The organism is Streptomyces sp. NPDC048269 (assembly GCF_040652395.1).
Lineage (GTDB): Bacteria > Actinomycetota > Actinomycetes > Streptomycetales > Streptomycetaceae > Streptomyces.
The window spans coordinates 112870-228212 of the sequence record NZ_JBEZLW010000010.1; the positions used below are offsets into that span (position 1 = coordinate 112870).

Genomic DNA, 115343 nt, shown 5'->3' on the forward strand with positions numbered 1-115343 from the left:
TGGACCGCCGGGCGGTCTACATCCCTGAGGGCCTCGGTCACGGGTTCTGCGCGCTGAGCGATGACGCGACGCTCTCGTACCTCTGCTCGGAGACGTACAACCCGACCGGCGAGCACTCGGTTCACCCGCTCGACGCCGACCTGGGCATCGAGTGGCCGGCCGACGTGCCGCTGCTGTCCGCGCGCGACGAGGCCGCCCCGTCGCTGGCCGAGGCGGTCGCGTCCGGGCTGCTGCCCGACTACGCCGCCTGCAAGGACTTCACCGAGTCGCTGCGCGTGGGCTGACCCGCCTGGTCTGCGCTGTCACGAGAGGAGGGCCGCACCCGAAAGGGTGCGGCCCTCCTCTCGTTCGCCCGTTCCCTCCCGGCAACGCCGAAGGGCCCCGCCCCACCGCCGAAGCGGTGGGCCGGGGCCCTTCAGTGCAACTTGGCGCTCGCTTCAGCGAGCTACCAGGTCAGAGCACGAAATTACTTCGTGATCTTGGTGACCTGGCCGGCGCCCACGGTACGACCACCCTCACGGATGGCGAACTTCAGGCCCTCCTCCATGGCGACCGGCTGGATCAGCGCGACCGACATCTCGGTGTTGTCGCCCGGCATGACCATCTCCGTGCCGGCCGGCAGGGTGACGACACCCGTGACGTCCGTGGTACGGAAGTAGAACTGCGGACGGTAGTTGTTGAAGAAGGGGGTGTGACGGCCACCCTCGTCCTTCGACAGGATGTAGGCCTGGGCCTCGAACTCGGTGTGCGGCGTGACCGAACCGGGCTTGATGATGACCTGGCCGCGCTCGACGTCCTCGCGCTTGATGCCACGGAGGAGCAGACCGACGTTCTCGCCCGCCTGGCCCTCGTCGAGCAGCTTGCGGAACATCTCGATACCGGTGACCGTGGTGGTGGTCTTCTCTTCCTTGATACCGATGATGTCGACGGTCTCGTTGACCTTCAGGACACCACGCTCGATACGGCCGGTGACGACCGTACCGCGACCGGTGATCGTGAAGACGTCCTCGACGGGCATGAGGAACGGCTTCTCGGTGTCACGCGGCGGGGTCGGGATGGCCTCGTCGACGGCAGCCATGAGGCCGAGAAGCTTCTCGCCCCACTCCTTGTCGCCCTCGAGGGCCTTCAGCGCGGAGACGCGGACGACCGGCAGGTCGTCGCCCGGGAACTCGTACTCGGAGAGCAGCTCACGGACCTCGAGCTCGACGAGCTCCAGGATCTCCTCGTCGTCCACCATGTCGGCCTTGTTCAGGGCGACGACGATGTAGGGGACGCCGACCTGGCGGGCCAGGAGCACGTGCTCCTTGGTCTGCGGCATCGGGCCGTCGGTGGCGGCGACCACGAGGATCGCGCCGTCCATCTGCGCGGCACCGGTGATCATGTTCTTGATGTAGTCCGCGTGACCCGGGCAGTCGACGTGGGCGTAGTGACGCGCCTCGGTCTGGTACTCGACGTGCGCGATGGAGATGGTGATACCGCGCTGGCGCTCCTCAGGAGCCTTGTCGATCTGGTCGAAGGCCGAGGCCTCGTTCAGGTCCGGGTACGCGTCGTGCAGCACCTTGGTAATGGCGGCCGTGAGGGTCGTCTTACCGTGGTCAATGTGACCGATGGTGCCGATGTTGACGTGCGGCTTAGTCCGCTCGAACTTCGCCTTCGCCACGGGGGTCCTCCTGGAGAGTGGTTCTGTACGCCTTACAGATCGGCGCCAGGTGATCTTTGCTGGAAAGCCGGCCGGTCCCCGGGGCAACGGGAGTGTTACTCCTGCTGCCCCAGAGGCTGCCGGTGACAAGCCTAAAGCGTGTACTCCGAAGAGTTACTCGCCCTTGGCCTTCGCGATGATCTCCTCAGCGACGTTCCGGGGAACCTCGGCGTAGGAGTCGAACTGCATCGAGTAGCTGGCGCGACCCGAGGTCTTGCTGCGGAGGTCTCCGACGTAGCCGAACATCTCCGAAAGGGGCACGAGGCCCTTCACGACGCGAGCGCCGTGACGCTCCTCCATGGCCTGGATCTGGCCACGGCGGGAGTTGATGTCGCCGATGACATCACCCATGTAGTCCTCGGGCGTGGTGACCTCAACGGCCATCATCGGCTCGAGGAGCACGGGAGAAGCCTTGCGCGCGGCCTCCTTGAAGGCCTGCGAACCGGCGATCTTGAACGCGAGCTCGGAGGAGTCGACCTCGTGGTAGCCACCGTCGAGAAGCGTGACGCGAACGCCCGTCATCTCGTAGCCGGCCAGGATGCCGAACTGCATGGCCTCCTGCGCACCGGCGTCGACCGAAGGGATGTACTCCTTCGGCACGCGGCCACCGGTGACCTTGTTCACGAACTCGTACGCCGGACCGTCGGTCTCGGTGATGGGCTCGATCGCGATCTGCACCTTGGCGAACTGACCGGTACCACCGGTCTGCTTCTTGTGGGTGTAGTCGTGACGCTCGACGGCCTTGCGGATCGTCTCGCGGTAGGCCACCTGCGGCTTGCCGACGTTGGCCTCGACCTTGAACTCGCGCTTCATACGGTCGACCAGCACCTCGAGGTGCAGCTCGCCCATACCGCCGAGGATGGTCTGGCCCGTCTCCTCGTCCGAGTGAACGTGGAAGGAGGGGTCCTCCTCCGCGAGACGCTGGATGGCGACACCCAGCTTCTCCTGGTCACCCTTGGACTTGGGCTCGATGGCGACCTGGATGACCGGGGCCGGGAAGTCCATGGACTCCAGGATCACCTGGTTCTTGTCGTCACACAGCGTCTCACCGGTGGTGGTCTGCTTCAGGCCCATGACGGCGACGATGTCGCCGGCGCCCACCGAGTCGATCTCCTCACGCTTGTTCGCGTGCATGCGGTAGATCTTGCCGATGCGCTCCTTCTTGCCCTTGACGGAGTTCAGCACCGCAGTGCCGGCCTCCAGGCGGCCCGAGTAAACCCGGACGAAGGTGAGCTTGCCGAGGTGCGGGTCGCTCATGATCTTGAACGCCAGCGCCGCGAGGGGCTCCTCGTCGGAAGGCTTGCGCTTCACGACGACCTCGGGGTCCTTGACGTCGTGGCCCTCGATGGCCTCGATGTCCAGGGGCGAGGGCAGGTAGCGGACGACAGCGTCGAGCAGGGGCTGAACACCCTTGTTCTTGAACGCCGTGCCACAGAACACCGCGGTGATCGTGGGCTCGCCCTTGCCCTTGCCGGAGCCGAGGATGATGCGACGGACGGCGGCGTGCAGCTGCTCCACGGACGGCTCGTCGCCGTTCAGGAAGAGCTCCATGATCTCGTCGTCGTTCTCGGCGACGGTCTCGACGAGCTTCCCGCGCCACTCTTCAGCGGCCTCGGTGTGCGTGTCGGGGATGTCGACGATGTCGTACATCTCGCCCTTGGTCGCCTCGGCGGACCAGACGAACGCCTTCATGGTGACCAGGTCGACGACACCCTGGAAGTCGGCCTCGGCACCGATCGGGAGCTGCATGACGATCGGAACCGCGCCAAGGCGGTCCTTGATCATGTCGACACAGCGGTGGAACTCGGCGCCGGTGCGGTCCAGCTTGTTGACGAAGCAGATGCGCGGCACGCCGTAACGGTCGGCCTGACGCCACACCGTCTCCGACTGCGGCTCCACACCGGCGACACCGTCGAACACGGTGACGGCACCGTCGAGGACGCGGAGCGAACGCTCCACCTCGACCGTGAAGTCAACGTGACCCGGGGTGTCGATGATGTTGATGGTGTGGTCGACGTCCTCGAGCGGCCAGTGGCAGGTCGTCGCGGCGGACGTGATCGTGATGCCGCGCTCCTGCTCCTGCTCCATCCAGTCCATCGTGGCAGCGCCGTCGTGGACTTCACCGATCTTGTAAGACACACCGGTGTAGAACAGGATGCGCTCGGTGGTGGTCGTCTTGCCCGCGTCGATGTGGGCCATGATCCCGATGTTGCGGACCTTGGCCAGGTCAAGCGAAGTGGTAGCCATATCGGCTCAGTCTTCTCTCGGTCTCGATGTGGGTTTGAACTACCAGCGGTAGTGCGCGAAGGCCTTGTTGGACTCGGCCATCTTGTGCGTGTCCTCACGCTTCTTGACGGCAGCGCCAAGACCGTTCGAGGCGTCGAGCAGCTCGTTCATGAGGCGCTCGGTCATGGTCTTCTCGCGGCGGGCGCGGGAGTAACCCACGAGCCAGCGCAGCGCGAGGGTCGACTGACGGCCCGGCTTGACCTCAACCGGAACCTGGTAGGTCGCGCCACCGACACGGCGGGACTTGACCTCGAGGGACGGCTTGACGTTCTCCAGCGCGCGCTTCAGCGTGATGACCGGGTCGTTGCCGGTCTTCTCGCGGAGGCCTTCCATGGCGCCGTAAACGATGCGCTCGGCGGTGGAGCGCTTGCCGTTCAGGAGGATCTTGTTGATGAGCGACGTCACCAGAGGAGATGCGTAGACCGGGTCGATGATGACCGGGCGCTTCGGGGCGGGGCCCTTACGAGGCATTCTTACTTCTCCTTCTTGGCGCCGTAGCGGCTGCGGGCCTGCTTGCGGTTCTTGACAGCCTGGGTGTCAAGCGCACCGCGGATGATCTTGTAACGAACACCCGGCAGGTCCTTCACACGGCCACCACGCACGAGCACGATCGAGTGCTCCTGCAGGTTGTGTCCCTCACCCGGAATGTAAGCGGTGACCTCGATGCCAGAGGTCAGACGCACACGCGCGACCTTACGCAGCGCCGAGTTCGGCTTCTTCGGGGTGGTCGTGAACACACGCGTGCAGACGCCGCGACGCTGGGGCGAAGCCTCAAGCGCGGGGGTCTTTGTCTTCTCGACCTTGTCCTGCCGGCCCTTACGGACCAGCTGCTGGATCGTAGGCACTACTTCTCCGGTTTCTGTGTGCCGTGTAGTGAAGCTAACCTGGAACATTTGCCGACCCACGCGGTCGGGTGTGTCGGATCCGGCGGACCTCCGCGCAAGCACGGAAACGCATGGATCGCGGTGGCCGATACGGGCTCTCCTGCGGTTGATGGACACGCACGGGAGCCCAGGCACACCCCAGGCACAAGGTCTGAGCGTACCTACCGCAACCACTCCGGTCAAAACAAAGGCGCGGCCGCCGGAGCGGGGAGATCGCCACGACCCGTGCGCCGCCTGGGCGACACCCCGGTACGGCCCCGCCGACTCGCATATGTGGTCGAGGCATGGTAAGGACGCCCAGGTCAGTCCCCCCAAGAGTGCCGCACCCGGCCCCCGGTCGTCCCCCACCCGGTCCCGCCCCCGCCCGTACGACCCGTGCCCCGTCCCGCCCGAGCCCCCGCGGCGCCCCCGTACGAGCACATGCGCGAGCCCCCGCGCGCGGCCCGGCCCCCCGCCCGGCGAACTACACTGCCCAGCGATTCAGCCCAAACGGCACGACCATCAGGGGAGCGGGACATTGGGGACGGTCACCTCGGAGCCGCTCACGGCGGACAGCCCGCGCCCCGACAGCGCCCGGGGCCTTCCCGCCCCCCGCCGCCGCCGTCCCCGGCTCGCCTCGCTGTACGGGCCCCTGCTCGCCTTCCTGATCACCTCGGGCGCGTTCTGCGCCGCCTGGGTGGCGCGCGGCACCTTCCCCTTCGGCAACACCGGCCGGGCCATCAACGACCAGGCCAACCAGTACGTGCCCTTCCACCGCGCACTGTGGGACCTGGTCCACGGCCGGGCCGCCGGTGACGTGCTCTTCACCTGGCGCGGCGGCTTCGGACAGCAGTTCCTGTCCGACTACTACACGTACCTCGGCAATCCCTTCTCCTGGCTGACCGTCCTGGTCCCGCGCGCCCACGTCGACCTCGCCGTCTTCGCGCTCACCCCGCTCACGATGGGCACCGCCGCCGCCCTGATGACGGTGTACCTCGGCAAGCTGCACGCCGGCCCGTGGTGGCAGCGCGGAGTCCTCGGCGCCTGCTACGGCCTGTGCGGCTGGGCCCTCAGCGACGCCTCGTACATCCCCATGTGGCTGTGGGGCCTGGTCGCCCTGCCCCTGCTCGGCATCGCCGTCGAGTGGTGCCTGGAGCAGCGCCGCTGGCCCGGCGCTGCTCTGCTGATCGCGCTCGCCTGGTACGGGAACTTCTACACGGCGATGATGGCCACGATGGCCGCCTGCGTCCTGCTGGCCATCCGCCTGATCACCCGCGACATGACGGGCGGGCGGGGGAGGCTGCGCGTCCTGTGGCGCGCCTCGACGGCCGCCGCGACCGGGGTGCTGCTCACCCTGCCGCTCCTGCTGCCGTCGTTCCTGTCCAGCGGCTCGGCGCAGCCCACCCGGGCCGCCGCCTTCGACCCGGTCCGGATCGAGCTCTTCCTCGCGGGCATGCTCCCGGCCACCCACCTGTGGGGCGGCCGTCCGCGCCTGTACATCGCCTCGCTCGGCCTGATCCTGGCGGGCTCCTTCGTCTTCAACGCCACCATCGCGCGCAAGACCCGCCTGGTGTGGGCGGCCGCGACGCTGCTGGTGGCCGTCTCCTTCCAGTTCCCGCCCACGCAGTACGTGTGGCACGGGCTGGCGGTGCCCAACGGCAACCCGTACCGCGAGGCCTTCGTCTTCAGCGGCATGGTGGTCGTCGTGGCCTGGCTGGCGCTGGCCGGCCGGCCGCGACCGCTCCACCTCGCGCTCACCGCCGGTCTGCTGGTCGCGGCCACCTTCGTACTGCGGCACACCGACGACTTCGGCGGCGCGACCTGGCCCGCGGTGCTCTGCGGCGGGGCCGCGTCGCTGCTGGCGCTGATCCTGCTCGCGCTGGGCGAGAAGCGCCGGTACCTGATCCCCGTCGCGGCCGTCCTCATGGTCGGCGCGGTCTTCGCCGAGTCCACGGTGGCCGCGGCCAACGCGGACGCCCGCCGGGCCCGCGAGCGCTGGGCGAAGCCGACCGCCACGTCGAACCGGTCGATCGCCGACCACTACGACGCCGTCCGGCGGGTGGACGGCTGGCCCGCCTACCGGACCGATTCGGGCGCTCCGCAGACCTCGTACAACGACGCCCTCGCCCTGCGCGCAGAGGGGCCGCAGTACTACAGCAGCTACCTCCCGGAGGCCACGTACCGGGCGCTGGAACCCCTTGGCTACGGCTTCAAGAACGACGGCCGGACCTTCTTCGGCGCCGACAACCCGGTGCTCGACGCGATCTTCTCGATCGGCGCGCGGGTCCGCCCCGGGCCCGTCCCGGGCAGCTGGGCGGGCTCGACGTTCCCCGCTCCCCCGCTGGTCACGGTCCGCTCCGCCCCCTACGCCTCGCCGAACCCCGCGGGCAGCGTCTACGCCCGCCAGGAGAACGTCCTGGGCGCCACCGTCTACCAGGTCCCGCAGGTCACCCGGGGCGGCAGCGCCACCGAGCAGACGTACGCGGCCCGGTGCGCCCCTGGCTCCGAGGCCTACTGGTACTCCCCCGAGCTCTACGGCACCCTCCGCACGGGCGGCGCCGAACGGCAGCTGGAGGACCAGATGTCCGGCGTGGTCCCGCTGGGCCCGGTCCCCGCCTCCGGCCTGGTCGACGTCACGGTGCACACCCGTACGCAGGGCGCGACCGCCGGGGACCACCCGCTGGGCTGCCTGGACCGCCCGGCGCTCGACAAGGCCGTCGCCGGGCTGAGCGCCGGCGGGGCCACCGGGGTCAGGACGGGCGGCCACACCATCGAGGCCACCCTTCCCGAGGGCGCCACCGGCACCGCGGTGTTCGCGATGACGGACATCCCGGGCTGGCGGTGCTCCGCGCCCGTGCGCGACTTCCACGGGCTGGTGTCGCTGCCCCTGGCCCCCGGGACGAAGAAGGTCTCCTGCACCTTCACCCCCAAGGGCCTCACCCCGGGCCTCGCCGCCGCCACCCTCGCCCTCCTGGCCCTGGTTTCGGTCACGGTGGCCGGTGCGCGCCGCCGCCGCGCGGGCCGGAGCGCGTGACCGGGCACTGTCCGTGATCGTACGGCTGCAAAAGCGTGGTTCCTGATCTGCGCGGGGCCCGAGGTCAGTACATTGACCGCCCTGACGGATCGGGGCGGGGGGCCGCATGGCTTTGGAGAACGTCCCGGGCGACGGAGGGCTGGACGACCGGGTCCCCTTCCTGGCCCGGCTGGAGCACGAGGACGGTACGGCGTTACGCGCGCTCGGCAGTGAACTGGCCTTCGCGCCGCGCGACCGCCTGATCCACCAGCACGAGCCCTCGTCCCACGTCCTGCTGGTCCTGCACGGCTGGACCAAGGTGACCGTCGCCGCCCCCAACGGCTACCAGGCGCTGCTCGCCCTGCGCGGGCCCGGCGACATCCTGGGCGAGGCCGCCGCCCTGACCGGGCGCGTCCGCTCGGCCACCGTGACCGCGCTGGAGCCGGTCCGGGCGGTGGCCGTCGACCACGAGGCGTTCCGCGCGTTCCTCGCCGCCTTCCCCGCGGTCGCCCTCCAGCTGCTCGCCCTCACCTCCGACCGCACCCGCGCCGCCGACCGGCGCCGCCTGGAGTTCGCGTCGTTGAGCGTGCGCGAGCGCCTCGCCGTCCTGCTCCTGGACCTGGCCAGGACCCACGGCCGCGCCACCCCCACGGGCGTGGAGCTGACCGTTCCGCTCACCAAGGAAGAGCTCGCCGGAGCCGTCGGGGCCTCCCGCGAGATGGTCCAGCGGGAGCTCAAGGAGCTCCGCGAACGCGGCGTCGTGATCACCGGCCGCCGCGTCCTGGTGATCGTACGGCCGGACGTACTGCGCCGGATCGCGCGGTCGCAGCCCCCGGCCTGACCACCCCGAGGGGCTGACCGCGCCATCAGTGCACGGCGTCACACTCCGGGTGCGTCATCCGCCCTCACGGCGCCGCGCCCTCCTGCCCCACTCTCTTGTCACAGCAGGGATCCACCGGGATCCACCACGAGAGGCGATCATGAACGACCCACTCCCCCGCACGATCCTCCTGGTCGACACCGAGCGCTACAGCGACCGCGACGACGTCCAGCAGGCCTTCCTCCGCCGGATGCTCTACGACGTCGTCGACCGGACCCTGCTGGCCGCCGGGATCGACCAGACGTTACGGCTGCGCGCCGACCGCGGCGACGCGATCATGGAGCTGATCGACCCGGGTGCGCCGCTGACCACGCTGCTGCGCGCCCTGCTGACCGAGGTCCCCGCCCAGCTCCGCGCCGTGAACCGGCTGGCGGCCAGCTCGGCGCAGATCCGGCTGCGGGCAGTGCTCGCCACCGGGTACGTCGCCGTCGACGAGTTCGACGGCTGGGTGGGCAGCGACCTCAACCACGCCTGCCGGCTGCTGGACGGTGAACCCCTGAAGGAAGCCCTGCGCGAGCGTACGGACGACTACGCGCTCTGCGTCTCGGAGCCGGTGTACGCCGGCATCGTGCGGCACAACCACACCGGAATCCCGGCCGAGGAATTCACCGCGGTCACCATGCCCAGCAAGAACGGCCCGCTGGGCGCGTGGCTGTACGGGCCCCTGCCGAAGGGGACGGCGGCCCCGGCCGCGCCTGCCCGGGCCGTGCCTGCCGCCCCTCCCGCCCCGGCCGGCGGCGCGCACCCGGAGTACGGGATCAACGGCGGTCAGTTCGGCGGCTTCAACTACGGCGTCAACGGCGGCACCTTCCACGGCGACGTCCACCTGGGTGGCGGTGACCGCCGATGAGCACCCCGACGGCGGACCCCCAGGCCCCGGCCGAGGGCCCGGACCAGGCCGAGTCCCCCGCCGACCCGGCGGCGGCGACCGCGCCCCCGCCACCTGCGGAGGAAGCCCCCCAGAGCGCCTACGACGCCCGGCGCGACCTCTTCCGCGGCATCCCCGACGCCATGCGCGCCGGCGTCGGCGGCGGACAGTTCGGCGGCGTCAACCACGGCATCAGCGGCGGCACCTTCCACGGCGGAGTCACCGTGAACCACGTGACGGTCGGCGGCGCCGCGCACACCTCCGGCGAGGTCCCGAGGGCCACCCTCAGCCGTCTCGACCAGGTGTTCGTCGAGGACGGCAGCAACTTCCAGGACCTGCTGGAGCAGCTCCGCAAGGAGCGCGTCCTGGTGCTCACCGGCCCCCGTTTCACCGGCCGGCGCACCGCCGCGCTCCTGCTGCTGCGACGCCTGGGCACCATGTCGGTCCATTCGCTGGACCGCAGCACTTCCCCCGAGAACCTGGCCGACCGGCTCGGCACCGGAGACGCGCGCGGGTACGTCCTGTGCGACCCGATCACCACGCGGCGGCAGCCGCTGCGCGACACGCACCTGCTGGCCGCCCGGGACAAGCTCGACGACCGGAGCTTCCTGGTGATCACCGCCGGTCCGCACACCCATCTGGAGGGCGTCGCGGGCCACCCCTGGCAGCCTCCCGGCACCGCGGCCGTCCTTCGTTCCTCGCTGCGCGCCCAGGTGGACGACGAGGCCGAATTACGGCGGCTGCTCGCCCTGCCCGCCGTCACCGACTTCCTGAACGGCCACCACCAGCTCCGCGAGGCCGCGCGCTTCGCGAACGTACTGGGGCGGCACTCCCTCCACGGCAGCGACCCGTCGGAGATCGAGACCTTCTCCCAGGGCGCCCTGGAGGAGCAGATCCAGGAGTGGTTCGAGGACCAGGACGGGACGCTCCACCTCCGGGAGAAGGCCTTCCTCGTCGCCCTCGCCGCCTTCCACAAAGGGCCGTACGCCCTCACCGCCGAACTCAGCGACCTCCTCTTCGGCCTCCTCCAGCGCACCGAGGACCCGGCTCTGCCCGCGGCCGTCCCCGTCTTCGGCACCAACCCCGCCAAACGCCTCCAGCTGGCACGCGCCATCCGCTACCCGAAGGAGGAGCAGACCGAGTGGGGGCCGGTCACCCAGTCGATGGCTGCCTTCCAGGACGACCGTCTCGCGGCGGTCCTGCTCCGCGAGGTGTGGACCGGCCATCCGTCCGCCCGCCCCGCGCTGGTCGGCTGGCTGCGGCTGCTCGCCGCCGACGGGCGGTCCTTCGTACGGACCCGGGCCGCGTCCACCGTCGCCGTACTCGCCCTCCACGACCTGCCCTCCGCGATGGCCCTGGTCATCGAGGAATGGGCGCTGTCCGACCGCCCGTGGCTGCGGATCGGCGCCGTCAACGCCCTCGCGCTGGCCCACATCATCGGCACGCCGAACATCCCGCGGATCATCGACCGCTGGTGCGCCGACGAGGACGCCCACGCGCGCCTGCGCTGGGCCGCGATCCGCGTCCACGGCCTGATCGGCGACGAGCGGCCGGTGGCGACCGTCGAAGCACTGCGCACGGCCGTCCGGCGCGACGGGAACGACACGGCGATGCTGCTCGAACTCGCCCAGTCCGTCGAACTGCTGCTCCTCTCCGACGCGCGCGACGAGGTCCTCGCCGAGGTGCTGCGCACCCGCGACGACGACCGGGCCGCCGTAGACCTCGCGATCGACGGCTTCCTGCGCGCCTGCCGGCACACCGAGGACGACGAGCCGTACGGCCGCCCGCTGGTCCTCGACTGGTACGCGCGGGCCGCCACCGAGCAGCCGCGGTCCGCCCGCGGGATCGCCGAGCTGTGGCGGGCCGCCCTCAACCGCCCCCGCAACGAGGAGGCCCTCGACCTGCTGCACGACTGGGTCGTGGCCGCGGACCGCGATCACACCACCGAATGGGCGCTCGCCGCCCTGCTGCCGGCCCTGGTCACCGGCGCCAACGAGCGTGACCGGCTGCTCTACCGCCTGCAGTCCGGGACCGACGGGGTGGTACCCGCCGCCGCCGGGCGCCTGATGGCCGTACTGCCGAACTACTGAACCGAGGAGAAGCCGCACGATGTCCGATCCCCGCCGCCACCCCGACTGGGAGCAGCCGGCCGACCGGCGCACCCAGCTGATCGACCCGGTGATCACCGTCCAGCAACTGGGGCGGTTCGAGGTCTTCCGCAAGCTGCAGACCCGCATCGACCACGCCCTGGTCTTCTCGACCACCAAAGGCGGGTACGTCGCCTTCCTGCCGCCGCAGCGGCCCGGCTCCACCCGCGGCTACACGGCTGTCTACGAGGTCGACACGGGAGTCCACCACATCCGGTCGGAGATCCAGCTCCCCAGCGATAACGACGCGTTCCAGTTCGTCGTGGTCGTGGAGATCAGCTGGCAGGTGACGGACCCCGCCCGGTTCGTGGAGAGCCGTCACCGCGACGTGCCCCGGCTGCTGCTCGGCGAGCTGGAGCAGGCCGCCCGGCCGGTCGCACGACGCTTCTCCATCGCCCGGAGCGCCGAGGCCGAGGGGGAGCTGCTGCGGGCGCTGCCCGCGGCCGGACCGCTCGGCCGGACGTGCGGCCTCCAGACCTCCTGGACCGTCCGGCTGCGGCGCGACCAGGAGAACATCGACCACCAGCTGCGCATGCAGGCCATCCACCACGGCACCGACGAGCAGATCCTCACCGAGCAGCTCGGCATGCGCTACGACGTCCAGCTCGACCAGCGGGCCCGCCAGCAGGACGAGCTCACCACGGAGCGGGCGCTGGCGTACGGGGGCCGACAGCACGAACTGGCGCTGCGGCAGCAGCAGTGGGAGCACCAGCAGCGTCTGGAGCTGAGCCGCCAGCAGGCGGAGCTCCAGCGGGTCGAGGCCGAGAAGATCGCCTTCTACCAGTGGCACCTGGAACAGGGCGGCGTGCACGCGTGGGCCCTCCACCTGGCCCAGCATCCCGAGGACTCGGCGCTCGTGATGCGGACGATGCGCGAGGACCAGCTCCAGATGATCCGGGACCAGATGAGCCTGGTCAGCCAGGTGCTCGGCGACGGCGGGGCCGAGCGGCACGAGCTGCAGGGCCCCAAGCAGCTGGCGCTGCGGGCCATGAACGACATCCTGAACCAGCGTCTCCCCGGCGTCCCCCACGACCCGGCCCCGCCCTACCCGGGCCGGCTCCCGCCCCCGCAGCCGGCGGCGGGCCCGCCCGCACCGCCGGTGCAGGGCGCCGCCGTACCGGGCTACGGACCGGCCGCACCGCAGCCGCCCACGCCCGTGCCGCCCGTGCAGGGCGTGCCGGTACAGGAATACGGACCGGCCGCACCCCAGCCCCCCACGCCCGCAGGGCCGCCCGTGCAGGGCGTGCCGGTACCGGAATACGGACCGGCCGCATCCCGGTCCCCCACGCCCGCAGGGCCGCCCGGGGCACGGGTGCAGGGTGCACCCGTACCGGGCTACGGACCGGCCGCACCGCAGCCGCCCACGCCCACCGGCCCGCCCGCGCCGCCGGTGCAGGGTGTGCCGGTACCGGGCTTCCCGCCGGCCGCACCGCAGCCGCACGCGCCGTCCGGACCGTCCCCGACCTTCGCCCAGTGGGAGCCTCCGCCCGGGTACGGGACGGCTCCCGTGCAGCCGCCCGCCCCCGCGGCCCAGCCGGAGCCCGAGCCCGAGAGCGAGACCGAGTCCCAGGCCCAGGCCCAGGCCCACGACGGGCAGCCGCAGCCGTGACAGCGACCCAGCCCCCGACCCCGGCCCCGGCACCGACCCAGCCCCCGGCACCGGCCCCATCCCCGGCCCCGGCACCGCCCGCGTCCGCCGGCGAGGCCGCCACGCGGCTGCTCGCCGACGTGCGCGCCGAGATAGCCCGGGCCGACAGCAAGGCCTCGGTGCTGGTCGGGGCCCTCGGGATGACCGCCGGGGTGATCAGTGCCCTGCTCGCCGGGAAGGGCTGGCGGCCGGGCTCGCTCTCCGCACCCGGCACGGCCGTGTGGTGGGCGGGGGCTGCCGCACTCGCGCTGGCCCTCCTCGCCCTGCTGCTGGCGGTGCTGCCCCGCTACCGCTCGGCCGAGTGGCGGCCGGGCTCCCCGCTCTCGTACTTCGGCGACATCCGGTCGGCCGTCCGCCAGGGCCGCCTGGCGGAGGCCCTCGCCGAAACCGACCGCGACCCCGCCGCCTCGCTCATGGCGGCGCTCGCGGAGAACAGCCGGATCGCCGCCCGCAAGCACCAGTGGATCAGGACCGGCCTGTTCGCCCTCTGCGCCGGCGCGGTACTGCTCCCCGCCTCCCTGCTCATCGGCTGACGTCCCCGATACGACGAAGGATTCACCGTGAACCAGCCACCCGAACCCCAGCACCCGCACGGTCCCCCGTACCCGCAGGGCCCGCAGTACCCCCAGAGCCCAGCACCCCCAGCACATCCGCAGCAGCCGCCCCAGGCGCCGACGTACCCACAACAGCAGCCGCCCCAGGCGCCGACGTACCCACAACAGCAGCCTCAGGCACCGACGTACCCACAACAGCAGCCTCAGGGGCCGACGTACCCGCAGCAGCAGCCGGTCCCGCCCCAGGCCCCCGCGTACCCGCAGTACCAGCAGCCCCCGCAACCCCAGCCGCACCCCACGTACCCCCAATACCAGTCCACCCCCGCAGCCCCGCCGGCCCCGTTATCCGCACCGCCGGCCCCTCCCGCCCCGCCGGCCCCGCCAGCCCCTCGGGCCCCGCTGGACGACCTGGAGTACCAGAACGCCCCGGGCACCCGCGTCCACCGCAAGGCGTACCAGCGCAGCGCGGACGCCACCGCCTTCGGACAGCTCGCCCTGCACGTCCCCGGCTTCCTGATGAGCCTGATGGTGGTCCTGCTCCTCGCCACCCTGCTGGAGGCGCTGACCGGGCTGCCCTACTGGGTGCCCACGCTGCTCTGGATCGCCTCCGGGGCCCTCGTCTTCCACCGCCCCAGCGAGGACTTCTTCGCCCGCCACCTGCTGCGCCTGCAGCGCCCTCTCCCCCACGAGCTCGCCGGGCTCTCCCCGGTATGGCGCGAGGTCACAGCCCGCGCCGGCGTCGACGGTGACCGCTACGAGCTGTGGATCGAGGACTCCGGCCACCTCAACGCGTACGCGGCCGCCGGGCACATCGTCGGCGTCACCCGGTACGCCCTGGAGAACCTGCCCAAGTCCCAGCTCGCCGCCGTACTCGCCCACGAGCTCGGCCACCACACCGGCGGCCACGCCTGGTCCGGGCTGCTGGGCTGGTGGTACTCCCTGCCCGGGCGGATCGCCTGGCAGGTCATCCGGGCCGTGACCGTCTTCGTCATCCGGTTCACCAGCTTCTTCTCCTACCTGGCCGCCGGATTCATGATCATCTTTGTGGGCCTCTTCACCCTCCTGACGATCACCGCCACCTACGGGCTCCCCCTGCTGCTGCTCGTGATGCCCTACCTGACGGCCGCCGTGGGCCGGCGCGCCGAGCTGCGGGCCGACGAGCACGCCGCCGTACTCGGCTTCGCGCCGATGCTCGCCCAGATGCTGCACGGGGTGATGGCCCAGGAGGAGCGGGAGAAGCACGCGGTGCTCGTCCAGACCGGGAAGCCGTTCACCGAGCCCGGCACCCTGGACCGGCTGCTCTCCACCCACCCCGACCACCGGACTCGGCTCCACCACCTCCAGCCGTACCTCCAGCCGCCCCGCTGAAACGCCGCAGGGCGGCCACCCTCTCGGGTGACCGCCCTGCGGTTACTGCTCTTCTGCGACTCAGCCGTTGTACGGGCCGTAGTCGTAGTCCTCCAGCGGGACAGCCTGGCCGGAGCCGGTGCCGAAGGGCGAGTAGTCGATGTCGTCGTAGCCGACGGCCGAGTACATCGCGGCCTTGGCCTCTTCGGTGGGCTCGACCCGGATGTTGCGGTAGCGGGCGAGGCCCGTACCGGCCGGGATGAGCTTACCGATGATGACGTTCTCCTTGAGGCCGATCAGGGAGTCGGACTTGGCGTTGATCGCCGCGTCCGTCAGAACCCTGGTCGTCTCCTGGAAGGACGCCGCCGACAGCCACGACTCGGTGGCGAGCGAGGCCTTGGTGATACCCATCAGCTGCGGACGGCCGGAGGCGGGGTGACCGCCCTCGGTGACCACACGACGGTTCTCGGTCTCGAACTTCGACCGCTCGACCAGTTCGCCCGGCAGGAGCTCCGCGTCGCCGGACTCGATGATCGTCACGCGGCGCAGCATCTGCCGGATGATGATCTCGATGTGCTTGTCGTGGATCGACACGCCCTGCGAGTTGTAGACCTTCTGGACTTCGCCGACCAGGTGGACCTGGACGGCACGCTGGCCGAGGATGCGCAGCACGTCGTGCGGGTTGGTGGCACCCATGGTGAGCTTCTGGCCCACCTCGACGTGGTCGCCCTCGGACACGATGACCTTGGCGCGCTTCGAGATCGGGAAGGCCGTCTCGTCACTGCCGTCGTCGGGCGTGATGACGATCTTCTTCGTCTTCTCGGTCTCCTCGATCCGCACGCGGCCGGCGGCCTCGGAGATCGGGGCGACACCCTTCGGGGTACGGGCCTCGAAGAGCTCGACGACACGCGGCAGACCCTGCGTGATGTCGTCACCGGCCACACCACCGGTGTGGAAGGTACGCATCGTCAGCTGGGTACCGGGCTCACCGATGGACTGGGCGGCGATGATGCCGACCGCCTCACCGATGTCGACCAGCTTGCCGGTGGCGAGCGAGCGTCCGTAGCAGAAGGCACAGGTGCCGACCGCGGACTCACAGGTCAGGACCGAGCGGGTCTTGACCTCCTCGACGCCGTTGGCGACCAGGGCGTCGATGAGCACGTCACCGAGGTCGACGTTGGCCGGCGCGATGACCTTGCCGTCGATGACGACGTCCTCGGCCAGCATGCGGGCGTAGATCGAGGTCTCGACGTCGTCGGCCTTGCGCAGCACGCCGTCCTCGCCGCGAACGGCGATCTTCAGCTTCAGACCGCGCTCGGTGCCGCAGTCCTCCTCGCGGATGATCACGTCCTGCGAGACGTCCACCAGACGACGGGTCAGGTAACCCGAGTCGGCGGTACGCAGGGCGGTGTCCGCCAGACCCTTACGGGCACCGTGCGTGGAGATGAAGTACTCCAGAACGGTGAGGCCCTCACGGAAGGACGCCTTGATCGGACGCGGGATGGTCTCGTTCTTCGCGTTCGACACCAGACCACGCATACCGGCGATCTGTCGCATCTGCATCATGTTTCCTCGGGCACCCGAGTCAACCATCATGAAGATGGGGTTCGTCTTGGGGAAGTTCGCGTTCATCGCCTCGGCAACCTCGTTGGTCGCCTTGGTCCAGATCGCGATGAGCTCCTGCGTGCGCTCGTCCTTGGTGATCAGACCGCGCTCGTACTGCTTCTGGACCTTCTCGTCCATCGCCTCGTAGCCCGCGACGATGGCCTTCTTGGCCTCGGGCACGACGACGTCGGAGATGGCCACGGTGACGCCCGAACGGGTCGCCCAGTGGAAGCCGGCCGCCTTCAGGTTGTCGAGCGTCGCCGCCACGATGACCTTGGGGTAGCGCTCCGCCAGGTCGTTGACGATCTCGGAGAGCTGCTTCTTGCCCACCGAGTAGTCGACGAACGGGTAGTCCTCGGGCAGCAGCTCGTTGAAGAGCGCGCGACCCAGGGTCGTCTTCAGACGGAAGCTGTCGCCCGGCTGGAACTCCTGCTCACCCTCCTCGGCGACCGGCGGCACCCAGCCACGCGGCGGGATGGTGCCCACCGGGAAGCGGATGTCGACGGACGACTGGAGCGCGAGCTCGCCGTTGTCGAACGCCATGGTCGCCTCGGCCGTGGAGCCGAACGCGCGGCCCTCGCCCTTGGTGTCACGGAGCTCACCGTCGGTGGTCAGGAAGAACAGACCGAGGACCATGTCCTGGGTCGGCATCGTGACCGGACGGCCGTCGGCCGGCTTGAGGATGTTGTTCGAGGACAGCATCAGGATGCGGGCCTCGGCCTGCGCCTCCGCGGAGAGCGGCAGGTGCACGGCCATCTGGTCACCGTCGAAGTCCGCGTTGAACGCGGTGCAGACGAGCGGGTGGATCTGGATGGCCTTGCCTTCGACCAGCTGGGGCTCGAAGGCCTGGATGCCGAGACGGTGCAGCGTGGGCGCACGGTTCAGCAGGACCGGGTGCTCGGCGATGACCTCTTCGAGGACGTCGTAGACGACCGTGCGGCCGCGCTCGACCATCCGCTTGGCGCTCTTGATGTTCTGCGCGTGGTTCAGGTCGACCAGGCGCTTCATCACGAACGGCTTGAAGAGCTCCAGCGCCATGGCCTTGGGCAGACCACACTGGTGCAGCTTCAGCTGGGGACCGACGACGATCACGGAACGCGCGGAGTAGTCCACGCGCTTACCGAGAAGGTTCTGACGGAAGCGACCCTGCTTGCCCTTCAGCATGTCGCTGAGGGACTTCAGGGGACGGTTACCGGGACCGGTCACCGGACGACCACGACGACCGTTGTCGAAGAGGGCGTCCACGGCCTCCTGAAGCATGCGCTTCTCGTTGTTCACGATGATCTCGGGGGCACCGAGGTCGAGGAGACGCTTCAGACGGTTGTTGCGGTTGATCACGCGGCGGTACAGGTCGTTCAGGTCGGAGGTCGCGAAGCGGCCACCGTCCAGCTGCACCATCGGACGAAGGTCCGGCGGGATCACCGGCACGCAGTCCAGAACCATGCCCTTGGGCTTGTTGCTGGTCTGCAGGAACGCGGAGACGACCTTGAGGCGCTTGAGCGCACGGGTCTTCTTCTGGCCCTTGCCGGTACGGATGATCTCGCGGAGGCGCTCGGCCTCCTCCTCGAGGTCGAAGGACTCCAGGCGCTTCTGCAGCGCGGCGGCGCCCATGCAGCCGTCGAAGTACGTGCCGAAGCGGTCACGCAGCTCGCGGTAGAGCAGCTCGTCGCCCTCGAGGTCCTGGACCTTGAGGTTCTTGAAGCGGGCCCACACCTCGTCGAGGCGGTCGATCTCGCGCTGGGCGCGGTCACGGAGCTGCTTCATCTCGCGCTCGGCGCCTTCGCGCACCTTGCGGCGCACGTCGGCCTTCGCGCCCTCGGCCTCGAGCTCGGCCAGGTCGGTCTCGAGCTTCTTGGCACGGCCTTCGAGGTCCGCGTCACGGCGGTTCTCGATCTGCTGACGCTCGACGGAGACGTGGGCCTCCAGCGACGGGAGGTCGCGGGTGCGGCGCTCGTCGTCCACGAACGTGATCATGTACGCGGCGAAGTAGATGACCTTCTCGAGGTCCTTCGGCGCGAGGTCCAGCAGGTAGCCGAGGCGCGACGGGACGCCCTTGAAGTACCAGATGTGGGTGACGGGAGCGGCAAGCTCGATGTGGCCCATCCGCTCACGACGCACCTTGGCGCGCGTGACCTCGACGCCACAGCGCTCACAGATGATGCCCTTGAAGCGGACACGCTTGTACTTGCCGCAGTAGCACTCCCAGTCCCGGGTCGGACCGAAGATCTTCTCGCAGAAGAGTCCGTCCTTCTCGGGCTTGAGGGTGCGGTAGTTGATGGTCTCCGGCTTCTTGACCTCGCCGTGCGACCAGGTTCGGATGTCGTCCGCGGTGGCAAGGCCGATCCGCAGCTCGTCGAAGAAGTTGACGTCGAGCACTGTGCGTCAATCCCTCTTTCGGGGTCGAGTCTCAATCATGGTCTGAACGGTCCCGGGGATGACGGGGGGCTCTTGAGCGAGCCCCCCGTCAGGCCCGTCAGACCTCTTCGACGCTGCTCGGCTCACGCCGGGACAGGTCGATACCGAGCTCCTCCGCCGCGCGGAAGACGTCCTCGTCGGTGTCGCGCATCTCGATGGACATGCCGTCCGAGGACAGCACCTCCACGTTGAGGCAGAGCGACTGCATTTCCTTGATGAGCACCTTGAAGGACTCGGGAATGCCCGGCTCGGGGATGTTCTCGCCCTTGACGATGGCCTCGTAGACCTTCACGCGGCCGGTGACGTCGTCGGACTTGATGGTCAGCAGCTCCTGGAGGGCGTAAGCGGCGCCATAAGCCTCGAGCGCCCACACCTCCATCTCACCGAAGCGCTGGCCACCGAACTGTGCCTTACCACCCAGCGGCTGCTGCGTGATCATCGAGTACGGACCGGTCGACCGAGCGTGGAGCTTGTCGTCGACCAGGTGGTGGAGCTTGAGGATGTACATGTACCCGACCGAGATCGGGTCCGGGAACGGCTCGCCGGAGCGGCCGTCGAACAGGCGCGCCTTACCGGTCGGGAGCACCATGCGCTCGCCGTCGCGGTTCGGGATGGTGTGCTGCAGCAGGCCGGCCAGCTCGTCCTCGCGGGCGCCGTCGAACACCGGGGTGGCGACGTTGGTACCGGGCTCGACCTTGTCGGCGCCGATCGCCTGGAGGCGCTGCGCCCACTCGTCCGCCAGACCGGAGACGTCCCAGCCGCGGCTGGCGAGCCAGCCGAGGTGGATCTCCAGGACCTGTCCCGGGTTCATTCGGGACGGGACACCCAGCGGGTTCAGGATGATGTCGACCGGCGTGCCGTCCTCGAGGAAGGGCATGTCCTCGATCGGAAGGATCTTGGAGATGACACCCTTGTTGCCGTGGCGGCCGGCGAGCTTGTCACCGTCGGTGATCTTGCGCTTCTGGGCGACGTAGACGCGGACCAGCTGGTTCACGCCCGGAGGAAGCTCGTCGCCCTCCTCGCGGTCGAAGACGCGGACACCGATGACCTTGCCGATCTCACCGTGAGGGACCTTGAGCGAGGTGTCACGCACCTCGCGGGCCTTCTCACCGAAGATCGCGCGGAGCAGGCGCTCCTCCGGGGTCAGCTCGGTCTCACCCTTGGGCGTGACCTTGCCGACCAGGATGTCGCCGGCGACGACGTCCGCACCGATGCGGATGATGCCGCGCTCGTCGAGGTCCGCGAGGACCTCCTCGGAGACGTTCGGGATGTCCCGGGTGATCTCCTCGGGGCCGAGCTTGGTGTCACGGGCGTCGACCTCGTGCTCCTCGATGTGGATCGAGGAGAGGACGTCGTCCTGCACGAGGCGCTGCGACAGGATGATCGCGTCCTCGTAGTTGTGACCCTCCCACGGCATGAACGCGACGAGCAGGTTCTTGCCGAGGGCCATCTCGCCCTCTTCGGTCGCCGGTCCGTCGGCGAGGACCTGGGACTCGACGATCCGGTCACCCTCGTTGACGATGACCTTCTGGTTGACCGAGGTGCCCTGGTTCGAGCGGGAGAACTTGGCGACGCGGTACGTGGTGTACGTGCCGTCGTCGTTGGCGACGGTGATGTAGTCGGCCGAGACCTCCTGGACGACACCGTCCTTCTCCGCACGGATCGAGTCACCGGCGTCGACCGCACAGCGGTACTCCATGCCGGTACCGACGAGCGGCGCCTCCGCCTTGATGAGCGGAACGGCCTGGCGCATCATGTTCGCGCCCATGAGGGCACGGTTGGCGTCGTCGTGCTCCAGGAAGGGGATCATCGCGGTCGCGACGGACACCATCTGGCGCGGGGAGACGTCCATGTAGTCGACGTCGCCGCCGGCGATGTAGTCGATCTCGCCGCCACGACGGCGGACCAGCACGCGGTTCTCGGTGAAGCGCATGTCCTCGGACAGGCCGGCGTTGGCCTGGGCAATGACGAAGCGGTCTTCCTCGTCGGCCGTCAGGTAGTCGACCTCGTCGGTGACGACACCGTCGACGACCTTGCGGTACGGGGTCTCGACGAAACCGAACGCGTTGACGCGGCCGTAGGACGCGAGCGAGCCGATCAGACCGATGTTCGGGCCTTCAGGGGTCTCGATCGGGCACATGCGGCCGTAGTGCGACGGGTGGACGTCTCGGACCTCGAAGCCGGCCCGCTCACGGGACAGACCACCGGGGCCCAGCGCCGACAGGCGGCGCTTGTGGGTCAGGCCCGACAGCGGGTTGTTCTGGTCCATGAACTGCGACAGCTGGCTGGTGCCGAAGAACTCCTTGATGGAGGCGACGACCGGCCGGATGTTGATCAGGGTCTGCGGCGTGATCGCCTCGACGTCCTGGGTGGTCATGCGCTCACGCACGACGCGCTCCATACGAGCCAGGCCCGTGCGGACCTGGTTCTGGATGAGCTCGCCGACGTTGCGCAGACGACGGTTGCCGAAGTGGTCGATGTCATCGGTCTCGACCACGATCGAACGGCCGGACTCGCCGGTCGTCTCGGTCTCGCCGGCGTGCAGCTTGACCAGGTACTTGATCGTCGCGATGACGTCGTCGGTGGTGAGCACACCGGCGTCGAGCGGCTCGTCGGCGCCGAGCTTCTTGTTCACCTTGTAGCGGCCGACCTTCGCGAGGTCGTAGCGCTTCGGGTTGAAGTAGAGGTTCTCGAGCAGCGTCTGAGCGGCCTCACGGGTCGGCGGCTCGCCCGGGCGCAGCTTGCGGTAGATGTCGAGCAGCGCGTCGTCCTGGCCCTGGGTGTGGTCCTTCTCCAGGGTGGCGCGCATGGACTCGTACTCGCCGAACTCCTCGAGGATCTGCTCGGTGGTCCAGCCGAGAGCCTTCAGGAGGACGGTGACGGACTGCTTGCGCTTGCGGTCGATGCGGACACCGACCATGTCACGCTTGTCGATCTCCATCTCCAGCCATGCACCCCGGGACGGGATGATCTTGGCGGAGAAGATGTCCTTGTCGGACGTCTTGTCGATGGAGGAGTCGAAGTAGACACCAGGGGAGCGGACAAGCTGCGACACGACGACACGCTCGGTGCCGTTGATGACGAAGGTGCCCTTGTTGGTCATGAGCGGGAAGTCGCCCATGAAGACCGTCTGAGACTTGATCTCTCCGGTCTCGTTGTTCGTGAACTCGGCAGTGACGAACAGCGGAGCCGCGTACGTGAAGTCGCGCTCCTTGCACTCGTCGACAGAGTTCTTCGCCGGCTCGAAACGGTGGTCGCGGAAGGTCAGCGACATCGACCCGGAGAAGTCCTCGATCGGCGAGATCTCCTCGAAGATCTCTTCCAGACCGGACTTGGTGGGGACGTCCTGTCCACTCTCAAGCGCCGACTCGACGCGAGACTTCCAGGCAGCATTGCCGAGAAGCCAGTCAAAGCTCTCGGTCTGCAGCGCCAGGAGGTTCGGAACCTCGAGGGGCTCCTTGATCTTTGCAAAGGAGATGCGCAGCGGGGCAGTGCTGGCACCGGTGTTCGTATTGGTCGAGGCGTTGCGCGAGGCGGCCAAGAGGGGGTCCTTCCGAGGGCTCGGACTCACTACGCGCGTACCGGTCCCAGCCGACACAGAAGACAGGCGCTCCCGATCTGGCCAAAAGTCCAGATCAGGGCGGATCAATCAAGTGTGCTCAAGCGTGGGCATGTCCCTGGCGACGGGCAGGGGACAGCTAACAGGCAGCGCAAAGGGTCAGTGTAGCCACTTGGCTCACTGATGTCCAGACCAGGTTTCCGGAAACCGGCAACAGGCCTTCCCCATGTTGTTTGAAACCAACCCTGCATGCATCCAACGCTGCGGCCCTCGTACACAGAGCGCGTATCAGTACTGCCCTCTTCGTAGTCGATCCATGCCTCGGATCCCGATCCGAGGCGGTCGAGCTTGCGACGGGACTGAGAATTGCGCGCCACGTCCCGTTCGTCAAGGCCCCCTGCTCCGAGCGGATCATCTCCGGACCCTGCTTCGAGGCAACGATGATCACCCTACTCCCCAACGGGACCAGGGCAAGTCAGGCACTACGGGTACGCCAAAGGGCGACCACCCTTTCGGGTGATCGCCCTTGGTTGGGGCCTCAGGAGGCCCCAGAGGTGTTACTTGACCTCGACGGCCGCACCGGCGCCCTTGAGGGCCTCGGCGGCCTTCTCGGCGGCGTCCTTGGCAACCTTCTCGAGGACCGGCTTCGGGGCGCCGTCCACGAGGTCCTTGGCCTCCTTGAGGCCCAGGGAGGTCAGCTCACGCACGACCTTGATGACCTGGATCTTCTTGTCGCCCGCACCGGTGAGGATGACGTCGAACTCGTCCTTCTCCTCCTCGGCCTCGGCGGTGACGCCCGGGCCGGCCGGACCGGCAACGGCGACGGCCGCGGCGGCGGTGACGTCGAACTTCTCCTCGAAGGCCTTCACGAACTCGGAGAGCTCGATGAGGGTCATCTCCTCGAACTGGGCGAGGAGGTCGTCCTGAGAGAGCTTCGCCATGATGGGCGATCCTTCCACTAAATCGGCAGGTGCCGGATGTATAGAGAGGCGGGCGTAACGGCCCGCTACGACCCACGCACTAGGCGGCGTAGATCAGTGCGCGAGCCGAATTACTCGGCACCGCCCTGCTCGGCGAGCTTGACGCGAAGCGCTTCCGCAGTGCGGACGAACTTCGACGGCAGCGCCTGGAAGAGCGAGGCAGCCTGAGACTGCTTGCCCTTGAACGCGCCGGCCAGCTTGCTGAGCAGAACCTCGCGGGACTCGAGGTCCGCAAGCTTCTTGATCTCATCGGCGGTGAGCGCCTTACCATCAAGGACACCCGCCTTGATGATGAGGTTCGGGTTCTCCTTGGCGAAGTCACGCAGGCTCTTCGCCGACTCCACCGGGTCACCGGTGATGAAGGCGACCGCGGTCGGACCAGCGAAGTGCTCGTCCAGCGCGGTGATCCCGGCCTGGTTGGCCGCAATCTTGGTCAGCGTGTTCTTCACCACGGCGTACTGGGCGTTCTCACCGAGCGAACGACGCAGCGTCTTGAGCTGCGCGACGGTGAGACCCCGGTACTCGGTCAGCACGGCGGCGTTCGAGCTCTGGAACTGGTCCGTGAGCTCGGCTACCGCGGCAGCCTTGTCGGGCCTTGCCATAGAGCGTCGGCCTCCTTCCGGGTGATGAGGACCGCTCAGAAGGGGCTGAACAAAACGAAACGCCCCGGCGCATGCGCACGGGGCGTAAGCTCGACCGAATTACTCCGGGAGCTTTTCCACGAACACCTGCGCAGGACGTCCGCGCTCAGCGGATCCTTCGGCCGCCGCACCCTTGCGGGCACGGCAACGACCAGCGGTCTTTGGCTTCTGGGGAAGCGTACGTGAAGGGGTCCAGTCGAGGCAAATCGCCTCAGGAGCCGCTGCCCTTCAGCACGTCGTCGAAGGAGATGGCCTGCTCGGCCGGCGGTGCGGCGACCGGGGCCGCGGTGCCGAAGTCGGAGAACTTCGCCGTGGTCCTGAACGTACCGTCACCGTCCGTGCTCACCGAGTCGACGCGGACGGGGTACCCGTCCTGCCCGATCCACAGGTCGACCTCGAAGGCCGTGAGGTGTTTCACGGACTCGTGGAGGTAGTGGCGGTCCTTCTCCCCCGTGAAGGGATCTTTCGACAACTGAATGCGGATCGGCCGCGTACGCGCGGGCTGGTCAGGCGCCGGCCTTGCCCAGTTCCCCGAGCATGGCGAAGAGGTCGAAGGTCTCGTTCTCCGGCGGGGCCTGAACCGAGACCGCGGAGCCGTAGTCCGAGTAGTGGGCGTCCATGGTCATGGACCCCTGCGGCATGCGGATGCCGGCCTTCATGTGGACCGGGTAGCCGTCCTTGTTCACCCAGACGTCCATGTCGTAGTCCGCGATACCGGACTTCTTCATGGCCTCGACGAGCTTCGTGCGGTCGGCCTCGGACAGCGCCTTGGAGGACTCGTTGGCCGCGATCATCTCTCCGAGGGTCAAGGTGCCCTTGTAGTGCTCGGTGTCCGTGCCGTCGACCTTCTCGGCGCCCAGGTGCTTCACGTTCGGCGAGCTGAGCAGCAGGGCGAGCTGCTTGGCCGGGTCCTGGCTCTGCTCCATGCCGCCGACGCCTCCGAACTTCTTCAGCGCCTCCGCGTCCCCCGAAGCCTCCGCGGCCGCCTTGATGTCCAGCTTCATCCAGCGCTTGCCGTCCAGCCCCTCGGACATCGGGGAGTCGGCCGGCATCTCCATGAACATGACGTCGTTCGACATGATCATGCGGATGGAGTCGACGCCGGAGCCCGGGGTGAGCGCCCCCTTCATGGTGAGGTCCATGACGTTGGGGTCCCAGCCCTGGACGCCCGTCACCTCCACCGTGCCGCCACCACCGGCGGACGCGGGCATCGACATCGTCATGCGGACCTTGGCCGACTTGGCGGCCGAGGTCTTCTTGTAGGCCGCGGTGAGCGCCTCGGCGGCGGAACCGCCCGCCGCCGGCGTGCTCGGCTGCGCGGACGCACTGGCGGCGGCCTTGCCCGAGTCGTCCTTCTTGCCGTTCTCGCACGCCGTGGCGCCGCCCACGAGCAGTACGGCGGCCAGCGCGGCGCCGACGGTCTTCTTCCGGTAAACAGACACGGAGGTCCCCACCCCTTGAATGATCGTTGTTCGAGGCGACCTTACGTTCTCCCGCCGACGGACCGCGCGCCATTACCCCCCGCATGACGGGATGTGTGGCGCTGAACACGGAAACGGGCCCCCCGCCACCCCGTCAGGGGGGCGAGAGGCCCGTTCGGACGATCAGAGCGGTGAGGCTCAGACAGCAGCCGGGTCTTCCTCGACGAGGAGGTTCCGGGTGCGGTTGGAGTCCAGCTGGATGCCGGGACCCATCGTGGTGCTCAGGGCAGCCTTCTTGATGTAGCGGCCCTTCGCGGCGGACGGCTTCAGACGGAGGATCTCGTCCAGAGCGGCGCCGTAGTTCTCGACCAGCTGCTCATCGGAGAAGGAGACCTTGCCGATGATGAAGTGCAGGTTCGAGTGCTTGTCGACGCGGAACTCGATCTTGCCACCCTTGATCTCGGTGACAGCCTTCGCGACGTCCATGGTGACGGTGCCGGTCTTCGGGTTCGGCATGAGGCCACGGGGACCGAGCACGCGGCCGAGGCGGCCGACCTTGCCCATGAGGTCCGGGGTGGCGACAACGGCGTCGAACTCGTTGAGGCGGTTGCCCTTGGCGATCTCGTTGATCAGCTCGTCGTCGCCGACAATGTCGGCGCCGGCGGCTTCCGCGGCCGCAGCACGGTCACCGGTCGCGAAGACCAGGACCCGGGCGGTCTTGCCGGTGCCGTGCGGGAGGTTCACGGTGCCACGGACCATCTGGTCGGCCTTGCGCGGGTCGACACCCAGGCGGAAGGCGACCTCGACGGTGCTGTCGAACTTGGTCGCGGAGGTCTCCTTGGCGAGACGGACGGCCTCGAGCGGGGCGTACAGCTTCTCCCGGTCGATCTTGGCGTCCGCAGCGCGGAGAGTCTTGCTGCGCTTCACTTCTGCTCCTGTGTTTTGACTTCAGGTGTGGAGTCGTGGTGCGGACCAGCGCTTGGTCCTACCACTGGTGGTGCTGGGGGTGGCTGGATCAGCCTTCGACCGTGACGCCCATCGAGCGCGCGGTGCCGGCGATGATCTTCATCGCGGCATCGACGTCGTTGGCGTTCAGGTCGGGCATCTTCAGCTCGGCGATCTCGCGGACCTGGGCGCCGGTGAGCTTGGCGACCTTGGTCTTGTGCGGCTCGCCGGAGCCCTTCTCGATGCCCGCGGCCTTCAGGATGAGGCGCGCGGCCGGCGGGGTCTTGGTGATGAAGGTGAAGGAGCGGTCGTCGTAGACCGTGATCTCCACCGGCACGACCATGCCACGCTGCGACTCGGTCGCGGCGTTGTAGGCCTTGCAGAACTCCATGATGTTGACGCCGTGCTGACCGAGCGCGGGGCCGACCGGCGGAGCCGGGTTGGCCGCACCGGCCTTGATCTGGAGCTTGATAAGCCCCGTGACCTTCTTCTTCTTGGGAGGCATTGCTCTCTCCGGGTCCTAGTGAGAGTTTTCGCCGCCAATCCGGTCATCCGGATGGAGGCATACCGCACCACGATAACGGGTATCGGTGCGGGGCTAAAAACCGAGCAGGTCAGACCGCCCTTCAGGGGGCGGTCTGACCTGTCCGGAAGCTGAGTCTCAGAAGAGGTGGATCAGTTCTTCTGGATCTGGTCGAAGCTGAGCTCCACCGGGGTCTCGCGGCCGAAGATCTCGACGAGACCCTTGACCTTCTTCGAGTCCGGGTTGATCTCGTTGATCGTCGCCTGGAGCGTCGCGAACGGGCCGTCGGTGACGGTGACCGAGTCGCCGACCTCGAAGTCGAGCACCTCGATCGTGCGCTTGACGGCGGGCGCCGGCAGACCGGCCTCTTCCGCGGCGGCCTTGGCGGCCTTCTCCTGCGCCTCCGGGGCGAGCATCTTGACGATCTCGTCCAGGGTCAGCGGGTACGGGTCGTACGCGTTGCCGACGAAGCCGGTGACGCCAGGCGTGTTGCGGACGACACCCCAGGACTCGTTCGTCAGATCCATGCGGACGAGAACGTAACCGGGCAGCTTGTTCTGCCGGACGTTCTTGCGCTCGCCGTTCTTGATCTGGACGATCTCTTCCTCGGGCACCTCGGCCTGGTAGATGAACTCCTCGACGTTCAACGAGACGGCGCGCTGCTCCAGGTTGGCCTTCACGCGCTTCTCGTAGCCGGCGTAGGTGTGGATCACATACCACTCGCCGGGCAGGAGGCGCAGCTCGTCGCGCAGCGCCTGGATGGGGTCGACGGGCTCGGCGGGCTCGACCTCGGCGGCCTCCTCGGCCTCCTCGTCGGCTGCGGCCTCGACCTCGGCGTCGGCGTCGCCCTCTTCCTCGGCGTCGCCCTCTTCCTCGGCGTCGCCTTCTTCCTCGGCGTCGTCGGCGGCCGGCTCGACCTCGGCGTCGTCCTCGATCTCGGCGTCAGCCTCGACCTCGTCCTCGACGTGCAGCGCGGCATGTTCGGCGGCGACACCCGCCTTGGCGTCGGCGTGCTCGGCCTCGTCGGGGTCCACAGCGTCTGCCGCCTCGACGATGTCGAGCTCGTCCTCGACGGACTCGACGGAGTCGCGGCTCGCGTTCAGGTTCGGGTCAGACACGGTGGCTGCTTCTTCCTGGATACAAAAGGTGGTGGAACATGCGAAAACGGGCGGCACCCATCAAGGCGCCGCCCTCCGCGGGGATCAGCCGAAGACGAACTTGATGGCTTCCTGGAACCCATAGTCAATCACGGTCACCAGACCGATCATGATGACCACGAAGACAATCACCACGGTGGTGTACGTCGTGAGCTGGTTGCGAGTGGGCCATACAACCTTGCGGAGTTCCGCGACGATCTGGCGGTAGAACAGCGCGAGACGGCCCAGGGGGCCCTTCTTACCGCGCTTGCCGCCCTTGCGGGCCTTCTTCTCGCGCGTCTCGTCCTCGGCGTCAGGCATGTCGATGGAGCCCAGGGCGTCCGTCACGTCTCTCACCTGAATCCGGGTCGTGGCCGTACCGCGCCCGGTTGCGCCGCACGGCGTTGCATCGAAGTACGTACCTGCGCACACACATCCGAGAAGGAGTGTGGAGCAGGGCCGGAGGGACTCGAACCCCCAACCGCTGGTTTTGGAGACCAGTGCTCTACCAATTGAGCTACGACCCTTTGCGTCCCCCAACCTACCGCATCCAAGCGAGTGCACGGAGTGCTCACGCTCTGGGGTGGCCGGCGAGGTCCAACGACAGGTGAGTGTACGTGAACCGGGCCCTGACGTCGAACAGAACCCGGCGCGGCATCCGCCTGTCCGGTAACTGAAACGGTGTGCGGCGCCTCTTTGCGGTCTGGGACGATTGCCCGCATGACCTCTGCAACGCCTTCCTCCGAGCGCCGGGTGTCCGCCCGTATCGGCGCCATCTCCGAGTCCGCCACCCTCGCCGTCGACGCCAAGGCCAAGGCCCTCAAGGCCGCCGGGCGCCCGGTGATCGGCTTCGGCGCGGGCGAGCCCGACTTCCCGACCCCGGACTACATCGTCGAGGCCGCGGTCGAGGCCTGCCGCAACCCCAAGTACCACCGCTACACGCCGGCCGGCGGCCTGCCCGAGCTCAAGGCCGCGATCGCCGCGAAGACCCTGCGCGACTCCGGCTACGAGGTCGACGCGTCCCAGGTCCTGGTGACCAACGGTGGCAAGCAGGCGATCTACGAGGCCTTCGCCGCCATCCTGGACCCGGGCGACGAGGTCATCGTCCCGGCCCCCTACTGGACCACCTACCCGGAGTCCATCCGTCTCGCCGGCGGTGTCCCGGTCGAGGTCGTCGCCGACGAGACCACCGGCTACCGCGTCTCCGTCGAGCAGCTGGAGGCCGCGCGCACCGAGCGCACCAAGGTCGTCCTGTTCGTCTCCCCGTCCAACCCGACCGGCTCGGTCTACAGCGAGGCCGACGCCCGCGCGATCGGCGAGTGGGCCGCCGAGCACGGCCTGTGGGTGCTGACGGACGAGATCTACGAGCACCTGATCTACGGCGACGCGAAGTTCACCTCGCTGCCGGTCCTGGTCCCGGCCCTGCGTGACAAGTGCATCATCGTCAACGGCGTCGCCAAGACGTACGCGATGACCGGCTGGCGCGTGGGCTGGGTCATCGCCCCGCAGGACGTCATCAAGGCGGCGACCAACCTGCAGTCGCACGCCACGTCCAACGTCTCCAACGTGGCCCAGGTCGCCGCGCTGGCCGCCGTCTCGGGGAACCTGGACGCGGTCGCGGAGATGCGCAAGGCCTTCGACCGCCGTCGCCAGACCATGGTCAAGATGCTCAACGACATCGACGGCGTCTTCTGCCCGACTCCCGAGGGCGCGTTCTACGCGTACCCGTCGGTCAAGGAGCTCCTCGGCAAGGAGATCCGCGGCAAGCGCCCGCAGACCTCCGTCGAGCTCGCCGCCCTGATCCTGGACGAGGTCGAGGTCGCGGTCGTCCCCGGCGAGGCCTTCGGCACCCCGGGCTACCTGCGCCTCTCGTACGCCCTGGGCGACGAGGACCTGGTGGAGGGCGTCTCGCGCGTCCAGAAGCTCCTGGCGGAGGCCAAGGCCTAGGCGCGGCCGGCAGCAAGGCCCTGAGCGGCGTCACCCCTACGGGAGTGACGCCGCTCAGGCGTTCCCGGCCCCGGGCCACGGTCCGGCTGCGCCAACACCCAGGTCGCGACCCGACCAATCAGCCCCGCCGGCACAACTCAGCCCCACCGGCACGACTCAGCCCCGCCGGCGTTTGAGGCGCGGGGTCCGGGGCGGAGCCCCGATCCTTGAGCCCCGCCGGCACAACTGAGCCCCGCCGACGTTTGAGCCCCGGGGCCGGGGGCGGAGCCCCGATCCTTGAGCCCCGCCGGCGATTGAGGCGCCGGGTCCGGGCGGCGCCGGGAGGCCCCGCGCAGCGGATCCCCACCCCGTTCACGCGTTCGCGCAAGCCCCCGATCGGTAAAACCCCCTCCCGCCGAGCGCAGCGGTACGGCAGGATCACCAGATGGAGCACGCACGCGATCTCACGCTTCTGCCGAAGGCCCACCTCCACCTGCACTTCACCGGGTCGATGCGACCATCGACCCTCCTGGAGCTCGCGGACAAGTACGGCGTGCGCCTCCCCGACGCACTGACCGCCGGCGAGCCACCCAAGCTCCGCGCCACCGACGAACGCGGCTGGTTCCGCTTCCAGCGGCTCTACGACGCCGCCCGTTCCTGCCTCCGCGAGCCCGACGACATCCGGCGCCTGGTCCGCGAGGCGGCGGAGGAGGACGTACGGGACGGCAGCGGCTGGCTCGAGATCCAGGTGGATCCCACCTCGTACGCCCCCCTCCTCGGCGGGATGATCCCGGCCGTCGAGATCATCCTCGACGCCGTGGACAGCGCGTCCCGCGAGACCGGCCTCGGGATGCGGGTCCTCATCGCCGCCAACCGCATGAAGCACCCCCTCGACGCCCGCACCCTCGCCCGCCTCGCCGTCCGCTACGCCGACCGCGGCATCGTCGGCTTCGGCCTCTCCAACGACGAACGCCGCGGCATGGCCCGCGACTTCGACCGGGCCTTCGCCATCGCCCGCGAGGGCGGCCTCCTCGCCGCCCCGCACGGCGGCGAACTCACCGGCCCCGCCTCCGTCCGCGACTGCCTCGACGATCTCCACGCGTCCCGCATCGGGCACGGCGTACGGGCCGCCGAGGACCCCCGGCTGCTCAAGCGGCTCGCCGACCGGCAGATCACCTGCGAGGTCTGCCCCGCGTCGAACGTGGCCCTCGGGGTCTACGAGCGGCCCGAGGACGTCCCGCTGCGCACCCTCTTCGAGGCCGGGGTTCCGATGGCGCTCGGCGCGGACGACCCTCTGCTGTTCGGGTCCCGGCTCGCCGCGCAGTACGAGATCGCCCGCCGCCACCACGGCTTCACGGACGCGGAGCTCGCCGAGCTGGCCCGCCAGTCGGTGCGCGGTTCGGCCGCGCCCGAGGACGTACAGGCGAAGCTGCTGGCCGGGATCGACCACTGGCTCACCGGGTGAGCCGCAGGTCCCCCTCGTAGCAGTCGGCGCGCACCCGTCCGCCGTCCGGGAAGCCGATCTCCAGGTGCGTGCGCCCCTGCTCGGGCAGCGCGAACTCGGCGACCGAGGCGACCGTCTCGCCGAGGTGGCGCAGGAAGGGGTGGTCGCCGAGGTCCTCGCCGACCTCGATGCGGCCCCACTCCCCCATGTCGTACGGCTCGTGCGGGGCGGCGGACTCGACGATGAGGCACTGGTCGGACCCGGTGGTGATGCGGATGGAGTCCCCGACGCTGTCGATGAGCCAGACGTCGAGGGGAGCCTCGGAGCGCTCGCCGTCGCTGATGTGCCAGGACGCGACGACTCGGCTGAGCGTGCGCCCCACGAGGCGGGTGGGGTCCGTACCGGCTCCGTGCAGGGGACAGAGCATGGCGGCCGGGACTCCTCAGATACTGACGCCGACCGTCACCGGCTCGTTGACCAGGGTGACGCCGAAGGCCGCGTGGACGCCCGCGACGACCTCGCGGGCCAGGACGAGGAGGTCCTCGGTGGTTGCCTCGCCCCGGTTGGTGAGGGCGAGCGTGTGCTTGGTGGAGATGCGGGCGGGGCCGGTGCCGTAGCCCTTGGTGAATCCGGCCTTGTCGATCAGCCAGGCGGCGCTGGTCTTCGTACGGCCGTGGCCCGCGGGGTAGGCGGGCGGGGCGGTGTCGGGGCCGAGGCGGTCCTGGACGCGGGCGAGGAAGGCGGCGTACGCCTCGTCGGTCAGGATCGGGTTGTGGAAGAAGGAGCCGGCCGACCAGGTGTCGTGGTCGGCGGGGTCGAGGACCATGCCTTTGCCGGCGCGCAGGCGCAGTACGGTCTCGCGGGCGGTGGCGGCGGGGACGCGGTCGCCGGCCTCGACGCCGAGGGCACGGGCGGTCTCGGGGTACTTGATCGGCGCCGACAGCCCGCCGGCGTCTTCCAGGGCGAAGCGCACGCGCAGGACGACGTACCGCTCGGGTTGGTGCTTGAAGAGGCTGTTGCGGTACGTGAACGCGCACTCGGCGGCGGTCAGTGTGACCGTCTCGCGGCGGTTGCGGTCGTAGGCGACGACCTCGGTGATGGTGTCGCAGACCTCCTGGCCGTACGCCCCGACGTTCTGGATGGGGGTGGCGCCGGCGGAGCCCGGGATTCCGGCGAGGCACTCGATTCCGGCGAGGCCGGCTTCGACGGTGCGGGCGACGGCGTCGCTCCAGTTCTCGCCGGCGGCGAGCTCCAGGCGCGTGCCGTCGAGGTGGAAGCCGGTTGTCGCGATGCGCAGGGCGGTGCCGGCGAAACCCTGGTCGCCGATGACCAGGTTGCTGCCGCCGCCGATGACGAGGAGCGGGGTGCCGCTCTCGTCCGCGGCTCGGACGGCGGCGACCACCTCGGCGTCGGTGGTCGCGGTGACCAGACGGGCGGCGGGGCCACCGAGGCGGAAGGTGGTCAGCGGGGCGAGGGGGGCGTCGTGGAGTTCCTGCACGTGGACAAGAGTACGGTCCGTACCCCTCGCATCCCTGCGGGGCCACGGACCGGGACTCAGTAGGCCGTCTTCTGCTCGGCCAGGCGTCGCTCCGCCTCGGCCCAGCTGATGGGGAGGTCGGCGGCCTTCACGGTCCAGAAGGTGAAGGCCGACTCCTTCATGAAGGCGGCGGCCGCCCGGGAGCTGGAGCGGTGCGGCTCACTGCGGGCGAACCGGTAGAGCGCGTCCCGGTCCTCCCAGGCGGAGAGGGTCAGGAAGGTGCGGCCGAGGACGCGCGCCCGCAGGGCGACGCCATGGGCGCCGGGGGCCTTGCGGATCTGGCCGATGATGCCGGGGGCCTTGAGGAAGAACTTGAGGGCGCCGGCGAGGGTGGAGGTCTCGAAGCGGGAGGCCATGACGTAGACCTCGGCGCCGGGTGCGGCCTGGGTGGGGGTGGACCAGGGGATGTCGGGCACGACGTCACTCCTTCACGGGATCGCACGAAGCGTAAGGATCACAGTTGCTTTTTGGGTAGTACATCCATGAACACCTGCGAACCGGGTCAGCCGGCGACGGGAACCTCGTCCGGGACCACGGCCGACGCGGGGACAACCTGCGAGGACTTGGCCTTGCCCGGGAGCAGCAGGGCGAGGACGGCGGACAGGGCGACCGCGCCGGCGCCGATCCACAGGGCGGGGATCGTGCCGTCCGTGAAGGCCTGCGGGGACTCGTATCCGCCCTGGGCGGAGAAGACCGAGGCCAGGACCGCGACTCCGAGGGCTCCGCCGACCTCGCGCAGGGCGTTGTTGGTGCCGGAGGCCTTGCCCTGGTCGGCCGGGGTGACGGTGGACATCAGGACGTTCGCGGCGGGGGCGAAGTAGAGGGCCATGCCGATCCCGCTGAGGATCAGAGGCGGCAGCTGGGCGGCGTACGTGACGTCCGCGCTCAGGATCGCGGCGAACCAGCCGAGGCCGAGGGCCTGGAGCGCCAGCCCGGCGGCGACGACGGGACGGCCGCCGATGCGGTCGGAGAGGATGCCCGCGAAGGGGGCGACGATCATCGGCATGCCGGTCCAGGGCAGCATGCGCAGGCCCGCCTGGGTGGGCGAGTAACCGGCGACGCCCTGGAGGAACTGACTGAGCAGGAAGATCGAGCCGAACATGCCCAGGAACATCAGCAGGCTGGCCAGGTTGATCCCGAGGAAGCCGCGGTTCCGGAAGAGCCGCATGGGGAGCATGGGGTTCGCGTTGTTGAAGCCGTGGTGGATGAACCCGCCGACGAGCGCGGCTCCGACGATCAGGCCGGTCAGCACGGGGGCACTGGTCCAGCCCTTGGCGTTGGCGTTGACCAGGGCGTAGACGATGCCGAAGAGCCCTCCGCTGATGAGCAGGGTGCCCGGGACGTCGAGGCGGGCGCCGGGGGCGGTGGACTCGGCGAGCCGCAGGCGGGCGAGCGGTATCAGGGCCAGGCCTATCGGGACGTTGAGCCAGAAGATCCACTGCCAGGAGATGTGCTCGGTCAGGCTGCCGCCGATGAGGGGGCCACTGGCGACGGCGAGGCCGGTGACAGCGCCGTAGATGCCGAGGGCCATGCCGCGGCGGGCGGCCGGCACTGCGGCGGTGAGCAGGGTCAGGGTGAGCGGCATCATGATCGCGGCGCCGACGCCCTGGACGGCGCGGGCGGCGATGAGTGCGTCGATGCCGGGCGAGAGCGCGGCGGCGGCGGAAGCCCCGGTGAAGATCGCGAGGCCCGCGATGAAGAGCCGGCGGCGGCCGAAGCGGTCACCGAGGGCGGCGCCGAACATGAGGAGGACGGCGAAGGTGAGCGTGTACGCGTTCACCGTCCATTCCAGGTCCTCCAGTTTGCCGCCGAGGTCCTCGCGGATGGCGGGCAGGGCGGTGGTGACGACGAGGTTGTCCAGGGCGGCCATGAAGCTGGCGACGCCGGTGAGGACGAGGGCCCAGACGGCGGGCCCGCGGAGCTTGGTGTCCGGGTCTTGCGTGTTCACGAATTCCCCCTGAGGTTGTTAGTTATCGCTGACTAACTTTCGTACGCATGAGTGACCCGCCCGACAGGCGGGCACGCCCTCACTTCTCCAGGCGGCCCTTGCTGTGGGCCTCGGGGTACAGCCCCTCCCAGACCCGGTGTTCGGGCGGGAATCCCATGGCGGCGAGGGTGTTGATCAGCATCCCGTACGCCATGAAGGTCGTGGTCTCCTTCACGTCGCCCCCGAACGGCACGTGGACGGTGTCCCACAGCTCCATCCAGCCCTTACGGACGAGCTCGCCGAGCTCGCGGTCCCCGGCCGCTTCGGCGGCGGCGACGGTGACGTACATCTGGAGCTGCATCTGGAGCTTGTCGGGATCCTCGGCGATGAGGCGGGTGTAGGCGTTCGCCATGGCCCGCGTGGCCTCCTCGCCGTACAGCCCGTCGGCTGCTTCGGCGAAGACCTCCCGGGTGTCCCGCATGCAGCGCTCGGCGGCGGCGAGGAAGATGGCGGCCTTGTTCGGGAAGAGCCGGAAGAGGTACGGCTGCGAGACGCCCACCCGCTTGGCGATCACCTCGGTGGAGGTCCCGTAGTAGCCGCCGCGGGCGAACTCGTGCATCGCCGCACGGATGACGCTCTCGCGCCGCTCTTCTGCGCTCATCCTTGCCATACGGCTAAGTTAGTACTCAATCACTAACTTGGCAAGGGGTGAGGTAGTGGTGGGAACGGGGTGGGGAACGGGGGTGGGCGGGGCATGCGCGCCCCGCCCCGCCGTCACGCCAGTGCGACCACCGCGCGGGACATGCCCAGCACCTTCTGGCCGGCGCTCATGGCCGTCAGGTCGACCCGAACGCGGTTGTCGTCCAGCTTGGCCGCGACCTTGGCGGTGACCTCGATCAGGCCGCCCCGGTCGTCGTTCGGGACCACGACCGGCTTGGTGAAGCGCACGCCGTACTCGACCACCGCGCCCGGGTCGCCGACCCAGTCGGTGACCACGCGGACCGCCTCGGCCATGGTGAACATGCCGTGCGCGATCACGTCCGGCAGTCCGACCTCCTTGGCGAACTTCTCGTTCCAGTGGATCGGGTTGAAGTCACCCGAGGCCCCGGCGTAGCGGACGAGCGTGGCACGCGTCACGGGGAAGGACGCCGCCGGCAGCTCGGTGCCGACCTCGACGTCGGCGTACTGGATCTGCGCTGCCATGTCAGGCCTCCTCGGGGGCGCGGGAGACGAGCTTCGTCCACGCCGTCACCACGTGCTCGCCGGTCTCGTCGTGGACTTCGCCGCGGATGTCGATGATGTCGTTGCCCGCGAGGGACTTCACGGCCTCGATGGTGGAGGTCACCGAAAGCCGGTCGCCGGCGCGCACGGGGCGCGAGTACGCGAACTTCTGGTCGCCGTGCACGACGCGGCTGTAGTCCAGCCCCAGCTGCGGGTCCTCGACGACCTGGCCCGCCGCCGCGAAAGTGATGGCGAACACGAAAGTCGGCGGAGCGATCACATCGGAGTAGCCGTACGCCTTGGCGGCTTCGGGGTCGGTGTAGACGGGATTGGCGTCACCCACCGCGACCGCGAATTCGCGGATCTTCTCCCGGCCGACCTCATACGGATCGGTGGGCGGGTAGCTCCGCCCCACGAAGGACTGGTCGAGAGCCATGACTCACTACCTCCTGATGAAGGGACATGACCTGATGAAGGGACATGACGGAACACAAAAACAGGTGCGGCATGCGCCGCGGGCGCGGGGCGCCAAAACGACACGAGGCCGCCCCCAATGAAGGGGACGACCTCATGACGGTGCCTGTATACGAGACTTCGCTGGGGTCAGCGGGTCTCGCGGTGCGCGGTGTGCGAGTTGCAACGCGGGCAGTGCTTCTTCATCTCAAGACGGTCCGGGTTGTTACGCCGGTTCTTCTTGGTGATGTAGTTCCGCTCCTTGCACTCCACGCAGGCCAGCGTGATCTTCGGGCGGACGTCGGTGGCAGCCACGTGAGTGCTCCTTGACGGAAATTGGGACGGATGAACGCATACAAGAGTAGCCGACCGGGAGACCGACCCCGCAATCGGCTACTGTGTGTAGCGGCGACCGGACTTGAACCGGTGACACAGCGATTATGAGCCGCTTGCTCTACCGACTGAGCTACGCCGCTTTGATGTGATCCGCTCCCCACCCGAGGGTGGGGAACCTCTCTCACCAGAGCCCCAATGCGGAATCGAACCGCAGACCTTCTCCTTACCATGGAGACGCTCTACCGACTGAGCTATTGGGGCGAGCGATGAAGACATTACACGGTTGCCCGCCGATCGCCCAAATCCTTTGCGGGGACCGGGCTCCGAGGGGGTTCGGAAGCCTTTCTTGATCGGCATGCAGGGGCCTCTTCCGCCGCTTCCGGCCCGGATTGTGTGCGGGCTCACGTCGCTCCACACGCGAACGGGGAGCCGACCGGCGCCCCGGCGGCGCCCGTTGCCCCCTGCCGGTGCCTCTTGACGCCTGCTGATGCCCGTTCGCCTGCTGATGCCTGTTCGCCTGCTGGTGGCTGCTGACGCGTGTGACGTCGATGGGGCGCACGCGCGGGCGCGGGCGCTGAGGCGCACGCGCACCACACCGGTACGACTATTGCGCTCTTCCGTGAAGCGGGCTGCCCCGCGCCCTAGGCTCTGAGCACGCTGCGTGATCTTGGGCCGCGGGCCGCGGCCAGGGCCCAGGAACCGCCCGAGCCACCGCAGGAGCGCGATGTCCGACAGCCAGCCGCCGCAGCCGTCCCACTCCCCTCACAGCGGCCGCGGCGAGGGCGGCGGCCACGGACCCGCACACGGCCCCTCCCAGAGCCCCGCCCGCCTGCGCGTGGGCGGGAACGCGGCCGCCCCCGACGCCACCACCCTGCTCCTCGCCGGGGCCCGCCTCACCGACGGCCGGACCGTCGACGTCCGCCTCAGCGGCGGCCGGATCCAGGCCGTGGGCACCGCCGGCAGCCTCCCGGCCCCCGCCCTCTCCCGCGTGGACCTCAGCGGCTATCTGCTGCTGCCCGCGCCCGCCGAGCCCCACGCCCACGGGGACACCGCCCTGACCGCCGACGGCGAGGGACCCGTCTCCTACACCCCGGACGAGGTCCAGCGCCGGGCCACCGAAGCGGCCCTGCTCCAGCTCGGCCACGGCGCCACCGCCCTGCGCTCGCACGTCCGGATCGGCGACGTACACGGCCTCGGCCCCATGGAGGCCGTCCTCCAGGCCCGCCGCTCGCTGCGCGGACTCACCGACCTGACCACCGTCGCCGTGCCCCGGCTGCTGACCGGGGTGGCCGGCGCCGACGGACTCTCGATGCTGCGGGACGCGGTCAAGATGGGCGCCTCCGTGATCGGCGGCTGCCCCGACCTGGACCCCGACCCGACCGGCTTCCTCGAAGCCGTCCTGGAACTCGCCGACGAGCACGGCTGCCCCGTGGACCTGCACACGGACGGTGACGATCCCGCCCGCCTGTCCCGGCTCGCCGCGATGGCCGGCGGGCTGCGCCCCGGGGTGACCATCGGCCCCTGCGGCGGCCTCTCCCGGCTCCCGCTCGACGTGGCCACCCGTGCCGCCGACCAGCTGGCCGCGGCGGGCGTACGGGTGACCTGCCTGCCCCAGGGCGACTGCGCGGCCCTGGAACGCCGCAGCCTGCGCGCCGCCCCCGTACGCCTGCTGCGGACCGCCGGCGTACGGGTCACGGCGGGCAGCGGGGCGCTGCGCGACGCCGGGAACCCGGTCGGCCGCGGCGACCCGCTGGAGGCCGCGTACCTGCTGGCCTCCCAGGGCGGGCTCCGGCCGGGCGAGGCCTACGCGTCGGTCAGCTCCGCCGCCCGCGAGGCCATGGGTTTGCCGGAGGTCCGGGTGGAGGCCGGTTTCCCGGCGGAGCTGCTCGCGGTGCGCGGGGACCGGATCGCAGCCGTGCTCTCCCTCGCGTACAGCCGGATCGTGATCCACCGCGGCCGGGTGGTAGCCCGTACGAGTGCTGTGCGGGAGTACTGCGACTCCGCCGTCGCGGTGGCCCTGGACCTGCCCCGGCAGGGCCGTTCGGAGCCCGGCCCCTGAAGGTTCGCCCGGCGTTCGCGGGCGTGGGCGCCCGGCTCGTCGTACGGTCGGGTCATGCGCATCGTCATCGCGGGTGGACACGGTCAGATCGCGCTGCGGCTGGAGCGCCTGCTCGCCGCGCGCGGGTACGAGGTCGCGGGGATCATCCGCGACCCGGCACAGGGCGACGACCTCAGGGAGGCCGGCGCCGAACCGGTGCTGTGCGATCTGGAGTCGGCCTCGGTGGAGCACGTGGCGGGCATCCTGCAGGGCGCGGACGTGGCGGTCTTCGCGGCCGGCGCGGGCCCCGGCAGCGGTGTCGGGCGCAAGGACACCGTGGACCGGGGCGCGGCGGTGCTCTTCGCCGACGCGGCCGAACGGGCCCGCGTACGGCGCTTCCTGATGGTCTCTTCGATGGGCGCGGACCCGCACCACGAGGGCGATGACGTCTTCGACATCTATCTGCGGGCCAAGGGCGAGGCCGACGATCACCTCCGGACCCGGCTGGGCCTGGAGTGGACGATCCTGCGCCCCGGCTCGCTGATCGACGACGCCGGCACGGGCCTGGTCCGCCTGGAGGCGCGGACCGGCCGCGGGTCCGTACCGCGCGACGACGTGGCGGCGGTGCTCGCCGAACTGGTCGAGACCCCGGCGACGGCGGGCCTGACCCTGGAGCTGACGTCCGGTTCGACGCCGGTCACCGTGGCCGTCAAGGACGTCGCGGGCAACTGACGGGGCATCGGGCCGGTCAGAACTCGGCGTGCACCTTGTCGTCGGACCGCCCGACCGAGTCCTGCCGGTACTGGTCCTCGTAGGCCTGGCGGATCTTCTCGATGCGGGCGCTGCGCTCTTCGGCCTCCTTCTCGGGGTAGAGGAGCACCACCTCGTACGAGGTTCCGCGGACGGCCTTGCCGTCCTTGCCGCGCCACTGGCCGAAGCCTTCGTGGACGGTCAGCCCCTCGGGGAAGGCGGGGGTGATCTCGCGGTCCAGGAACCGCATGAACTCCCGCTCCCCGATCGTCTGCCGGACGTCGGGGCGCTCGGTACCGAAGTAGAGCCGGGTCTCCTGGTACGGCTCCCCCACGTCCGTGTGGAGCGCCGCTCCCACCAGGACCGGGATCCCTGCGCCGAGCAGGGCGACGAGCACCCCGCCACCTGCTTTCCCCCGCGTGTCAAAGGTCCATTTCACCCCTGGTGAACGAGGAGGAGACCCCGGCGATGCGGTCGATGACGGGCCTCACGGAGTCCCCAGCCGCCGACGCCACCACGGGTCACGCGGCGAGGCATACGGATCGTTGAGTGTGCGCGCGAGGAACCGCTCGTCGAGCGGCGCGAGCACGGCACGCAGCTCGCGCGCCGACCCCCGCGAGAGCCGGTGACAGATGGCCTCCAGCGTCTGCCTGTGGTCTCCGCCCCAGGCAGGCCCACAGCACGGGCATTCGCTGAACCACCGCGGGTACGTCACCCGGGGCCCCGGCTGGTACACCATCTGGCGCCAGCCGCGCAGAGCCTGGTGGGCCGCGCCCGGCGCGTAGGCCCGGCGCTCGACGCGGGCGATCTCGGCAACGGCCTTGGCGGAGAGCCCGGAAATGACGGCTCGGTCGTCCCCAGGGCGTGCTTTTCGGGGCAGGTCCGCCCGGACCTGCGACACGGGCTTACGCGGCATGGGCCTTTCGGATGCTGATCATGCCGTCAGCATGCCCGCGCGCGCCGCCTGTGCCCAACGGTTTTCCCGGCGGTAAGCCCGCCTCCCCGGGGCGGGACACATGCGAGAAGACCCCCGCTACAAGTAACGGGGGTCTTACATCGCGTGGCGACGCCAGGATTCGAACCTGGGTAGGCTAAGCCGACGGATTTACAGTCCGCTCCCATTGGCCACTCGGGCACATCGCCATGGGATGTCACCGGCGAGTCCGCTTTGGGGCGGTGCTCTGTGGCAACGACGTAAACGATACCTGATGACCGGGGGTGCTTCGCCACCGGATTGATCAGCGCCGCGGGTGGGTGCGGTGGCTAGGCTTTGCGGAGCGGGCCGGGGATGTCCGGCCGCGCCCTCCGGGGCGATCACAACCGACTTCAAGGAGCCACAGCACATGGCCGACTCCAGTTTCGACATCGTCTCGAAGGTCGAGCGGCAGGAGGTCGACAACGCCCTCAACCAGGCCGCCAAGGAGCTCTCGCAGCGCTACGACTTCAAGGGCACCGGCGCCACGATCGCCTGGTCCGGCGAGAAGATCCTGATGGAGGCGAACTCCGAGGAGCGCGTCAAGGCCGTCCTCGACGTCTTCGAGACCAAGCTGGTCAAGCGCGGGATCTCGCTCAAGGCGCTCGACGCCGGGGAGCCGCAGCTGTCCGGCAAGGAGTACAAGATCTTCGCCACGATCGAGGAAGGCATCTCCCAGGAGAACGCCAAGAAGGTCGCCAAGATCATCCGGGACGAGGGCCCCAAGGGCGTCAAGGCCCAGGTCCAGGGCGAGGAGCTGCGCGTCAGCTCCAAGAGCCGTGACGACCTCCAGGAGGTCCAGGCGCTGCTCAAGGGCAAGGACCTGGACTTCGCGATCCAGTTCGTGAACTACCGCTGACCCAGGTCTGACCCAGGTCCCAGACCTGCCCGCACGCCGGCCCGGCGGTCCTCTCGGACCGCCGGGCCGCGGCGTTTGCGGGGCGCGCGGTTGGTTGCGGGTCAGGGGGTGCGGGGCCCTCGGTTGGTTGCGGGGCAGGGGGTGCGGGGCCCTCGGTTGGTTGCGGGGCAGGGGGTGCGGGGCCCTCGGTTGGTTGCGGGGCAGGGGTGCCGGGCGGGCGGTTGCCGGGCGGCGGGTTGCCGGAGTGGGTGGGTTGCCGGAGTGGGGGGTCGTGGGGGTGTGCGGCGCGTGAGCGGCGCGTGCGCCACCGCGGGCTCCTGTGGGCACTCGGGTGGCCCGGGCGCGCCCTGCAAGGTGGGTGGAGCATCCGTCCACCGCGTGGCAGGGGGTTCTCGCATGCCTGGGGCCGGCACGTTTCGTGAAGACTTCGCGGGTCCGTCGCCGTCGCGCTGGTCGCGTCACCCCTCTGTGTGGGCGTGGCCGTCGCCTCCGGGGTGCCGGCCGAGCTGGGGATCGTCACCGGGGTGGTCGGGGGGCTGGTCACCGGGTGGTTCCGCGGCAGTTCGCTGCAGGTGAGCGGGCCCGCGGCCGGGCTCACCGTGCTGGTCCACGAGGCGGTGCGGGCTTACGGTCTGCCCGCGCTCGGGGTGCTGGTGCTGGCCGCCGGGGCGGTGCAGCTGGGCATGGGGGTGCTGCGGCTCGGACGGTGGTTCCGGGCGATCTCCGTCGCCGTCGTGCACGGGATGCTGGCCGGGATCGGACTGGTGCTGATCTCCGGGCAGCTCTACACCCTGGGCGGCGTGGAGGCTCCGGGGCATACCTTGGCCAAGCTGGGCGGGGTGCACGAGCTCGGAGCTCAGGCCGACTGGGCTGCCGTGGCGCTCGGAGCCGGGACCATCGCCGTCATGTCGCTGTGGCGACGGATGCCGGCGCGGGTGCGTCTGGTGCCCGGGCGCTGGTGGGGACGGCGGCCGCCACCGCCGTGGCCGCCCTGCTGCGGCTGCCCGTGGAGAAGGTGCGGGTGACGGGGGCGCTGGAAGCGGTGTCCCCGCCCACCTGGGGCGACTTCGGTGTGGTGGCCTCCGTCGGGGCGATCGGGACCGTGACCGCGCTGGCGCTGATCGCCTCCGCCGAGACGCTGTTCAGTGCCGCCGCCGTGGACCGCATGCACGACGGGCCGAGGACGGAGTACGACAGGGAACTCATCGCCCAGGGCGTGGGCAACAGCGTGTGCGGGCTGCTCGGGGCACTGCCGATGACCGCCGTCATCGTGCGCAGCGCCACGAACGTGGAGGCCGGCGCCCGGACCCGGGCGGCCCGGGTACTGCACGGCGCCTGGCTGCTGGTCTTCGCCGTGGCCTTCCCCCGGGCACTGGAGGCCGCGCCGCTCGCCGCGCTGGCCGGGGTGCTGTTGCACGCGGGCTGGAAGCTGCTGCCGGCCCTGGCGGTGGCCGCGCCGTGGCGGACGCACCGGGGTGAGGCGGTGGTGCTGGTCGTCACGGCCTCCGCGATCGTGGTCACCAACCTCTTCGAGGGAGTGCTGGTCGGCCTGGGGCTCGCCGTCGCCAAGGCGGCCTGGGAAACCTCCCACGTGCACATCGAGGAGTGTGGGAGGACGGGAAGCTGTGCGTGCGGGTCGTGGGAACGCCAGCTTCCTGAGGCTGCCAAGCTGCTCGACGCCCTGGACACACTGCCGCGAGGGAAGCCGGTGCGGCTCGATCTGAGCGGGCTGCGCCATCTCGACCACGCCTGTCTGACAGCCCTGGAGGGGTGGGAGCGCAAGCGGATGCCGCTTCCCGGCCGGGAAGGCGTCACCTGGGGCGGTTAGCCTCCGCCCGTGGACAACGAGTTGAAGCGCAGCCTGGGAGTCTTGGACGCGGTCGTGGTCGGGCTCGGCGCGATGGTCGGCGCCGGAATCTTCGCCGCCCTCGCCCCGGCGGCGCGCGCGGCGGGCGGCGCGCTCCTCGCGGCCCTTGCGCTGGCGGCCCTGGTGGCCTACTGCAACGCACACTCCTCGGCGCGGCTGGCCGCCCGGTACCCGGCCTCCGGCGGCACGTACGTCTACGGGCGCGAGCGGCTCGGGCCCTTCTGGGGGTATCTGGCGGGCTGGGGGTTCGTGGTCGGCAAGACCGCCTCCTGCGCCGCGATGGCCCTGACCGTCGGCGCGTACGTCTGGCCCGGGCAGCAGCATGCCGTGGCCGTCGCCGCGGTGGTGGCGCTGACGGCCGCGAGCTACGGCGGCGTGCAGAAGTCCGCCCGGCTGGCCCGGCTGATCGTGGCGGCGGTACTGGCGGTGCTGGCCGGTGTGGTCGTGGCGTGCCTGTCCTCCGAGACCGCCGACGCCGGGCGGCTCGGGGGCGCGGACTGGAACGCCGTCGGCCTGTTGCAGGGGGCCGGGCTGCTGTTCTTCGCTTTCGCGGGCTACGCCCGGATCACCACCTTGGGCGAAGAGGTGCGTGACCCGGAGCGGACGATCCCGCGGGCGGTGCCGCTCGCCCTGGGGATCGCGCTGTTGGTGTACGCCGCCGTGGCGGTTGCGGCTCTGTCGGTGCTCGGCGCCGACGGGCTGGCGGGGTCGGCGGCTCCGCTGGCCGACGCGGTCCGGGCGGCCGGCCGGCCCGAACTGGCCCCGGTCGTCCGGGTGGGCGCGGTCCTGGCCGCGCTGGGCTCGCTGCTGGCCCTCGTCCTCGGGGTCTCGCGGACGGCCTTGGCGATGGCCCGGGACGGCCATCTCCCCCGCGCACTGGCCGCCGTACATCCCCGGCATCAAGTGCCGCACCATGCCGAGCTGGCAGTGGGTGCGGTCGTGGCGGTGCTCGCGGCCACCGCCGACCTGCGGGGCGCGATCGGTTTCTCCTCCTTCGGAGTGCTGGCCTACTACGCGATCGCGAACGCCTCCGCGTGGACTCTCGATTCAGGTGTCAAGGGCCGGGCCGTGGCAGCGGTCGGGCTGTCCGGCTGTGTGGTGCTGGCCTGCGCGCTGCCCCTCGCGTCGGCGGTCGCGGGGGCGGCGGTGCTGGCGGTCGGCGCGCTGGCCTACGGTGTGCGCCGGCGGTTCAGATCCTGGATCTGAACTCGGTCCAGGGAGCCAGTTCCAAGTCGGACTCCTCCCCCAGGCCGGACTCCTCACAGAACCAGGCGGTGCCGTCCAGCCAGCCGCGGAGCCAGCCCGCCAGACTCGGCGCGTCGATGGACCAGGCGAGCTCGGGCTCGCCCGGATTCGGGTCGAACAGCAGCACCTGGGCGGTCTCGGAGCGGCAGTCCACGCAGGCGTACATGGCGCAGCCGAAGTCGGCTATCGGCAGCACGCCCTCGGGCCAGCGCCACCCGGACGCGCGCTGCCCCTCATATGTCCGCACGGCCTGACGCAGCGGCAGCACTCCCTGCTCCGGGCCGAATCCGCCGTCGCCGACGCGGGTGTAGAGCGCGGTGAGCAGCGGCGGCAGGGCGACGCCGAGTATGCCCTCGGCCTGGGCGAGATCCCCGGTGGCCAGCGGCGCGGGCAGCGGCTTTCCCTGCCCGCGCGCGGAGTTGCGTACGCGGTCTGCGACTTGCTCCAGCAACTGCTCGGTCTCGTTCATGCGTTCATGGTGACCCACACCACTGACAGCCCGCTCGGCCTGTGGACAACTCAGCCGAGGGCGGTCTCGATCCGTTGCTCGCGCAGGAAGGCCTCGTCCTCGCCCCACGGGGCGAACGCGGTCATCGAGAGGCGAACGGGGCGTCCGTCGGGACGATTTCGCGGCCCAGCGGGAGCAGGGAGAGCGGGACCATCTTGAAGTTGGCGATGCCGAACGGGATACCGATGATCGTGACGCACAGCAAGAGGCCGGTGACGATGTGGCCGATGGCCAGCCACCAGCCCGCCAGGAGGAGCCACAGGACGTTGCCGATGCAGGAGGCGGCGCCCGCGTCGCGGCGCTCGACCGTGGTGTACCCGAAGGGCCACAGGGCGTAGACGGCGATGCGGAAGGCGGCGATGCCGAAGGGGATGCCGATGATGGTGATGCAGAGCAGCACACCCGCGAGGACGTAGCCCAGGAAGAGCCAGATGCCGCTGAGGATGAGCCAGATGACGTTCAGGATGGTCTTCACTGTCGGCGGCCTGCCATCTGTTCGAGCCGGGCGATGCGCTCGGCCATCGGAGGGTGTGTCGAGAACATCTTAGAAAGACCTACGCCCGGGCGGAACGGGTTGGCGATCATCATGTGGCTCGCCGTCTCCAGGCGCGGTTCCGGGGGCAGCGGGAGCTGCTTGGTGCCCGCGTCGAGCTTGCGCAGGGCGCTCGCCAGGGCGAGCGGGTCCCCGGTGAGCTGGGCACCGGACGCATCGGCCTCGTACTCGCGGGAGCGGCTGATGGCCAGCTGGATCACGGAGGCGGCCAGCGGGCCGAGGATCATGATCAGCAGCATGCCGAAGAGCCCCGGTCCCTCGTCGTCGTTCGACCGGCCGACCGGGATCAGCCAGGCGAAGTTCACCAGGAACATGATCACCGAGGCGAGGGCTCCGGCGACGGACGAGATCAGGATGTCGCGGTTGTAGACGTGGCTGAGCTCGTGGCCGATGACTCCGCGCAGTTCGCGCTCGTCGAGTATGCGCAGGATGCCCTCGGTGCAGCAGACCGCGGCGTTGCGCGGGTTGCGCCCGGTGGCGAAGGCGTTGGGCGCCTCGGTGGGCGAGATGTAGAGGCGGGGCATGGGCTGGCGCGCGGACGTGGAGAGCTCGCGCACCATGCGGTAGAGCGCGGGGGCCTCGAACTCGCTGACGGGGCGGGCACGCATCGCGCGTAGAGCCAGCTTGTCGCTGTTCCAGTACGCGTACGCGTTCGTCCCGAGGGCGATGAGGACGGCGACGATCAGGCCGGTCCGTCCGAAGAAGCTTCCGATGACGATGATGAGTGCGGACAGCCCGCCGAGGAGTACGGCGGTCTTGAGCCCGTTGTGCCGGCGGTGCACGGTACGCCCTCCAAGTGGTGCGGCAGGGGGACCCGGAGCGAGGGCCTACGGTCCAGTGGACCCTCCCTTCCTGGTCAACGCGAGGTGGGGGCGTCTGGTTCCCAGGGCACGGCTGCCCCGCCGCCCGCATGGCGGGGGCGGCGGGGCAGGGACAGGCGTTGCTCCGTACGGATTACTGCGGGAAGAGGCTGCCCGAAGCGACGCGCAGGACCAGCTGCGGGGCGCCCGACAGGACCAGGGCGGTCACGGCGGTGAGCACGATGGCCGCGGTGACCGGCCAGGGGGCCGCGGTACGGGTCTCGGCCGCACCCTCGGCCGCACCCCCGGGCGTGCGGAACAGCAGCGCGGTCCAGCGCAGGTAGTAGTACAGGGCGACGACGACGTTGACCGCCATGACCACGGCCAGCCAGCCCAGGCCCGCGTCGACCGCGGACCGGAAGACGGTGACCTTGGCGAAGAGGCCGATGATGCCCGGCGGCAGGCCGGCGAGGCAGAGCAGGAAGAAGGCCAGCGAGAGGGCGGCCAACGGCCGCTCCGCGTACAGGCCCCGGTAGTCGCTGATCCGGTGGAGCGGCTTGGTACGGGCGACCAGCGCGGCCACGGCGAACGCGCCCAGGTTCACGGCGGCGTACATGAGCGCGTAGGCGACGGTGGAGCCGATCTGGTCGCGGTCGGAGTACGCGGCAGCGGCGATCGGGACGAGCAGGTAGCCGGCCTGACCGACCGAGGACCAGGCGAGCAGCCGTACGGCGCTGTTCGGGCGGTCGGCGGACTGGCGCAGGGCGGCGGAGTTGCCCAGCGTCATGGTGAGCGCGGCGAGGACGGCCAGGGCCGGGCCCCAGACCTCGGAGTACGCCGGGAAGGCGATCACCGTGACGAGGATGAGGCCGGTGAAGCCGACGGCCTTGCCGATCACCGAGAGGTACCCAGCGATGGGCAGGGGGGCGCCGACGTAGGTGTCCGGGACCCAGAAGTGGAAGGGGACGGCCGCGGTCTTGAAGGCGAAGCCGACGAGGGTGAGCGCGACGCCGGCCATGGCGAGGGTGTCGAGCTGTCCGGGGACGTGCTGGAGGCGGTCGGCGACCTGGGAGAGGTGCAGGGAACCGGTGGCGGCGTAGACGAAGCTGACGCCCATCAGCGACACGGCGGTGGCGGCGACGGAGGAGAGGAAGAACTTGAGGGCGGCCTCGGAGGAGAGGCGGTCGCCGCGGCGCATGCCGACGAGGGCGAAGGCGGGCAGCGAGGCGACTTCGAGGGCGACGATCAGGGTGGCGAGGTCGCGGGAGGCGGGCAGCAGGGCGGCGCCGGCGGCGGAGGAGAGCAGCAGGAACCAGTACTCGCCCGCGGGCATGCGCGTGTCGCGGACGGCGGTGACCGACAGCAGGGCGGTGACCAGGGCGCCGGCCAGGACCAGGAACTGGATGACGAGCGCGAAGTGGTCGGCGGTGTAGCTGCAGGCCGCCGGGTCGCCAGTGAGGCAGAAGGTGGTGCGGTCGCCCGCGCGCAGCGGCAGCAGGGTGGCGGTCGCGGTGGCGAGGCCGGCGACGGAGATCCAGCCGAGGGCGGGTTTGGCGCGCTCGGGTACGAAGAGGTCGGCGATCAGGACGGCCAGGGCGACGGCGGCGGTGATCACCACGGGCGCGAGGGCGAGCCAGTCGACGGACTGGACCAGGCCGGGGCTGTCGGCGGAGAGGACCGTGAGGGCCTGGCCCGTCATGCGTTGCCTCCTGCGAGGAGCTTCTGGACGGCCGGGTCGGTGAGGCCGAGGAGGACCGCGGGCCACAGGCCGGCGAGGACGGTGAGGGCGACCAGCGGGGTCCAGGCGGCGAGTTCGTGGCGCTGGATGTCCGCGACGGTGACCTCGGGGCCGGACTTCGGGTCGCCCATGCAGACGCGCCTCACCACGATCAGGAGGTAGGCGGCGGTGAGCAGGGTGCCGAACGCTCCGATGGCCATGAAGGTGAGGAAAGCGGGGCGGGACAGCCCCTCGGCGGGGTCGAAGGCCCCGAAGAGGGCCAGCATCTCGCCCCAGAAGCCGGCCAGGCCGGGCAGGCCGAGGGAGGCGACGGCGGCGAAGGCGAGGAAGGCGCCGAGGCGGGGGGCGCGGCCGTAGAGGGCGGCGCCGGTGGCTCCGGCGAGGGTGTCGAGGTCGGCGGTGCCGTAACGGTCCTTGAGGGCGCCGACCAGGAAGAAGAGCAGGCCGGTGATCAGGCCGTGGGCGATGTTGGCGAAGAGCGCGCCGTTGACCCCGGTGGGGGTCATGGACGCGATGCCGAGGAGCACGAAGCCCATGTGGCCGACGGAGGAGTACGCGATGAGGCGCTTGAGGTCGCCCTTGTTCCCCTTGCGGGCCAGCGCGAGGCAGGCGAGGGATCCGTAGACGATGCCGACGGCGGCGAAGGCGCCCAGGTAGGGGGCGAAGGTGGCCATGCCGTCGGGGGTGACCGGCAGCAGGATGCGGACGAATCCGTACGTGCCCATCTTGAGCAGGACGCCGGCCAGCAGGACGGAGCCGACGGTGGGCGCGGCGGTGTGCGCGTCCGGCAGCCAGCTGTGCAGCGGCCACATCGGGGTCTTCACGGCGAGGCCGATGCCGATGGCGAGGACGGCCAGGAGCTGGGTGGTGTGGGTCAGTTCGCGGCCGTTGTCAGAGGCGAGTGCCACCATGTCGAAAGTGCCGCTGTTCAGTCCGATGAGCAGCAGACCGAGCAGCATGACGACGGAGCCGAGGAGGGTGTAGAGGATGAACTTCCAGGCGGCGGCCTGCCGCTGAGCACCGCCCCAGCGGGCGATGAGGAAGTACATCGGGATGAGGACCATCTCGAAGGCGAGGAAGAACAGCAGCAGGTCGAGGACGGCGAAGGTCGCGAGGGTGCCGGATTCGAGGACGAGGAGCAGCGCGACGAAGGCCTTCGGGGAGGGGCCGTCGGGGAGCTTGAAGTAGCTGTAGAGCGCGCAGAGGAAGAACAGCAGCGCGGTCATCAGGAGGAGGGGGAGCGAGATGCCGTCGATGCCGAGGTGGATCCGGACGTTCAGCGCCTGGATCCAGCTGATGTCCGTCGTCGCCTGGAAGCGGGACGGGGCGTCGTGGTCGAAGCCCAGGGTGAGGGCGATCGCCGCGGCGAGGATGACACCGGTCACGGTCACACCGTGGCGGAGTACGGCTTGTTCGGGGCTGCGGCCCTTGAGGCCGGGCGGGGGCGGCAGGAGGGCCGCGGCGGCGCCGAGGAGCGGTGCGGCCACGATGAACGCCAGAAGGAACTGCATCACGGACGGGCTGATATCAATCACGGCTGACTCACGGCTCACGATCCGGCGTTGACGTTGGCGAGGACGGCGGTGGCGATCGCCAGGACCACGGCGCCGGCGAGCAGGGCGCTCAGGTAGCTCTGCACGTTGCCGGTCTGGGCCCGGCGTACGAGGCTGCCGAGCAGCCGGGGGCCGGCGCCCGCGCCACTGACGTACGTGTCCACGACCTCGCGGTCGAGGAAGCGGACCAGGCTCGCGGCCGCGCGGACGGGGCGGACGAAGAGCCGGTCGTAGACGGCGTCGAGGTGGAAGCCGTCGGCCGCGTGGCGGTGCAGCGGCCCGAGGAGCGCCTTGCCGGGGTCCGGTGCGGAGCCGGCCGGGACGGCGGGGTGGTCGTGGGTGACCTCGGCGACCTCGGGGGTCTCGGCGGCGGATTCCGCGGCGGCGGCGGACGCGGACAGGCCCGCTCCGTACCCGGCTGCGGCGGCCTTGACCGTGGCGCGCTGCCAGAGGGCGTAGGTGAGCATGGCGCCGATGGCCGCGGCTCCGGTGCCGAGGATCGAGGTGGCCAGGGTCGGGGTGAGTTCCTTGCCGTCGAACCAGTCGGCGAGGGGGCCCGCCGCGAGGCCGAAGCCGATCGAGGGGATCGCGAGCAGCCACAGCACGCCGGTCATGGCGACGGGCTCCTTGCCGTGGTCGGGGGCGGCGGCGCCCCGGCCGCGGAAGGCCATCAGCCACAGCCGGGTGGCGTAGGCGGCGGTGAGCAGGGCGGTCAGCACACCCGCGACCAGGACCACCCAGCCGGCGGCGCTGGGCGCGAACTCCGAGTGGCCGGTGGCGGTGTGCTCGGCGGCGACGAGGACGGCTTCCTTGGAGAAGAAGCCGGCGAACGGCGGAATCGCGGCGAGCGCGAGCAGCGCGATCGTCATCGTCCAGAAGGCGTCGGGGATGCGCTTGGCCAGGCCGTCCATACGGGACATGGCGGCCAGGGAGTTCGTACCGGCGGCATGGATGATCACGCCGGCGCCGAGGAACAGGAGCGCCTTGAAGGCGCCGTGGGACAGGAGGTGGAAGACGGCGGCGCCGCGGTCGCCGACGGCCAGGGCGCCGGTCATGTAGCCGAGCTGGCCGACCGTGGAGTAGGCGAGCACCCGCTTGATGTCGTCCTGGGCCAGGGCGGCGAGGCCGGAGCCGACCATCGTGACGGCCGCCATGACGGCCATGACCATCAGCGCGGCCTGGGAGGCCGCGAACACGGGGAGGAGGCGGGCGATGAAGTAGACACCGGCGGCGACCATCGTCGCGGCGTGGATCAGCGCGGAGACCGGGGTCGGGCCGGCCATGGCGTCCGGGAGCCAGGTGTGCAGCGGGAACTGCGCGGACTTGCCCGCGACTCCGGCGAGCAGCAACAGCGCGATCAGCGTCGGGTGGTCGAGCCCGCCCGCGGCGACGGTGCCCAGGATCTTGGTGATCCGGAAGGAGCCGGCGTCGGCGGCGAGCGCGAACAGGCCGATCAGGAAGGGGACGTCGCCGAGCTTGGTGACGAGGAAGGCCTTCAGGGACGCGGAGCGGGCCGCCTCGGTCTCCCAGTAGTGGCCGACCAGGAAGTACGAGCAGATGCCCATGACCTCCCAGCCGACCAGCAGCACCATCAGGTCGCCGGAGTAGACGACGAGCAGCATGGCGGAGGTGAACAGTGAGACCAGAGCGGCATACGACGGGTAGCGCGGGTCCTCGCGGAGGTACGCCGTCGAGTAGAGCTGTACGCAGGTGGCGACGACCCCGACCAGGACGGCGACCAGCGCGGCGAAGCCGTCGATGTACAGCGAGAGGTCGATCGGTACCGAGCCGGTCGGGGTCAGCTCGGTCGCGGTGCTGATCGCCGTGCCGCCGCCCTGCCGGATCGCGACGACCACCGCGAGTACGGCCGCGCCCAGCGTCGGCAGGATGGCGAGGGGCCGGACGAATCCGGGGGCGGTGCGGCCGAAGAGCAGTCCCGCGACCGCGCCCAGGAAGGGGAGGAGGGGGACCAGGACGGCGAGGGTCGTGGTGCTCACGCGGTGACCTCGCTCGGGTTGTTCGGGGCGGGCTCGTGGCCCTCGGCGGTGTCGCGGAGCCGGTCGACGTCCGAGGTGCCGCGGTTGCGGTAGACCATCAGCACGATCGCGAGGCCGATGCCGATCTCGGCGGCGGCGATGGCGATGGTGAAGAGGGCGAGGGCCTGGCCTGCGTGCAGGGTGTCGCGCAGCCAGACGTCGAAGGCCACCAGGTTGAGGTTGACGGCGTTGAGCATCAGCTCGACGGACATCAGGACCAGGATGGCGTTGCGGCGGGCGAGCACTCCGTACAGGCCCGTGCAGAAGAGGAGCGCCGCCAGCACGGCGGGGTAGGCGAGGTGCATCAGCGCTGCCCCTTCTTGTCGCCGGCGCCGGCCGGGGCGGCGGCGCTGTCTTCAGCGGGGTTGTTCCTGCGGGACAGCACGATGGCGCCGATCAGGGCTGCGAGGAGGAGGACGGAGAGCGCTTCGAAGGGCAGCACCCAGTGCTGGAAGAGGATCTCGCCGGAGACCTTCGTGGAGCCCTGGACGGGGCCGTCGAGGTCGATCCAGGTCGTGCGGAAGGCGTCGACGACGACCCAGACGAGTGCGACGGCCGCGACGCCGGCGACGCCGGCCGCGACCCAGCGGTTGCCTGAGTCGGCGTCCGGGGAGCGGCCGATGGGCGCCTTGGTGAGCATCAGCCCGAAGAGGAGGAGGACGACCACGGAGCCGAGGTAGATCAGGACCTGGACCCAGGCGATGAACTCGGCGGTCAGCAGCAGGTACTCGACGGCGATGCCGCCGAGCGCGACGACCAGCCAGAGGGCGGCGTGCACCAGTTGCTTGGTGGTGACCGTGACGAGGGCCGCGCCGAGGGTGGCGAGGCCGACGAGGACGAAGGCGATCTCGACGCCGGCGGGGGAGAGGAAACCCGTGCCTGGGGCGGCGGCCGCGAGGTGGGCGGTGAGCATCAGGCGGTGCCTCCCGCCGGGTCGGTACCGGGGCCGGGGGTGCCGGGCTCGGTGCCGGGGCCGGGCGTGCGGGGCTCGGGGGCGTTGGTGCCGGGGTCGGTGCCGGGGGTGCCGGTGCCGGGCGTGCCGGGCTCGGTACTGGTGCCAGGCGTGCCGGGCTCGGTGCCGGGGGTGCCGGGCTCGGTGGGCGTGGCCCCGGCGGCTTCGGCCTGGGCGGCCTCGGCGGCGGCTGCGGCTGCTGCTGCGGCGGCTTCGGCCTTGTCCACGGCCTTGCGGGCGGCGGCGATCTCTTTGGGCTCCTCGGCGGCCGGGTCCAGGGCGGGCGGGGCCGGGACGGTCCACATCCACTCGCGGAGCTTGTCGCGCTCGTGGGTCAGTTCGTGGATGTCGGTCTCCGCGTACTCGAACTCCGGCGACCAGAAGAGGGCGTCGAAGGGGCACACCTCGATGCAGATGCCGCAGTACATACAGAGGGAGAAGTCGATGGCGAAGCGGTCGAGGACGTTGCGGCTGCGCTCGCGGCCACCGGGGGTGCTGGCCGGCATCGTCTCCTTGTGGGAGTCGATGTAGATGCACCAGTCGGGGCACTCACGGGCACACAGCATGCAGACCGTGCAGTTCTCCTCGAACAGGCCGATGACCCCGCGGCTGCGCGGCGGGAGCTGGGGCTGGACGTCGGGGTACTGGGCGGTGTGCGAGCGCTTCGTCATCGTGCGCAGCGTCACGGCAAGGCCCTTGGCGAGGCCGGATCCGGGGATGGGCATCAGTTCATCGCCACCTTCACGATGCCGGTGAGCGCGATCTGGGCGAGCGCGAGCGGGATGAGCGTGGTCCAGGCGAGTTTCTGGAGCTGGTCCTCGCGCAGGCGCGGGTAGCTCACGCGGAGCCAGATCACGACGAAGGCGAGGATCGCGGTCTTGAGCAGGGTCCAGACCCAGCCGAGACCGTCGCCGCCGAAGGGTCCCTGCCAGCCGCCGAGGAAGAGGACGGTGGTGAGGGAGCAGAGGACGACGATGCCGGCGTACTCGGCGAGCAGGAACAGCGCGAAGCGCAGGCCGGTGTACTCGGTGTACGCCCCGAAGATGATCTCGGAGTCGGCGACGGGCATGTCGAAGGGGGGCCGCTGGAGTTCGGCGAGGCCGGCGGTGAAGAACACGAGCGCGCCGACGATCTGCCAGGGCAGCCACCACCACTGGAAGCTCTCGACGATGCCGGGGAGGGACACCGTTCCGGCCGCCATGGCCACGGAGGCGGCGGCGAGCAGCATGGGCAGCTCGTAGGCGAGCAGCTGGGCGGCGGTGCGCAGGCCGCCGAGAAGGGAGAACTTGTTCGCGGAGGCCCAGCCGGCCATGAGGGAGCCGAGGACTCCGACGCCCATGACGGCGAGCACGAAGAACAGGCCGGCGTCGATGACCTGGCCGACCGCGCCCTCGCCCGGGCCGATCGGGATCGCGAGCAGGACGAGGAGGTACGGCAGCAGCGCGACGGCGGGCGCGAGCTGGAAGATCCGCCGGTCGGCGTTGGCCGGGACGATGTCTTCCTTCTGCGCGAACTTCACGCCGTCGGCGACGAGCTGGGCCCAGCCGTGGAAGCCGCCGGCGTACATGGGGCCGAGGCGGCCCTGCATGTGGGCCATCACCTTGTGCTCGGTCTGCCCGATGACGAGCGGGAGCACGAGGAAGACGGCGAAGACGACGATCAGCCGCAGGGCGACGTCGAGGACGTCGTTCACGCGTCGCCTCCGTTTTTGTCCGGGGTGGTGGGGTCGGGTTCCGGGCCGGGGGCCTCGGCGGTCCCGGCCGGGGCCGGCGTGGCCTGGTCCGGGGTGGCCGGGGCCTCGGCGGTCTTGGCCTCGGCGGTCTCGGCCTCGTCCGGTGTGGCCTGGTCCGGGGTGGCCGGGACCGCAGCGGTCTTGGCCTTGGCGGTCTCGGCCGGGGCCGGCGTGGCCTGGTCCGGCGTGGCCGGGGCCTCGGCGGTCTTGGCCCCGGTGGTCTCGGTCTCGTCCGGCGTGGCCTGGTCCGGCGTGGCTGGGGCGGCCGGCCCTGCCGGGGCGGCCGGCCCTGCTGGGGCCGGAGGCTCCTCGAAGGCGGGCTTCGGGTTGTGCCAGGGGGCGTCCGAGCCGGTGCCCGCCGGGCGGGTGGCGCCGGGTGCGGCATCGGGCGCGGGTGCCTCGGCCCCTGTCGGTGCCGGGGCCCGGGTCGCGGTCGGCGGCACGGCCTGGCTGGCCGAGCCCTCCGAGACCGAGCGCGTACGGCGGGGCGGGCGGGGCGGGGTCCCGGGCGCAGCCCCGGCCGCCGGGGTCTCCGGCGCGGCCTGGGTGGCCTGGGTGGCCTGGGTGGCCGAGCCTTCTGTGACCGAGCGGGTGCGGCGGGCGGGGGCGCCCTCGCGGGGGGTGCGGGCGGCCGCGCCCGCCGCGCCGGCGGCGCGCGGGGTGCGGGCCGGGCGGGCCGGAGCCGGCGGGAGCTGGCCCTTCATCGGGCCCCAGTCGTTGGGGTCCGGGACGCCCGGCGGGAGCATCTGGCGGCGCTTGGGGGCGTCCGGATCGTGGGCCTCGCCCGGCTCCTTGGCCCCGGGCCAGGCCTTGGCGACGCGCGCGGCCAGGACGAAGTCCTTGCGCAGCGGGTGGCCCTCGAAGTTCTCCGGGAGGAGGAGGTGGACCAGGTGCGGGTGGTCGGTGAAGGTCACGCCGAACATCTCGAAGGTCTCGCGCTCGTGCCATTCCGCGCCCGCGTACACGGCGACCGCCGAGGGCAGCGAGGGAGCGGCGTGCGGCACGGTCGTGCGCAGCAGCAGGCGGCGTACGCGGTGGTTCTCCAACGAGACGACGTGCGCGCAGATCCGGAAGCCGGTGCCCGGCTCGTCCACCGCGCTCAGCCAGTCGAAGTACGTGCAGCCCAGCTTGTCCCGGGCGATCTCCAGGGCGGAGATCCAGGAGCCGACCGGGACGTCCACCGTCAGGACGTCGTACGAGGACGAGCCCACGGCCTCTTCGCCGAAGACCGTCGGCGCCGCGTCGGGAAGGGAGTCGTAGAGGTTCACGCGCCGGCCCCAGGGGGTGTGACCAGGCCGCTCGTCAGCTGGGCCACGGAGGGACCCGAGGCGTAGCGGTCCGCCAGCGACTCGCGGGCGATCTTCTCCTGGAGCTTGAGGATGCCCTGGAGCAGCGCCTCCGGACGCGGCGGGCAACCGGGTACGTAGACGTCGACCGGGATGATCTGGTCGACGCCCTTCGTCACGGAGTACGAGTCCCAGTACGGGCCACCGCAGTTGGAGCAGGCGCCGAAGGAGATGACGTACTTCGGCTCCGGCATCTGCTCGTAGAGCCGCTTCACGGCCGGTGCCATCTTGTCCGTGACCGTGCCCGAGACGATCATCAGGTCGGCCTGCCGGGGCCCGGGCGCGAAGGGGATGACGCCGAGGCGGATGAAGTCGTGGCGGGCCATCGACGCGGCGATGAACTCGATCGCGCAGCAGGCGAGGCCGAAGTTGAAGACCCACAGGCTGTACCGGCGGCCCCAGTTCAGGACCACCTTCATCGGTTCCGGGGCGAGGCGGGAGAGCACTCCCAGGCGCATGGGCTCCGGGAGCATCACGGGCTCCGGTGTCACGTCCATTCGAGGACGCCCTTCTTGTACGCATAGAGCAGGCCGACGGCCAGGAAGCCCAGGAAGATGAACATCTCCACCAGCGTCGTGGCGCCGTAACCGGCGGCGGCGAACACCGTCGCCCACGGGAACAGGAAGATCGAGTCGACGGCGAAGATGACGTAGAGGAACGCGTAGACGTAGTAGCGGACCTGGGTGTGCGCCCAGCCCTCGCCGACCGGGTCCACGCCGCACTCGTAGGTCAGCAGCTTCTCGGGGGTCGGGACCACGGGCCGCAGGAGGCGGCCGGCGCCGAAGGCCACCGCCACGAAAAGCACACCGAGCAGCGCCAGCAGGCCGACGACCGAATAACTCCGGAAGTAGTCCGCCGCGAGTACGGTTACGGTCGATACCGTTGGTTCGGGCACGTCCGTTCCTCGCTCCTCGGTCACTGTCGACGATCTGTTACACGCGGGAGTCTAGGGCCTGCCCCACACGGGGTGGGGTTATCCCCCGTTCACAGCACCCCGGCCACCCCATGGCATCAGCGGACGGCGCTTGGCAGGCTGTGCCGCATGACCATGAGCCAGGGCATCCCCGACAACGACCGGCCTCCGCCCGTCCGCGCCGTCTTCAGCGCCGTGACGTGTAAGGAGATCGCCTATCTTGTGAGCAATTTGCCGCTGGCGATCGTCGGATTCGTTTACGCAGTTGTCATGGTTACGGGCACGGGCGTGCTGTCCGTGACCGCGGTCGGACTTCCGCTGCTCGCATGTGGTCTCTATCTGTCTCGGCAATTGGGACGCGTGGACCGGGCGAGGGCCCGGGCGCTGTTGGGCGTACGGGTGGACGAGCCGACGCCGATTCCCGGCCCGCGGCGGGCCGGGGGGTTCTTCCCCTGGCTGTGGACGAGCATCAAGGACCCGGTCGGCTGGCGGACGGTGCTGTACCAGCTGGTCCGGCTCCCGTGGGGGCTGCTCACCTTCACGGTAGCGCTGAGCGGGCTGTTCGTGCTGTGGCCGGTGCTGCCGTACGTGGTGCGGATGCTGGCGAACGCGGACCGCGCGATGGTGCGGGGGCTGCTGTCGCCGTCCGACGGCCTGGAGCGGCGGATCGCGGAGCTGGAGTCCGACCGGGGCGTGGTCGTGGACACCGCGGCGGCCGACCTGCGGCGCATCGAGCGGGATCTGCACGACGGGGCGCAGGCACGGCTGGTGGCCCTCGCGATGGGGCTGGGTCTGGCGAAGGAGAAGCTGCTGGAGGACCCGGAGGGTGCGGCGGCGATGGTCGACGAGGCCCACGGGGAGGTGAAGCTGGCGCTCCAGGAGCTACGGGACCTCGCGCGCGGGATCCATCCGGCGGTGCTGACCGACCGGGGCCTGGACGCGGCGCTGTCGTCGGTGGCGGCGCGGTGCGTGGTGCCGGTGAAGGTGGCGGTGGACCTGCCGGCGCGGCCGGCGGAGGCGATCGAGGGCATCGCGTACTTCGTGGTGTCGGAGCTGCTGCAGAACGTGAGCAAGCACGCGCGGGCGCGGAGCGCGAGCGTGGAGGTGTGGCGGGCGGGGCCGCGGCTGCTGATCCGGGTGTCGGACGACGGGCGGGGCGGGGCCGACGTCTCCGGCGGGAGCGGGCTGGCGGGGCTGGCCGAGCGGCTGGGGGCCGTGGACGGGATCTTCGTCGTTGACTCTCCGCAGGGGGAGGGGACGGTGGTGACGGCGGAGCTGCCGTGGCGCGACCGCGCGTAGCCGGGCCCTTCGGCTCGCGCGTAACCGGGCCCTTCGCTCGCGCGTAACCGGCCCTTCGGCTCGCGCGTAACCGGCCCTTCGGCTCGCGATCGGGACTCCCGTCCGGAGAGGGCGGGGGTCCCGTCGCGTGTCCGGGTGCGGCGCCGTTTCCTGGGGCTCCGCCCCAGACCCCGCGCCTCAAACGCCGGCGGGGCTGATTTGGCTGCGGCGCCGTCCCGGGGGCGCTGCCCCCGGGACCCCGTGCCTCAAGCGCCGGCGGGGCTGAAGTCGCCGAGCCCGGGGGTGGGGTTAACCCCCCTCCCGACAGGCCGACTCGCCGCATGGTTCCCGTGGAGCCGGGCCGACAGGGTGGAGGGGTATCGGGAAGACGGGAAGGGCAGGTCGGGATCATGGGCAACGGGACGGGCACGGGCGGGGGGATCGCGGCGTTGCGGGCTCCCGTCGAGCGGCGGACCTGGCGCGAGTTCGGGTATCTGCTGACCGGGCTGCCGCTGAGCATCCTGTACTTCTCGCTCGCCGTGACCGGCCTGAGCCTCGGCGCCGGGCTGCTCGTCACCTTCCTCGGGGTCCCGGTGCTCGCCGGACTGCTCGCCGTGTGCCGCGGGTTCGGCCGTCTGGAGCGGGGCCGGGTGCGCGCCCTGCTCGGGACCGGCATCGCCGATCCGGCTCCGATCCGGGCGAAGAAGAGCGGCCCCCTCTCCGCGATGGGGGCGCTGCTGGGGAGCGGGAGCGCCTGGCGGCACGTGCTGTACTCCGTGATCCACTTCCCGTGGGCGGTGTTCAGCTTCTGCGTGGCACTGGTGTTCTGGGCGTACGGATGGGCCTTCCTGCTGTACCCGGTCTGGTTCTGGGTCTTCCCCGCCTACACCGACCAGCCCGGACTGCAGCTCTTCCAGAACGACGACTACTCCTTCTTCCTGGACTCCCCCGCGGAGATCGCCCTCGCCTGCCTGTCCGGGCTGGCTTTCACCCTCGCCACCCCGTGGGTGATCCGGGCCCTGACCACCGTCGACCGGGTCATGGTCGGCGGGCTGCTCGGGCCGTCCCGGCTGGACAGCCGCGTGAGCGAGCTGGAGTCCGACCGGGGCGTGGTCGTGGACACCGCCGCCGCCGACCTGCGGCGCATCGAGCGCGATCTGCACGACGGGGCGCAGGCACGGCTGGTGGCCCTCGCGATGGATCTGGGGCTGGCCAAGGAGAAGGCCACGGAGGACCCGCGGGCCGCCGCCCGCATGGTGGACGAGGCCCACGGAGAGGTGAAGATCGCCCTCCAGGAGCTCCGTGACCTGGCCCGGGGCATCCACCCGGCGGTACTGACCGACCGGGGCCTGGACGCCGCGCTGTCCTCGGTGGCCTCGCGGTGCGCCGTTCCGGTACGGGTGACCGTGGATCTCCCTGCACGGCCCGCGGCGTCGATCGAGGGGATCGCGTACTTCACGGTCTCGGAGCTGCTGCAGAACATCAGCAAGCACGCGCGGGCACGGGTCGCGAGCGTGGAGGTGTGGAGGTCGGGGGAGCGGCTGCTGATCCAGGTCGCCGACGACGGCCGGGGCGGGGCGGGCGCCGGGGCCGGGACGGGACTGGCGGGGCTGGCCGAGCGGCTGGACGCCGTGGAGGGGGTGCTGGTCGTCGACTCCCCCGTCGGGGTGGGAACCACGGTCACCGCCGAGCTGCCCTGGCGCCCGTAGACGCTCCTCACCGCCTTCCGGGATGCCTCGACACCCCTCGTGTTCGAAAACTCGCCCCGTACGCCCACTCCTTGGTCCGGCCCTGCCTTGATCCGGCCTTGAGGCTGGGATGCTTGGCTGTGCCAGGGAGTGCGGGAACGAGTGGACGCGGGAGCTGCTGAATCGTGAACGACAGGGTGCGGGTGGTCATCGCCGAGGACTCGGTGCTGCTGCGTGAGGGCCTGACCCGGCTGCTGACCGACCGGGGGCATGACGTCGTGGCCGGCGTCGGGGACGCGGAAGCCCTGATCAAGACGGTGGCGGAGCTGGCTGCGGAGGACACGCTGCCGGACGTGGTGGTGGCAGACGTACGGATGCCGCCGACGCACACCGACGAAGGCGTACGGGCCGCCGTACGGCTACGGCGCGACCACCCCGGGATAGGGGTGCTCGTGCTGTCGCAGTACGTGGAGGAGCAGTACGCCACCGAGCTGCTGGCCGGTTCCAGCACCGGGGTGGGGTACCTGCTCAAGGACCGGGTGGCGGAGGTGCGGGAGTTCCTGGACGCGGTGGTGCGGGTGGCCCGGGGTGGTACCGCCCTGGACCCCGAGGTCGTCGCCCAGCTGCTCGGCCGCAGCCGCAAGCAGGACGTGCTGGCGGGCCTGACGCCGCGCGAGCGCGAGGTGCTCGGCCTGATGGCCGAAGGCCGTACCAATTCCGCCGTGGCGAAACAGCTGGTCGTGAGCGACGGAGCGGTGGAGAAGCACGTCAGCAACATCTTCATGAAGCTGGGCCTGTCGCCGAGTGACGGGGATCACCGGCGTGTACTGGCCGTTCTCACCTACCTGAAATCTTGATCGACTGACACTCTGTCAGATATGGCATACCGGTCGGGCCGTCTCGATGGGCGGTCCAACGGTCCAGAATGTGGCCGCCCCCGGAGCGCCGACCGTCGTAGGGTTGGTTCTGGGGGTGCCCACGCCTCGAAGGAGGTCCAGTTCAGTGACCAGCCAGGTCAGTAGCCCGGCCGAGCAGGCCGACGGGGCTGGGGGTGCCGTTGTCGGTGGACAACGCACCCCGGCGGGTCCGGGCGGCAAGGAAGTCCGGCGTCTCGATCGTGTGATCATCAGATTCGCGGGTGACTCCGGTGACGGTATGCAGCTCACCGGTGACCGGTTCACCTCGGAGACGGCGACGTTCGGCAACGATCTGTCCACGCTCCCGAACTTCCCCGCCGAGATCCGCGCCCCTGCCGGAACCCTGCCGGGCGTGTCGTCCTTCCAGCTGCATTTCGCGGACCATGACATCCTCACGCCCGGTGACGCCCCGAACGTGCTGGTCGCGATGAACCCCGCCGCCCTGAAGGCGAACATCGGCGACGTGCCGCGCGGCGCGGAGATCATCATCAATACCGATGAGTTCACCAAGCGCCCCATGGCCAAGGTCGGCTACCACACCTCTCCCCTGGAGGACGGCTCCCTCGCCGCCTACAACCTCCACCCCGTGCCGCTGACCACCCTCACGGTCGAGGCGCTGAAGGATTTCGGGCTGCCCCGCAAGGAGGCCGAGCGCAGCAAGAACATGTTCGCGCTGGGCCTGCTGAGCTGGATGTACCACCGGCCGACGGAGGGTACGGAGAACTTCCTGCGGCAGAAGTTCGCGAAGAAGCCGCAGATCGCGGAGGCGAACGTGGCCGCCTTCCGGGCGGGCTGGAACTTCGGGGAGACGACGGAGGACTTCGCGGTCTCCTACGAGGTCGCCCCGGCGAGCCAGGCCTTCCCGACCGGCACCTACCGCAACATCTCCGGGAACCTGGCCCTGTCGTACGGGCTGGTCGCAGCCGCCCAGCAGGCCGATCTGCCGCTCTACCTGGGCTCGTACCCGATCACCCCGGCCTCGGACATCCTGCACGAGCTGTCGAAGCACAAGAACTTCGGCGTGCGGACCTTCCAGGCCGAGGACGAGATCGCCGGCATCGGAGCCGCCCTCGGAGCCGCCTTCGGCGGGGCCCTGGGCGTGACCACCACCTCCGGCCCCGGTGTGGCGCTGAAGTCCGAGACGATCGGCCTGGCCGTCTCCCTGGAGCTGCCGCTGCTGATCGTGGACATCCAGCGCGGCGGGCCCTCCACCGGGCTGCCCACCAAGACCGAGCAGGCCGACCTGCTGCAGGCGATGTACGGGCGCAACGGTGAGGCCCCCGTCCCCGTCGTCGCGCCGCGCACCCCCGCGGACTGCTTCGACGCGGCCCTGGACGCGGCCCGGATCGCGCTCACCTACCGGACCCCGGTCTTCCTGCTCTCCGACGGCTACCTGGCCAACGGGTCCGAGCCCTGGAGGATCCCCGACGTCGCCGACCTGCCCGACCTCAAGGTCAAGTTCGCCACCGGCCCCAACCACGCCCTCGCCGACGGCACCGAGGTGTTCTGGCCCTACAAGCGCGACCCGGAGACCCTGACCCGCCCGTGGGCGGTCCCCGGCACCCCCGGCCTCGAACACCGCATCGGCGGGATCGAGAAGCAGGACGGCACCGGCAACATCTCCTACGACCCCGCAAACCACGACCTCATGGTCCGCACCCGACAGGCCAAGATCGACGGCATCCAGGTCCCCGACGTCGACGTCGACGACCCGGACGGCGCGCGCACCCTGGTCATCGGCTGGGGTTCCACGTACGGCCCCATCACCGCCGCTGTACGCCGGCTGCGCTCGGCCGGCCACCCCATCGCGCAGGCCCATCTGCGCCACCTGAACCCCTTCCCGGGGAATCTCGGCGAGGTTCTGGGGCGTTACGAGAAGGTAGTGGTGCCGGAGATGAACCTCGGGCAGCTCGCCACCCTGGTCCGGGCGAAATACCTGGTCGACGCCCAGTCGTACAACCAGGTCAACGGAATGCCGTTCAAGGCGGAGCAGCTCGCGAAGGTCCTCGAGGAGGCCATCAATGACTGAGGTGACCGACGCCCCCGATCTGCTCTCGCTGGTGCCGAAGGCCGAGGCCGTGCAGTCGGCGAAGGACTTCAAGTCGGACCAGGAGGTCCGCTGGTGCCCCGGCTGCGGCGACTACGCCGTCCTCGCCGCCGTCCAGGGCTTCATGCCCGAGCTCGGCCTCGCGAAGGAGAACATCGTCTTCGTCTCGGGCATCGGCTGTTCCTCCCGCTTCCCGTACTACATGAACACCTACGGGATGCACTCGATCCACGGCCGCGCCCCGGCCATCGCCACCGGGCTGGCCACCTCCCGCCGCGACCTCTCCGTCTGGGTCGTCACGGGTGACGGGGACGCGCTCTCCATCGGCGGAAACCACCTCATCCACGCCCTTCGGCGGAACGTCAACCTCAAGATCCTGCTGTTCAACAACCGGATCTACGGTCTGACCAAGGGGCAGTACTCCCCCACCTCCGAGGTCGGCAAGATCACCAAGTCCACCCCGATGGGTTCGCTGGACGCGCCCTTCAACCCGGTGTCCCTGGCCATCGGCGCGGAAGCCTCGTTCGTGGCGCGGACGGTGGACTCCGACCGCAAGCACCTCACCGAGGTGCTCCGCGCGGCCGCCGACCACCAGGGCACGGCGCTGGTGGAGATCTACCAGAACTGCAACATCTTCAACGACGGAGCCTTCGAGGTCCTGAAGGACAAGGACCAGGCGCAGGATGCCGTGATCCGGCTGGAGCACGGGCAGCCGATCCGCTTCGGCACCGACGGGAACAAGGGCGTCGTCCGGGATCCCGCCACCGGCGACCTCCAGGTCGTCGCGGTCACCCCGGACAACGAGTCGCGGATCCTGGTCCACGACGCGCACGGCACCAGCCCGACCTCGGCTTTCGCGCTGTCCCGCCTCGCCGACCCCGACACCCTCCACCACACGCCCATCGGTGTCTTCCGCGACGTCGAACGGCCCGTCTACGACACGCTCATGTCCGAGCAGCTCGACACGGCCATCGACCGCAACGGCAAGGGCGACCTCGCGACCCTGCTGAGCGGCAACGACACCTGGACGGTCGTCGGCTGACCCGCGCGAAGGCCGCCCGTCCGGCGGAGCGAAGCCCGGACCTCCCAGGAGGTCCGGGCTTCGGCATGTCTGCGCGGTCGCCGTCCTCACGGATCAGGACACTTTCTAAAAGTTAGCGCTTACCGTAGGGTGGCATTACCGCACAGCGCCACTGCGCCATCGCGCCACCGAATGGGGAGCAATCATGAGCATCGTCGTCACCGGAGCCACCGGAGCCCTCGGCCGTCTCGTCGTCGAGGAGCTGCTGTCCCGCGTCGACGCCGACCGCGTCGCCGTCGTGGTCCGCGACAGCAAGAAGGCCGCCGACCTCGCCGAGCGCGGGGTCGACGTACGCGTGGCCGACTACGACGACCCGGCCGCCCTGGCCGCCGCCTTCCGGGCCGGTGACCGGGTCCTGCTGATCTCCGGCAACGAGATCGGCCGCCGCGTCGCGCAGCACACCGCCGTACTGGTGGCCGCGCAGGCCGCGGGCGTGGCGCAGCTCGCCTACACCGGCGTCCTCGGCGGCCCCGAGGCCGACTTCGACCTGGCCGCCGAGCACCGGGCCACCGAGCAGGCCATCCTCGACTCCGGGATCCCGTACACCTTCCTGCGCAACGGCTGGTACCACGAGAACTACACCCGGGACCTGGCCACCCACCTGGAGCACGGCGCGGTCGTCGCCAGCGCGGGCGAGGGCCGGGTCGCCTCGGCGGCGCGGGCCGACTACGCCGCCGCCGCGGCCGTCGCGCTCACCGGCGAGGGTCACCTGAACCGGGTTTACGAGCTCTCCGGCGACACCGCGTGGAGCCTGGCCGAGTACACGGCCGAGCTGTCGGCGCAGACCGGCAAGGAGATCGCGTACGCGCAGGTGCCGGCGACCGAGCACCTGTCGATCCTGACCGGCGCCGGAGTCCCCGGGGGCTTCGCGGCGATCATGGTCGACGTGGACGCGGCGATCGCGCGCGGCCGGCTGGCGGGGACCAGCGGGGACCTGGCGCGCCTGATCGGCCGGCCGACGACCCCGGTAGCCGATGCGATCGCCGCCGCGCTGGCCTGACTCCGCCGCGCAAGCCCCCACGAGTGTCATGAGCATCTCCTGCAAACGGGCATGACATCCGGCCCCAGCGGCGATACCGTCGTCAGGTTGGCTTGAAGTCGTACAGGAGGCCCCGTGAAGGCAGAGAACGAACAGCGCACGGGTTTGCTCTACGGATTCGGCGCATACGGGATGTGGGGGCTGGTCCCCCTCTTCTGGCCGCTTCTCAAGCCTTCCGGGGCCGTCGAGATCCTCGCCCACCGCATGGTGTGGTCCCTGGCCGTGGTCGGGATCGCCCTGCTCGCGCTGCGCCGCTGGGGCTGGGTACGGGAGCTGCTGCGCCAGCCCCGCAAGCTCGGCCTGACCACGCTGGCCGCCTCGGTGATCAGCGTGAACTGGGGCCTGTACATCTGGGCCGTCAACAACGGTCAGGTCGTCGAGGCCAGCCTCGGCTACTTCATCAATCCCCTGGTCAGCATCGCGATCGGCGTGCTGGTGCTGGGTGAGCGGCTGCGCCGCGCGCAGTGGGCGGCCGTCGGCATCAGCTTCGTCGCCGTGCTGGTGCTCGCCATCGGCTACGGGCGGCCGCCGTGGATCTCGCTGATCCTGGCCTTCTCCTTCGCGACCTACGGGCTGATCAAGAAGAAGCTCAACATGGGCGGCCTGGAGTCCTTGACCGCCGAGACGGCCGTACTGTTCCTCCCCGCCCTCGGCTACCTGCTGTGGCTAAGCGCGCAGGGCCAGTCCAGCTTCGCCTCGCACGGCGTCGGCCACTCGCTCCTGCTGGCCGCCACGGGGCTGGTCACCGCGATCCCGCTGGTGTTCTTCGGGGCGGCGGCGATCCGGGTCCCGCTGTCCACCCTCGGGCTCCTCCAGTACATGGCCCCGGTCTTCCAGTTCGGGCTCGGCGTCCTCTACTTCCACGAGGCGATGCCGCCCGAGCGCTGGGCCGGATTCTCCCTGGTGTGGGCCGCGCTGGCCGTCCTGACCTGGGACGCGCTGCGGACGTCGCGGCGTTCCCGGGCGGCGCTCGCGATGGCGTCGGCGGCCGCCGTGGCACCGGCGCACGAGCCCGCGTAGGACTCCGCAACAGCGCACGCGCGAACCCCACGATCCCCGGTACGGAACCTCCGTACCGGGGATCGTCCGTTTTCCGAACTCGCCTGACCGAATTGTGGTCTTGACGGACAGTCACACTCTCACTGAACATCAGGCTCGCACAGACGCACTACCGCTCACCTGCTCTATATCGCCAGTTCCGTCAAATCCCCGCGGAATCCCCGGAGCCCCCACATGAGCCTGTCCGTCTCCCGGCGCCTTGCCGCCGTGACCGCTGTCGCGGTCGCCGGCCTGTTCGCCGCCACCACTCCCGCCGCGCTCGCCGCTCCCACAGCGGCCGCCGCGGCGCCGACACCCCCCGACATCCCGCTGGCCAACGTCAAGGCCCACCTGTCGCAGCTCTCCACCATCGCCGCGAACAACGGCGGCAACCGCGCGCACGGCAGGACCGGCTACAAGGCCTCGATCGACTACGTGAAGGCCAAGCTCGACGCGGCGGGCTTCACCACCACCCTGCAGACCTTCACCTCCAGCGGCGCCACGGGCTACAACCTGATCGCCGACTGGCCGGGCGGCGACCCGAACTCGGTCCTGATGTCCGGCTCGCACCTGGACTCGGTGTCCGCGGGCGCCGGCATCAACGACAACGGCTCCGGTTCCGCGGCGGTCCTGGAGACCGCGCTCGCCGTCTCCCGAGCGGGCCTGCAGCCGACGAAGCACCTGCGCTTCGGCTGGTGGGGCGCGGAGGAGCTGGGCCTGGTCGGCTCGAAGTACTACGTCAACAACCTGCCGGCCGCCGAGAAGGCGAAAATCTCCGGCTACCTGAACTTCGACATGATCGGCTCCCCGAACCCGGGTTACTTCGTCTACGACGACGACCCGACCATCGAGCAGACCTTCAAGAACTACTACGCCGGCCTCGGCGTCCCGACCGAGATCGAGACCGAGGGCGACGGCCGCTCCGACCACGCCCCCTTCAAGAACGCGGGCATCGCGGTCGGCGGCCTGTTCTCCGGCGCCGACTACACCAAGACGGCGGCCCAGGCGCAGAAGTGGGGCGGCACCTCCGGTCAGGCCTTCGACCGCTGCTACCACTCCTCGTGCGACTCCCTGGCGAACATCAACGACACCGCCCTGGACCGCAACTCCGACGCGATCGCCTACGCGATCTGGAACCTCGGGGCGGCCACCCCCGTCCCGCCGGGCCAGTCCTTCGAGAACACGGCGGACGTGTCCATCCCGGACTCCCCCGCCGCCGCGGTGACCTCGCCGATCACGGCCTCCGGCGTCACGGGCAACGCGCCCGCCACCACCAAGGTCGACGTGAACATCGTCCACACCTACCGCGGTGACCTGGTGATCGACCTGCTCGCGCCCGACGGCACGGCGTACCGGCTGAAGAACTCCTCCAGCTCGGACTCGGCCGACAACGTCATCGCCTCGTACACGGTCAACGCGTCGAGCGAGGTGGCCAACGGGGTCTGGAAGCTCCAGGTCAAGGACGTGGCCGGGCAGGACGTCGGCTACATCAACAGCTGGAAGATCACTTTCTGAGTGTCGCGTCGGGCTGCGGGTCCTGGATACGGGCCCGCAGCTCCTCGGCGACCACCGAGATGTCCGCGCGGCCCAGCTTCGCCGCCTCCACCAGATCGCCGAGCTCCTCCGGCGAGGGCAGCTGCTTGGCCCCCGCCACGCGCAGGTACGAGCGGGTCGCGGCGGCCGCGTAGAACTCGTTCATCGGCGATTCCAGCGCCGGGCACACGGCGAGGGTGTGCAGAAACGCGGCGGCCCGCCACGCGGTGTCCGGGGCGGGCTGTTCGGGCACCAGTACGAGGTCGTTCTGGTGCCGGGCGACCGCGGCGGCCACCCCGGAGGGGTCCCAGACGGCGGGATCGGACGGGAGATGGTGGGCCAGAGCGGTCCAGGCCCACTCCATGGTGATCTTCAATTGCCGAACCGCTCCTGGAAGTAGCCCCAGTGGTCGGCGAACTCCTCTATGCCGGAGAGGAAGTTCTTCCGGTCGTCGTCGAGTTCGCGTTCCGTCACCTCGGTGATCAGCGCGGTGACCGTCGTCCCCAGCGCCGCCGCGCGCGCCTTCAGGCGTTCATGGAACTCTTCGTTCAGGCGGATGGTGACGTGTCTCGACATGCACACCACCGTACAGCGGGGCTGCTGTACGCAGGAGGGGAACGGCGGAAGGGTGGCCCGGGACACAGGTCCCGGGCCACCCTTCCGCCGTCGGCCGCTACTTCGCGGCGTTCGCCGTCTTCACGAGCTGGTCCTTGGTGACCGCGCCGACGTAGACCTTGCCGTCGTCCGTGATCAGGGCGTTGACCACGCGGGTGGAGAAGATCCGGCCCTCGCCGAACTTGCCGGTGACCTTGTCCCCGAGGGAGTCCATGAACTGCTTGGCCTCCTTGGGCGCGTTCTTGTCCTTCCCGGACTTCTCCAGGTCCGTGAGGCCCTTGCCGGCCCCGGTGTCGATCTGCGCGACGGTGGTCCAGCCCTCGCCGAGGACCTTCACGTCGCCCTTGCCGTTCGCACCGCCGGTCAGGGCCTCCATGCCCGGGAAGGACTCCAGGGCCTTCCAGTGCTTGTCCTCCCGGTCCTTGCCCTTGCCCGCCCCGTCCGCGCCCTCCGTCACCTTGGCGCCCTTGGGCGCGGTGAAGGCGAAGGTGTCGGCGGACGGCTTGGCGAAGTCCACCTTGGTGAAGCCGGCGTCCACGATCGGCTTGCCGCCCTGGGAGGAGAGCAGCTGCACGCGCAGCGGCACGCCGTTCTTGGCGTCGACGGCGATCTGGATCGCACCGACCGTGGATCCGGCCTGCTTGGGCTTGAGCACCAGCTGGTAGGCGTCCCGCCCGGCCACCTGCGCCGTGTCGCCGACGCCGATGTCCGTGGTGGGGCCGGCGGCCTTCAGGACGTCCTGGGCCAGCTGCTGCGGCGAGGCGGCGAGCTGGTCACCCGCCTTCTCGTGGCCGGCGGCGTCGCCCGCGTTCTTCTCGTGGAAGACCTCGTTCGACTTGGAGTCGTAGCCCCACACGTCGTTGCCGTTGTGGATGAGGCTGTACTCGTCCTTGCCGTCCAGGAAGGTCAGCTTCTGGCGGTCCGGGCCGTCGGCCGCGACGCGGAAGGTGTGCGTCCCGTTCGCCAGCTGCGCGACCTTGTCCTCCGGAGCGGCGGAGCCTCCCGCGACGCCACCGCCGCCGAGCAGACCGCTCGCGATCTTCGGCAGGCCCAGGTCGGTGGAGATCCGGGCGGTGCCGGACAGCTCCTGTACGTCCGAGGCGGCGATCTTCTCGATGAGCTGCTGCGCCGTCACCTTCGGCAGGTCGGGTCCGCCGGCGTTGGCGAAGGCCGGGACCATCGCGACGGTCGCCGCGGCCACACCTGCCACCGCGACCGGTACGGCGTACCGGGCGACCTTGCGAGAAGTCTTCGTGTTCGCTGCCATTTTGAATGCCTGCCCTCTGTCTCGACGGCGGCGACCCCCGTGGCGCCGCACTCACCCGATCTGGTGGGGTTGATGACTCCATCTGACCAAATCGGGGCCGCGCGGGCGTCAGCCCCCGGACGCAACTCCGCGTACGCCCGTGGGATGACACGGCAAGGGCCCTTCCTCCTCCGACCCGTAGGGGTCGGCCGGACGGAAGGGCCCGTTCCGCTGGTGAAGCAACCAGAGGTGCGTCCAGTTGCTATCCCGCCCGGTGGACCACCGCGTCGCACAGTTCCTCCAGCGCCGACTTCGCGAAGCACTCCGGCAGCGGCGCCAGCGTGGCACGCGCGTCCTCCGCGTAGCGGATGGTGTCGCGGCGGGCCTGCTCCAGCGCGGGGTGCACGCGGAGCCGGGTGAGCACTTCGGCGTGCCGGTCGTCGTCCGTCAGGTCCCCGTCCAGGAGCGCCACGAGCTCCAGGTCGGCCGGGGCGCCGCTCCGGGCGGCCATCTCGCGCAGCCGCAGTACGGGCAGGGTCGGGATCCCCTCGCGCAGGTCGGTGCCCGGGGTCTTGCCGGACTCGTGCGCGTCGGAGGCGATGTCCAGGACGTCGTCGGCGAGCTGGAAGGCGGTGCCGAGACGCTCGCCGTACTGGGTCAGGATGTCGACGACCGACTCGTCGGCACCGGACATCAGCGCGCCGAAGCGGCCGGAGACGGCGATCAGCGAGCCGGTCTTGCCGGCGATGACGTCGAGGTAGTGGGCGACGGGGTCGCGGCCGTCGCGCGGGCCGGCCGTCTCCAGGATCTGGCCCGTCACCAGCCGCTCGAAGGCCTCGGCCTGGATGCGGACGGCCTCCGGCCCGAGGTCGGCCAGGATGTGCGAGGCGCGGGCGAACAGGAAGTCACCCGTCAGGACGGCCACCGAGTTGCCCCAGCGGGCGTTGGCGCTCTCCACCCCGCGGCGTACGTCCGCCTCGTCCATGACGTCGTCGTGGTAGAGGGTCGCCAGGTGCGTGAGCTCCACCACGACGGCGGAGGGCACGATTCCGGGCGCGTACGGATCCCCGAAACGAGAGGCGAGCATCACCAGCAGCGGACGGAAACGCTTGCCTCCGGCCCGCACCAGATGCTGTGCGGCCTCGGTGATGAAGGGGACTTCGCTCTTGGTGGCCTCCAGCAGACCCGCCTCGACGGCGGCCAGTCCGGCCTGGACATCGGTCTCAAGAGCCTGGTCCCGCACGCTCAGTCCGAACGGCCCGACGACGGTCACGAGGGGTACTCCTGTCTGCTGACGATCACGTTGACGATCACCTGGATTGTCGATGTGTCGCTGCCATCACTCAAGCCAGCGTATCGGGTCTGTTTTCGATCACCGAGAGCGCCTGTCCGGTCGCCACCCGCGCACCGCTCGAAACGCACCGGTATGTTCGTGAGGAGCCGAATCAACCGGAGAATACGTTTTGTCCAGAACTGTGACCGGTATTGAGGAACCCGCGAGACCCCCGGAACCTGCGGATCCGGCGGCCGGCCGGCCGCCGCCCCGAGGCGGCCACGCCTTCCCCGGCCACCCCCGGGGGCTCGCGGCCCTCTCCGGGCCGGAGGTCCGGGAGCGCTTCTCGTTCCTGGGCATGCAGGCCATCCTCGTCCTCTGTTTCGCGGACACGCCGGCCGACGGCGGCCCGGGCACGAACCCGGGCACCACGGCCTCCGTCCCGGCGGCGTACGGAACCATGGTCTACCTCGGCTCCGTCGCCGGCGGATGGCTCGCCGACCGCGTCCTCGGTTCGTACCGGGCCGTGCTCCGGGGCGGCATCCTGACCGCCTGCGGCCACTGCGCCATGGCCGCGCCGACCGCCGCCGCCGGAACGTCCGCCGGCCCGGTCCGGTACGTCCCGGGCCGCCGCCATCCGGCCGGGCGCCGGCCCCCAGGCTGCGGCACACCATGCACCCGGTTCACCAAGGTGGTTCGCGCATGATCATCCGTACCGACTTCCCGTACGAGACCACCCGCGAGGACGTCCGGATCCCGATGCCCGACGGCGTCGAGCTGTACGCCCGCGTCTGGCGCCCGGTCACGGAGGAGCCCGTACCGGCGCTGCTGGAGTACCTGCCGTACCGGCTCACCGACTGGACCGCACCGCGCGACTGGCAGCGCCACCCCTGGTACGCGGGGCACGGCTACGCCTCTGTGCGCGTGGACGTGCGCGGCCACGGCTGCAGCGGCGGCCGCCCCGGCGACGAGTACGACGCCCGCGAGCTGGCCGACGGGGTCGCGGTGGTGGAGTGGCTGGCGGGGCAGCCGTGGTGTACGGGGGCTGTGGGGATGTTCGGCATCTCCTGGGGCGGCTTCAACAGCCTGCAGATCGCGGCGCTCGCGCCCGAGGCCCTCAAGGCGGTCGTCACCGTCGGCTCGACCGACGACCGGTTCGACAACGACGTGCACTACGCGGGCGGCTCGGTGCTTGCCGTGGACATGCACGCGTGGGCGGCCACCATGCTGGCCTTCGCCTCCCGCCCGCCGGATCCGCAGTTCGTCGGCGACGGATGGCGCCGGCAGTGGCTGGACCGCCTGGAGGGCGTCGAACCGCTCATCCACACCTGGCTCTCGCACCAGACGCGCGACGGCTACTGGCGCCACGGCAGCGTCTGCGAGGACTACTCGGCGATCGGCGCGGCGGTCCTCGCCGTGGGCGGCTGGCACGACCCCTACCGGGACACGGTCCTGCGCCTGGTCTCCGCCCTGCCCGCGTCCCGGGTCCGGGGCCTGATCGGGCCGTGGTCCCACCAGTACCCGGACCGCGGACTACCGCCGGGCCCGGCGATCGGCTTCCTCCAGGAAACCCTGCGCTGGTGGGACCACTGGCTGAAGGGCGAGGACAACGACGTGATGGACGAGCCGCTGCTCCGCTCCTGGATCAGTGACTCCCACCCGCCGGCGACGGTGTACGACGAACTCCCTGGCCGCTGGGTCGGGGAGAAGTCCTGGCCCTCGGCATCGGTCATCCCGGTCGCGTACGCGCTCCAGGGCGCGCCGGTGGCCGTCGCCTCCCCGCAGCACACCGGGATGGACGCGGGCCGGTTCTTCCCGTTCGGCAACGACGCCGACCTGCCGCCGGACCAGCGCGAGGAGGACGCGAAGTCGGCCTGCTTCGAGTTCCCGGTGGCGGCCGGGGAGCCGGTGGAGATCCTGGGACGGCCCTCGGTGACGCTGCGGCTGCGCCTGGACGTGCCGTACGGGCAGGTCGTGGCCCGGCTGTGCGACGTGGCTCCGGACGGCTCCTCGACGCTGATCACGCGGGGTGTGCTGAACCTCTCCGCCCGCCGGGGCCGGGAGCAGGCCGTGCCGTGGCCGGTGGGCTCGTACGAGGACGTCACCTTCGAGCTGAACGGCATCGGCCACGCGTTCCCGCCGGGGCACCGCATCCGCCTCGCGGTGTCCTCGGCGTACTGGCCGTGGATCTGGCCGCGGGCCGGCTCCGAGGCGGGCTGGACCCTGGACCCGGCGGGCAGCGCGCTGACCCTCCCGGTGCGGGCCGGGTCGCCCGGCGGGGAGGGGATCGTCTTCGAGGCACCGGAGCAGGCGGAGCCGCTGGGGGTCGTGTACCCGGCCACGCTGGACGAGCCGCGGCCGGAGCGGCTGGTCGTACGGGACGTCGCGCGCGGGACCTGGCGGCTGGAGGTGGACCCGCGGTACGGCGGGACCAGGGTGTACCCGGACGGCCTGGAGTTCAGCGAGGACGCGCTGGAGGTGTACGAGATCCAGGACGCGGACCCGCTGTCCGCCCGGACGCGGTCGGACTGGCGGATCCGGCTCCACCGGCCGGAACTGGGCTGGGACGCGCGGGTGGAGACCCGGTCGGAGCTCTCCTGCGACGAGGGCGGGTTCCTTACGTCGAACGAGGTGGTGTGCCGGGAGGGGGACGAGGTGGTCTTCCACCGGACGTGGGAACGCCGGCTTCCGCGTGCCGCCGGCTGACCGCCCCGGCGGCCGCCCCGGGTTCCGCCCCAGACCCGCGCCTCACCCGCCTACGGGGCTGGAATCGCCGCGGCGCGGCCACAGGGCCCGTGCCGGGGGGACGTCACCCGCCACGACCCGTCCGCTACCGGAACAACCGCTCGAGCACCACCGCGATGCCGTCGTCCTCGTTGGAGAGCGTGACCTCGTCCGCGACGGCGACCAGCTCGCGGTGGGCGTTGGCCATGGCCACCCCATGGGCGGCCCACGCGAACATCGGGACGTCGTTCGGCATGTCCCCGAACGCGATCGTCGCCGACGCCGGCAGCCCCAGTACCTCTGCCGCCCGCGCGAGCCCACTGGCCTTGTCGATGCCCGGCGGCTGGAGTTCCACCGTGTGCTCCCCCGCCATGGTGACGTTCACCAGGTCGCCGACCACCGACCGCGCCACCCGCGTCAGCTCGTCGTCGTCCAGCCGGGGGTGCTGCAGCAGCACCTTGTTGATCGGGGCCGGCCACAGGTCGCAGCGCCGCGGCACCCGTACCGTCGGCAGGTGCGGATGCCACATCCGGTAACCCGGCCCTATCAGCATCTCGGCGTCCACCCCCTCCTGGTTGACCGCCGCGTAGACCTCTCCGATCTCCGCCTCGATCTTGCCGAGGGCCACCTCGGCCAGCCCCCGGTCCATACAAACGGAGTGCAGCAGGCGCCCGCGCGCCGCGTCGTACACCTGCGCGCCCTGCCCGCACACCGCGAGCCCCGTGTAGCCGAGGCCGTCCAGGACGTGCCGTACCTGCGGGACCGGGCGGCCGGTGACGATGATGTGCTGGGCGCCCGCCGCGCGGGCCGTCGCGAGGGCGGTGGACGAACGGGCGGAGACGGCATCCCCGGCACGCAGCAGAGTCCCGTCCAGGTCGGTGGCGATCAAGGCATAGGGGAGGGCGGAAGTCACGGCGCCAAGGATACGGACCCCGTTGGACAAGTCCTACAAATAGTGCCCGAATCCGGCCTCCCGCACGCTCCACCAGCCACGTAACGTGTCAACAAGCCCCCGGGACACCCCCGGACCGCGTCGAAAGCGAGGCAGTACCCCATGCCCCAGCAGAGCCCCCTCGAGGTACCCGAGGGCGACCCGTTCGGGCCGCACAACCTCCCGTACGGCGTCTTCTCGACCGCCGCGGACAGCCGGCGCCGGATCGGTGTGCGGATCGGCGGACACGTCCTCGACGCGGGGGCGGCCGCGGCCGCGCTCGGTTCCCCGTACGCCGGGCTGCTCGGGCAGGCCTCCCTCAACCCGCTGCTGGCCGCCGGTCGTACCGCCTGGCGCGACGTGCGCCGCGCACTGACCGCCTGGGTCACCGACCCCGGCCACCGGCCCGCGGTGGAGCCGCACCTGCTGCCGCTGGACGAGGTCGAGCTGCACCTGCCCTACGAGGTCGCCGACTACGTCGACTTCTACGCGAGCGAGCACCACGCCACCAACGTCGGCAGGATCTTCCGGCCGGACGGGGACGCGCTGACCCCCAACTGGAAGCACCTGCCCATCGGTTACCACGGCCGGTCGGGAACGATCGTCGTATCGGGCACGGATGTCGTACGCCCCTCCGGGCAGCGCAAGGCCCCCACCGACCCGGCGCCCGTCTTCGGCCCGTCCGTCAAGCTCGACATCGAGGCCGAGGTCGGCTTCGTCGTCGGCACCCCGTCCGAGCTGGGCCGCCCGGTGGCACTGGGCGAGTTCGAGGACCACGTCTTCGGGCTCTTCCTCCTCAACGACTGGTCGGCGCGCGACATCCAGGCCTGGGAGTACGTGCCGCTCGGCCCCTTCCTCGGCAAGTCCTTCGCCACCTCCGTCTCCGCCTGGGTGACCCCGCTGGAGGCCCTGGACGCGGCCCGCGTCGCCCCGCCCGCCCGGGACTTCCCGCTCCTGCCCTACCTGGACGACTCGGCCGCCGAGCGTCCCGGCGGCTTCGACCTGCGCATCACCGTGTCCATCAACGGGCAGGAGGTGGCGCAGCCGCCGTTCGCGTCGATGTACTGGACCGCCGCCCAGCAGCTGGCGCACATGACCGTCAACGGCGCCTCCCTGCGGACGGGCGACGTGTACGGCTCCGGCACCGTCAGCGGCCCCGAGACGGGCCAGCGCGGCTCGCTGCTGGAGCTGACCTGGAACGGCCGCGACGCGATCGAACTCGCCGACGGCAAGCGCACCTTCCTGGAGGACGGCGACACCGTCACCCTCACCGCCTGGGCCCCCGGCACGGACGGTACCCGCGTGGGCCTCGGCGAGGTCACCGGCCGCATCGTGGACACCAAGTAGTCCACTCCTCGGTCGGCGGGGTGGCGGATCTTTCCCTCACCCCGCCGAAACCGCAGGTCACCGGCGGTACTTGAGAACCGGCAGGTGGCGCAATACTGCCGCAACACCACCGCCGGCGGCCCGCCGGTACGTTCCCTCCCATGCCAGCCGAACGCACCACCACGCACACCGTCCCGGTCGCCGCCGCGCGCCGCCGGCGGCTGCGCGCGGACCAGGCGCGGCAGCTCGCCGATCTGCTGCGCCACCAGATCCTGGCGGGCGGCTACCCCGGCGGGGTCCTCCCGCTGGAGGACGCCCTCGCCGCCGACTACGGCGCCGGCCGCAACACCGTCCGCCAGGCGCTGGACCTGCTGCGCGGCGAGCGGCTCGTCGAGCGCCGGCCGGGCGTCGGCACCGTCGTCGTCTGCGAGAAGTACCCGCACGGCCTGGACCGCCTCCAAGGGCTCGCCGAGACCCTGCACGAACACGGCCGGGTGACCAACGAGGTCCGCACGGTCGGGCCCGTCCGAGCCCCCGCCCCCGTCGCCGGCCGCCTGGGTCTGCCCGAGCACTCCGACGTCCTGTACGTCGAACGGCTGCGGCGCCTGGGCGGGCTGCCGCTCTCCCTCGACCTCACCTACGTCCCCATGGACATCGGCGCCGGGCTGCTGGGCTCCGACCTGGAGAACACCGACGTCTTCCGGCTCCTGGAGCAGCAGACCGGGCAACCGCTCGGCCACGCCGAGATCACCCTTGAGGCCGTCAACGCCGACGCGCACTCCGCCGCCGTCCTGCAGGCCCCGCGCGGAGCCGCCGTGCTGATGCTGGAGCGGCTCACCCATCTGGCCGACGGGCGGCCCGTGGACCTCGAGTTCATCCGCTTCCGCGGCGACCGGATCACCATGAGCGGCCTGCTGCGCCGCTCGCTCTGACCCTTTGCGTTCCCCCCTTTCCTGGAGACAGCCATGCCTCTGGTCCCCCAGCGCGGCGACGTGCCCGTGACCATCGACGAGTCCCTGTGCATCGACGGCTGCACCCTCTGCGTGGACATGTGTCCGCTCGACTCGCTCGCGATCCGCGAGGACAACGGCAAGGCCCACATGCACGTGGACGAGTGCTGGTACTGCGGCCCGTGCGCCGCGCGCTGTCCCACCGGCGCGGTCACCGTCAACATGCCCTACCTGCTCCGGTGAAAGGTCCCGCTCCCATGCGTACGAGAGTGCTCGCACCCTCGCTCCTCCTGCTCCTCGCCCCATTGGCCACCGCGTGCGGCGACGCGTCCGGCGCCTCCGGCCCGAAGACGGTGACCGTGACCGTCGGCTACCAGTCCAAGACCATCAACACCGTCACCGCCGGCACCCTGCTGCGTTCCCTCGGCTACTTCGAGCAGGAGCTCGCGGCGCGCGGCAAGAGGGACGGCGTCACGTACAAGGTGGACTGGCAGGACTACGCCACCGGTGCCCCGATCACCGCGCAGATGACCGCCGGGAAGATCGACATCGGCTCGATGGGTGACTTCCCGCTCCTCATCAACGCGGCGCGCGGCAAGGAGCTGAAGCAGCCCACCCGCCTCGTCGCCGTGACCGGCTACAACCTGCGCGGTGGCCTCAACACCGTGGTCACCGCCCCGGATTCGAAGCTGGAGGCGCTGGCCGACCTGCGCGGGAAGAAGGTGTCGACCAGCGTCGGCTCCGCCGCGGACGGGACGCTCGTACGGGCCCTGCAGCGCGCCGGGATCGACCCGGCGAGCGGTATCGAGAAGCTCAACCAGCAGCCCAGTGTGGGCGCTTCGGCCCTCCAGGCGGGCAGCGCCGACGCCCTGTCGCAGTTCGTCGCGTGGCCGGGGCAGCTGGCGTACGAGGGCAAGGCGAAGGCCCTGTACGACGGCGCCGAACTGAACCTGCCGACCTTCCACGGGGTCACCGTGCGCGAGAAGTTCGCGAAGGAGCGGCCCGGCGTACTGGAGGACTTCCTGCGGGCACAGCGCAAGGCCACCGACCACCTGCGCGCCGAGCCGGTCGCGGCGGCCGAATCGGTGGCGAAGGAGACCGGGCTGCCCGCGGAGGTGGTGTACCTCTACAACGGGGCGAACGGCATCGCCACCTTCGACCCGGCGCTGCGTCCGGAGCTGATCGACGCGCTGAAGCAGGACGTGGCGGTGCTGAAGGACGCCAAGCTGGTCGGTGACGTGGACGTGGACGCCTTCGTGGACCCGGAGCCCCTGAAGCGGGCGGCCGAGGGCACACCGGAGTACCCGAAGGCGGCGACGGCCCGCAGCGAGCTGTGGCTGAAGGGCCAGGCCCGCGCGCAGGGCTTCGACTCCCCGCGCGAGCTGCTCAGGGCGGCGCACGGCGCGGACGTCCGGACGGCGTACGTACCGGACGCGGTGACGGGGACCCTGTGGTTCGCGGACAAGGCGGTCTGGGTGGCGGAGGGTCCGGAGCTGCGGGCCTTCGTCACGGCGGCGGGCGCGAAGTCGTACGTGGACCGGCACCAGGGGTCCGGAGCGCGGATCGTGAGCTTCGCCGAGGCCGGAGCCCTGGCGTCATGACGGCCGGCCGTTGGGCGCTGCGGGCGGCTTCCCTCGGCGTGGCCCTGCTGGTGTGGCAGGGGCTGACTTCGCTGGACGTGAACGTGTGGCTGCGCTTCGAGCAGTTCCCGACGGTCGACGAGGTGGCGGCGACGTTCGCACAGCGGGCGCGGGCCGGGGCGTACTGGCAGGACCTGGGCTCCAGCCTGCGCCGGATCGTGGCGGGCTTCGCGCTCGCCGCGGTCCTGGGCGTGGCGGTGGGCACGGTGGTGGCCCGGTCCCGGATCGCGGAGGACCTGCTGGGGCCGCTGCTGGAGGTGCTGAGGCCGATCCCGGCGATCGCGCTGGTCCCCGTGGCGATCCTGATGTTCCCCTCCAACGAGCAGGGGATCGTCTTCATCACCTTCGCCGCCGCCTTCTTCCCGGTCCTGGTCTCGACGCGGCACGCGGTGCGGGCGCTGACGCCGGTGTGGGAGGAAGCCGTCCTGACGATGGGCGGCGGCCGGGGGCGCGTGCTGTTCTCGGTGGTCCTGCCGGGGGCCCTGCCGGGGATCTTCGGCGGCCTGTCGGTCGGCATCGGGGTCTCGTGGATCTGTGTGATCTCGGCGGAGATGATCTCCGGCGAGTACGGGGTCGGTTACCGGACCTGGCAGGACTACACGGTGGTCGACTACCCCGGCGTCTTCGCCGGCATGGTCACCATCGGCGCGCTGGGCTGGCTGACCTCGACGGCGGTGGAGCGGGCGGGCCGCCGGCTGACGCGGTGGCTTCCTTCGCGCGACTCCTCCGGCCCCGCACCGTCCTCCACCGCCCGGCTCCGGGCGGGGCGGGGCCCGAAGCGTCCGTCCCGGAGGGCACTCACGGCCGCAGGTCCGGCCGGTCACGCGGCCGCGGAACCGGCGGAGCCGGGGGGCACGCACGATCGCCCCGTGGCGTCCGGTGCGGCCACGCCGGGCCCCTCCGGCACGGCCGACCCGGGCCCGTCCGGCGCGGCCGACCCGGACCCCTCCGGCACGGCCGACCCGGGTTCCGGGCCGGACCCATCCGGCGCCGCCGACCCGGCTTGCGGGCCGGAAACCTTCCCGAAGCGGACCCGAGAGGTGGCCCCATGAGCCTGACCCAGGCGGAGGCCCGGACCGGTCCCGGCAGCGCGGCGCACGCCGGCCCGCCCGGGGCACGGCTCGCACTGCGCGGCGTGCGGCTGGGGCATCGCGGGAGCGTGGTGCTCGACGAGGTCGACCTGACGGTCGAGGCCGGGGAGGTGCTGACCGTCGTGGGCCCGTCCGGGTGCGGGAAGTCCACGCTGCTGCGCACCCTGGCGGGCCTGCTGCCTCCGCTCGGCGGTGTGGTCGAGCAGGACGGCGTCCCGGTCTCGGGGCCGGACGCCGCGCGGGCGCTGGTCTTCCAGGAGGACGCCCTGCTGCCGTGGCGCACGGCCCGTGCCAACGTGGAACTCCCGCTCGCGATCCGCGGCTCCGCATCCGCCCTGGCGGGCGGGGGGCCGGTGACCGGGCAGCCGGGCGCGGACCGCGCGTCCGGCGGAACGCGCGCGTGGGGCCGGGCCGGACGGGCCGGGCGGCGGCGCGCCGCCGAGGAGTGGCTGGAGCGCGTGGGCCTGGCCGGGCACGCGCGGAAACTGCCGCACCAGCTCTCCGGCGGGCAGCGCCAGCGCGTGCAGCTGGCCCGCGCCCTCGCCGCACGCCCCCGGGCCGTCCTCATGGACGAACCCTTCGGCGCACTCGACGCCCAGACCCGCGCCGAAATGCAGGACCTCCTCGTGGACGTCCTCGCGGGCACCGGAGCGACCGTCGTCTTCGTCACCCACGACGTGGACGAGGCCCTGTTCCTCGGCGACCGCGTCGCGCTGCTCGGCACCGGCACGGTGCTGCCCGTACCGAGCCCGCGGGACCGCGGCGCCTCGTACGCCGCACTCCGCCGGCAGATCCTCAACTCACTCTGAAGGGCCGCACCATGGACATCCCCGCGATCAGCGACGCCGAGGAAATCTCCTGCGACGTCCTCGTCATCGGCGGCGGCACCGCCGGCACGATGGCGGCGCTCACCGCCGCCGGGCGCGGCGCGCGGGTCCTGCTCCTGGAGAAGGCCCACGTACGCCACTCCGGCGCCCTCGCCATGGGCATGGACGGGGTCAACAACGCCGTCGTCCCCGGCCGCGCCGAGCCCGACGACTACGTCGCCGAGATCACCCGCGCCAACGACGGCATCGTCGACCAGTCCACTGTCCGCCAGACCGCCACCCGCGGGTTCGCGATGGTGCAGCGCCTGGAGTCGTACGGGGTGAAGTTCGAGAAGGACGAGCACGGCGAGTACGCCGTCCGCCAGGTGCACCGCTCGGGTTCCTACGTGCTGCCGATGCCCGAGGGCAAGGACGTCAAGAAGGTCCTCTACCGGCAGCTGCGGCGCCGCGAGATGCGCGAGCGGATCCGGATCGAGAACCGGGTGATGCCGGTACGGGTCCTCACCTCGCCCGAGGACGGCCGGGCGATCGGCGCGGCCGCCTTCAACACCCGTACCGGCGCCTTCGTCACGGTCCGCGCCGGGGCGGTGATCCTGGCGACGGGCCCGTGCGGGCGTCTCGGGCTGCCCGCCTCCGGCTACCTGTACGGCACGTACGAGAACCCGACCAACGCGGGCGACGGCTACGCCATGGCGTACCACGCGGGCGCCGCCCTGACCGGGATCGAGTGCTTCCAGATCAATCCACTGATCAAGGACTACAACGGGCCGGCGTGCGCGTACGTCGCCAATCCCTTCGGGGGGTACCAGGTCAACCGGCACGGCGAGCGTTTCGTGGACTCCGACTACTGGTCGGGGCAGATGATGGCGGAGTTCGCGGCCGAACTCGCCTCGGACCGGGGGCCGGTGTACCTGAAGCTCAGCCACCTGCCCGAGGAGTCGGTGGCCTCCCTCGAATCGATCCTGCACACGACCGAGCGGCCGACGCGCGGCACCTTCCACGCCGGGCGCGGCCACGACTACCGCACGCACGACATCGAGATGCACATCTCGGAGATCGGGCTGTGCGGGGGCCACTCCGCCTCCGGCGTCCGCGTCGACGACCACGCCCGCACCACGGTCCCGCGCCTGTACGCGGCCGGGGACCTGGCCTCGGTACCGCACAACTACATGATCGGGGCGTTCGTCTTCGGCGACCTGGCGGGCGCGGACGCCGCCCGGTACACCGCGTACGAGGGGAAGCTCCCGGCCGACCAGGTGGCGGCGGCGCACGAGTTGGTCTACCGGCCGCTCCGCAACCCGGACGGGCCGCCGCAGCCGCAGGTGGAGTACAAGCTGCGGCGGTTCGTCAACGACTACGTGGCGCCGCCGAAGACCGGCGCGAAGCTCTCGCTCGCCGTGGAGGCCTTCGACCGGATGACCGGGGAGATCGCGGAGATGGGTGCGACCACCGCGCACGAGCTGATGCGGTGCGCGGAGGTGTCCTTCATCCGGGACTGCGCGGAGATGGCGGCCCGGTCCTCACTGGCACGGACGGAGTCCCGCTGGGGTCTCTACCACGAGCGCCTCGACCACCCGGAGCGGGACGACGCGGGCTGGCTGCACCACCTGGACCTGCGCAAGTCGGCCTCCGGGGCCATGGAGTTCACCGCCCGGCCGGTGGAGCCGTACGTGGTCCCCGTGGACGGGTTCGCCCCTGAGGGCGGCCCCGAACGGCATCTGGGCGAGGTGGAGCTGACCCCGGTGGCAACGGCGGGTCCCCGCCGCTCGCCTCCGGCGGGGCGGGCGACGGAACCGGGGGCGGCCGGGCCGGAGGCGGCCCCCGGCTCCGATCCGGCCGGGGGCGGGTCGGAACTCACCGGGGCGGGAGCTCCGGCCCGGGCGGAGCCGGAGCTCGGCTCCGGCCCAGGCGTCGGGGTCGGCTCCGGCTCCGGCTCCGGCGGGTCAGCCTCCGGAGCGTCGCCGAGGATCCTCGAACTGCTCGCCCTTGCCGAGGAATCGCCCGCGCTGCACGACCTGGCCCGTTACCTCCGCGACCCCGATCCGGCGGTGCGGGCGGCCGCCGTGGCCGTGGTGGGCGAGACCGTGCCCACGGGTGCCGGGCCCGCGCTCGCGGAGCAGCTCACCGACCCGGCTCCCGCCGTGCGCGCGGCCGCTGCGGGCGCGCTGCGCGAGCTGGTGGAGGTCCTTCCCGGCGGGCCGGAACTGGGCGCCGGGCTGCGGGCGGCCCTGGCGGTGGCCGATCCGGAGGTGCGCTCTGCCGCCTTGGAGGTCCTGCGCGCCCTGCGCCTCGGGGACGCGCAGGTGTACGCGGCCTCGCTGGCTGACGCCGACCCGGAAGTCCGCATCCACGCCGTACGGGCCCTGGTCTCGGTGGACGCGGTGCCCGCCCTGGTCGTGGCCGCTGCGGACCCGGCGCGCGAGGTCAGGGTGGCAGTGGCCAAGGGCCTGGCGGCGTTGGCCCCGGCGGCGGAGCCGGAACCGGAGCGGGAGCAGGAGCCGGTGCCGACGCCGGAACCGAAGCATGAGCTGGAGCCAGAGCCGGAAAGTGACGGTGGTGGCGGCGGGTTCCGGCCGCGGCTTCCGGCGGTCCGGACCGGGGACGTCCACGGGGCGCTCGGGCCGCTGCTGGCCGACCCGGATCCGCTGGTGCGGGGGGCCGCCCTGGCGGCCCTCGCCCGGGCCGGCTGCCCGGACGGGTACGCCGCGACCGCCGTGTCGGCCCTGGCCGATCCGGCCTGGCAGGTCCGGGCGGGGGCGGCGGCCGCGCTGTCGGCCGCCGCCCCCGGGACGGCCGTAGGGGCCCTGGCCGGGGCCCTGGCCGACGCCAACGCCGACGTGCGCAAGGCCGCCGTCCTCGCGCTGCTGACCCACCGGAACAGCGGGGAGGCCCGCGCGGCCCTCGCCACGGCGGTCACCGACCCGGACGCGGACGTCCGCGCCTACGCCGCCCGGGCGGCCTGACCCGGCCGTCCGGCCTGCCGTCTGGCCGGACGGCGGCCCGCGGGCGATGCTCCTGGGGCTTCGCCCCCACGATCCAGGAGTCCCCGCATGGCCTCTCGTACCGGCATGATCGCCCTGGCCCTCACCGCCGCGGCGGCCCTCGCCACCCCGGCGGGACCCGCCGCGGCCAGTCCCGGCCCGGAGTCGGGCCCCGCCGCGTGGACCGGCCTCACCCGGGCCGCCGTGGCGAGCTCCCGGTACCTCCGGGAGCAGACCGCGGTCGAGGCCGGCTACGTACCCGACACGTACTGCGTGGCCGATCCGGCGGGCAGCGGGGGCCTCGGCTACCCGCACTTCAACCACACCTACGACAACTCGCTCGACCCCGAGAAGCCCACCGCCCTGCTGTACGAGGACGACGCGTCGGGCCGCCGCAGGCTGGTCGCCCTCGAATGGGTCGTCATGGACCGGGACGGGAAGCTCGAGACGGACGAGGACCGCCCGAGCCTGTTCGGCCAGCCGTTCAAGGGGCCGATCCCGGGCCGCTTCAAGGGCCAGAAGGTCCACTACGCCCTGCACGTGTGGCTCTGGAAGCCCAACCCCGCCGGGATGTACGCCACGTACAACCCCGAGGTGCGCTGCCGCCCCGGCACCACCAGGCCCTGAACCCCCGTTCGGAGGCGCGCCGCGTGCACCGGCCGGACGGCGCCGGGAAGGTGGACGAAAGCCCCCGAACGGCAGGAGCCCCGATGTCCCCCCGTACTCGCAAGGCTGCCCTGACCTGCGCGGTCGCCGCGTCGCTCGGCCTGGCCGCCGTGGCCCCGGCCCGCGGCGTCGACGGCCCCGCACCCGACCCGCGCGACCACAGGGCCATGGCGGACATGGCGACGGCGATCGGGGTGACGGCCAAGTACGTGGACGAGCAGCAGGCGCTCGACGACGGGTACGTCCGGCACGGCGAGTGCATGAACAACCCGTTCGGGGTCGGTGCCATGGGCTTCCACTACGTGAAGGACGCCTACTGGGGTTCGAAGGACCCGAGCAAGCCGACCGCCCTTCTCTACAGCGCCGAGACGGACCAGCACGGCCGGCACAAGCTGCAGGCCGTGGAGTGGATGTCCACCGACCGCGACCAGGACCTGAAGACCGCCGACGACCGGCCGAGCATGTTCGGGCTGCCCTTCGACGGGCCCATGCCCGGTCACTGGGCGGGCATGCCCAAGCACTACGACCTCCACATGTGGGCGTACGAGAACAACCCGGCCGGCCGCTTCCACAACTGGAACCCCGCGCTGACCTGCCCGGGGCACACCCATCACCCGTAAGAGCGGCTTTCCCGCGATCCCCGGCGATACGCTGGGCGGACTCGCGAGACTCCGGCTCATGGGAGCACTGATGAACCCGGAACACAGCTGGCCGATCCCGCCCGACGGCGGCTGGACTGCCGACGATCTGGACACGCTTCCGAATCTGCCTCCGCACACGGAGCTGATCGACGGGAGCCTGATCTTCGTGAGTCCGCAGACGCTGTTCCACTCGCGGGCAGTCGACTTCTTCAACTGGCAGCTCCAGTCGCTGGTCCCGCCAGGTCTGGAAGTCGTCCGCGAGTTCACGATCGACATCGACCGGCGCAACCGTCCCGAGCCCGATGTGATCGTGATCGACGAGGACGTCATCAACGATCCGGATCAGACCCGGTTCCCCGCCGAGTCGGTCCTGCTGGCCATCGAGGTCGTCTCCCCCGAGTCCGTCAGCCGCGACCGCGAGACCAAGCCGCTGAAGTACGCCCGGGCCGGGATCCCGCACTACTGGCGCGTCGAGAACAAGGACGGCCGTGCGGTGGTCTACGTCTTCGAGCGGGAGCCGTCCACCGGCGCCTACACGAGCACCGGGATCTTCCACGACCGCCTGAAGGTCTCCGTCCCCTTCCCGATCGACCTCGACCTCACCGCGATCACCCCGAAACGGCCGCGGCCCGAGTAGCCCGTCAGCATGGCTGAGGGCCCGGCCCCAAAGGGGGCCGGGCCCTCAGCCATGCACGTGGCCGGTCAGCGGACGAAGGTGCTCGCCTGGCCCGCCAGATCCAGGAAGTACTGCGGGGCCACACCCAGGACCAGGGTGACGGCGACGCCCACCGCGATGGTCGTCATCGTCAGCGGCGACGGGACGGCCACCGTCGGGCCTTCGGCCTTCGGCTCGCTGAAGAACATCAGGACGATCACCCGGATGTAGAAGAAGGCGGCGATCGCGGACGAGATGACACCGACCACGACCAGTGCCCCCGCGCCGCCCTCGGCCGCCGCCTTGAACACGGCGAACTTGCCCGCGAATCCCGACGTCAGCGGAATGCCGGCGAAGGCCAGCAGGAACACCGCGAAGACGGCTGCGGTCAGCGGCGAACGGCGGCCCAGACCCGCCCACTTCGACAGGTGGGTCGCCTCGCCGCCCGCGTCGCGCACCAGCGTGACCACCGCGAAGGCGCCGATCGTCACGAAGGAGTACGCGCCCAGGTAGAAGAGGACGGACTGCACGCCCTCGGCCGAGGTCGCGATCACACCGGCCAGGATGAAGCCCGCGTGCGCGATCGAGGAGTACGCCAGCAGCCGCTTGACGTCCGTCTGGGTCACGGCGATCACCGCGCCCGCCAGCATCGTGACGATCGCGACGCCCCACATCACCGGCCGCCAGTCCCACCGCAGGCCGGGCAGGACCACGTAGAGGAGACGCAGGAGGGCGCCGAACGCGGCCACCTTCGTCGCCGCCGCCATGAAACCGGTGACCGGGGTCGGGGCGCCCTGGTAGACGTCCGGGGTCCACATGTGGAAGGGGACCGCGCCGACCTTGAAGAGCAGGCCCACCAGGATCAGCGCCCCGCCCATCAGCAGCAGCGCGTCGTTGCCCATGGTGGAGGCCAGCGCCGGGTCGATCTTCGAGACGGTACCGTCGACCACGTCGGCGATCACCGCGTACGAGACCGAGCCCGCGTACCCGTACAGCAGCGCGATGCCGAAGAGCAGGAAGGCCGAGGAGAAGGCTCCCAGCAGGAAGTACTTCACCGCCGCCTCCTGCGACATCAGCCGCTGACGGCGGGCGACGGCGCAGAGCAGGTACAGCGGGAGGGAGAAGACCTCCAGCGCGATGAACAGCGTCAGCAGGTCGTTGGCCGCCGGGAAGATCAGCATCCCGGAGATCGCGAACAGGGCCAGCGGGAAGACCTCGGTGGTGGTGAAGCCCGCCTTGACGGCGGCCTTCTCGCTCTCGCTGCCCGGCACGGACGCCGCCTGCGCGGCGAAGGAGTCCACCCGGTTGCCGTGCGCGGCCGGGTCGAGCCGCCGCTCGGCGAAGGTGAAGATCGCGACGACCGAGGCCAGCAGGATGGTGCCCTGCAGGAACAGCGCCGGGCCGTCCACGGCGATGGCGCCCATCGCCGCGATGTGCGCCTTGCTGCTCCCGTACCCGCCGGCCGCGAGGCCGACGACCGCCGCGAAGGCCGAGGCCAGCGCGGCGACGGCGAGGAACACCTGCACGTAGTAACGGGACTTGCGCGGCACGAAGGCCTCGACGAGGACCCCGAGGACCGCCGCGCCCACCACGATCAGCGTGGGCGCGAGCTGCGCGTACTCGATGACCGGCGCCGGGATCCGGTCGACCGGTCCCGGGGCCGCCATCGTCCACAGGCTGTGGGCAGCCGTCACTGTGCTCACTTCGCCGCCTCCCCATTCTTCGCGGGCACGGCCTCGACAGCCACCTCGGGCTTCGGGTCGGTCCGCTTCACATCCGACATGGTGTGCTCCACCGCCGGGTTGACGATGTCCGTCAGCACCTTCGGGTAGACGCCCAGCCCGATCAGCAGCACGATCAGCGGGGCGACCACCAGCACCTCCCGCAGGCGCAGGTCCGGCATCGTACGGACCTCCTCCTTCACGGGGCCGGTCATCGTGCGCTGGTAGAGCACCAGCGTGTAGAGCGCGGCCAGCACGATGCCGATGGTGGCGATGATGCCGACGACCGGATACCGGGCGAAGGTGCCGACCAGGACCAGGAATTCACTGACGAAGGGCGCGAGCCCCGGCAGCGAGAGGGTGGCGAGGCCACCGATCAGGAAGGTGCCGGCGAGGACCGGGGCCACCTTCTGGACGCCGCCGTAGTCGGCGATGAGCCGCGAGCCGCGCCGCGAGATCAGGAAGCCGGCCACCAGCATCAGCGCCGCCGTCGAGATCCCGTGGTTGACCATGTAGAGCGTCGCACCGGACTGGCCCTGGGAGGTCATCGCGAAGATGCCCAGGATGATGAAGCCGAAGTGCGAGATGGAGGCGTAGGCGACCAGCCGCTTGATGTCGCGCTGCCCGACCGCGACCAGCGCGCCGTAGACGATGCTGATCAGGGCCAGGACGAGGATCACCGGTGTGGCCCACTTGCTGGCGTCGGGGAAGAGCCCGAGGCAGAAGCGGAGCATCGCGAAGGTGCCGACCTTGTCGACGACCGCGGTGATCAGCACGGCGACCGGGGCGGTGGCCTCGCCCATCGCGTTCGGCAGCCACGTGTGCAGCGGCCACAGCGGGGCCTTCACCGCGAAGGCGAAGAAGAAGCCGAGGAACAGCAGCCGCTCGGTGTTGGTCGCCATGTCGAGCGTGCCCGCGGCGCGGGCGGCGGCGATCTCCTGGAGCGAGAAGTTCCCGGCGACCACGTACAGCCCGATGACGGCGGCCAGCATGATCAGGCCGCCGACCAGGTTGTAGAGGAGGAACTTGACCGCCGCGTACGAGCGCTGCGCGGCCGCGTTCCCGTCCGATCCCGAGTGGGCCCGGTCCCCGAAGCCACCGATGAGGAAGTACATCGGAATGAGCATGGCTTCGAAGAAGATGTAGAAGAGGAAGACGTCGGTGGCCTCGAAGGAGATGATCACCATCGCCTCGACCAGCAGGATCAGGGCGAAGAATCCCTGCGTCGGCCGCCAGCGCGAGGAGGACGTCTCCAGCGGGTCGGCGTCGTGCCAGCCGGCCCCGATCACGAAGGGGATCAGCAGCGCGGTGAGCGCGATCAGCGCCACCCCGATCCCGTCGACGCCCAGCTCGTAGCGGACGCCGAAGTCGGCGATCCAGGCACGGGATTCGGTGAGCTGGTAGCGGTCACCGCCGGGCTCGAAGCTGATCGCGACGAGCACGGCCAGGACCAGGGTCGCCAGCGAGAAGAGCAGGGCGAGCCACTTGGCGGCGGTCCTGCGGGCGGCCGGGACGGCCGCCGTCAGGATCGCACCGGCCGCGGGGACCGCGGCCGTCACCGTCAGAAGCGGGAAATTCATCTCACACCGCCCTCATCAGCAGGGTCGCGGCGATCAGGATCGCCGTGCCCCCGAACATCGAGACCGCGTAGCTGCGGGCATAGCCGTTCTGCAGCTTGCGCAGCCGGCCCGAGAGCCCGCCGACCGAGGCGGCCGTCCCGTTGACCACCCCGTCGACCAGGCTGTGGTCGACGTACACGAGCGAGCGGGTCAGGTGCTCCCCGCCGCGCACCAGCACGACGTGGTTGAAGTCGTCCTGGAGGAGGTCCCGCCTGGCCGCCCGGGTGAGGAGCGAGCCGCGCGGGGCGACGACCGGGACGGGCCTGCGCCCGTACATCGCCCAGGCGATGGCCACGCCGATGACCAGGACCGCCATGGTGGCCAGGGTCACCGTCAGCGCGCTGACCGGGGGGTGGCCGTGCGCGTACCCCGTGACGGGCTCAAGCCAGTTCAGGAACCGGTCGCCGATGGCGAAGAAGCCACCGGCGAAGACCGATCCGAAGGCCAGCACGATCATCGGGATGGTCATGGACTTCGGGGACTCGTGGGGGTGCGGCATCTCACCGGGGTGCGCTTCGACGCCGGGCTCGATCCCGGGCGTCTTGTCCGGGTCCGGGGCCGGCTGCCAGCGCTTCTCCCCGAAGAAGGTGAGGAGCATGACGCGGGTCATGTAGAACGCGGTGATGGCCGCGCCCAGCAGGGCCACTCCACCGAGGATCCAGCCCTCGGTACCGCCCTTCGCGAACGCCGCCTCGATGATCCGGTCCTTGGAGAAGAAGCCGGACAGGCCCGGGAAGCCGATGATGGCCAGGTAGCCGAGGCCGAAGGTGACGAAGGTGACCGGCATGTAGGTGCGCAGGCCCCCGTACTTGCGCATGTCGACCTCGTCGTTCATCCCGTGCATCACGGAACCGGCGCCGAGGAAGAGGCCCGCCTTGAAGAAGCCGTGCGTCACCAGGTGCATGATCGCGAAGACGTAGCCGATCGGGCCGAGGCCCGCGGCCAGGATCATGTAGCCGATCTGCGACATCGTCGACCCGGCGAGGGCCTTCTTGATGTCGTCCTTCGCGCAACCGACGATCGCACCGAAGAGGAGCGTGACCGCCCCCACGACGGTGACTACCAGCTGGGCGTCGGGCGCCCCGTTGAAGACGGCGCCCGAGCGGACGATCAGGTACACGCCCGCCGTCACCATCGTCGCCGCGTGGATCAGCGCCGAGACCGGGGTCGGGCCCTCCATCGCGTCGCCGAGCCAGGACTGCAGCGGCACCTGGGCCGACTTGCCGCAGGCGGCCAGCAGCAGCATCAGGCCGATCGCCGTCAGCTTGCCTTCCGACGTCTCACCGACCGCACCGAACACCGGCCCGAAGGCGAAGGTTCCGAAGGTGGTGAACATCAGCATGATCGCGATCGACAGGCCCATGTCGCCGACGCGGTTGACCAGGAAGGCCTTCTTCGCGGCCGTGGCCGCGCTGGGCTTGTGCTGCCAGAATCCGATCAGGAGGTACGAGGCGAGGCCCACGCCCTCCCAGCCGAAGTACAGCAGCAGGTAGTTGTCGGCGAGGACCAGCAGCAGCATCGCCGCGACGAACAGGTTGAGGTAGCCGAAGAAGCGGCGGCGGCGCTCGTCGTGCTCCATGTACCCGATCGAGTACACGTGGATGAGCGTGCCCACCCCGGAGATCAGCAGGACGAAGGTCATCGACAGCTGGTCGAGCTGGAAGGCGATGTCCGCCTGGAAGCCCTCCACCGGGATCCAGCTCCACAGCCGCTGGTGCAGGGTCCGCTCCTCGGCGCCGCGCCCCAGCATGTCCGCGAACAGGGCGAGGCCGATACCGAAGGAGACGGCCGCGAGCACGGTGCCGATCCAGTGGCCGGACTTGTCGAGGCGCCGGCCGCCGCACAGCAGCACCGCCGCTCCGAGCAGGGGCGCTGCCACCAGCAGCGCAATCAGATTCTCCACTGTGAGCGCCCCTTACAGCTTCATCAGGCTGGCGTCGTCGACCGAGGCCGAGTGGCGGGTACGGAACAGCGACACGATGATCGCGAGGCCCACCACGACCTCCGCGGCGGCGACGACCATCGTGAAGAACGCGATGATCTGGCCGTCGAGGTTGCCGTGCATCCGCGAGAAGGCGACGAAGGCGAGGTTGCAGGCGTTGAGCATCAGCTCGACGCACATGAACAGCACGATCGCGTTCTTGCGGATCAGCACACCGGCCGCGCCGATGGTGAACAGCAGGGCCGCCAGGTACAGGTAGTTGACCGGATTCACTTCGAGGCCTCCTCTCGCCCGAGGCGCTCCGCGGACCGCTGCTCCAGCGCCTTGAGGTCGTCCAGCGCCTCGCTGGACACGTCCCGGATCTGGCCGCGGGCGCGCAGCGTCTTGCTGACCGTCAGCTCGGAGGGGGTGCCGTCCGGCAGCAGTCCGGCCACGTCCACCGCGTTGTGCCGGGCGTAGACGCCGGGCGCGGGCAACGGCGGGAGCTGGACGCCCTCGCGGACGCGCCGCTCGGCGAGCTCGCGCTGGGTGGCGGCCCGCTCGGTGCGCTCGCGGTGGGTGAGCACCATCGCGCCGACGGCCGCGGTGATCAGCAGCGCGCCGGTGATCTCGAAGGCGAAGACGTACTTGGTGAAGATCAGCTGGGCCAGGCCCTCGACGTGCCCGGCGGAGTTGATCCGGCCGAGCCCGTTGAAGCGGGTGAGGTGGGCGTGGGCGATGCCGGCGATCAGCAGGATGCCGAAGCCGAGACCGCACAGGACCGCCAGCCAGCGCTGCCCCTTGATGGTCTCCTTCAGGGAGTCGGCGGCGGTGACGCCGACGAGCATGACCACGAAGAGGAAGAGCATCATGATGGCGCCGGTGTAGACGATGACCTGGACGACGCCCAGGAAGTACGCCCCGTTGGCGAGGTAGAAGACCGCCAGGATGATCATCGTCCCGGCCAGGCTGAGGGCGCTGTGGACGGCCTTCTTCATCAGGATCGTCGCGAGTGCGCCGATGACGGCGACCGTGCCGAGGACCCAGAACTGGATCGCCTCACCCGTCGAGGTCAGGGTGGCGGCGGCGATGGCGCTCATGCCTCCACCTCCTCGGGCTTCTCCGCGACCTCGCCCTTGGAGACGGCCACTTGCCGGACCGTGCCGGGGGCGGCCCCCGTCACCCGTCCGCGGTAGTAGTCCGTGTCCTCCGTGCCGGGGACCATCGCGTGCGGCGCCTCGACCATGCCCTCCGTGAGGCCGGCGAGCAGCTGCTCCTTGGTGTAGATGAGCGATTCGCGGCTGGAGTCGGCCAGTTCGAACTCGTTCGTCATGGTCAGCGCCCTGGTCGGGCACGCCTCGACGCACAGCCCGCACAGGATGCAGCGGGCGTAGTTGATCTGGTAGACCGCGCCGTACCGCTCACCCGGGGAGTAGCGCTCCTCCTCGGTGTTGTCCGCGCCCTCCACGTAGATGGCGTCGGCGGGACAGGCCCAGGCGCACAGCTCGCACCCGATGCACTTCTCCAGACCGTCCGGGTGCCGGTTGAGCTGGTGCCGTCCGTGGAAGCGCGGGGCGGTGGTCTTGTGCTCCTCCGGGTACTGCTCGGTGAGGCGCTTCTTGAACATGGCCTTGAAGGTCACGCCGAAGCCGGCCACCGGGTTCTGCCACTTCTCGTCAGACATTCTCAGCACCCTCCTCTCGGTCACTGTCAGTATTCGCCCCGCCACTGACAATCAGCTCCCGCTCTCCGCGAGGCCGTCGGCGCGGTACGGGTTCCAGGTGCTGGCCGGGCTTGGGCGGTACGGGGAATCCGCCCGCCAGCGGGTCGAAGGGCTCGGCCGCGGTGGCCTTGCCGGCCTCCTCTGCGGCGGCCTTCTCCCGCTTGTCGCGGAAGAGGTCGGCGACGAAGGAGAGGAGCAGGACCGCCACGACGGCGCCGCCGACGTAGAGGACGATCTCGCTGAAGTCGTACGCCTCGTTGCGCAGCGCCCGGACGGTCGCGACCAGCATCAGCCAGACCACCGAGACCGGGATCAGGACCTTCCAGCCGAGCTTCATCAGCTGGTCGTAGCGCACGCGGGGCAGCGTGCCGCGCAGCCAGATGAAGAAGAACAGCAGCAGCTGCACCTTGATGACGAACCAGAGCATCGGCCACCAGCCGTGGTTCGCGCCCTCCCAGTACGTCGAGATCGGCGCCGGGGCCCGCCAGCCACCCAGGAAGAGGGTGACCGAGACCGCCGAGACGGTGACCATGTTGACGTACTCGGCGAGCATGAACAGCGCGAACTTGATGGACGAGTACTCGGTGTTGAAGCCGCCGACCAGGTCGCCCTCGGACTCCGGCATGTCGAAGGGGGCGCGGTTCGTCTCGCCGACCATCGTGATGACGTAGATGATGAAGGACACCGGCAGCAGGATGATGTACCAGCGGTCCGCCTGTGCTTCCACGATCGCCGAGGTCGACATCGACCCGGAGTAGAGGAAGACCGAGGCGAAGGCCGCGCCCATGGCGATCTCGTAGGAGATCATCTGCGCGCAGGAGCGCAGGCCGCCGAGGAGCGGGTACGTCGAGCCGGAGGACCAGCCGGCCAGCACGATGCCGTAGATGCCGACCGAGGCCACCGCGAGGATGTAGAGCATCGCGATGGGCAGGTCGGTCAGCTGCATCGTGGTGCGCTGGCCGAAGATGGACACCTCGTCCCCCGGGGGGCCGAAGGGGATCACCGCGATGGCCATGAAGGCCGGGATGGCCGCGATGATCGGGGCCAGAACGTAGACGACCTTGTCGGCGCGCTTGACGACGACGTCTTCCTTGAGCATCAGCTTGACGCCGTCGGCGAGCGACTGGAGCAGGCCCCAGGGGCCGTGCCGGTTGGGGCCGATGCGCAGCTGCATCCAGGCGACGACCTTGCGCTCCCACACGATGGAGAAGAGCACGGTCACCATCAGGAAGGCGAAGCAGAACACCGCCTTGACGACGACGAGCCACCAGACGTCCTTGCCGAACAGGGACAGGTCCTCGGCGGCGAGCTGTACGAGGTCACCGTGTACCGCGTTCACGCGTCCACCTCCGCAGTGGTGCCGGCGGCGCCGGCCGGGGTCGCCGGGCCGATGCGTACGAGGGTGCCCGGGCGGGCGCCCGTGTCGGCGAGGACGCCCGACCCGGTGGAGTTCAGCGGGAGCCAGACCACCCGGTCTGGCATCTCGGTGATCCGGAGCGGGAGTTCCACGGAGCCGGCCGGGCCGGTGACCGCGAGGACGTCCCCGTTCTTGACGCCCGTCTCGGCGGCCGTGGCCGCCGACAGCCGGGCGGTCGCCTCGTGCCGGGTGCCGGCCAGGGCGTCGTCGCCCTCCTGGAGCTTGCCCTGGTCGAGGAGGAGCCGGTGGCCCGCGAGGACCGCCTCGCCCGCTCCCGGGCGGGGCAGCGGCTCGGTGTCCGCGGACTGCTCGGCGGCGCGCCCCCCGGTCCACGGGCCGAGCCCGTCGAGCTCCCGGCGTACGGCGTGTACGTCGGGCAGCGCGATCGGCCGGTCGGCCGCGTCGGCCAGCATGTGCAGCACGCGGGCGTCGGCGGGGGCGAGCCGGCGGGTCATCTGGTCGGGCTTGAGCGCGGCCTCGAACGGCCGGACCCTGCCCTCCCAGTTGATGAACGCGCCCTCCTTCTCGGCCACCGCGGCGACCGGGAGGACCACGTCCGCGTGGTCGGTGACCTCGCTGGGCCGCAGTTCCAGGGAGACCACGAAGGCCTCCTGGAGCGCGATCCGGGCGCGGGCCGGGTCCGGCAGGTCCGCGACCTCGACGCCCGCGACCAGCAGGGCGAAGAGCTCGCGTCCGGCGGCGGCCTCGATGATCTGGCCGGTGTCGCGGCCATAACGGTGCGGGAGGTCGTCCAGGCCCCAGGCGGTGGCGACCTCGTCGCGGGCCCGCGGGTCGGTGGCCGGGCGGGCGCCGGGCAGCAGGGACGGCAGCGCGCCCGCCTCGACGGCGGCGCGCTCACCGGCCCTGCGCGGGATCCACACCAGCGTGGCCCCGGTCGCCGTGGCCGCCCGTACTGCGGCGGTCAGCGCGCCGGGTACCCCGGCGAGGCGCTCCCCGACGACGATGACCGCGCCGGGCAGGCGCAGCGCCTCGGCGGCAGCGGCCCCGCCGGCCTCCAGGCCGGTGCGGGAGGCCAGTGCGTCCAGCCACGCCGGTTCGGTGCCGGGGGCGGCGGCCAGCAGGGTGCCGCCCGCCTTGTCCAGGCCGCGGGTGGCGAAGGGGGCGAGGGCGAAGGTCCGCTGCTTGTGCTTGCGGTGGGCCTTGCGCAGCCGCAGGAAGACCCCGGGGGCCTCCTCCTCGGACTCGATGCCGGCGAGCAGCACCGCGGGCGCCGCCTCCAGCGAGGTGTACGTGACCCCCGACCCGTCGAGGTCCCGGCCCGTGCCGGCCACGGTGGCGGCCAGGAAGTCGGCCTCCTCCGCGCTGTGCACGCGGGCCCGGAAGTCGATGTCGTTGGTGTCGAGCACCACCCGGGCGAACTTGGCGTACGCGTAGGCGTCCTCGACGGTGAGCCGGCCGCCGGTCAGCACTCCGGCCCGGCCGCGCGCGGCGGCGAGGCCGTTCGCCGCGGCCTCCAGGGCCTCGGGCCAGCTCGCCGGCTCCAGGACCCCGGCGGCGTTGCGCACCAGCGGGGTGGTGAGCCGGTCCCGCAGCTGCGCGTAGCGGAACCCGAAGCGGCCCTTGTCGCAGACCCATTCCTCGTTGACCTCGGGGTCCTCCGCGGCCAGCCGGCGCAGCACCTTGCCGCGGCGGTGGTCGGTCCGGGTCGCGCAGCCGCCCGCGCAGTGCTCGCACACGCTCGGGGAGGAGACGAGGTCGAAGGGGCGGGAGCGGAACCGGTACGCGGCGGAGGTGAGGGCGCCCACCGGGCAGATCTGGATGGTGTTGCCGGAGAAGTACGACTCGAACGGGTCGCCCTCGCCGGTGCCGACCTGCTGGAGCGCGCCGCGCTCCAGCAGCTCGATCATCGGGTCACCGGCGATCTCGTTGGAGAAACGGGTGCAGCGCGCGCACAGCACGCACCGTTCGCGGTCCAGGAGCACCTGGGTGGAGATCGGGACCGGCTTCTCGTACGTCCGCTTGAGCCCGTCGAAACGGGATTCCGCGTTGCCGTGCGACATCGCCTGGTTCTGCAGCGGGCACTCGCCGCCCTTGTCGCAGACCGGGCAGTCCAGCGGGTGGTTGATGAGCAGCAGCTCCATCACCCCGCGCTGGGCCTTGTCGGCGACCTGGGAGGTGAGCTGGGTCTTGACCACCATGCCGTCGGTGCAGGTGATGGTGCAGGAGGCCATCGGCTTGCGCTGGCCCTCGACCTCGACGATGCACTGGCGGCAGGCGCCGGCCGGGGAGAGGAGCGGGTGATCGCAGAACCGGGGGATCTCGATGCCGAGCTGCTCGGCGGCCCGGATGACGAGGGTGCCCTTGGGAACCGAGAGCTCGGCCCCGTCGATGGTCAGCGAGACCGTGTTCTCGGCGTCCTGCGGCCGCCCGGCAGCCCCTCCGCCACCGGCGGGAGCGTTACTGGCGACGGTCATGCGGTCACCTCCGTGTCAGCCCAGAGGGTCGACTTCCTGGGGTCGAAGGGGCAGCCCTTGCCCGTGATGTGCTGCTCGTACTCCTCGCGGAAGTACTTGAGCGAGGAGAAGATCGGGCTGGCCGCGCCGTCGCCGAGCGCGCAGAAGGACTTGCCGTTGATGTTGTCGGCGATGTCGTTCAGCTTGTCGAGGTCGGACATGACGCCCTTGCCGGCCTCGATGTCGCGGAGCAACTGGACCAGCCAGTACGTGCCTTCGCGGCACGGGGTGCACTTGCCGCAGGACTCGTGGGCGTAGAACTCGGTCCACCGCGTGACGGCCCGCACCACGCAGGTCGTCTCGTCGAAGCACTGGAGCGCCTTCGTGCCGAGCATCGAGCCGGCCGCGCCCACGCCCTCGTAGTCGAGCGGGACGTCGAGGTGCTCGTCCGTGAACATCGGGGTGGAGGATCCGCCCGGGGTCCAGAACTTCAGCCGGTGTCCGGGCCGCATCCCGCCGCTCATGTCGAGCAGCTGGCGCAGGGTGATCCCGAGCGGCGCCTCGTACTGGCCGGGGCCGGCCACGTGCCCGGAGAGCGAATACAGCGTGAAACCGGGGGACTTCTCCGTCCCCATCGCCTTGAACCAGTCCTTGCCCTTGTGCAGGATCGCGGGAACCGAGGCGATCGACTCCACGTTGTTGACGACAGTGGGGCACGCGTAGAGCCCCTCCACGGCAGGGAAGGGGGGACGCAGCCGGGGCTGACCGCGCCGGCCTTCGAGGGAGTCGAGCAGAGCCGTCTCCTCGCCGCAGATGTACGCGCCCGCCCCCGCGTGCACCGTGATGTCGAGGTCGAGCCCGCTCCCCAGGATGTCCTTCCCGAGGTAACCGGCCTCGTACGCCTCACGGACCGCCAGGTGCAGGCGCCGCAGGACCGGCACCACCTCGCCGCGCAGGTAGATGAAGGCGTGCTGCGAGCGGATCGCGTAGCACGCGATGATCATTCCCTCGATGAGGGAGTGCGGGTTGGCGAAGAGAAGGGGGATGTCCTTGCAGGTTCCCGGTTCCGACTCGTCCGCGTTCACGACGAGGTAGTGCGGCTTTCCGTCGCCCTGCGGGATGAACTGCCACTTCATTCCGGTGGGGAAGCCCGCGCCGCCGCGTCCGCGCAGGCCCGAGTCCTTCACGTACGCGATGAGGTCGTCCGGGGTCATCGCGAGGGCCTTGCGCAGGCCCTCGTAGCCCTCGTGGCGCCGGTAGGTCTCCAGCGTCCACGACTCCGGCTCGTCCCAGAAGGCCGAAAGGACGGGTGAGAGGAGCTTCTCCGGGCTGGTGCCGTTCTTGCTCAGTTCAGTCGACACGGTCATCACTCCCCTCCCTCGGTGGTGGTGTCGCCACGCGCTTCGCCACGCGGGTGGACGATCGGGGTGTGCGGGGACTCGCCCCGGGCGATGCGCAGCCCGATCAGGGAGGCGGGGCCGGCGCCGCCGGTGGCCTCGACCGCACCCTCGCGCTCGTCGGGGAAACCGGCCAGGATCCGGGCGGTCTCCTTGTACGTGCACAGCGGCGCGCCCCGGGTCGGGGAGACCTCGCGGCCCGCCAGGAGGTCGTCGACCATGGCCTTGGCGGACTCGGGCGTCTGGTTGTCGAAGAACTCCCAGTTGACCATCACCACGGGGGCGAAGTCGCAGGCCGCGTTGCACTCGATGTGCTCCAGCGTGACCTTGCCGTCGGGGGTGGTCTCGTTGTTGCCGACCCCCAGGTGCTCCTTGAGCTCCTCGAAGATGGCGTCGCCGCCCATGACCGCGCACAGGGTGTTCGTACACACGCCGACCTGGTAGTCCCCGGAGGGCTTGCGCCGGTACATCGTGTAGAAGGTCGCGACGGCCGTGACCTCGGCGGTGGTCAGGCCCAGTACGTCGGCGCAGAAGCGGATGCCCGTGCGCGAGACGTGGCCCTCCTCCGACTGGCAGAGGTGCAGCAGGGGCAGCAGCGCGGAGCGGCTGTCGGGGTAGCGGGCGATGACTTCCCGCGCGTCCGCTTCGAGCCGGGCGCGTACCTCGGCCGGGAAGTCGGGGGCGGGAAGCTGGGGCATCCCCAACTGGATGTCGGTCATCGGTCGACGCCTCCCATCACGGGGTCGATGGAGGCGACGGCGACGATGACGTCGGCGACCTGGCCGCCCTCGCACATCGCGGCCATGGCCTGCAGGTTGGTGAAGGACGGGTCGCGGAAGTGGACCCGGTACGGGCGGGTGCCGCCGTCGGAGACGACGTGCACGCCGAGCTCGCCCTTCGGCGACTCGACGGCGCTGTACGCCTGCCCGGCCGGTACCCGGAAGCCCTCGGTCACCAGCTTGAAGTGGTGGATGAGGGCCTCCATGGAGGTGCCCATGATGTTCTTGATGTGGTCGAGCGAGTTGCCGAGGCCGTCCGGGCCCATCGCCAGCTGCGCCGGCCAGGCGATCTTCTTGTCGGCGACCATCACCGGACCCGGCTCCAGCCGGGCCAGGCACTGCTCGACGATGCGCAGCGACTGGCGCATCTCCTCCAGGCGGATCAGGAACCGCCCGTAGGAGTCGCAGCTGTCGGTGGTCGGCACGTCGAACTCGTAGGTCTCGTAACCGCAGTACGGATCCGACTTGCGCAGGTCGTGGGGCAGGCCCGCGGAGCGCAGGATCGGGCCGGTGGCGCCGAGCGCCATGCAGCCGGTGAGGTCGAGGTAGCCGACGTCCTGCATGCGGGCCTTGAAGATGGGGTTGCCGGTGGCGAGCTTGTCGTACTCCGGCAGGTTCTTCTTCATGGTCTTCACGAACTCGCGCAGCTGGTCGACGGCGCCCGGGGGCAGGTCCTGCGCGAGGCCGCCGGGGCGGACGAACGCGTGGTTCATGCGCAGTCCGGTGATCAGCTCGAAGATGTCGAGGATCAGCTCGCGGTCGCGGAAGCCGTAGATCATGATCGTGGTCGCGCCGAGCTCCATGCCGCCGGTGGCGATGCACACCAGGTGGGAGGAGAGCCGGTTGAGCTCCATCAGCAGGACGCGGATGACGGTGGCGCGGTCCGGGATCTGGTCGGTGATGCCGAGCAGCTTCTCGACGCCGAGGCAGTACGCCGTCTCGTTGAAGAACGGCGTCAGGTAGTCCATGCGCGTGACGAAGGTGGTGCCCTGCGTCCAGTTCCGGTATTCGAGGTTCTTCTCGATGCCGGTGTGCAGGTAGCCGATGCCGCAGCGGGCCTCGGTGACCGTCTCGCCGTCGATCTCCAGGATCAGGCGGAGCACTCCGTGGGTGGACGGGTGCTGGGGGCCCATGTTGACGACGATCCGCTCGTCGTCGGCACGGGCCGCGGACTGGACGACCTCGTCCCAGTCGCCGCCGGTGACGGTGTAGACGAGGCCTTCGGTGGTCTCCCGGGAGGAGGCGTGGTGCGATGCGTTCGGGGTGTTCATCAGCTGTACGACCTCCGCTGGTCGGGAGCCGGGATCTGGGCGCCCTTGTACTCGACGGCGATGCCGCCGAGCGGGTAGTCCTTGCGCTGCGGGAAGCCCTGCCAGTCGTCCGGCATCATGATCCGGGTGAGGGCCGGGTGCCCGTCGAAGATCAGCCCGAAGAAGTCGTACGTCTCACGCTCGTGCCAGTCGTTGGTCGGGTAGACGGAGACGAGCGAAGGGACGTGCGGGTCGCTGTCCGGTACGGACACCTCCAGCCGCAGGACGCGGCCGTGGGTGAGCGAGCGCAGGTGGTAGACGGCGTGCAGCTCGCGGCCTTTGTCCTGCGGGTAGTGCACGCCGGAGACGCCGGTGCACAGCTCGAAGCGCAGGGCGGGATCGTCGCGCAGGGTGCTCGCGACCCGGACGAGGTGCTCGCGGTCGATGTGGAAGGTCAGCTCGCCCCGGTCGACCACCGTCTTCTCGATGGCGTTCTCGGGGACCAGGTCCTGCTCTTCCAGGGCGCCCTCGAGTTCGTCGGCCACCTCGTCGAAGTAGGACCCGTACGGGCGGACGGCCGGGCCGGGCAGGCGTACGGAGCGCACGAGGCCGCCGTAGCCGGAGGTGTCGCCGCCGTTCCGGGCGCCGAACATGCCGCGCTGGACGCGGACCTCCTCGCCGTGGTCCCCGCGCTGGCCGGGGAGGTTCTGGCGGCTGAGTTCCTTGTCGGGGTTGGGTTCGCGGGTCTCACTCACCGGAGCAGCCCCTTCATCTCGATGATGGGGAGGGCCTTGAGGGCCGCCTCCTCCGCCTCGCGGGCCGCCTCTTCCCGGTTCACGCCGAGCTTGGAGCCCTGGATCTTCTGGTGGAGCTTGAGGATCGCGTCCATCAGCATCTCGGGGCGCGGCGGGCAGCCGGGGAGGTAGATGTCCACGGGAACGATGTGGTCGACGCCTTGGACAATCGCGTAGTTATTGAACATTCCGCCTGAAGATGCGCAAACCCCCATGGAGATGACCCATTTGGGAGCGGGCATCTGGTCGTACACCTGCCGCAGCACCGGTGCCATCTTCTGGCTGACCCTGCCCGCCACGATCATCAGATCGGCCTGGCGCGGCGAGCCGCGGAAGACCTCCATGCCGAAGCGGGCCAGGTCGTACCGGCCCGCTCCGGTGGTCATCATCTCGATGGCGCAGCACGCCAGGCCGAAGGTCGCGGGGAAGACGGATGACTTGCGCACCCAGCCCGCGGCCTGTTCGACGGTGGTCAGCAGAAAGCCGCTCGGCAGCTTCTCTTCCAGTCCCATGGAAAATTCAGCCCCTCAGTCCCATTCCAGGCCGCCGCGGCGCCAGACGTAGGCGTAGGCGACGAAGACGGTGAGCACGAAGAGCAGCATCTCGACGAGCCCGAAGATCCCCAGGGAGTCGAAGGTGACGGCCCAGGGGTAGAGGAAGACAACCTCGATGTCGAAGACGATGAAGAGCATCGCCGTCAGGTAGTACTTGATGGGGAAGCGACCGCCGCCGGCCGGCACCGGAGTCGGCTCGATGCCGCACTCGTATGCCTCAAGCTTTGCCCGGTTGTACCGTTTTGGGCCGATCAGCGTGGCCATGACCACGGAGAAGATCGCAAACCCTGCGCCGAGGGCGCCGAGCACGAGGATGGGTGCGTACGCATTCACGCTCCTCGCTCCTTCCAGTCGTCCTTGACCGTTGGACCGCTGCACCGGCGCCGCGTCCCACCTCGCGAAGATCACGCTTCTGATCGAGCGCTTGCATGTGAGGCAGTTCACAAGCCGGACTGGTGGGCATCTTATGCCTGCTCCTCTGTGATCTGCGACACGGGTTGCAACACCGAGTTTGTGATCTCCACCACCCGACGAACGATCATGAAGTCCGATGAGCGGTGATCTTCATACGCGAAGCATCCACATGATCACCAAAGGTGACATCCCACCTCGTTACCGCAGGTAGGAGGGGTTGCGCATTATCAAATGATGGCCAGTGCAGGCAAATTGGCAACGACGGCAGCGAGGTGATAAAGGGATCGGCTTCGCCCGGTCGGGGGAGCCCACGTGTACGGAGGTGGACGCGGGGCAGACGCGGGTCCCGAGGCGCCGCCGGCCGCGTGCATCCGTTCACGAACCGGCCGGACAGTTCACAGCGAGATCACGGACGGACCACAGCGTCCGCACAACGTGACGCTCCTGTGACCTGCGCCACTCTGAATTGATGCTTCCGAAAGAGGGCTTGGCCATCTGTGCGGCGGGATGGTAGTCCGCGGATCAATTCGGACTTATTTCGGATAACCCATGATCACAGCCTTGTGAAGACGTGTCCGTTTCGCCCGTTACGGCGTCAATAAGGCTCGCGACGCGCCCGGTTAGTGCCATTCGCGCGCAACTGTGGCGCAAGCCACGTTTCTTGAAGGGAACCCGGACGCCCTGATAGCGGTTGTCCTCATGTCCCACACCGCTCACATACCCAGCCACCGGAAGCCCCGCCGCAGCGCCTCGAAGCTCGCGGTCCGCGCCGGAGTTGCCGGTGGCGTCCTCAGCACCCTCGCCATGGCCGGCACCGCGAGCGCGTCCCCGTCCGCCGAGCCCGTGGCCGAGACGACGCTCGAAATGCCGGTCCTCAACCTGGACCTTGCCGCAGAGGTCGCCTCCGCCGTCACCACGGCCGCCGAGAACACCCGCGCCGCGGCCGTCGAGGGCGAACTGACCGCCCAGGAGGAGAGCGCCCGCACCGGCGCCGCCGCCGAGGCGAAGAAGGCCAAGGAAGACGCCCAGCAGAAGGCCGACGCCGAGAAGAAGGCCCAGGAAGAGGCGGACCGCAAGGCTGAGGCCGAGCGCGCGAACCGCTCCTCCGCGCGTGCCACGCTCTCGACCAAGTCCTCCGGCGCGACCTCCAGCGACGGCTCGGGCGCCTCCGTGGCCGCCCCGGCGACCGGCTCCGCCGCCGCCATCGTGAACTTCGCCCGCGCGCAGGTCGGCAAGGCGTACGTCATGGGCGGCACCGGCCCGTCCTCGTTCGACTGCTCGGGCCTCGTCCAGGCCGCCTACCGCCAGGCCGGCATCTCCCTGCCGCGCATGTCGCAGGCGCAGTCCTCGGCCGGCACCTCGGTCTCGCTGAGCGCCCTGCAGCCGGGTGACATCCTGTACTGGGGCTCCAAGGGCAGCGCGTACCACGTCGCCATCTACGTCGGCGGCGGCAAGTTCGTCGGCGCGCAGAACCCCAGCACGGGCATCGTCGAGCGCAGCCTGAGCTACGACCGGCCGACGGGCGCCGTCCGCGTCCTCTGACGGTCCGCGCGGTGCGGGATGTCCGGGCCGTCTGAGCCGAGCCGTCCCAGAACGCACGAAGGGCCGGTACTCCCCCGCTCGGGGGTGGAGTACCGGCCCTTCGGCGTTCCTCAGGCGAGGCTCGCCGCCAGTTTGAAGCGCGCCTCGCGCTGCTTCGCGTACAGGGCGAGCGTCTCGGCGTGCTCCTCCACGAGCCGCTCCTGATAGGCCTTCTCGACCGCTGCCCAGATCCCGACCAGGTTCACCTCGCGCTTGCACGCGACGTCCGCCGTGGCCGCCGTGACGGCCTTCGCGCCGCCCGTCTCGTTCTCCAGGCCGAGCTTCTCGACGACCTCATAGGGCGTACCGATCCCGCCGTATCCCGACTTGTTCATACATGCCGACCATTTCTTGAGCACGTCGACGACCCGGGAGTCCTGCTTGGAGCGGTCGTGGGCCTCGGAGGCCAGCCCGAACGCGAAGAGCAGGTCGACGCTGTCCTTGGTCGGGGCGTACAGCTTCCGGTAGCCCTCCCGCCCGCATCCGCCGGCCGGCACCTTCTGCCCGGCCGCCGACAGACCGCTGTCCACCTGTGCGGCCTCCTCCTCGGACTTCGCGTCGGGGATCTTCCCGCCCTGAGCGCCCCGCTGTTCGCCGTTCATGACGACGTACGCGCTGTCGCTCAGCTGCGGGGCCGGAGGCTTGGCCGGTGTCCCCCCGCCCGCCGACTTGTCGTACCCGTGGGCCGCCGCGAACGCCGGATCGGCCAGGCCGAAGAGATACCGGTGCCTGTCCTCGGGCCCGCCGGCGGATGTCCCGCCCCCTTGGACGCCCTCGTACGTGAACCCGAACCGGGCCATGCACCGGGCGACCAGCGTCTGCTGGACCCGGCCCATCCGCAGCCGCTCGGCGTCGGTGTCGGTGTACGTGTCCATGGGGAAGGACAGCCCGGCCGTCGGCGGGTTGACCGCCACGGGGCCGAGCTCCGGCTCTCCGCCCCCGGCGCCCCCGGCACCGGAGCAGCCGACCAGGAGCGTGGCCAGCAGGACGGCCGGGGAGGCCGACCGGAGGCGGAGGACGGTGCGCATCGCTCGGAACTCCTTCGTCCGGATCAGGCGTGGAGGGTGAAGGTGGCCGAGCTGATCTTGTTCTTGAAGGTGAGGGAGGCGTTGCCCGAGTAACCCGACGGGAGCTCGCCCACATTGCCGTCGAGGTTGGCGTCGGTGCCGACCTTCCACGCGTAGACGTCCCGGTTCCAGTAGGACTCGGTGTTGTCGTTCACGAGGGACGTGCCACCCGTGCATCCGCTCTTGAAATAGTCGTTGTTGAAGTTCAGATCCTCGCCGTACAGGTCGAAGACACAACCGGACTGGTACTGATTGTAGAAAAGACCGAACTCATCGGTCTGCAAAATGCCGTCCTTGCCCATGGCAGCCGACGGCCCGGCCGCTGCCAGAAGAAGTGCGCTTACCGATACGGCCGTGACACAGCCGGAAGCCAGCGTACGCATTGCCTTGTTCATGATGTGCTCCTCGCCTCTGCGGATGAAATGACGGCGCCGAGCCGGACCTTGATCACGACTCATCGCCCGGCGCGGATTCAACAGCCATAAATGCCGTCCGACCAAGTCCTTCTCACCTGATGGACAGTCATCTTCGGTTACTGACGGGGAACTTGTGCGCACCCTCCTGACTACCTACTATCGCCCGGCGTGCTCTCCTCGCATTTCTCGCACGGGCGCGCCGATCCCACTTCTACCGCCGCAAGGGAACTCCTGCCGTGCACGCACGCCTTTTCGCCCCGCTGCTCCTCATATGCATTTCACTGACGGGATGCGGAGGCGGGAACAATGAACCCGAGGCGAGTGACAGTCCACCGCCCACCGCGGAGGAGATCAGGTACTACGACTGCTTGAAGAAGCAGGGAGTGGACATCGTCCACACGGATTACGGGGCGCCTCGCGAGGACAAGTCGAAGCCCTGGAACGAAGAGGCGCACAAGGCCTGTGAGTCCGTGCTGCCTTCGCGGCCGGAGCCCGAGCCGGCCGGCCCCGAGCAGCTCGCCGCCGCACAGGAGCAAGCCGCCTGTCTGCGCGCCGAGGGTCTCTCCTGGTACCCGGACCCGGACCCGGTCACCGGCGAGACGGACGAGACCAAGGGCACTCCCGAGCAGTGGTCCTCGCTCAAGCGCGACCACGCCGACGCGTTGAAGAAGTGCCGGCCTGCGAGATGAGTGCTGAGCGGCGCGGTCAGGATCGCGGACACCACGCTCGTCGGCGTGCTGGAGCGGACCGGCGGGACGCCCGTGGGCCGGGCTCTGTCCCGCCTCGCGGGCAGCCCGTGTCGAACCGGCCGGAGCCCTGCGAAGATGAGGGCAGCGGTGGCTCGTTCCGACCGCTCGACCTTGGAGGTGGTGGTCCCGTGAAACTGAATCCGTACGAGTACCACGGCGTCGGCGATCCCACCGCCGGGCCGGCCGCGCTCGGACTCGGCCTCCTCGGCGTCGGCGGCTGGCTGCTGACCACCGCCCGCCCCTGGCAGAAGCCGGGCAACGCCCTCACGCTGGGGCTCGGCTGGAGCGCGTCGGGCGCGCTGCTGCTGTGTGGTCTGGTGCTGCTGGCCAAGTGCGTGCGCACGGTGCACGGCGGCACGGACCCGGAAACGGAAGCGGGCCGCGGCGGGGAACCCCCCGCCCGGCCCGCCCGTTCTTCCGACTGAGCACGCCCGAGCTGCGTCAGGCCTTCGGAGCCACCTTCGAGAGGCCGTTGATGATGCGGTCCATCGCGTCGCCGCCCGTCGGGTCGGTCAGGTTGGCCAGCATCTTCAGCGTGAACTTCATCAGCACCGGGTGGGTCAGGCCGCGCTGCGCGGCGACCTTCATGACCTTCGGGTTGCCGATCAGCTTCACGAAGGCGCGGCCCAGCGTGTAGTAGCCGCCGTAGGTCTCCTTGAGCACCTTCGGGTAGTTGTGCAGCGCCAGTTCGCGGTGGGCCGGGGTGGCCCGGGCGTGCGCCTGCACGATGACGTCGGCCGCGATCTGGCCCGACTCCATGGCGTAGGCGATGCCCTCGCCGTTGAACGGGTTGACGAGGCCGCCCGCGTCACCGACGAGCAGCAGGCCCTTGGTGTAGTGCGGCTGCCGGTTGAAGGCCATCGGCAGGGCCGCGCCGCGGATCGGGTGCGTCATGTTCTCGGGGGTGTAGCCCCAGTCCTCCGGCATGGACGCGCACCAGGCCTTGAGGACCTCGCGCCAGTCCAGCTCCTTGAAGGCGGAGGAGGAGTTGAGGATGCCGAGGCCGACGTTGGACGTGCCGTCGCCCATGCCGAAGATCCAGCCGTAGCCGGGCAGCAGCCGGTCCTGGGGACCGCGCCGGTCCCACAGCTCCAGCCAGGACTCCAGGTAGTCGTCGTCGTGCCGGGGAGAGGTGAAGTACGTACGGACGGCGACGCCCATCGGGCGGTCCTCGCGCCGGTGCAGGCCCATGGCGAGGGACAGCCGGGAGGAGTTGCCGTCGGCGGCGACGACCAGCGGGGCGTGGAAGGTGACGGGCGTCTTCTCCTCGCCCAGCTTCGCCTGCACACCGGTGATGTGCCCGGTGCGCGGGTCACGGACCGGCTCGCCGACGTTGCAGCGCTCGTACAGCCGGGCGCCGGCCTTCTGTGCCTGGCGGGCCAGGATCTCGTCGAAGTCGTCGCGCTTGCGGACGAGTCCGTAGTCCGGGAAGGAGGCGAGTTCCGGCCAGTCCAGCTGGAGCCGCTGTCCGCCGCCGATGATGCGCAGGCCCTTGTTGCGGAGCCAGCCGGCCTCTTCGGAGACGTCGATGCCCATCGCCACCAGCTGCTTGGTGGCGCGCGGCGTCAGCCCGTCGCCGCAGACCTTCTCGCGCGGGAAAGCCGTCTTCTCCAGCAGCAGGACGTCCAGCCCGGCCTTGGCGAGGTAGTAGGCGGTGGTCGAGCCGGCGGGCCCGGCCCCGACGACGATCACGTCCGCGGAGTGTTCGGAGAGGGGCTCGGTCACTGCGGGGTCTCCCGAAGGCTCGATACTCGATAAAGGGTGCCCAACGGCACCGGACATGTGCAGTCTATGCAGCGAGAGAGATAGCGAACCGAAGGGCTGCCCCCGATGACCACCTCGCCGACCCGGCCGCTCCCCGCCGTACAGCTCCGCGTGCCCACCGACGAGGACGCGCGGGCCTGGCACCACGTCTTCGACGATCCCGAGGTCATGGAGTTCCTCGGCGGTCCCGCCGAGGTGTCGCTGTACGAGGAGTTCACCGCGCGCCAGCGCATGCACGACGCACAGCTCGGCTACTGCCTGTGGACGCTGCTGGACGAGGAGGGCACGGTGATCGGCTTCACCGGCGCGCAGCCGTGGCCCGCGGAGAAGGAGTGGGGCCCGGTCGGGCAGATCGAGATCGGGTGGCGGCTGGGGCGGCGGCACTGGGGGCAGGGGTACGCGTACGCTGCCGCGCTCGCCACGCTGGAGCGGGTGCGGGAGGCCGGGCTCCCGCACGTCGTGGCGATGATCAACGACGAGAACGTCCGCTCGATAGCCGTGGCCGAGCGGCTCGGCATGACCTTGGCGGAACGGTTCCTCCTCCCGAGCGGCACCCAATACGGCCGCCGCTACGAGCTGTCGCTCCAGCCCGGCTGACCGGGCCGCTGCGCGGAGCCTTCCCCCACCCCGCCCCTTCCCGGAACTGTGGGACTCCGCCCCCAGGCCCCCCGCGCCTCAATCGCCGGCGCGGCTCAAAGACCCTGGGGCTCCGCCCAGACCCCGCGCCTCGAACGCCGGCGGGGCTGGATTCGGCTGATGCTGCCTGCCTGGCACAACCCAGCCCCGTCGGCGTTCGAGGCGCGGGGGTCCCCCGGACGGAGTCTGGGGGAGGGTCCGGGGGCAGCGCCCCCGGCAACGGCGCCACGCCCGGCGACCCCGGCAGGGGACCGGCTCAGAACACCGACAAGCCCGTCAGGGTCGTGAAGCGGTCCAGGGCCGCCACGCCCGCCACCGAGTTGCCCTGGGGGTCGAGGCCCGGGCTCCAGACGGCCAGGACGCACTGGCCCGGGACGACCGCCACGATGCCGCCGCCGACGCCGCTCTTGCCCGGCAGGCCCACCCGGTACGCGAACTCGCCCGCCGCGTCGTACGTCCCGCAGGTCATCATCACCGCGTTGATCTGCTTGGCCTCGCTGCGCGTCAGCAGCCGCGACCCGTCCGCCCGCAGCCCGTGCCGGGCCAGGAAGAGCCCGGCACGCGCCAGATCCGCGCAGCTCATCTCGATCGAGCACTGCCAGAAGTAGTGGTCCAGCAGCGCCGGCACGGGGTTGTCGATGTTCCCGTACGAGGCCATGAAGTGGGCGACGGCGGCGTTGCGGTCGCCGTGCTCCTGCTCGGACGCGGCGACCTCCGCGTCGAAGCCGATGTCCGGATTGCCGCTCTCCGCCCGCAGGAAGCCGAGCAGTTCGCTGCTCGCGTCACCCGTCAGGGTCTGCAGCCGGTCCGTGACCACCAGCGCACCCGCGTTGATGAACGGATTGCGCGGGATGCCGTTCTCGTACTCCAGCTGCACGAGCGAGTTGAACGGGTTGCCGGACGGCTCCCGTCCGACCCGCTCCCACAGGCCGTCACCGCCCTCGGCCAGCGCCAGGGCGAGCGCGAAGACCTTGGTGATGGACTGGGTGGAGAAGGGGACCTGCCAGTCCCCGACCCCGAAGACGTTGCCGTCGAGGTCGGCGACGGCCATGCCGAACTGCCCGGGGTCCATGGACGCGAGCGCCGGGATGTACTCGGCGGGAGTGCCGCTGCCCACCAGCGGCGCGGTGTCGGCCGCGATCCGCTCCAGCAGCCCTGCGTAGTCGAACGGGATAGCGTCCACAGGTCAGTCCTTGATGCCCCGGTGGAGCGCCACGATGCCGCCGCTGAGGTTGCGCCAGGCGACCTTGGACCAGCCGGCCTTCTGCAGCAGCCCCGCCAGCGCCGGCTGGTCCGGCCACTCGCGGATGGACTCGGCGAGGTACACGTACGCGTCGGGGTTCGAGGACACCGCGCGGGCCACCGGCGGCAGGGCCCGCATCAGGTACTCGGTGTACACGGTGCGCAGCGGCGCCCATGTGGGCTGCGAGAACTCGCAGATGACGACCTGGCCGCCGGGCTTGGTCACCCGGTACAGCTCGCGCAGCGCGGTGTCGGTGTCCTGGACGTTGCGCAACCCGAAGGAGATCGTCACGGTGTCGAAGACCTCGTCCTTGAAGGGCAGCTTCGTCGCGTCCCCGGCGGTCAGCGGCAGCCAGGAGTGCTTCTTCTTGCCCTCCCGCAGCATGCCCAGCGAGAAGTCGCAGGGGACCACGTACGCGCCGGTCGCGGCGAAGGGCAGCGAGGAGGTCGCGGTCCCGGCGGCCAGGTCGAGGACCTTGTGCCCGGGGCGCGCGCCGACCGCCTTGGCCACCTCCTTGCGCCAGATCCGGGCCTGCCCGAGGGAGAGGACGTCGTTGGTGAGGTCGTAGTTCGCCGCGACCCCGTCGAACATGGAGGCGACTTCGTGCGGCTGCTTGTCCAGGGAAGCCCTTGTCACTGGTGTTCGCCCCTCGGTGTGCGTGCGGATGCGGGTACGGGCCCATCCTCTCAGGCCGGGCGCGGCCGGGGGGACGGGCCCCACGGCCGGGGGGAACCGGACAACTGGCCCGAAGGACAGTTACGCCCGGGGCCCCTGGGAACGTTGACTGGGGGTGGTGCGGCCCGGTGACGGTCACCCATTGGATCATGGGCCTGACCAGCGGCCGGATCCGTGGCGGCCGCCATGAGCAAAGGGCTTCACGATGCCGGCAGGCCATTCCACCGGTCGCTCCCGCCTCAGCCCGCGCGCCCAGCGCCGGGCCGAGCGGCGCAAGCGGCTGCGGCGTACGTTCATCCTCGGTTCGGCGGCCCTCGTCGCGGTCTCGGCGACCGCGTACGCGATGGCAACGGGCGACGACGCGGCCACGACGGCGGACGGACGGCCGGTGGCGGCCCGGCCCGACCAGCAGGACGGGGAGGCCTCCGAGGGCTCGGACGCGGCAGCGCAGGGCGGCAGACGCTCCCCCGCACCGGCGAGACCCTCCGGCTCCCCCTCCCCCCAGCAGCCGAGCTCGCCCACGCCCGCCGCCCCCAGCCCCAAGCCCTCCGCGCCGGTACCGGTCTCCGGGCCGGGCACCTTCCGGGCCTCGGGCGCCTCCGGCACGGCGCACGGCAAGGGGCCCGCCCTGCGCTGGCGGATCGAGGTCGAGGAGGGCAGCGGGGTCGACCCGGACTCCGCCGCCCGCTCCGTCGAGGCCATCCTCGGGGACCCGCGCGGCTGGACCAGGGACCCGAAGTACGGCTTCCGGCTCGCCGGACCGGGCGAACCGGTGGACTTCACCGTGAAGATCGCGACGCCCACGACCACCGACCGCCTGTGCGAGGTGGTCACCCCCGAGCTGATCGGCGAGACCAACTGCCGGGCCGGGCACACCGTCGTGGTCAACCTCAAGCGCTGGCAGGAGGGGTCACCGCAGTTCAGCGGCCCCGTCGAGGAGTACCGGGCGCTGATCGTCAACCACGAGGTCGGGCACGAACTCGGCCACGACCACGAGACCTGCCCCGGCCCGGACAAGCCGGCGCCCGCGATGATGCAGCAGATCAAGGGCCTGCTCGGATGCAAGTCCAACGCCTGGCCGTTCGACGCCGACGGAACTTATCTGTCCGGCCCGAGCGTCCCTTAACCGGGAGAGCCGGCCGGCGGATGGCCCGGCCGGGGGCGAGGAGTCGAAAACGTGCGCGTCGTCAGCTTCACCGTCCCCGCGTGGTTCCCCTCGTACGAAACCCCCGAGACCCCTGAGACCCCCGGCGCCCACGACACCCCCGACGCCCACGGGGCGCCGCAGGCCCAGCTGACGGAGCAGGAGTCGGCCGTGTTCCTGTGCCTGGCCACCGGCGCATCCAACCGGGAACTCGCCGCCGAGCTGCAACTGTCCGTCAGTACGGTCAAGTTCCACGTGGTCAACATACGGGCCAAGCTGGGCGGCATCAGCCGCCTGCAAGCCTGCCTGCTCGCCGCCCTCGCCCGCCGGGACACCCAGCAGGACGTCGGCCAGGACCCCCTGCGGGACATCCGCCAGGACGCCCGCCTCAACGACGGCGGTGCAGCAGCCGGCCCCCGATGACGGTGGCCACGCACGTGGTCGCGCCCTCCGTCGGCAGTACGTCCAGGTCCGCGACCGCGAAGACCGCGAACCGGGCCGCGGCGCCCGGCTCCAGGACCCCGTGGAAGGCCTCCTCGGCCCTCTCCCGCCCGGCGAGCGGGTCCAGGGCGGGCAACCCCTCGTAGGGCGCAGGCGGCAGGACCGTGAGACCCGAGCGGACCACCGCCGTGCGCACCGCGGGCACCGTGAAGCGGCCGGCGACCGCCACCACCCCGCGGGCCAGCAGCTTCTGGGTGCCGCGCCGGGCGCTGTTGCCCCACCGCGCCTCGGTCATCCCCAAGGCCTCGAGCGCTTCCGGCCCGCTGATCGGTTCGGTGCCGCCCCCGCTGGTCTCGTACTGATCGTCCGGGTAGTACGTCCGCTCCAGCAGCGTGTCCGCCCCGCGCACCAGAAGTCCCGGGGTGAGCACCCCGGGCCAGCGCCGGGCCCGCGCGTGCGGGTACCGCTCGGTGAGTTCCGCGAAGGGGCCGAGCGCCAGGATCCGGTCACCCTCGACCAGGACCGCACCGTCGCGCAGCGGCGCCGATCCCGCCCCGGCGACGAGCAGTTCGGCGGTGTGCAGCGTGCGCATCAGTTCGTGGAGATGAGCTTCAGCTCGGGGTGCGCGGTGCCGCCCTCGATGGCGGTGGAGGAGATGTGCGACACCACGCGGTCGTCGGCCGGGTCGTTCGCCGGGTCGTCGTGCACCAGGAGGTGCTCGTACGTCGTCGCGCGCTGCGCCGGGGTGCGGCCCGCCTTGCGGATCAGGTCGATGATCTCCTGGCGGTTGGAGCGGTGCTTGGCACCGGCCGAGGAGACGACGTTCTCCTCCAGCATGATCGAGCCGAGGTCGTCCGCGCCGTAGTGCAGTGAGAGCTGGCCCGCTTCCTTGCCGACGGTGAGCCAGGAGCCCTGGATGTGGGCGATGTTGTCGAGGAAGAGGCGCGCGATCGCGATCATGCGCAGGTACTCGAAGATCGTCGCCTGGGTGCGGCCCTTGAGGTGGTTGTTCTCGGGCTGGTACGTGTACGGGATGAAGGCGCGGAAGCCGCCCGTGCGGTCCTGCGTGTCCCGGATCATCGCGATGTGCTCGATGCGCTCGGCGTTGGTCTCGCCGGTGCCCATCAGCATCGTGGAGGTGGACTCCACGCCCAGCTCGTGGGCGATCTCCATGATCTCCAGCCAGCGCTCGCCGGACTCCTTCAGCGGGGCGATCGCCTTGCGCGGGCGCTCCGGCAGCAGTTCGGCACCGGCGCCGGCGAAGGAGTCGAGGCCGGCGGCGTGGATGCGCTTGATGGCCTCCTCCGCAGAGACGCCCGAGATCCGGGCCATGTGCTCGACCTCGGACGCGCCGAGGGAGTGGATGACCAGCTGCGGGAAGGCCTTCTTGATGGCGGAGAAGTGGTGCTCGTAGTACTCGACGCCGTAGTCCGGGTGGTGCCCGCCCTGGAACATGATCTGCGTGCCGCCGAGCTCCACGGTCTCCGCGCAGCGGCGCAGGATGTCGTCGAGGTCGCGGGACCAGCCCTTCTTCGTGTCCTTGGGGGCCGCGTAGAAGGCGCAGAACTTGCACGCCGTGACGCACACGTTCGTGTAGTTGATGTTCCGCTCGATGATGTACGTGGCGATGTGCTCGGTGCCGGCGTAGCGGCGGCGGCGCACCGCGTCGGCGGCCTGGCCGAGCGCGTGCAGCGGCGCGTGACGGTAGAGGTCGAGCGCCTCTTCCTTGGTGATCCGGCCCCCTGCGGCGGCGCGGTCGAGGACAGACTGGAGAGCGGCCTGGTCGGTCACCGGTGCGTCACCTTTCGGCGGTGTGTCAAGAGGTACGGACCGATCCAGCCTACGCCAGCGGCCGTCGGCGGCGATCAGGGGCTACGGGTCAGGTCGCCCTCGGGGTTTCCGGCCGGGGCGTCCCCTGACTTGTAGTGCAGCGTTCCGTTCTCGTTGAGGGTGAACCGCTCGTCGGCGGAGCCGTTGGAGCAGATCCCGGGAGCCGGGTTGGGGCCGCCCGCGGTGTCCAGCACGAGCGAACGGTCGGTGGCGGAGGCGAGCTTCCAGTCGCCGCTGCAGTCGGTGCCCAGGACGGCCAGGACCGATTTGTCCCGGGCGACGACGTCGCCGACCTTGCCGGCCTTGATGGTGATCTCGAACTCGGTGGGGACCCCAATGCGGGCGGTGGTGACCGTGCCCTTCCAGGTGCCGGTGAGCTTTTCGGGGACGTCGTCACGGGTCCCCTCGGGGGGCTGCGTGGCGTCGGCGCTGCCCTTCACGCTCGGCGTGGCGGCCGGCGCCGGGGAGGCCGCGGTGGAGGGCCGCGAACTGCCGTCGGCGAGGTCCCGTCCCTCGTCCCCTTGCCCGGGCAGCAGGCCCATCCCGTACAGCCCGCCGGAGAGCCCGGCCAGTACGGCGGCCGCGGCGAGCACGAGGGTGCAGCTGAACCGCCGCCCGGCGGCGCTGACGGTGACCTGCCGCCCGTCGAGGGCGGTCCGGGGCGCGGGCACACCCCCGCCGGCGGTATCGGTGGGCGACCCGTAGGGGCCGTACGGGCCCCCGGTACGGGCGGCCGCGGCGGCCTGCCCGTACGCGGGATCCGAGGACCCGAACCCCGGGCCGCCGGAGGGGCCGGCGTCGGCGCCCCCGCCGCCCCTCGCCCCGGCCGGGTTCCCGTACACGCCGGCGGCCGCGCCGAAGGAGCCGTACGGGCCCGCCTGGCCCTGGCCCCCGTAGGACGGGTCGGGCGACCCGAACCCGGCCCCCGCGGGGCCCCCGTGGGAAGCGGCCGTGAACGGCACCGGCCCCGACCCCTGTTCCGGAGCCGGATCGCCCCCGGAGGAATCGGCGTCCAGGTCGAGCAGTGCCACCGCCGCGCGGCTGGCCTCCTCCACCAGGGGCGCGGGCAGCCAGCCCGGCGCGAGGAGGGCCCCGTCGAGGGCCGTCGCGATCGCCTCGGGGGCGGGCCGGTCGGCGGCCGTCTTGGCCAGGCAGGCCTCGATCAGCTCGCGCAGCTGCCCGGCAGGGACCGCGCCGAGCTCGGGCGGTTCGTGGACGACCTTATAGAGGAGGGTCGCCGAGTTGTCCCCGGTGAAGGGCGGGCGTCCGGTCGCCGCGAAGGCCAGTACCGCCCCCAGCGAGAACACGTCGGCCGCTCCGGTGATCCCCTTGCCGAGGATCTGCTCGGGCGACATGTAGCCCGGCGAGCCGACGGAGACGCCGGTGGAGGTGAGCGAGGCCGTGCCGTCCGTGGCCCTGGCGATCCCGAAGTCGATCAGCCGGGGACCGTCGAGGGTCAGCATCACGTTCGACGGCTTCACGTCCCGGTGTACGAGGCCCAGCCCGTGCACCGCCACCAGGGCGCGGGCCAGCCCCGCGCCGATCGCCCGTACCGAGGCCTCGGGCAGCGGCCCGTGCGCGGCCAGCGCCCGGTCCAGGGAGGGGCCCGCCACGTACCCGGTGGCCACCCACGGCACCGGAGCCTCCGGATCCGCGTCGAGCACGGGCGCGGTCCACTTGCCGCCCACCCGCCGGGCGGCCTCGACCTCGCGGCGGAAGCGGGCCCGGAACTCCTCGTCGGCGGCGAAGTGCGGGTGCACGATCTTGACGGCGACGGTCCGGCCGCCGGCGCTGCGTCCCAGGTAGACCCGGCCCATGCCACCCGCGCCGAGCCGGCCGAGCAGTCGGTACGGGCCGATGGTCCGCGGCTCACCGGCTTCGAGCGACTGCATCGCGTCCCCATCCCCCGAGATCGTTGATCTGACCAAGCAGCACCTTAGGGCGTCACGTGGTGCCGCCGGGACAGGAGAAGGGATCCCGCACCCCTTCGCATTCCCCTCGCGGATACGGAAAGGGGGAAAGGGCGGGAATTCCCGCTGCACGGTAACCGGTCAGTGTTCCGGAACGGCCGCGTTCAGGAGTTCCAGAGTCACATCCGAGGCGTACCCGGTCGTCGGACCCGTACGGCGTGCGAATTCCCTCACGCCGGCGAGCTGTTCCGGACCGAAGCGGAAGTCGAGCGTCGTGAAGTACCGCTCCAGCAGCTCCGCGTCGAAGGCCTCCCAGCGGGCCGCCTGCTCGGCGACCTTGGTGACCTCCTCCAGGGACACGTCCCGGGAGGCGAGGAACGCCTCGTGGACCTTCTGCACGACGACGGGCTCGCGGACGAGGTAGTCCTTGCGGGCGGCCCAGACGGCGAAGACGAAGGGC

Annotated in this window: 103 protein-coding genes, 4 tRNA genes and 3 pseudogenes (2 of these 110 only partly in view); 41 read left to right on the forward strand and 69 right to left on the reverse strand. The window is 70.7% G+C overall.

Annotated elements, in window-relative coordinates:
- On the forward strand, positions 1-284 hold the final stretch of the coding sequence (gene rfbC, locus AB0D48_RS14280) for a dTDP-4-dehydrorhamnose 3,5-epimerase (RefSeq protein ID WP_362395211.1). The gene continues 316 nt to the left of window position 1, outside the view; the window shows 284 of its 600 coding nt (coding positions 317-600); its start codon lies off the left edge, out of view; it ends in the stop codon at positions 282-284.
- Positions 285-466: 182 nt separating this feature from the next.
- Here the strand turns inward: rfbC and tuf are convergent, their stop codons facing one another.
- From tuf to rpsL, 4 genes are all read right to left on the reverse strand, one after another.
- Entirely contained in the window at positions 467-1660 is a 1194-nt protein-coding gene (tuf, locus tag AB0D48_RS14285) for an elongation factor Tu (RefSeq protein WP_030710320.1), read from the reverse strand.
- Between the two features lie 153 nt (positions 1661-1813).
- Positions 1814-3946 carry an elongation factor G gene (fusA, locus tag AB0D48_RS14290; RefSeq protein ID WP_362395215.1) on the reverse strand — a complete coding sequence of 711 codons (2133 nt, stop codon included), beginning with the start codon at positions 3944-3946 and terminating at the stop codon, positions 1814-1816.
- Between the two features lie 39 nt (positions 3947-3985).
- Positions 3986-4456, reverse strand: a complete 471-nt coding sequence (gene rpsG, locus AB0D48_RS14295) for a 30S ribosomal protein S7 (RefSeq protein WP_007265894.1) — start codon at positions 4454-4456, stop codon at positions 3986-3988.
- 2 nt (positions 4457-4458) lie between these two features.
- A complete protein-coding gene (gene rpsL / locus AB0D48_RS14300; RefSeq protein ID WP_007265893.1) occupies positions 4459-4830 on the reverse strand; it encodes a 30S ribosomal protein S12 in 372 nt (123 codons plus the stop codon).
- A 556-nt stretch (positions 4831-5386) separates the two neighbouring features.
- Here rpsL and AB0D48_RS14305 point away from each other — a divergent pair.
- From AB0D48_RS14305 to AB0D48_RS14335, 7 genes are all read left to right on the forward strand, one after another.
- Positions 5387-7882, forward strand: coding sequence for a YfhO family protein (locus AB0D48_RS14305; RefSeq protein WP_362395218.1), 2496 nt, complete (start codon positions 5387-5389; stop codon positions 7880-7882).
- 106 nt (positions 7883-7988) lie between these two features.
- The gene (locus AB0D48_RS14310) at positions 7989-8702 is read left to right on the forward strand and encodes a Crp/Fnr family transcriptional regulator (protein WP_362395221.1); all 714 of its coding nucleotides are present in this window, start codon (positions 7989-7991) and stop codon (positions 8700-8702) included.
- A gap of 139 nt (positions 8703-8841) precedes the next feature.
- The gene (locus AB0D48_RS14315) at positions 8842-9591 is read left to right on the forward strand and encodes a hypothetical protein (RefSeq protein ID WP_362395224.1); all 750 of its coding nucleotides are present in this window, start codon (positions 8842-8844) and stop codon (positions 9589-9591) included.
- Positions 9588-11699, forward strand: coding sequence for a hypothetical protein (locus AB0D48_RS14320; RefSeq protein ID WP_362395227.1), 2112 nt, complete (start codon positions 9588-9590; stop codon positions 11697-11699). Before AB0D48_RS14315 ends, AB0D48_RS14320 begins: the two co-directional genes overlap by 4 nt.
- Positions 11700-11718: 19 nt before the next feature.
- On the forward strand, positions 11719-13365 hold the full coding sequence (locus tag AB0D48_RS14325) for a hypothetical protein (protein WP_362395230.1): 1647 nt from the start codon (positions 11719-11721) through the stop codon (positions 13363-13365).
- 107 nt (positions 13366-13472) lie between these two features.
- Positions 13473-13937: a Pycsar system effector family protein gene (locus tag AB0D48_RS14330; protein ID WP_362395473.1), complete on the forward strand. Its 465-nt coding sequence runs from the start codon at positions 13473-13475 to the stop codon at positions 13935-13937.
- Positions 13938-13964: 27 nt separating this feature from the next.
- Complete coding sequence (locus tag AB0D48_RS14335) at positions 13965-15326, forward strand: M48 family metalloprotease (RefSeq protein ID WP_362395232.1); 1362 nt, start codon at positions 13965-13967, stop codon at positions 15324-15326.
- 60 nt (positions 15327-15386) lie between these two features.
- On the opposite strand, the gene AB0D48_RS14340 is transcribed toward AB0D48_RS14335, so the two are convergent.
- The 11 genes from AB0D48_RS14340 to AB0D48_RS14390 form a co-directional block, all read right to left on the reverse strand.
- Positions 15387-19286, reverse strand: a complete 3900-nt coding sequence (locus tag AB0D48_RS14340) for a DNA-directed RNA polymerase subunit beta' (RefSeq protein WP_362395235.1) — start codon at positions 19284-19286, stop codon at positions 15387-15389.
- Between the two features lie 97 nt (positions 19287-19383).
- A complete protein-coding gene (gene rpoB / locus AB0D48_RS14345; protein WP_362395238.1) occupies positions 19384-22866 on the reverse strand; it encodes a DNA-directed RNA polymerase subunit beta in 3483 nt (1160 codons plus the stop codon).
- A gap of 575 nt (positions 22867-23441) precedes the next feature.
- Complete coding sequence (rplL, locus tag AB0D48_RS14350) at positions 23442-23825, reverse strand: 50S ribosomal protein L7/L12 (RefSeq protein WP_362395241.1); 384 nt, start codon at positions 23823-23825, stop codon at positions 23442-23444.
- Positions 23826-23935: 110 nt separating this feature from the next.
- Complete coding sequence (gene rplJ, locus AB0D48_RS14355; RefSeq protein ID WP_215144029.1) at positions 23936-24466, reverse strand: 50S ribosomal protein L10; 531 nt, start codon at positions 24464-24466, stop codon at positions 23936-23938.
- Positions 24467-24716: 250 nt separating this feature from the next.
- Complete coding sequence (locus AB0D48_RS14360; protein ID WP_362395244.1) at positions 24717-24977, reverse strand: hypothetical protein; 261 nt, start codon at positions 24975-24977, stop codon at positions 24717-24719.
- A 34-nt stretch (positions 24978-25011) separates the two neighbouring features.
- Complete coding sequence (locus AB0D48_RS14365; protein WP_362395247.1) at positions 25012-25947, reverse strand: hypothetical protein; 936 nt, start codon at positions 25945-25947, stop codon at positions 25012-25014.
- 177 nt (positions 25948-26124) lie between these two features.
- Positions 26125-26853 carry a 50S ribosomal protein L1 gene (gene rplA / locus AB0D48_RS14370; protein WP_362395249.1) on the reverse strand — a complete coding sequence of 243 codons (729 nt, stop codon included), beginning with the start codon at positions 26851-26853 and terminating at the stop codon, positions 26125-26127.
- 88 nt (positions 26854-26941) lie between these two features.
- The gene (rplK, locus tag AB0D48_RS14375; protein ID WP_008739735.1) at positions 26942-27376 is read right to left on the reverse strand and encodes a 50S ribosomal protein L11; all 435 of its coding nucleotides are present in this window, start codon (positions 27374-27376) and stop codon (positions 26942-26944) included.
- Between the two features lie 170 nt (positions 27377-27546).
- On the reverse strand, positions 27547-28512 hold the full coding sequence (gene nusG / locus AB0D48_RS14380; protein WP_362395254.1) for a transcription termination/antitermination protein NusG: 966 nt from the start codon (positions 28510-28512) through the stop codon (positions 27547-27549).
- 84 nt (positions 28513-28596) lie between these two features.
- A complete protein-coding gene (gene secE / locus AB0D48_RS14385) occupies positions 28597-28878 on the reverse strand; it encodes a preprotein translocase subunit SecE (protein ID WP_030825982.1) in 282 nt (93 codons plus the stop codon).
- Between the two features lie 106 nt (positions 28879-28984).
- Positions 28985-29057: transfer RNA gene (locus tag AB0D48_RS14390), tRNA-Trp, on the reverse strand.
- A gap of 193 nt (positions 29058-29250) precedes the next feature.
- On the opposite strand from AB0D48_RS14390, the gene AB0D48_RS14395 reads away from it, so the two are divergent.
- Together AB0D48_RS14395 and AB0D48_RS14400 are read left to right on the forward strand one after the other, a co-directional pair.
- Complete coding sequence (locus AB0D48_RS14395; protein WP_362395257.1) at positions 29251-30477, forward strand: pyridoxal phosphate-dependent aminotransferase; 1227 nt, start codon at positions 29251-29253, stop codon at positions 30475-30477.
- A gap of 424 nt (positions 30478-30901) precedes the next feature.
- A complete protein-coding gene (locus AB0D48_RS14400) occupies positions 30902-31921 on the forward strand; it encodes an adenosine deaminase (protein WP_362395259.1) in 1020 nt (339 codons plus the stop codon).
- On the opposite strand, the gene AB0D48_RS14405 is transcribed toward AB0D48_RS14400, so the two are convergent.
- The 10 genes from AB0D48_RS14405 to AB0D48_RS14450 all read right to left on the reverse strand — a co-directional run bounded on the left by AB0D48_RS14405 (position 31911) and on the right by AB0D48_RS14450 (position 37635).
- Positions 31911-32327 carry a hypothetical protein gene (locus AB0D48_RS14405; protein ID WP_362395262.1) on the reverse strand — a complete coding sequence of 139 codons (417 nt, stop codon included), beginning with the start codon at positions 32325-32327 and terminating at the stop codon, positions 31911-31913. The genes AB0D48_RS14400 and AB0D48_RS14405 overlap by 11 nt on opposite strands.
- Positions 32328-32342: 15 nt before the next feature.
- The gene (locus tag AB0D48_RS14410; RefSeq protein ID WP_362395476.1) at positions 32343-33458 is read right to left on the reverse strand and encodes a UDP-N-acetylmuramate dehydrogenase; all 1116 of its coding nucleotides are present in this window, start codon (positions 33456-33458) and stop codon (positions 32343-32345) included.
- Positions 33455-33853, reverse strand: coding sequence for a DUF3291 domain-containing protein (locus AB0D48_RS14415; protein WP_362395265.1), 399 nt, complete (start codon positions 33851-33853; stop codon positions 33455-33457). Before AB0D48_RS14415 ends, AB0D48_RS14410 begins: the two co-directional genes overlap by 4 nt.
- Before the next feature lie 86 nt (positions 33854-33939).
- Complete coding sequence (locus AB0D48_RS14420) at positions 33940-35385, reverse strand: DHA2 family efflux MFS transporter permease subunit (RefSeq protein WP_362395268.1); 1446 nt, start codon at positions 35383-35385, stop codon at positions 33940-33942.
- 79 nt (positions 35386-35464) lie between these two features.
- Positions 35465-36034 (reverse strand): helix-turn-helix domain-containing protein, encoded by a 570-nt coding sequence (locus AB0D48_RS14425; RefSeq protein WP_362395271.1) that lies wholly within the window; start codon positions 36032-36034, stop codon positions 35465-35467.
- 104 nt (positions 36035-36138) lie between these two features.
- Positions 36139-36567, reverse strand: a complete 429-nt coding sequence (locus AB0D48_RS14430) for a MaoC family dehydratase (protein WP_362395274.1) — start codon at positions 36565-36567, stop codon at positions 36139-36141.
- A gap of 1 nt (position 36568) precedes the next feature.
- The gene (locus AB0D48_RS14435) at positions 36569-37021 is read right to left on the reverse strand and encodes a MaoC family dehydratase N-terminal domain-containing protein (protein ID WP_362395278.1); all 453 of its coding nucleotides are present in this window, start codon (positions 37019-37021) and stop codon (positions 36569-36571) included.
- A 167-nt stretch (positions 37022-37188) separates the two neighbouring features.
- A complete protein-coding gene (gene rpmG, locus AB0D48_RS14440) occupies positions 37189-37353 on the reverse strand; it encodes a 50S ribosomal protein L33 (RefSeq protein ID WP_003956487.1) in 165 nt (54 codons plus the stop codon).
- 88 nt (positions 37354-37441) lie between these two features.
- A tRNA-Met gene (locus AB0D48_RS14445) sits at positions 37442-37514 on the reverse strand.
- Positions 37515-37562: 48 nt separating this feature from the next.
- Positions 37563-37635 (reverse strand) — tRNA-Thr (locus AB0D48_RS14450).
- 463 nt (positions 37636-38098) lie between these two features.
- On the opposite strand from AB0D48_RS14450, the gene AB0D48_RS14455 reads away from it, so the two are divergent.
- Together AB0D48_RS14455 and AB0D48_RS14460 are read left to right on the forward strand one after the other, a co-directional pair.
- On the forward strand, positions 38099-39433 hold the full coding sequence (locus AB0D48_RS14455; protein ID WP_362395281.1) for an amidohydrolase family protein: 1335 nt from the start codon (positions 38099-38101) through the stop codon (positions 39431-39433).
- Positions 39434-39487: 54 nt separating this feature from the next.
- Positions 39488-40144 carry an SDR family oxidoreductase gene (locus AB0D48_RS14460; RefSeq protein WP_362395284.1) on the forward strand — a complete coding sequence of 219 codons (657 nt, stop codon included), beginning with the start codon at positions 39488-39490 and terminating at the stop codon, positions 40142-40144.
- A gap of 16 nt (positions 40145-40160) precedes the next feature.
- On the opposite strand, the gene AB0D48_RS14465 is transcribed toward AB0D48_RS14460, so the two are convergent.
- From AB0D48_RS14465 to AB0D48_RS14475, 3 genes are all read right to left on the reverse strand, one after another.
- Positions 40161-40559 carry a DUF3574 domain-containing protein gene (locus AB0D48_RS14465; protein WP_362395287.1) on the reverse strand — a complete coding sequence of 133 codons (399 nt, stop codon included), beginning with the start codon at positions 40557-40559 and terminating at the stop codon, positions 40161-40163.
- Positions 40560-40649: 90 nt separating this feature from the next.
- Entirely contained in the window at positions 40650-41078 is a 429-nt protein-coding gene (locus AB0D48_RS14470; protein ID WP_362395290.1) for a hypothetical protein, read from the reverse strand.
- Positions 41079-41223: 145 nt separating this feature from the next.
- Positions 41224-41305 (reverse strand) — tRNA-Tyr (locus AB0D48_RS14475).
- A gap of 200 nt (positions 41306-41505) precedes the next feature.
- Here AB0D48_RS14475 and AB0D48_RS14480 point away from each other — a divergent pair.
- From AB0D48_RS14480 to AB0D48_RS14490, 3 genes and pseudogenes are all read left to right on the forward strand, one after another.
- Entirely contained in the window at positions 41506-41994 is a 489-nt protein-coding gene (locus AB0D48_RS14480; protein WP_030009008.1) for a YajQ family cyclic di-GMP-binding protein, read from the forward strand.
- Between the two features lie 396 nt (positions 41995-42390).
- Positions 42391-43822: pseudogene (locus AB0D48_RS14485) on the forward strand (SulP family inorganic anion transporter).
- Positions 43823-43831: 9 nt separating this feature from the next.
- Complete coding sequence (locus AB0D48_RS14490; protein ID WP_362395293.1) at positions 43832-45067, forward strand: APC family permease; 1236 nt, start codon at positions 43832-43834, stop codon at positions 45065-45067.
- Here the strand turns inward: AB0D48_RS14490 and AB0D48_RS14495 are convergent.
- The 13 genes from AB0D48_RS14495 to AB0D48_RS14555 all read right to left on the reverse strand — a co-directional run bounded on the left by AB0D48_RS14495 (position 45051) and on the right by AB0D48_RS14555 (position 57219).
- On the reverse strand, positions 45051-45575 hold the full coding sequence (locus AB0D48_RS14495) for an SMI1/KNR4 family protein (RefSeq protein ID WP_362395295.1): 525 nt from the start codon (positions 45573-45575) through the stop codon (positions 45051-45053). The genes AB0D48_RS14490 and AB0D48_RS14495 overlap by 17 nt on opposite strands.
- 121 nt (positions 45576-45696) lie before the next feature.
- On the reverse strand, positions 45697-46089 hold the full coding sequence (locus AB0D48_RS14500) for a YccF domain-containing protein (protein ID WP_362395298.1): 393 nt from the start codon (positions 46087-46089) through the stop codon (positions 45697-45699).
- Complete coding sequence (htpX, locus tag AB0D48_RS14505) at positions 46086-46949, reverse strand: zinc metalloprotease HtpX (protein WP_362395300.1); 864 nt, start codon at positions 46947-46949, stop codon at positions 46086-46088. Before htpX ends, AB0D48_RS14500 begins: the two co-directional genes overlap by 4 nt.
- Positions 46950-47121: 172 nt before the next feature.
- On the reverse strand, positions 47122-48666 hold the full coding sequence (locus AB0D48_RS14510; protein WP_362395303.1) for an NADH-quinone oxidoreductase subunit N: 1545 nt from the start codon (positions 48664-48666) through the stop codon (positions 47122-47124).
- A complete protein-coding gene (locus AB0D48_RS14515; RefSeq protein ID WP_362395479.1) occupies positions 48663-50216 on the reverse strand; it encodes an NADH-quinone oxidoreductase subunit M in 1554 nt (517 codons plus the stop codon). Before AB0D48_RS14515 ends, AB0D48_RS14510 begins: the two co-directional genes overlap by 4 nt.
- Before the next feature lie 38 nt (positions 50217-50254).
- Positions 50255-52255: an NADH-quinone oxidoreductase subunit L gene (locus AB0D48_RS14520; RefSeq protein ID WP_362395306.1), complete on the reverse strand. Its 2001-nt coding sequence runs from the start codon at positions 52253-52255 to the stop codon at positions 50255-50257.
- On the reverse strand, positions 52252-52599 hold the full coding sequence (gene nuoK / locus AB0D48_RS14525) for an NADH-quinone oxidoreductase subunit NuoK (RefSeq protein ID WP_362395308.1): 348 nt from the start codon (positions 52597-52599) through the stop codon (positions 52252-52254). The genes AB0D48_RS14520 and nuoK (AB0D48_RS14525) overlap by 4 nt, the downstream gene beginning before the upstream one ends.
- Positions 52599-53207 carry an NADH-quinone oxidoreductase subunit J gene (locus AB0D48_RS14530; protein ID WP_362395311.1) on the reverse strand — a complete coding sequence of 203 codons (609 nt, stop codon included), beginning with the start codon at positions 53205-53207 and terminating at the stop codon, positions 52599-52601. The genes nuoK (AB0D48_RS14525) and AB0D48_RS14530 overlap by 1 nt, the downstream gene beginning before the upstream one ends.
- Entirely contained in the window at positions 53207-53974 is a 768-nt protein-coding gene (locus AB0D48_RS14535) for an NADH-quinone oxidoreductase subunit I (RefSeq protein WP_362395481.1), read from the reverse strand. Before AB0D48_RS14535 ends, AB0D48_RS14530 begins: the two co-directional genes overlap by 1 nt.
- On the reverse strand, positions 53971-54939 hold the full coding sequence (locus AB0D48_RS14540; RefSeq protein WP_362395313.1) for a complex I subunit 1 family protein: 969 nt from the start codon (positions 54937-54939) through the stop codon (positions 53971-53973). Before AB0D48_RS14540 ends, AB0D48_RS14535 begins: the two co-directional genes overlap by 4 nt.
- Positions 54936-56246: an NADH-quinone oxidoreductase subunit C gene (locus tag AB0D48_RS14545; protein WP_362395317.1), complete on the reverse strand. Its 1311-nt coding sequence runs from the start codon at positions 56244-56246 to the stop codon at positions 54936-54938. Before AB0D48_RS14545 ends, AB0D48_RS14540 begins: the two co-directional genes overlap by 4 nt.
- A complete protein-coding gene (locus AB0D48_RS14550; RefSeq protein ID WP_362395320.1) occupies positions 56243-56821 on the reverse strand; it encodes an NADH-quinone oxidoreductase subunit B family protein in 579 nt (192 codons plus the stop codon). Before AB0D48_RS14550 ends, AB0D48_RS14545 begins: the two co-directional genes overlap by 4 nt.
- A complete protein-coding gene (locus AB0D48_RS14555; protein WP_069921479.1) occupies positions 56812-57219 on the reverse strand; it encodes an NADH-quinone oxidoreductase subunit A in 408 nt (135 codons plus the stop codon). Before AB0D48_RS14555 ends, AB0D48_RS14550 begins: the two co-directional genes overlap by 10 nt.
- Before the next feature lie 147 nt (positions 57220-57366).
- Here AB0D48_RS14555 and AB0D48_RS14560 point away from each other — a divergent pair, with 147 nt between their 5' ends.
- From AB0D48_RS14560 to AB0D48_RS14595, 8 genes are all read left to right on the forward strand, one after another.
- Positions 57367-58536 carry a sensor domain-containing protein gene (locus tag AB0D48_RS14560; protein WP_362395323.1) on the forward strand — a complete coding sequence of 390 codons (1170 nt, stop codon included), beginning with the start codon at positions 57367-57369 and terminating at the stop codon, positions 58534-58536.
- 389 nt (positions 58537-58925) lie between these two features.
- Positions 58926-60224 carry a sensor domain-containing protein gene (locus tag AB0D48_RS14565; protein WP_362395326.1) on the forward strand — a complete coding sequence of 433 codons (1299 nt, stop codon included), beginning with the start codon at positions 58926-58928 and terminating at the stop codon, positions 60222-60224.
- A 176-nt stretch (positions 60225-60400) separates the two neighbouring features.
- Positions 60401-61060, forward strand: a complete 660-nt coding sequence (locus AB0D48_RS14570; protein WP_362395484.1) for a response regulator transcription factor — start codon at positions 60401-60403, stop codon at positions 61058-61060.
- A gap of 145 nt (positions 61061-61205) precedes the next feature.
- The gene (locus tag AB0D48_RS14575) at positions 61206-63149 is read left to right on the forward strand and encodes a 2-oxoacid:acceptor oxidoreductase subunit alpha (RefSeq protein ID WP_362395329.1); all 1944 of its coding nucleotides are present in this window, start codon (positions 61206-61208) and stop codon (positions 63147-63149) included.
- The gene (locus tag AB0D48_RS14580; RefSeq protein ID WP_362395332.1) at positions 63142-64209 is read left to right on the forward strand and encodes a 2-oxoacid:ferredoxin oxidoreductase subunit beta; all 1068 of its coding nucleotides are present in this window, start codon (positions 63142-63144) and stop codon (positions 64207-64209) included. The genes AB0D48_RS14575 and AB0D48_RS14580 overlap by 8 nt, the downstream gene beginning before the upstream one ends.
- A gap of 184 nt (positions 64210-64393) precedes the next feature.
- Complete coding sequence (locus AB0D48_RS14585) at positions 64394-65248, forward strand: NmrA family NAD(P)-binding protein (RefSeq protein ID WP_362395335.1); 855 nt, start codon at positions 64394-64396, stop codon at positions 65246-65248.
- Between the two features lie 114 nt (positions 65249-65362).
- Positions 65363-66307 (forward strand): EamA family transporter RarD, encoded by a 945-nt coding sequence (gene rarD / locus AB0D48_RS14590; RefSeq protein WP_362395338.1) that lies wholly within the window; start codon positions 65363-65365, stop codon positions 66305-66307.
- 213 nt (positions 66308-66520) lie between these two features.
- A complete protein-coding gene (locus tag AB0D48_RS14595) occupies positions 66521-67840 on the forward strand; it encodes a M28 family metallopeptidase (RefSeq protein WP_362395341.1) in 1320 nt (439 codons plus the stop codon).
- Here AB0D48_RS14595 and AB0D48_RS14600 read toward each other — a convergent pair.
- The 4 genes from AB0D48_RS14600 to AB0D48_RS14615 form a co-directional block, all read right to left on the reverse strand.
- Positions 67830-68234 carry a hypothetical protein gene (locus AB0D48_RS14600; protein ID WP_362395344.1) on the reverse strand — a complete coding sequence of 135 codons (405 nt, stop codon included), beginning with the start codon at positions 68232-68234 and terminating at the stop codon, positions 67830-67832. The two genes, AB0D48_RS14595 and AB0D48_RS14600, sit on opposite strands and share 11 nt — an antisense overlap.
- Positions 68231-68434 (reverse strand): hypothetical protein, encoded by a 204-nt coding sequence (locus AB0D48_RS14605; RefSeq protein WP_362395347.1) that lies wholly within the window; start codon positions 68432-68434, stop codon positions 68231-68233. The genes AB0D48_RS14600 and AB0D48_RS14605 overlap by 4 nt, the downstream gene beginning before the upstream one ends.
- Positions 68435-68531: 97 nt before the next feature.
- Positions 68532-69740 carry a DUF2092 domain-containing protein gene (locus AB0D48_RS14610; protein WP_362395350.1) on the reverse strand — a complete coding sequence of 403 codons (1209 nt, stop codon included), beginning with the start codon at positions 69738-69740 and terminating at the stop codon, positions 68532-68534.
- 241 nt (positions 69741-69981) lie between these two features.
- The gene (locus tag AB0D48_RS14615) at positions 69982-70992 is read right to left on the reverse strand and encodes a polyprenyl synthetase family protein (RefSeq protein ID WP_362395352.1); all 1011 of its coding nucleotides are present in this window, start codon (positions 70990-70992) and stop codon (positions 69982-69984) included.
- Positions 70993-71350: 358 nt separating this feature from the next.
- On the opposite strand from AB0D48_RS14615, the pseudogene AB0D48_RS14620 reads away from it, so the two are divergent.
- Both AB0D48_RS14620 and AB0D48_RS14625 read left to right on the forward strand, forming a co-directional pair.
- Positions 71351-71581 (forward strand): annotated as a pseudogene (locus AB0D48_RS14620) (MFS transporter); the annotation flags it as partial.
- A 113-nt stretch (positions 71582-71694) separates the two neighbouring features.
- Complete coding sequence (locus tag AB0D48_RS14625) at positions 71695-73698, forward strand: CocE/NonD family hydrolase (RefSeq protein ID WP_362395355.1); 2004 nt, start codon at positions 71695-71697, stop codon at positions 73696-73698.
- 124 nt (positions 73699-73822) lie between these two features.
- Here AB0D48_RS14625 and AB0D48_RS14630 read toward each other — a convergent pair whose 3' ends face one another.
- Positions 73823-74629 (reverse strand): HAD family hydrolase, encoded by an 807-nt coding sequence (locus AB0D48_RS14630; RefSeq protein WP_362395358.1) that lies wholly within the window; start codon positions 74627-74629, stop codon positions 73823-73825.
- Positions 74630-74770: 141 nt separating this feature from the next.
- Between AB0D48_RS14630 and fahA the strand changes: the two genes are divergently transcribed.
- The 10 genes and pseudogenes from fahA (at position 74771) to AB0D48_RS14680 (ending at position 85406) form a co-directional block, all read left to right on the forward strand.
- The gene (gene fahA / locus AB0D48_RS14635) at positions 74771-75994 is read left to right on the forward strand and encodes a fumarylacetoacetase (RefSeq protein ID WP_362395360.1); all 1224 of its coding nucleotides are present in this window, start codon (positions 74771-74773) and stop codon (positions 75992-75994) included.
- Between the two features lie 140 nt (positions 75995-76134).
- Entirely contained in the window at positions 76135-76905 is a 771-nt protein-coding gene (locus tag AB0D48_RS14640; RefSeq protein WP_362395362.1) for a GntR family transcriptional regulator, read from the forward strand.
- Positions 76906-76938: 33 nt separating this feature from the next.
- Positions 76939-77166 (forward strand): ferredoxin family protein, encoded by a 228-nt coding sequence (locus tag AB0D48_RS14645; protein WP_362395366.1) that lies wholly within the window; start codon positions 76939-76941, stop codon positions 77164-77166.
- A gap of 14 nt (positions 77167-77180) precedes the next feature.
- Positions 77181-78524 carry an ABC transporter substrate-binding protein gene (locus AB0D48_RS14650; RefSeq protein ID WP_362395369.1) on the forward strand — a complete coding sequence of 448 codons (1344 nt, stop codon included), beginning with the start codon at positions 77181-77183 and terminating at the stop codon, positions 78522-78524.
- A pseudogene (locus tag AB0D48_RS14655) lies at positions 78521-79276 on the forward strand (ABC transporter permease); the annotation flags it as partial. The gene AB0D48_RS14650 and the pseudogene AB0D48_RS14655, both read left to right, overlap by 4 nt.
- 335 nt (positions 79277-79611) lie before the next feature.
- Positions 79612-80463, forward strand: coding sequence for an ABC transporter ATP-binding protein (locus tag AB0D48_RS14660; protein ID WP_362395372.1), 852 nt, complete (start codon positions 79612-79614; stop codon positions 80461-80463).
- Between the two features lie 11 nt (positions 80464-80474).
- The gene (locus AB0D48_RS14665; protein WP_362395375.1) at positions 80475-83444 is read left to right on the forward strand and encodes a fumarate reductase/succinate dehydrogenase flavoprotein subunit; all 2970 of its coding nucleotides are present in this window, start codon (positions 80475-80477) and stop codon (positions 83442-83444) included.
- 87 nt (positions 83445-83531) lie between these two features.
- On the forward strand, positions 83532-84089 hold the full coding sequence (locus tag AB0D48_RS14670; protein ID WP_362395378.1) for a hypothetical protein: 558 nt from the start codon (positions 83532-83534) through the stop codon (positions 84087-84089).
- Between the two features lie 83 nt (positions 84090-84172).
- Positions 84173-84748, forward strand: coding sequence for a hypothetical protein (locus AB0D48_RS14675; protein WP_362395381.1), 576 nt, complete (start codon positions 84173-84175; stop codon positions 84746-84748).
- Positions 84749-84806: 58 nt separating this feature from the next.
- Complete coding sequence (locus tag AB0D48_RS14680; RefSeq protein ID WP_362395384.1) at positions 84807-85406, forward strand: Uma2 family endonuclease; 600 nt, start codon at positions 84807-84809, stop codon at positions 85404-85406.
- Between the two features lie 65 nt (positions 85407-85471).
- Here AB0D48_RS14680 and nuoN read toward each other — a convergent pair whose 3' ends face one another.
- From nuoN to AB0D48_RS14750, 14 genes are read right to left on the reverse strand one after another with little or no spacing between them, the layout of a single operon-like run.
- Complete coding sequence (gene nuoN / locus AB0D48_RS14685; RefSeq protein WP_362395487.1) at positions 85472-87091, reverse strand: NADH-quinone oxidoreductase subunit NuoN; 1620 nt, start codon at positions 87089-87091, stop codon at positions 85472-85474.
- A 32-nt stretch (positions 87092-87123) separates the two neighbouring features.
- Complete coding sequence (locus AB0D48_RS14690) at positions 87124-88725, reverse strand: NADH-quinone oxidoreductase subunit M (RefSeq protein ID WP_362395387.1); 1602 nt, start codon at positions 88723-88725, stop codon at positions 87124-87126.
- Between the two features lies 1 nt (position 88726).
- The gene (gene nuoL, locus AB0D48_RS14695; protein ID WP_362395390.1) at positions 88727-90667 is read right to left on the reverse strand and encodes an NADH-quinone oxidoreductase subunit L; all 1941 of its coding nucleotides are present in this window, start codon (positions 90665-90667) and stop codon (positions 88727-88729) included.
- Positions 90668-90679: 12 nt separating this feature from the next.
- Positions 90680-90979 carry an NADH-quinone oxidoreductase subunit NuoK gene (gene nuoK / locus AB0D48_RS14700; protein WP_030864698.1) on the reverse strand — a complete coding sequence of 100 codons (300 nt, stop codon included), beginning with the start codon at positions 90977-90979 and terminating at the stop codon, positions 90680-90682.
- Complete coding sequence (locus AB0D48_RS14705) at positions 90976-91785, reverse strand: NADH-quinone oxidoreductase subunit J (protein WP_362395393.1); 810 nt, start codon at positions 91783-91785, stop codon at positions 90976-90978. The genes nuoK (AB0D48_RS14700) and AB0D48_RS14705 overlap by 4 nt, the downstream gene beginning before the upstream one ends.
- The gene (nuoI, locus tag AB0D48_RS14710; RefSeq protein ID WP_362395395.1) at positions 91782-92369 is read right to left on the reverse strand and encodes an NADH-quinone oxidoreductase subunit NuoI; all 588 of its coding nucleotides are present in this window, start codon (positions 92367-92369) and stop codon (positions 91782-91784) included. Before nuoI ends, AB0D48_RS14705 begins: the two co-directional genes overlap by 4 nt.
- A complete protein-coding gene (gene nuoH, locus AB0D48_RS14715; protein WP_362395398.1) occupies positions 92362-93747 on the reverse strand; it encodes an NADH-quinone oxidoreductase subunit NuoH in 1386 nt (461 codons plus the stop codon). The genes nuoI and nuoH overlap by 8 nt, the downstream gene beginning before the upstream one ends.
- A complete protein-coding gene (locus AB0D48_RS14720) occupies positions 93744-96260 on the reverse strand; it encodes an NADH-quinone oxidoreductase subunit G (protein ID WP_362395401.1) in 2517 nt (838 codons plus the stop codon). Before AB0D48_RS14720 ends, nuoH begins: the two co-directional genes overlap by 4 nt.
- On the reverse strand, positions 96257-97606 hold the full coding sequence (gene nuoF / locus AB0D48_RS14725) for an NADH-quinone oxidoreductase subunit NuoF (protein WP_362395403.1): 1350 nt from the start codon (positions 97604-97606) through the stop codon (positions 96257-96259). The genes AB0D48_RS14720 and nuoF overlap by 4 nt, the downstream gene beginning before the upstream one ends.
- Entirely contained in the window at positions 97606-98355 is a 750-nt protein-coding gene (gene nuoE / locus AB0D48_RS14730) for an NADH-quinone oxidoreductase subunit NuoE (protein WP_362395406.1), read from the reverse strand. Before nuoE ends, nuoF begins: the two co-directional genes overlap by 1 nt.
- Entirely contained in the window at positions 98352-99686 is a 1335-nt protein-coding gene (locus AB0D48_RS14735; protein ID WP_362395409.1) for an NADH-quinone oxidoreductase subunit D, read from the reverse strand. The genes nuoE and AB0D48_RS14735 overlap by 4 nt, the downstream gene beginning before the upstream one ends.
- A complete protein-coding gene (locus AB0D48_RS14740; protein ID WP_362395412.1) occupies positions 99686-100420 on the reverse strand; it encodes an NADH-quinone oxidoreductase subunit C in 735 nt (244 codons plus the stop codon). The genes AB0D48_RS14735 and AB0D48_RS14740 overlap by 1 nt, the downstream gene beginning before the upstream one ends.
- On the reverse strand, positions 100417-100971 hold the full coding sequence (locus AB0D48_RS14745; RefSeq protein ID WP_030010012.1) for an NADH-quinone oxidoreductase subunit B: 555 nt from the start codon (positions 100969-100971) through the stop codon (positions 100417-100419). The genes AB0D48_RS14740 and AB0D48_RS14745 overlap by 4 nt, the downstream gene beginning before the upstream one ends.
- Before the next feature lie 15 nt (positions 100972-100986).
- A complete protein-coding gene (locus AB0D48_RS14750) occupies positions 100987-101346 on the reverse strand; it encodes an NADH-quinone oxidoreductase subunit A (RefSeq protein WP_008738438.1) in 360 nt (119 codons plus the stop codon).
- A 780-nt stretch (positions 101347-102126) separates the two neighbouring features.
- On the opposite strand from AB0D48_RS14750, the gene AB0D48_RS14755 reads away from it, so the two are divergent.
- Positions 102127-102969 (forward strand): NlpC/P60 family protein, encoded by an 843-nt coding sequence (locus tag AB0D48_RS14755; protein ID WP_362395416.1) that lies wholly within the window; start codon positions 102127-102129, stop codon positions 102967-102969.
- Between the two features lie 110 nt (positions 102970-103079).
- Here AB0D48_RS14755 and AB0D48_RS14760 read toward each other — a convergent pair whose 3' ends face one another.
- Both AB0D48_RS14760 and AB0D48_RS14765 read right to left on the reverse strand, forming a co-directional pair.
- Entirely contained in the window at positions 103080-104036 is a 957-nt protein-coding gene (locus AB0D48_RS14760) for a hypothetical protein (protein ID WP_362395419.1), read from the reverse strand.
- A gap of 23 nt (positions 104037-104059) precedes the next feature.
- Positions 104060-104470: a hypothetical protein gene (locus AB0D48_RS14765; RefSeq protein ID WP_362395422.1), complete on the reverse strand. Its 411-nt coding sequence runs from the start codon at positions 104468-104470 to the stop codon at positions 104060-104062.
- Positions 104471-104859: 389 nt separating this feature from the next.
- Between AB0D48_RS14765 and AB0D48_RS14770 the strand changes: the two genes are divergently transcribed.
- Positions 104860-105180, forward strand: coding sequence for a hypothetical protein (locus AB0D48_RS14770; RefSeq protein ID WP_362395425.1), 321 nt, complete (start codon positions 104860-104862; stop codon positions 105178-105180).
- A 188-nt stretch (positions 105181-105368) separates the two neighbouring features.
- Complete coding sequence (locus tag AB0D48_RS14775; protein WP_362395427.1) at positions 105369-105665, forward strand: hypothetical protein; 297 nt, start codon at positions 105369-105371, stop codon at positions 105663-105665.
- Positions 105666-105681: 16 nt separating this feature from the next.
- On the opposite strand, the gene AB0D48_RS14780 is transcribed toward AB0D48_RS14775, so the two are convergent.
- Complete coding sequence (locus AB0D48_RS14780; protein ID WP_362395430.1) at positions 105682-106965, reverse strand: geranylgeranyl reductase family protein; 1284 nt, start codon at positions 106963-106965, stop codon at positions 105682-105684.
- Positions 106966-107070: 105 nt separating this feature from the next.
- Here AB0D48_RS14780 and AB0D48_RS14785 point away from each other — a divergent pair, with 105 nt between their 5' ends.
- Complete coding sequence (locus AB0D48_RS14785) at positions 107071-107601, forward strand: GNAT family N-acetyltransferase (protein ID WP_362395433.1); 531 nt, start codon at positions 107071-107073, stop codon at positions 107599-107601.
- A gap of 295 nt (positions 107602-107896) precedes the next feature.
- Here the strand turns inward: AB0D48_RS14785 and AB0D48_RS14790 are convergent, their stop codons facing one another.
- Together AB0D48_RS14790 and AB0D48_RS14795 are read right to left on the reverse strand one after the other, a co-directional pair.
- Complete coding sequence (locus AB0D48_RS14790) at positions 107897-108814, reverse strand: glutaminase (protein ID WP_362395490.1); 918 nt, start codon at positions 108812-108814, stop codon at positions 107897-107899.
- Between the two features lie 12 nt (positions 108815-108826).
- Complete coding sequence (locus tag AB0D48_RS14795) at positions 108827-109519, reverse strand: demethylmenaquinone methyltransferase (protein WP_362395435.1); 693 nt, start codon at positions 109517-109519, stop codon at positions 108827-108829.
- Positions 109520-109763: 244 nt separating this feature from the next.
- Here AB0D48_RS14795 and AB0D48_RS14800 point away from each other — a divergent pair, with 244 nt between their 5' ends.
- A complete protein-coding gene (locus AB0D48_RS14800) occupies positions 109764-110684 on the forward strand; it encodes a DUF3152 domain-containing protein (RefSeq protein ID WP_362395437.1) in 921 nt (306 codons plus the stop codon).
- Between the two features lie 51 nt (positions 110685-110735).
- Positions 110736-111125 (forward strand): helix-turn-helix transcriptional regulator, encoded by a 390-nt coding sequence (locus AB0D48_RS14805; protein ID WP_362395440.1) that lies wholly within the window; start codon positions 110736-110738, stop codon positions 111123-111125.
- Here AB0D48_RS14805 and AB0D48_RS14810 read toward each other — a convergent pair.
- From AB0D48_RS14810 to AB0D48_RS14825, 4 genes are all read right to left on the reverse strand, one after another.
- Positions 111091-111735 carry a hypothetical protein gene (locus AB0D48_RS14810; RefSeq protein WP_362395443.1) on the reverse strand — a complete coding sequence of 215 codons (645 nt, stop codon included), beginning with the start codon at positions 111733-111735 and terminating at the stop codon, positions 111091-111093. The genes AB0D48_RS14805 and AB0D48_RS14810 overlap by 35 nt on opposite strands.
- Positions 111735-112934 (reverse strand): cyclic dehypoxanthinyl futalosine synthase, encoded by a 1200-nt coding sequence (mqnC, locus tag AB0D48_RS14815; protein WP_362395446.1) that lies wholly within the window; start codon positions 112932-112934, stop codon positions 111735-111737. The genes AB0D48_RS14810 and mqnC overlap by 1 nt, the downstream gene beginning before the upstream one ends.
- Positions 112935-113008: 74 nt before the next feature.
- On the reverse strand, positions 113009-114865 hold the full coding sequence (locus tag AB0D48_RS14820) for a serine/threonine-protein kinase (protein WP_362395449.1): 1857 nt from the start codon (positions 114863-114865) through the stop codon (positions 113009-113011).
- 159 nt (positions 114866-115024) lie between these two features.
- Positions 115025-115343, reverse strand: partial view of a menaquinone biosynthesis protein gene (locus AB0D48_RS14825; RefSeq protein ID WP_362395452.1) — the final stretch only. The gene runs 545 nt beyond the window's last position; only the last 319 of its 864 coding nucleotides appear in the window; its start codon lies off the right edge, out of view; its stop codon occupies positions 115025-115027.

What these genes read in the sequence shown, in the direction of transcription:
- fusA (WP_362395215.1), bottom strand. Translation starts at nt 3,946, where the DNA reads ATGGCTACCACTTCGCTTGACCTGGCCAAGGTCCGCAACATCGGGATC.
- rpsG (WP_007265894.1), bottom strand. Translation starts at nt 4,456, where the DNA reads ATGCCTCGTAAGGGCCCCGCCCCGAAGCGCCCGGTCATCATCGACCCG.
- AB0D48_RS14310 (WP_362395221.1), top strand. Translation starts at nt 7,989, where the DNA reads ATGGCTTTGGAGAACGTCCCGGGCGACGGAGGGCTGGACGACCGGGTC.
- AB0D48_RS14315 (WP_362395224.1), top strand. Translation starts at nt 8,842, where the DNA reads ATGAACGACCCACTCCCCCGCACGATCCTCCTGGTCGACACCGAGCGC.
- AB0D48_RS14320 (WP_362395227.1), top strand. Translation starts at nt 9,588, where the DNA reads ATGAGCACCCCGACGGCGGACCCCCAGGCCCCGGCCGAGGGCCCGGAC.
- AB0D48_RS14325 (WP_362395230.1), top strand. Translation starts at nt 11,719, where the DNA reads ATGTCCGATCCCCGCCGCCACCCCGACTGGGAGCAGCCGGCCGACCGG.
- rplL (WP_362395241.1), bottom strand. Translation starts at nt 23,825, where the DNA reads ATGGCGAAGCTCTCTCAGGACGACCTCCTCGCCCAGTTCGAGGAGATG.
- rplJ (WP_215144029.1), bottom strand. Translation starts at nt 24,466, where the DNA reads ATGGCAAGGCCCGACAAGGCTGCCGCGGTAGCCGAGCTCACGGACCAG.
- rplK (WP_008739735.1), bottom strand. Translation starts at nt 27,376, where the DNA reads ATGCCTCCCAAGAAGAAGAAGGTCACGGGGCTTATCAAGCTCCAGATC.
- AB0D48_RS14395 (WP_362395257.1), top strand. Translation starts at nt 29,251, where the DNA reads ATGACCTCTGCAACGCCTTCCTCCGAGCGCCGGGTGTCCGCCCGTATC.
- AB0D48_RS14400 (WP_362395259.1), top strand. Translation starts at nt 30,902, where the DNA reads ATGGAGCACGCACGCGATCTCACGCTTCTGCCGAAGGCCCACCTCCAC.
- AB0D48_RS14405 (WP_362395262.1), bottom strand. Translation starts at nt 32,327, where the DNA reads ATGCTCTGTCCCCTGCACGGAGCCGGTACGGACCCCACCCGCCTCGTG.
- AB0D48_RS14425 (WP_362395271.1), bottom strand. Translation starts at nt 36,034, where the DNA reads ATGGCAAGGATGAGCGCAGAAGAGCGGCGCGAGAGCGTCATCCGTGCG.
- AB0D48_RS14430 (WP_362395274.1), bottom strand. Translation starts at nt 36,567, where the DNA reads ATGGCAGCGCAGATCCAGTACGCCGACGTCGAGGTCGGCACCGAGCTG.
- AB0D48_RS14435 (WP_362395278.1), bottom strand. Translation starts at nt 37,021, where the DNA reads ATGGCTCTCGACCAGTCCTTCGTGGGGCGGAGCTACCCGCCCACCGAT.
- AB0D48_RS14455 (WP_362395281.1), top strand. Translation starts at nt 38,099, where the DNA reads ATGTCCGACAGCCAGCCGCCGCAGCCGTCCCACTCCCCTCACAGCGGC.
- AB0D48_RS14460 (WP_362395284.1), top strand. Translation starts at nt 39,488, where the DNA reads ATGCGCATCGTCATCGCGGGTGGACACGGTCAGATCGCGCTGCGGCTG.
- AB0D48_RS14470 (WP_362395290.1), bottom strand. Translation starts at nt 41,078, where the DNA reads ATGCCGCGTAAGCCCGTGTCGCAGGTCCGGGCGGACCTGCCCCGAAAA.
- AB0D48_RS14480 (WP_030009008.1), top strand. Translation starts at nt 41,506, where the DNA reads ATGGCCGACTCCAGTTTCGACATCGTCTCGAAGGTCGAGCGGCAGGAG.
- AB0D48_RS14495 (WP_362395295.1), bottom strand. Translation starts at nt 45,575, where the DNA reads ATGAACGAGACCGAGCAGTTGCTGGAGCAAGTCGCAGACCGCGTACGC.
- AB0D48_RS14510 (WP_362395303.1), bottom strand. Translation starts at nt 48,666, where the DNA reads ATGACGGGCCAGGCCCTCACGGTCCTCTCCGCCGACAGCCCCGGCCTG.
- AB0D48_RS14515 (WP_362395479.1), bottom strand. Translation starts at nt 50,216, where the DNA reads ATGCAGTTCCTTCTGGCGTTCATCGTGGCCGCACCGCTCCTCGGCGCC.
- nuoK (WP_362395308.1), bottom strand. Translation starts at nt 52,599, where the DNA reads ATGCACCTCGCCTACCCCGCCGTGCTGGCGGCGCTCCTCTTCTGCACG.
- AB0D48_RS14530 (WP_362395311.1), bottom strand. Translation starts at nt 53,207, where the DNA reads ATGCTCACCGCCCACCTCGCGGCCGCCGCCCCAGGCACGGGTTTCCTC.
- AB0D48_RS14550 (WP_362395320.1), bottom strand. Translation starts at nt 56,821, where the DNA reads ATGGACGTGACACCGGAGCCCGTGATGCTCCCGGAGCCCATGCGCCTG.
- AB0D48_RS14560 (WP_362395323.1), top strand. Translation starts at nt 57,367, where the DNA reads ATGACCATGAGCCAGGGCATCCCCGACAACGACCGGCCTCCGCCCGTC.
- AB0D48_RS14565 (WP_362395326.1), top strand. Translation starts at nt 58,926, where the DNA reads ATGGGCAACGGGACGGGCACGGGCGGGGGGATCGCGGCGTTGCGGGCT.
- AB0D48_RS14580 (WP_362395332.1), top strand. Translation starts at nt 63,142, where the DNA reads ATGACTGAGGTGACCGACGCCCCCGATCTGCTCTCGCTGGTGCCGAAG.
- AB0D48_RS14585 (WP_362395335.1), top strand. Translation starts at nt 64,394, where the DNA reads ATGAGCATCGTCGTCACCGGAGCCACCGGAGCCCTCGGCCGTCTCGTC.
- AB0D48_RS14595 (WP_362395341.1), top strand. Translation starts at nt 66,521, where the DNA reads ATGAGCCTGTCCGTCTCCCGGCGCCTTGCCGCCGTGACCGCTGTCGCG.
- AB0D48_RS14605 (WP_362395347.1), bottom strand. Translation starts at nt 68,434, where the DNA reads ATGTCGAGACACGTCACCATCCGCCTGAACGAAGAGTTCCATGAACGC.
- AB0D48_RS14610 (WP_362395350.1), bottom strand. Translation starts at nt 69,740, where the DNA reads ATGGCAGCGAACACGAAGACTTCTCGCAAGGTCGCCCGGTACGCCGTA.
- AB0D48_RS14625 (WP_362395355.1), top strand. Translation starts at nt 71,695, where the DNA reads ATGATCATCCGTACCGACTTCCCGTACGAGACCACCCGCGAGGACGTC.
- fahA (WP_362395360.1), top strand. Translation starts at nt 74,771, where the DNA reads ATGCCCCAGCAGAGCCCCCTCGAGGTACCCGAGGGCGACCCGTTCGGG.
- AB0D48_RS14640 (WP_362395362.1), top strand. Translation starts at nt 76,135, where the DNA reads ATGCCAGCCGAACGCACCACCACGCACACCGTCCCGGTCGCCGCCGCG.
- AB0D48_RS14645 (WP_362395366.1), top strand. Translation starts at nt 76,939, where the DNA reads ATGCCTCTGGTCCCCCAGCGCGGCGACGTGCCCGTGACCATCGACGAG.
- AB0D48_RS14650 (WP_362395369.1), top strand. Translation starts at nt 77,181, where the DNA reads ATGCGTACGAGAGTGCTCGCACCCTCGCTCCTCCTGCTCCTCGCCCCA.
- AB0D48_RS14660 (WP_362395372.1), top strand. Translation starts at nt 79,612, where the DNA reads ATGAGCCTGACCCAGGCGGAGGCCCGGACCGGTCCCGGCAGCGCGGCG.
- AB0D48_RS14665 (WP_362395375.1), top strand. Translation starts at nt 80,475, where the DNA reads ATGGACATCCCCGCGATCAGCGACGCCGAGGAAATCTCCTGCGACGTC.
- AB0D48_RS14670 (WP_362395378.1), top strand. Translation starts at nt 83,532, where the DNA reads ATGGCCTCTCGTACCGGCATGATCGCCCTGGCCCTCACCGCCGCGGCG.
- AB0D48_RS14675 (WP_362395381.1), top strand. Translation starts at nt 84,173, where the DNA reads ATGTCCCCCCGTACTCGCAAGGCTGCCCTGACCTGCGCGGTCGCCGCG.
- AB0D48_RS14680 (WP_362395384.1), top strand. Translation starts at nt 84,807, where the DNA reads ATGGGAGCACTGATGAACCCGGAACACAGCTGGCCGATCCCGCCCGAC.
- nuoN (WP_362395487.1), bottom strand. Translation starts at nt 87,091, where the DNA reads ATGGCGGCCCCGGGACCGGTCGACCGGATCCCGGCGCCGGTCATCGAG.
- AB0D48_RS14690 (WP_362395387.1), bottom strand. Translation starts at nt 88,725, where the DNA reads ATGAATTTCCCGCTTCTGACGGTGACGGCCGCGGTCCCCGCGGCCGGT.
- AB0D48_RS14705 (WP_362395393.1), bottom strand. Translation starts at nt 91,785, where the DNA reads ATGAGCGCCATCGCCGCCGCCACCCTGACCTCGACGGGTGAGGCGATC.
- nuoI (WP_362395395.1), bottom strand. Translation starts at nt 92,369, where the DNA reads ATGTCTGACGAGAAGTGGCAGAACCCGGTGGCCGGCTTCGGCGTGACC.
- AB0D48_RS14720 (WP_362395401.1), bottom strand. Translation starts at nt 96,260, where the DNA reads ATGACCGTCGCCAGTAACGCTCCCGCCGGTGGCGGAGGGGCTGCCGGG.
- nuoF (WP_362395403.1), bottom strand. Translation starts at nt 97,606, where the DNA reads ATGACCGTGTCGACTGAACTGAGCAAGAACGGCACCAGCCCGGAGAAG.
- nuoE (WP_362395406.1), bottom strand. Translation starts at nt 98,355, where the DNA reads ATGACCGACATCCAGTTGGGGATGCCCCAGCTTCCCGCCCCCGACTTC.
- AB0D48_RS14735 (WP_362395409.1), bottom strand. Translation starts at nt 99,686, where the DNA reads ATGAACACCCCGAACGCATCGCACCACGCCTCCTCCCGGGAGACCACC.
- AB0D48_RS14745 (WP_030010012.1), bottom strand. Translation starts at nt 100,971, where the DNA reads ATGGGACTGGAAGAGAAGCTGCCGAGCGGCTTTCTGCTGACCACCGTC.
- AB0D48_RS14755 (WP_362395416.1), top strand. Translation starts at nt 102,127, where the DNA reads ATGTCCCACACCGCTCACATACCCAGCCACCGGAAGCCCCGCCGCAGC.
- AB0D48_RS14760 (WP_362395419.1), bottom strand. Translation starts at nt 104,036, where the DNA reads ATGCGCACCGTCCTCCGCCTCCGGTCGGCCTCCCCGGCCGTCCTGCTG.
- AB0D48_RS14765 (WP_362395422.1), bottom strand. Translation starts at nt 104,470, where the DNA reads ATGAACAAGGCAATGCGTACGCTGGCTTCCGGCTGTGTCACGGCCGTA.
- AB0D48_RS14785 (WP_362395433.1), top strand. Translation starts at nt 107,071, where the DNA reads ATGACCACCTCGCCGACCCGGCCGCTCCCCGCCGTACAGCTCCGCGTG.
- AB0D48_RS14800 (WP_362395437.1), top strand. Translation starts at nt 109,764, where the DNA reads ATGCCGGCAGGCCATTCCACCGGTCGCTCCCGCCTCAGCCCGCGCGCC.
- AB0D48_RS14810 (WP_362395443.1), bottom strand. Translation starts at nt 111,735, where the DNA reads ATGCGCACGCTGCACACCGCCGAACTGCTCGTCGCCGGGGCGGGATCG.
- AB0D48_RS14820 (WP_362395449.1), bottom strand. Translation starts at nt 114,865, where the DNA reads ATGCAGTCGCTCGAAGCCGGTGAGCCGCGGACCATCGGCCCGTACCGA.